At 60.1% G+C, this 115,343-nt stretch carries 86 protein-coding genes, 3 tRNA genes, 1 other RNA gene and 1 pseudogene (2 of these 91 only partly in view); 34 read left to right on the top strand and 57 right to left on the bottom strand.

Annotation, left to right across the window (positions count from 1 at the left end):
* From AC3A5O_RS18530 to AC3A5O_RS18565, 8 genes are all read left to right on the top strand, one after another.
* Nucleotides 1-1,592: the 3' portion of an ABC transporter substrate-binding protein gene (locus AC3A5O_RS18530; protein ID WP_122569173.1), read on the top strand. It extends 34 nt beyond the left edge of the window; only the last 1,592 of its 1,626 coding nucleotides appear in the window; the start codon falls outside the window, past its left edge; it ends in the stop codon at nt 1,590-1,592.
* A gap of 383 nt (nt 1,593-1,975) precedes the next feature.
* The gene (locus AC3A5O_RS18535; protein WP_487753533.1) at nt 1,976-3,577 is read left to right on the top strand and encodes an ABC transporter substrate-binding protein; all 1,602 of its coding nucleotides are present in this window, start codon (nt 1,976-1,978) and stop codon (nt 3,575-3,577) included.
* A 172-nt stretch (nt 3,578-3,749) separates the two neighbouring features.
* Complete coding sequence (locus tag AC3A5O_RS18540; protein ID WP_305469716.1) at nt 3,750-5,123, top strand: OprD family porin; 1,374 nt, start codon at nt 3,750-3,752, stop codon at nt 5,121-5,123.
* Between the two features lie 75 nt (nt 5,124-5,198).
* Nucleotides 5,199-6,794: an ABC transporter substrate-binding protein gene (locus tag AC3A5O_RS18545; protein ID WP_305469713.1), complete on the top strand. Its 1,596-nt coding sequence runs from the start codon at nt 5,199-5,201 to the stop codon at nt 6,792-6,794.
* Nucleotides 6,795-6,868: 74 nt separating this feature from the next.
* On the top strand, nt 6,869-7,879 hold the full coding sequence (locus AC3A5O_RS18550; RefSeq protein ID WP_014336601.1) for an ABC transporter permease subunit: 1,011 nt from the start codon (nt 6,869-6,871) through the stop codon (nt 7,877-7,879).
* A gap of 10 nt (nt 7,880-7,889) precedes the next feature.
* The gene (locus tag AC3A5O_RS18555) at nt 7,890-8,801 is read left to right on the top strand and encodes an ABC transporter permease subunit (protein WP_053118415.1); all 912 of its coding nucleotides are present in this window, start codon (nt 7,890-7,892) and stop codon (nt 8,799-8,801) included.
* Nucleotides 8,802-8,811: 10 nt separating this feature from the next.
* A complete protein-coding gene (locus tag AC3A5O_RS18560) occupies nt 8,812-9,780 on the top strand; it encodes an ABC transporter ATP-binding protein (protein WP_487753534.1) in 969 nt (322 codons plus the stop codon).
* The gene (locus AC3A5O_RS18565; RefSeq protein ID WP_122569168.1) at nt 9,780-10,760 is read left to right on the top strand and encodes a peptide ABC transporter ATP-binding protein; all 981 of its coding nucleotides are present in this window, start codon (nt 9,780-9,782) and stop codon (nt 10,758-10,760) included. The genes AC3A5O_RS18560 and AC3A5O_RS18565 overlap by 1 nt, the downstream gene beginning before the upstream one ends.
* Nucleotides 10,761-10,958: 198 nt before the next feature.
* Here AC3A5O_RS18565 and AC3A5O_RS18570 read toward each other — a convergent pair whose 3' ends face one another.
* Together AC3A5O_RS18570 and AC3A5O_RS18575 are read right to left on the bottom strand one after the other, a co-directional pair.
* Nucleotides 10,959-11,198 (bottom strand): hypothetical protein, encoded by a 240-nt coding sequence (locus AC3A5O_RS18570; protein WP_122569166.1) that lies wholly within the window; start codon nt 11,196-11,198, stop codon nt 10,959-10,961.
* 881 nt (nt 11,199-12,079) lie between these two features.
* Nucleotides 12,080-13,663, bottom strand: a complete 1,584-nt coding sequence (locus tag AC3A5O_RS18575) for a peptide chain release factor 3 (RefSeq protein ID WP_122569164.1) — start codon at nt 13,661-13,663, stop codon at nt 12,080-12,082.
* 334 nt (nt 13,664-13,997) lie between these two features.
* Between AC3A5O_RS18575 and AC3A5O_RS18580 the strand changes: the two genes are divergently transcribed.
* The 6 genes from AC3A5O_RS18580 to AC3A5O_RS18605 all read left to right on the top strand — a co-directional run bounded on the left by AC3A5O_RS18580 (nt 13,998) and on the right by AC3A5O_RS18605 (nt 22,508).
* Entirely contained in the window at nt 13,998-14,714 is a 717-nt protein-coding gene (locus AC3A5O_RS18580) for an ABC transporter permease (protein ID WP_305469707.1), read from the top strand.
* 26 nt (nt 14,715-14,740) lie between these two features.
* On the top strand, nt 14,741-15,643 hold the full coding sequence (locus AC3A5O_RS18585; RefSeq protein ID WP_122569162.1) for a glycine betaine ABC transporter substrate-binding protein: 903 nt from the start codon (nt 14,741-14,743) through the stop codon (nt 15,641-15,643).
* A gap of 15 nt (nt 15,644-15,658) precedes the next feature.
* On the top strand, nt 15,659-16,312 hold the full coding sequence (locus AC3A5O_RS18590) for an ABC transporter permease (RefSeq protein ID WP_305469705.1): 654 nt from the start codon (nt 15,659-15,661) through the stop codon (nt 16,310-16,312).
* Nucleotides 16,309-17,466 carry an osmoprotectant ABC transporter ATP-binding protein OsmV gene (locus tag AC3A5O_RS18595; RefSeq protein ID WP_122569160.1) on the top strand — a complete coding sequence of 386 codons (1,158 nt, stop codon included), beginning with the start codon at nt 16,309-16,311 and terminating at the stop codon, nt 17,464-17,466. Before AC3A5O_RS18590 ends, AC3A5O_RS18595 begins: the two co-directional genes overlap by 4 nt.
* A gap of 478 nt (nt 17,467-17,944) precedes the next feature.
* Complete coding sequence (locus AC3A5O_RS18600) at nt 17,945-19,108, top strand: type III PLP-dependent enzyme (protein WP_122569159.1); 1,164 nt, start codon at nt 17,945-17,947, stop codon at nt 19,106-19,108.
* An 874-nt stretch (nt 19,109-19,982) separates the two neighbouring features.
* Nucleotides 19,983-22,508 carry a PepSY domain-containing protein gene (locus tag AC3A5O_RS18605; protein WP_487753565.1) on the top strand — a complete coding sequence of 842 codons (2,526 nt, stop codon included), beginning with the start codon at nt 19,983-19,985 and terminating at the stop codon, nt 22,506-22,508.
* Nucleotides 22,509-22,661: 153 nt separating this feature from the next.
* Here the strand turns inward: AC3A5O_RS18605 and AC3A5O_RS18610 are convergent, their stop codons facing one another.
* The 4 genes from AC3A5O_RS18610 to ptsP all read right to left on the bottom strand — a co-directional run bounded on the left by AC3A5O_RS18610 (nt 22,662) and on the right by ptsP (nt 29,961).
* Nucleotides 22,662-24,203, bottom strand: coding sequence for an alkaline phosphatase D family protein (locus AC3A5O_RS18610; RefSeq protein ID WP_305469703.1), 1,542 nt, complete (start codon nt 24,201-24,203; stop codon nt 22,662-22,664).
* A gap of 192 nt (nt 24,204-24,395) precedes the next feature.
* Nucleotides 24,396-26,141 carry a PTS fructose-like transporter subunit IIB gene (locus tag AC3A5O_RS18615; RefSeq protein WP_487753535.1) on the bottom strand — a complete coding sequence of 582 codons (1,746 nt, stop codon included), beginning with the start codon at nt 26,139-26,141 and terminating at the stop codon, nt 24,396-24,398.
* A 14-nt stretch (nt 26,142-26,155) separates the two neighbouring features.
* Complete coding sequence (gene pfkB, locus AC3A5O_RS18620; RefSeq protein ID WP_122569154.1) at nt 26,156-27,097, bottom strand: 1-phosphofructokinase; 942 nt, start codon at nt 27,095-27,097, stop codon at nt 26,156-26,158.
* Nucleotides 27,097-29,961, bottom strand: coding sequence for a phosphoenolpyruvate--protein phosphotransferase (gene ptsP / locus AC3A5O_RS18625; RefSeq protein WP_305491687.1), 2,865 nt, complete (start codon nt 29,959-29,961; stop codon nt 27,097-27,099). Before ptsP ends, pfkB begins: the two co-directional genes overlap by 1 nt.
* 289 nt (nt 29,962-30,250) lie before the next feature.
* Here ptsP and cra point away from each other — a divergent pair, with 289 nt between their 5' ends.
* Nucleotides 30,251-31,246, top strand: a complete 996-nt coding sequence (gene cra, locus AC3A5O_RS18630; protein WP_122569152.1) for a catabolite repressor/activator — start codon at nt 30,251-30,253, stop codon at nt 31,244-31,246.
* Between the two features lie 20 nt (nt 31,247-31,266).
* Nucleotides 31,267-32,043, top strand: a complete 777-nt coding sequence (locus AC3A5O_RS18635; RefSeq protein WP_305469696.1) for a TatD family hydrolase — start codon at nt 31,267-31,269, stop codon at nt 32,041-32,043.
* A 123-nt stretch (nt 32,044-32,166) separates the two neighbouring features.
* On the opposite strand, the gene AC3A5O_RS18640 is transcribed toward AC3A5O_RS18635, so the two are convergent.
* The 5 genes and pseudogenes from AC3A5O_RS18640 to AC3A5O_RS18660 form a co-directional block, all read right to left on the bottom strand.
* Nucleotides 32,167-33,096, bottom strand: coding sequence for a methyl-accepting chemotaxis protein (locus tag AC3A5O_RS18640; RefSeq protein ID WP_431496248.1), 930 nt, complete (start codon nt 33,094-33,096; stop codon nt 32,167-32,169).
* A pseudogene (locus AC3A5O_RS18645) lies at nt 33,073-34,164 on the bottom strand (methyl-accepting chemotaxis protein); the annotation flags it as partial. The pseudogene AC3A5O_RS18645 and the gene AC3A5O_RS18640, both read right to left, overlap by 24 nt.
* 317 nt (nt 34,165-34,481) lie before the next feature.
* Entirely contained in the window at nt 34,482-35,318 is an 837-nt protein-coding gene (gene ampE / locus AC3A5O_RS18650) for a regulatory signaling modulator protein AmpE (protein ID WP_122569149.1), read from the bottom strand.
* A complete protein-coding gene (gene ampD, locus AC3A5O_RS18655; protein WP_122569148.1) occupies nt 35,315-35,875 on the bottom strand; it encodes a 1,6-anhydro-N-acetylmuramyl-L-alanine amidase AmpD in 561 nt (186 codons plus the stop codon). Before ampD ends, ampE begins: the two co-directional genes overlap by 4 nt.
* Nucleotides 35,876-35,939: 64 nt before the next feature.
* Nucleotides 35,940-38,153 (bottom strand): DUF1631 domain-containing protein, encoded by a 2,214-nt coding sequence (locus tag AC3A5O_RS18660; RefSeq protein ID WP_122569147.1) that lies wholly within the window; start codon nt 38,151-38,153, stop codon nt 35,940-35,942.
* 223 nt (nt 38,154-38,376) lie between these two features.
* Between AC3A5O_RS18660 and nadC the strand changes: the two genes are divergently transcribed.
* Entirely contained in the window at nt 38,377-39,225 is an 849-nt protein-coding gene (nadC, locus tag AC3A5O_RS18665; protein WP_487753536.1) for a carboxylating nicotinate-nucleotide diphosphorylase, read from the top strand.
* Nucleotides 39,226-39,312: 87 nt separating this feature from the next.
* Here the strand turns inward: nadC and AC3A5O_RS18670 are convergent, their stop codons facing one another.
* Complete coding sequence (locus tag AC3A5O_RS18670) at nt 39,313-39,618, bottom strand: DUF6388 family protein (RefSeq protein WP_053213286.1); 306 nt, start codon at nt 39,616-39,618, stop codon at nt 39,313-39,315.
* 304 nt (nt 39,619-39,922) lie between these two features.
* Here AC3A5O_RS18670 and AC3A5O_RS18675 point away from each other — a divergent pair, with 304 nt between their 5' ends.
* Entirely contained in the window at nt 39,923-40,468 is a 546-nt protein-coding gene (locus AC3A5O_RS18675) for a hypothetical protein (RefSeq protein ID WP_122569145.1), read from the top strand.
* A 9-nt stretch (nt 40,469-40,477) separates the two neighbouring features.
* Here AC3A5O_RS18675 and AC3A5O_RS18680 read toward each other — a convergent pair.
* The 16 genes from AC3A5O_RS18680 to rlmE all read right to left on the bottom strand — a co-directional run bounded on the left by AC3A5O_RS18680 (nt 40,478) and on the right by rlmE (nt 56,012).
* Nucleotides 40,478-40,553 (bottom strand) — tRNA-Thr (locus AC3A5O_RS18680).
* 125 nt (nt 40,554-40,678) lie between these two features.
* The gene (pnp, locus tag AC3A5O_RS18685) at nt 40,679-42,784 is read right to left on the bottom strand and encodes a polyribonucleotide nucleotidyltransferase (protein ID WP_003197725.1); all 2,106 of its coding nucleotides are present in this window, start codon (nt 42,782-42,784) and stop codon (nt 40,679-40,681) included.
* A 194-nt stretch (nt 42,785-42,978) separates the two neighbouring features.
* Nucleotides 42,979-43,248: a 30S ribosomal protein S15 gene (gene rpsO, locus AC3A5O_RS18690; RefSeq protein WP_003197723.1), complete on the bottom strand. Its 270-nt coding sequence runs from the start codon at nt 43,246-43,248 to the stop codon at nt 42,979-42,981.
* A gap of 143 nt (nt 43,249-43,391) precedes the next feature.
* A complete protein-coding gene (gene truB / locus AC3A5O_RS18695; RefSeq protein ID WP_060739216.1) occupies nt 43,392-44,309 on the bottom strand; it encodes a tRNA pseudouridine(55) synthase TruB in 918 nt (305 codons plus the stop codon).
* Nucleotides 44,310-44,312: 3 nt separating this feature from the next.
* Nucleotides 44,313-44,714 (bottom strand): 30S ribosome-binding factor RbfA, encoded by a 402-nt coding sequence (rbfA, locus tag AC3A5O_RS18700; RefSeq protein WP_003177871.1) that lies wholly within the window; start codon nt 44,712-44,714, stop codon nt 44,313-44,315.
* Between the two features lie 159 nt (nt 44,715-44,873).
* Nucleotides 44,874-47,393 (bottom strand): translation initiation factor IF-2, encoded by a 2,520-nt coding sequence (gene infB, locus AC3A5O_RS18705; RefSeq protein WP_122569143.1) that lies wholly within the window; start codon nt 47,391-47,393, stop codon nt 44,874-44,876.
* Nucleotides 47,394-47,420: 27 nt separating this feature from the next.
* On the bottom strand, nt 47,421-48,902 hold the full coding sequence (gene nusA, locus AC3A5O_RS18710; protein WP_003177868.1) for a transcription termination factor NusA: 1,482 nt from the start codon (nt 48,900-48,902) through the stop codon (nt 47,421-47,423).
* Nucleotides 48,903-48,961: 59 nt separating this feature from the next.
* A complete protein-coding gene (gene rimP, locus AC3A5O_RS18715; protein WP_013692254.1) occupies nt 48,962-49,420 on the bottom strand; it encodes a ribosome maturation factor RimP in 459 nt (152 codons plus the stop codon).
* A 140-nt stretch (nt 49,421-49,560) separates the two neighbouring features.
* Nucleotides 49,561-49,637, bottom strand: a tRNA-Met gene (locus AC3A5O_RS18720).
* A gap of 97 nt (nt 49,638-49,734) precedes the next feature.
* Nucleotides 49,735-49,820: transfer RNA gene (locus AC3A5O_RS18725), tRNA-Leu, on the bottom strand.
* Nucleotides 49,821-49,841: 21 nt separating this feature from the next.
* Entirely contained in the window at nt 49,842-50,225 is a 384-nt protein-coding gene (gene secG, locus AC3A5O_RS18730) for a preprotein translocase subunit SecG (RefSeq protein WP_025211789.1), read from the bottom strand.
* 4 nt (nt 50,226-50,229) lie between these two features.
* A complete protein-coding gene (gene tpiA / locus AC3A5O_RS18735) occupies nt 50,230-50,985 on the bottom strand; it encodes a triose-phosphate isomerase (protein WP_122569142.1) in 756 nt (251 codons plus the stop codon).
* Between the two features lie 66 nt (nt 50,986-51,051).
* Nucleotides 51,052-52,389: a phosphoglucosamine mutase gene (glmM, locus tag AC3A5O_RS18740; RefSeq protein ID WP_122569141.1), complete on the bottom strand. Its 1,338-nt coding sequence runs from the start codon at nt 52,387-52,389 to the stop codon at nt 51,052-51,054.
* A gap of 16 nt (nt 52,390-52,405) precedes the next feature.
* Nucleotides 52,406-53,257, bottom strand: a complete 852-nt coding sequence (gene folP / locus AC3A5O_RS18745; protein WP_487753537.1) for a dihydropteroate synthase — start codon at nt 53,255-53,257, stop codon at nt 52,406-52,408.
* Between the two features lie 8 nt (nt 53,258-53,265).
* Entirely contained in the window at nt 53,266-55,179 is a 1,914-nt protein-coding gene (gene ftsH / locus AC3A5O_RS18750; protein WP_053118351.1) for an ATP-dependent zinc metalloprotease FtsH, read from the bottom strand.
* A gap of 200 nt (nt 55,180-55,379) precedes the next feature.
* Complete coding sequence (rlmE, locus tag AC3A5O_RS18755; protein WP_003177853.1) at nt 55,380-56,012, bottom strand: 23S rRNA (uridine(2552)-2'-O)-methyltransferase RlmE; 633 nt, start codon at nt 56,010-56,012, stop codon at nt 55,380-55,382.
* A gap of 105 nt (nt 56,013-56,117) precedes the next feature.
* On the opposite strand from rlmE, the gene AC3A5O_RS18760 reads away from it, so the two are divergent.
* A complete protein-coding gene (locus tag AC3A5O_RS18760; protein WP_003177852.1) occupies nt 56,118-56,426 on the top strand; it encodes a YhbY family RNA-binding protein in 309 nt (102 codons plus the stop codon).
* Nucleotides 56,427-56,436: 10 nt separating this feature from the next.
* Here the strand turns inward: AC3A5O_RS18760 and AC3A5O_RS18765 are convergent, their stop codons facing one another.
* The 8 genes from AC3A5O_RS18765 to grpE form a co-directional block, all read right to left on the bottom strand.
* Nucleotides 56,437-56,841, bottom strand: coding sequence for an MFS transporter (locus AC3A5O_RS18765; RefSeq protein ID WP_092328556.1), 405 nt, complete (start codon nt 56,839-56,841; stop codon nt 56,437-56,439).
* A 28-nt stretch (nt 56,842-56,869) separates the two neighbouring features.
* Nucleotides 56,870-57,346 (bottom strand): transcription elongation factor GreA, encoded by a 477-nt coding sequence (greA, locus tag AC3A5O_RS18770; protein WP_030139783.1) that lies wholly within the window; start codon nt 57,344-57,346, stop codon nt 56,870-56,872.
* 2 nt (nt 57,347-57,348) lie between these two features.
* Nucleotides 57,349-60,570 carry a carbamoyl-phosphate synthase large subunit gene (gene carB, locus AC3A5O_RS18775; protein WP_122569139.1) on the bottom strand — a complete coding sequence of 1,074 codons (3,222 nt, stop codon included), beginning with the start codon at nt 60,568-60,570 and terminating at the stop codon, nt 57,349-57,351.
* A 105-nt stretch (nt 60,571-60,675) separates the two neighbouring features.
* On the bottom strand, nt 60,676-61,812 hold the full coding sequence (carA, locus tag AC3A5O_RS18780; RefSeq protein WP_122569138.1) for a glutamine-hydrolyzing carbamoyl-phosphate synthase small subunit: 1,137 nt from the start codon (nt 61,810-61,812) through the stop codon (nt 60,676-60,678).
* Between the two features lie 255 nt (nt 61,813-62,067).
* Nucleotides 62,068-62,874 (bottom strand): 4-hydroxy-tetrahydrodipicolinate reductase, encoded by an 807-nt coding sequence (gene dapB / locus AC3A5O_RS18785; protein ID WP_122569137.1) that lies wholly within the window; start codon nt 62,872-62,874, stop codon nt 62,068-62,070.
* A gap of 9 nt (nt 62,875-62,883) precedes the next feature.
* Nucleotides 62,884-64,008, bottom strand: a complete 1,125-nt coding sequence (gene dnaJ, locus AC3A5O_RS18790) for a molecular chaperone DnaJ (RefSeq protein WP_030139779.1) — start codon at nt 64,006-64,008, stop codon at nt 62,884-62,886.
* 320 nt (nt 64,009-64,328) lie between these two features.
* On the bottom strand, nt 64,329-66,245 hold the full coding sequence (dnaK, locus tag AC3A5O_RS18795; RefSeq protein ID WP_122569136.1) for a molecular chaperone DnaK: 1,917 nt from the start codon (nt 66,243-66,245) through the stop codon (nt 64,329-64,331).
* Between the two features lie 101 nt (nt 66,246-66,346).
* Complete coding sequence (grpE, locus tag AC3A5O_RS18800; RefSeq protein ID WP_060739227.1) at nt 66,347-66,913, bottom strand: nucleotide exchange factor GrpE; 567 nt, start codon at nt 66,911-66,913, stop codon at nt 66,347-66,349.
* 243 nt (nt 66,914-67,156) lie between these two features.
* Between grpE and recN the strand changes: the two genes are divergently transcribed.
* Nucleotides 67,157-68,830, top strand: a complete 1,674-nt coding sequence (recN, locus tag AC3A5O_RS18805) for a DNA repair protein RecN (RefSeq protein WP_072411328.1) — start codon at nt 67,157-67,159, stop codon at nt 68,828-68,830.
* 75 nt (nt 68,831-68,905) lie between these two features.
* Here recN and fur read toward each other — a convergent pair whose 3' ends face one another.
* Nucleotides 68,906-69,310 carry a ferric iron uptake transcriptional regulator gene (fur, locus tag AC3A5O_RS18810; protein WP_003197684.1) on the bottom strand — a complete coding sequence of 135 codons (405 nt, stop codon included), beginning with the start codon at nt 69,308-69,310 and terminating at the stop codon, nt 68,906-68,908.
* Between the two features lie 97 nt (nt 69,311-69,407).
* On the opposite strand from fur, the gene AC3A5O_RS18815 reads away from it, so the two are divergent.
* On the top strand, nt 69,408-69,935 hold the full coding sequence (locus AC3A5O_RS18815) for an outer membrane protein assembly factor BamE (protein ID WP_122569134.1): 528 nt from the start codon (nt 69,408-69,410) through the stop codon (nt 69,933-69,935).
* A 59-nt stretch (nt 69,936-69,994) separates the two neighbouring features.
* Here the strand turns inward: AC3A5O_RS18815 and AC3A5O_RS18820 are convergent, their stop codons facing one another.
* From AC3A5O_RS18820 to AC3A5O_RS18830, 3 genes are read right to left on the bottom strand one after another with little or no spacing between them, the layout of a single operon-like run.
* Nucleotides 69,995-70,297 carry an RnfH family protein gene (locus AC3A5O_RS18820; protein ID WP_122569133.1) on the bottom strand — a complete coding sequence of 101 codons (303 nt, stop codon included), beginning with the start codon at nt 70,295-70,297 and terminating at the stop codon, nt 69,995-69,997.
* Nucleotides 70,294-70,737 carry a type II toxin-antitoxin system RatA family toxin gene (locus tag AC3A5O_RS18825; protein WP_122569132.1) on the bottom strand — a complete coding sequence of 148 codons (444 nt, stop codon included), beginning with the start codon at nt 70,735-70,737 and terminating at the stop codon, nt 70,294-70,296. Before AC3A5O_RS18825 ends, AC3A5O_RS18820 begins: the two co-directional genes overlap by 4 nt.
* Nucleotides 70,738-70,744: 7 nt before the next feature.
* On the bottom strand, nt 70,745-72,148 hold the full coding sequence (locus AC3A5O_RS18830) for a sodium-dependent transporter (RefSeq protein ID WP_122569176.1): 1,404 nt from the start codon (nt 72,146-72,148) through the stop codon (nt 70,745-70,747).
* Nucleotides 72,149-72,265: 117 nt separating this feature from the next.
* Here AC3A5O_RS18830 and smpB point away from each other — a divergent pair, with 117 nt between their 5' ends.
* Nucleotides 72,266-72,748, top strand: a complete 483-nt coding sequence (gene smpB / locus AC3A5O_RS18835) for an SsrA-binding protein SmpB (RefSeq protein ID WP_003197663.1) — start codon at nt 72,266-72,268, stop codon at nt 72,746-72,748.
* Nucleotides 72,749-72,856: 108 nt separating this feature from the next.
* On the opposite strand, the gene AC3A5O_RS18840 is transcribed toward smpB, so the two are convergent.
* The gene (locus AC3A5O_RS18840; protein WP_122569130.1) at nt 72,857-73,624 is read right to left on the bottom strand and encodes an FCD domain-containing protein; all 768 of its coding nucleotides are present in this window, start codon (nt 73,622-73,624) and stop codon (nt 72,857-72,859) included.
* A gap of 262 nt (nt 73,625-73,886) precedes the next feature.
* Here AC3A5O_RS18840 and AC3A5O_RS18845 point away from each other — a divergent pair, with 262 nt between their 5' ends.
* From AC3A5O_RS18845 to ssrA, 7 genes are all read left to right on the top strand, one after another.
* Complete coding sequence (locus AC3A5O_RS18845; protein ID WP_122569129.1) at nt 73,887-75,581, top strand: lactate permease LctP family transporter; 1,695 nt, start codon at nt 73,887-73,889, stop codon at nt 75,579-75,581.
* Between the two features lie 150 nt (nt 75,582-75,731).
* A complete protein-coding gene (locus AC3A5O_RS18850) occupies nt 75,732-76,556 on the top strand; it encodes a (Fe-S)-binding protein (RefSeq protein WP_122569128.1) in 825 nt (274 codons plus the stop codon).
* Nucleotides 76,553-78,010: a LutB/LldF family L-lactate oxidation iron-sulfur protein gene (locus tag AC3A5O_RS18855; RefSeq protein ID WP_122569127.1), complete on the top strand. Its 1,458-nt coding sequence runs from the start codon at nt 76,553-76,555 to the stop codon at nt 78,008-78,010. Before AC3A5O_RS18850 ends, AC3A5O_RS18855 begins: the two co-directional genes overlap by 4 nt.
* Nucleotides 78,007-78,678, top strand: coding sequence for a LutC/YkgG family protein (locus AC3A5O_RS18860; protein ID WP_487753538.1), 672 nt, complete (start codon nt 78,007-78,009; stop codon nt 78,676-78,678). The genes AC3A5O_RS18855 and AC3A5O_RS18860 overlap by 4 nt, the downstream gene beginning before the upstream one ends.
* The gene (locus tag AC3A5O_RS18865; RefSeq protein ID WP_487753539.1) at nt 78,675-81,542 is read left to right on the top strand and encodes an FAD-binding and (Fe-S)-binding domain-containing protein; all 2,868 of its coding nucleotides are present in this window, start codon (nt 78,675-78,677) and stop codon (nt 81,540-81,542) included. The genes AC3A5O_RS18860 and AC3A5O_RS18865 overlap by 4 nt, the downstream gene beginning before the upstream one ends.
* A 99-nt stretch (nt 81,543-81,641) precedes the next feature.
* A complete protein-coding gene (locus AC3A5O_RS18870) occupies nt 81,642-81,932 on the top strand; it encodes a hypothetical protein (RefSeq protein WP_487753540.1) in 291 nt (96 codons plus the stop codon).
* Between the two features lie 96 nt (nt 81,933-82,028).
* Nucleotides 82,029-82,425: a transfer-messenger RNA gene (ssrA, locus tag AC3A5O_RS18875) on the top strand.
* Nucleotides 82,426-82,493: 68 nt separating this feature from the next.
* On the opposite strand, the gene AC3A5O_RS18880 is transcribed toward ssrA, so the two are convergent.
* The 7 genes from AC3A5O_RS18880 to AC3A5O_RS18910 all read right to left on the bottom strand — a co-directional run bounded on the left by AC3A5O_RS18880 (nt 82,494) and on the right by AC3A5O_RS18910 (nt 88,625).
* Nucleotides 82,494-82,862: a RidA family protein gene (locus AC3A5O_RS18880; protein WP_122569111.1), complete on the bottom strand. Its 369-nt coding sequence runs from the start codon at nt 82,860-82,862 to the stop codon at nt 82,494-82,496.
* Between the two features lie 26 nt (nt 82,863-82,888).
* Entirely contained in the window at nt 82,889-84,121 is a 1,233-nt protein-coding gene (locus tag AC3A5O_RS18885; protein ID WP_487753541.1) for a D-amino acid dehydrogenase, read from the bottom strand.
* Nucleotides 84,121-85,548: an amidase gene (locus AC3A5O_RS18890; protein WP_487753542.1), complete on the bottom strand. Its 1,428-nt coding sequence runs from the start codon at nt 85,546-85,548 to the stop codon at nt 84,121-84,123. Before AC3A5O_RS18890 ends, AC3A5O_RS18885 begins: the two co-directional genes overlap by 1 nt.
* 4 nt (nt 85,549-85,552) lie before the next feature.
* Nucleotides 85,553-86,236: an amino acid ABC transporter permease gene (locus tag AC3A5O_RS18895; protein WP_122569108.1), complete on the bottom strand. Its 684-nt coding sequence runs from the start codon at nt 86,234-86,236 to the stop codon at nt 85,553-85,555.
* Entirely contained in the window at nt 86,233-86,889 is a 657-nt protein-coding gene (locus AC3A5O_RS18900; protein ID WP_487753543.1) for an amino acid ABC transporter permease, read from the bottom strand. The genes AC3A5O_RS18895 and AC3A5O_RS18900 overlap by 4 nt, the downstream gene beginning before the upstream one ends.
* On the bottom strand, nt 86,889-87,677 hold the full coding sequence (locus AC3A5O_RS18905) for an amino acid ABC transporter ATP-binding protein (protein WP_487753544.1): 789 nt from the start codon (nt 87,675-87,677) through the stop codon (nt 86,889-86,891). Before AC3A5O_RS18905 ends, AC3A5O_RS18900 begins: the two co-directional genes overlap by 1 nt.
* Before the next feature lie 78 nt (nt 87,678-87,755).
* Nucleotides 87,756-88,625 carry a substrate-binding periplasmic protein gene (locus tag AC3A5O_RS18910; RefSeq protein WP_487753545.1) on the bottom strand — a complete coding sequence of 290 codons (870 nt, stop codon included), beginning with the start codon at nt 88,623-88,625 and terminating at the stop codon, nt 87,756-87,758.
* Between the two features lie 158 nt (nt 88,626-88,783).
* Here AC3A5O_RS18910 and AC3A5O_RS18915 point away from each other — a divergent pair, with 158 nt between their 5' ends.
* From AC3A5O_RS18915 to AC3A5O_RS18925, 3 genes are all read left to right on the top strand, one after another.
* On the top strand, nt 88,784-89,812 hold the full coding sequence (locus AC3A5O_RS18915; protein WP_487753546.1) for a GlxA family transcriptional regulator: 1,029 nt from the start codon (nt 88,784-88,786) through the stop codon (nt 89,810-89,812).
* Nucleotides 89,813-90,219: 407 nt separating this feature from the next.
* Nucleotides 90,220-93,465 carry a DUF726 domain-containing protein gene (locus AC3A5O_RS18920; RefSeq protein ID WP_487753547.1) on the top strand — a complete coding sequence of 1,082 codons (3,246 nt, stop codon included), beginning with the start codon at nt 90,220-90,222 and terminating at the stop codon, nt 93,463-93,465.
* On the top strand, nt 93,465-95,168 hold the full coding sequence (locus AC3A5O_RS18925; protein ID WP_305469636.1) for a LeoA/HP0731 family dynamin-like GTPase: 1,704 nt from the start codon (nt 93,465-93,467) through the stop codon (nt 95,166-95,168). The genes AC3A5O_RS18920 and AC3A5O_RS18925 overlap by 1 nt, the downstream gene beginning before the upstream one ends.
* A gap of 121 nt (nt 95,169-95,289) precedes the next feature.
* On the opposite strand, the gene leuA is transcribed toward AC3A5O_RS18925, so the two are convergent.
* Both leuA and AC3A5O_RS18935 read right to left on the bottom strand, forming a co-directional pair.
* Nucleotides 95,290-96,990, bottom strand: a complete 1,701-nt coding sequence (gene leuA / locus AC3A5O_RS18930) for a 2-isopropylmalate synthase (RefSeq protein ID WP_487753548.1) — start codon at nt 96,988-96,990, stop codon at nt 95,290-95,292.
* 335 nt (nt 96,991-97,325) lie between these two features.
* Entirely contained in the window at nt 97,326-98,807 is a 1,482-nt protein-coding gene (locus tag AC3A5O_RS18935) for a leucine-rich repeat domain-containing protein (protein ID WP_487753549.1), read from the bottom strand.
* Nucleotides 98,808-99,231: 424 nt separating this feature from the next.
* Between AC3A5O_RS18935 and AC3A5O_RS18940 the strand changes: the two genes are divergently transcribed.
* The gene (locus AC3A5O_RS18940) at nt 99,232-99,504 is read left to right on the top strand and encodes a hypothetical protein (RefSeq protein ID WP_305469631.1); all 273 of its coding nucleotides are present in this window, start codon (nt 99,232-99,234) and stop codon (nt 99,502-99,504) included.
* Nucleotides 99,505-99,571: 67 nt separating this feature from the next.
* Here AC3A5O_RS18940 and AC3A5O_RS18945 read toward each other — a convergent pair whose 3' ends face one another.
* From AC3A5O_RS18945 to AC3A5O_RS18970, 6 genes are all read right to left on the bottom strand, one after another.
* Nucleotides 99,572-100,579, bottom strand: a complete 1,008-nt coding sequence (locus tag AC3A5O_RS18945) for a tetratricopeptide repeat protein (protein WP_305482590.1) — start codon at nt 100,577-100,579, stop codon at nt 99,572-99,574.
* A gap of 195 nt (nt 100,580-100,774) precedes the next feature.
* Nucleotides 100,775-101,218, bottom strand: coding sequence for a hypothetical protein (locus tag AC3A5O_RS18950; RefSeq protein WP_305469626.1), 444 nt, complete (start codon nt 101,216-101,218; stop codon nt 100,775-100,777).
* A gap of 146 nt (nt 101,219-101,364) precedes the next feature.
* Nucleotides 101,365-101,688 (bottom strand): DUF6572 domain-containing protein, encoded by a 324-nt coding sequence (locus tag AC3A5O_RS18955; RefSeq protein WP_487753550.1) that lies wholly within the window; start codon nt 101,686-101,688, stop codon nt 101,365-101,367.
* 9 nt (nt 101,689-101,697) lie between these two features.
* Nucleotides 101,698-109,152, bottom strand: coding sequence for a two-partner secretion domain-containing protein (locus AC3A5O_RS18960; RefSeq protein ID WP_487753551.1), 7,455 nt, complete (start codon nt 109,150-109,152; stop codon nt 101,698-101,700).
* A 24-nt stretch (nt 109,153-109,176) separates the two neighbouring features.
* Nucleotides 109,177-110,826: a ShlB/FhaC/HecB family hemolysin secretion/activation protein gene (locus AC3A5O_RS18965; protein WP_487753552.1), complete on the bottom strand. Its 1,650-nt coding sequence runs from the start codon at nt 110,824-110,826 to the stop codon at nt 109,177-109,179.
* Nucleotides 110,827-111,201: 375 nt separating this feature from the next.
* On the bottom strand, nt 111,202-111,840 hold the full coding sequence (locus AC3A5O_RS18970) for a hypothetical protein (RefSeq protein ID WP_487753553.1): 639 nt from the start codon (nt 111,838-111,840) through the stop codon (nt 111,202-111,204).
* 371 nt (nt 111,841-112,211) lie between these two features.
* Here AC3A5O_RS18970 and katG point away from each other — a divergent pair, with 371 nt between their 5' ends.
* Entirely contained in the window at nt 112,212-114,476 is a 2,265-nt protein-coding gene (katG, locus tag AC3A5O_RS18975) for a catalase/peroxidase HPI (protein WP_305469620.1), read from the top strand.
* Between the two features lie 97 nt (nt 114,477-114,573).
* On the opposite strand, the gene AC3A5O_RS18980 is transcribed toward katG, so the two are convergent.
* Nucleotides 114,574-115,343, bottom strand: partial view of a phosphatase PAP2 family protein gene (locus tag AC3A5O_RS18980; RefSeq protein ID WP_305469618.1) — the 3' portion only. It continues 91 nt past the right edge of the window; only the last 770 of its 861 coding nucleotides appear in the window; its start codon lies beyond the right edge, outside the window; its stop codon occupies nt 114,574-114,576.

Below are 115,343 nucleotides of genomic sequence, written 5' to 3' on the forward strand. Positions count from 1 at the left end.
GCGCAAGCTTATTAGCCAGCGCACCTTTCGCCCAAGCCGCGACTAACCTGGTGTTCTGCTCCGAAGGAAGCCCGGCCGGTTTTGACCCTGGTCAGTACACCACCGGAACCGACTTCGACGCCTCTGCAGAGACCATGTTCAACCGCCTGACCCAGTTCGAGCGTGGCGGCACCGCCGTGATTCCTGGCCTGGCGACCAAATGGGATATTTCCGAAGACGGCCTGACTTATACCTTTCACCTGCGTGAAGGCGTCAAGTTCCACACCACCCCGTACTTCAAGCCGACCCGCGAATTCAACGCCGACGATGTGTTGTTCACCTTCAATCGGATGATCAACAAGGACGACCCGTTCCGTAAGGCCTACCCGACCGAATTCCCGTACTTCACCGACATGGGGATGGACACCAACATCACCAAGATCGATAAAGTCGACGACCACACCGTCAAGTTCACCCTCAAGGATGTCGACGCTGCGTTCATCCAGAACATGGCCATGAGCTTCGCCTCGATCCAGTCCGCCGAATACGCCGCCCAGTTGCTCAAGGAAGGCAAGGCCTCCGACATCAACCAGAAGCCGGTCGGCACCGGCCCGTTCGTGTTCAAGAGCTACCAGAAAGACTCCAACATCCGCTACACCGGGAACAAGGACTACTGGAAGCCTGACGACGTGAAGATCGACAACCTGATCTTCGCCATCACCACCGACCCGTCGGTGCGCATGCAAAAGCTCAAGAAAAACGAATGCCAGATTACCCTCTTCCCACGCCCGGCCGACCTCAAGGCCCTGAAGGAAGACAAGGCACTGAAGATGCCTGACCAGGCGGGTTTCAACCTGGGCTACATCGCTTATAACGTGATGGACAAGATCAAGGGCAGCAACGAGCCGAACGTGCTGGCCGACCTGAAGGTCCGCCAGGCACTGGACATGGCGGTCAACAAGCCGCAGATCATCGACTCGGTCTACCAGGGCGCCGGCCAACTGGCCGTCAACGCCATGCCGCCGACCCAATGGTCCTACGACACCACCATCAAGGACGCCAAGTACGACCCTGAGAAAGCCAAGGAGCTGCTCAAGGAAGCCGGCGTCAAGGAAGGCACCAACATCACCCTGTGGGCGATGCCGGTCCAGCGTCCGTACAACCCGAACGCCAAGCTGATGGCTGAAATGCTGCAGTCCGACTGGAAGAAGATCGGCCTGAACGTCAACATCGTCAGCTACGAATGGGGCGAGTACATCAAGCGTTCCAAAGGCGGCGAGAACCAGGCGATGATCATCGGCTGGAGCGGTGACAACGGTGACCCGGACAACTGGCTCAACGTGCTGTTCGGCTGCGACTCGCTGGCCGGCAACAACTTCTCCAAATGGTGCGACAAGAAATTCGATGGCCTGGTCAAGGAAGCCAAGCGCACCACCGACCAGTCCAAACGCACCGAACTGTACAAACAGGCACAACACGTCCTCAAGGATGCCGTGCCAATGACACCTATCGCTCACTCGACGGTGTATCAACCCATGCGCGCCAACGTGCAGGACTTCAAGATCAGCCCATTTGGCTTGAACTCCTTCTACGGCGTCAGCGTCAGCAAATAAGGTGACCTGTGGCGAGGGAGCTTGCTCCCGCTGGGCTGCGTAGCAGCCCCTCTTTTGAGCGCGATGGCGGTGTACCAACAACGCCATCGCGAGCAGGGCTCGCTCCCACGGCATGCCGTTGCTTTAAGCCAAGACCAAGGAAAACGCCTACATCCAAAAGCACTGCGTACCACAGCAGTTGGTTTGGGACGTATCGCCTTTTCCCACAAGTCTTTCAGGCATTACGCATTTACCGCCCGGCCTACGGCTCATACCGTCGGCACTTGGACGACTTGCCAGCCCTGCGGCATCGCTACGCAATGGAATGAGCTCAGTGCTCCGGACCTGTCCCCGGAAGAACACCGGTTCACTGTTAAAACACCCCGAACGAGAGAGGGAGCGTCATGCGCCATACCTTGGTTTTATCCGCATTGCTGGGCACCGGCCTGCTGGCCGCCACATCCGCAGCCCAAGCCGCCGGCGGCAGCCTGGTGTTCTGTTCCGAAGGCAGCCCCGCCGGTTTCGACACCGCGCAATACACCACGGCCACCGACAACGATGCCGCCGAACCGCTGTACAACCGCCTGGCCGAGTTCGAAAAAGGCGCGACCAACGTCGTCCCGGGCCTGGCCACCAGTTGGGACATTTCCGAAGACGGCTTGAAGTACACCTTCCACCTGCGCGAAGGGGTGAAATTTCACACCACCGACTACTTCAAGCCGACCCGGGATTTCAACGCCGACGATGTGTTGTTCACCTTCAACCGCATGCTTGATCCGCAGCATCCGTTCCGCAAGGCCTACCCCACTGAGTTCCCCTATTTCAACGGCATGAGCCTGAACAAGAACATCGCCAAGGTGGAAGCGACGGGGCCGTTGACCGTGGTCATGACCCTCAACAGCGTGGACGCCGCGTTCATCCAGAACATCGCCATGAGTTTCGCCGCGATCCTCTCGGCCGAATACGCCGACCAGTTGCTCAAGGGCGGCAAGCCGAGCGACATCAACCAGAAGCCGATCGGCACCGGGCCGTTCGAGTTCAAGAGCTACCAGAAAGACTCCAACATCCGCTACGTTGCCAACCAGCAATACTGGGCGCCGGAACGGGTCAAGTTGAACAACCTGATCTTCTCCATCAACACCGATGCCTCGGTGCGGGTACAGAAGCTCAAGGCCAACGAGTGCCAGATCACCCTGCATCCGCGTCCCGCCGACGTGCCGGCCTTGAAGAACGACCCCAAGCTGCAACTGATCGAGAAGCCCGGCTTCAACCTGGGCTACATCGCCTATAACACCCGCCACAAGCCGTTCGACCAGGTCGAAGTACGCCGGGCGCTGGACATGGCGGTGAACAAGCAAGGCATTCTCAATGCCGTGTACCAGGGCGCGGGGCAACTGGCGGTCAACGCCATGCCACCGACGCAGTGGTCCTACGACGACACCATCAAGGACGTGCCCTACAACCCGGAAAAAGCCAAGGAGTTGCTCAAGGCCGCCGGGGTCAAGGAAGGCACCGAAATCACCCTCTGGGCCATGCCCGTGCAACGTCCGTACAACCCTAACGCCAAGCTGATGGCCGAGATGCTCCAGGCCGACTGGGCGAAGATCGGCCTGAAAGTGAAGATCGTAAGCTACGAATGGGGCGAATACATCAAGCGCACCAAGAACGGCGAGCACGACATCAGCCTGATCGGTTGGACCGGTGACAACGGGGACCCGGACAACTGGCTGGGCACGCTGTACAGCTGTGATGCCATTGGTGGCAACAACTACTCCATGTGGTGTGACCAGGACTACGACAAGCTGATCAAGCAGGCCAAGGTCGTCACCGACCGCGACCAGCGCACCGTGCTCTACAAACAGGCCCAGCAGTTGCTCAAGCAGCAAGTGCCGATCACCCCTGTTGCCCACTCGACGGTCAACCAGCCGCTGAGTGCCAAAGTCGAAGGGTTCAAAGTCAGCCCCTTCGGTCGCAACGTGTTCTCGGGCGTCAGCCTGAACCCATAACCGTATAGCCACGCAGCGAGGGTTTCCTTTGGAAGCCCTCAGGCAGCCGTCTTGCCTTAATTCGCCGATCAGGCGTCATGCAAACGTTTGCCAGCTGTGAATGAGTTGCAAAAACCAATAGCCGTATCACCTAAAGACCGGCATTAATAAAGAAAGAAAAGGAGCGTTACCCATGAAACTGAGCAGCACCGCGATATTGGCCCTGGCCATCAGCAGTATCACCGCAACAGCGTTTGCAGAATCCCAGAGCCAGGACTTCGTTCCGACCGAACTGGCGAGCACCAGCGCTCAATCCGAAGCCAAGGGTTTCCTCGATGGCCAAAGCCTGTCAGGCACCACGCGTAACTGGTACGCCAATGAGCTGCTGAAGCGGGGCAATTTCAGTTATCAGAAACACGGCGAGACGCGTCCCACCGATCGTCGTATCAACTGGGTTCAGGGCACCATCCTCAACTACACCTCGGGCTTTACCCAAGGCACCGTAGGCTTCAGTACCGAAGTCGCTGCCTACAACGCCGTGGTCCTGGACCGCAGCCGCAAGGATATCGCCAACGGCGGTAACCGTACGCTGGCCGAGAACAACGGCGACGCCGTGGACCAATGGAGCAAGCTGGGCCTGGCCAACGTCAAGGCGCGGGTTTCCAATACCACGCTGACCGCCGGTCGCCAGAACTTCAGCACCCCGATCGTCGACGTCATCGGTAACCGTGCGCTGCCTTCGAGCTTCGAAGGTGTAAGCCTGCACAGCGAAGAGTTCAGCAACCTGTCGTTCGACGCCGGCGTGTTTGACCGCGTATCGCCACGGACCGAACAGAGCCTGTCGAAATTCCGCTCCGAATACACCAACAACAATGCTGAAACCGATAAGGTCAGCGTCGTCGGCCTGAACTATCAGCCGCTCAAGAGCCTGAAGACCAGCCTGTACGCATCCAAGGTCGAAGATTTCTGGAATCAGTACTACTTCGGCGCCACCCACGAATTGGGCGACGCATCGGTGCTGGCGCTGACGACCGGTCTGAACTACTACAAGACCGTGGATGAAGGCAAAAAAGAGATGGGTGAAATCGACAACGATACCTACTCTCTGTCGCTGGGCCTGACCCACCAGGCTCACAGCTTGACGTTCTCTTACCAGGCCGTGAACGGTAACGAATACTTCGACTACCTGCACGAAACCAACGGCATCTACCTGGCCAACTCCCTGCTGTCGGACTTCAACGGCCCGAACGAGAAATCCTTCCAGATCGCCTACGGCATCAACATGGCCGAATACGGCGTGCCAGGCCTGAAGTTCAACGTCTACCGCGCTCGCGGCTGGGGCATCGACGGCACCCACTACACTGGCACCGCCTATGACGTACGCGGCCTGAACGACGAAAACCACTATGAAACCGGCGTCGGCGCGTCCTATGCCGTACAAAGCGGCCCTCTGAAGGCCACCGCAATTCGTGCCACCTACACAGAACACCGCTCCAGCCGCAATCAACTCGATGGCAGCATCAACGAGTTCCGCCTGGTCACCACCATCCCGTTCAACATTCTCTAAACTGCCACCGGGCGGTCGACTCACAAGGTCGCCCGCCCGGTCTTTTGCCATTGACCCGATTGCAGAGGATTGACGATGAACATGATTCCCCTACGCGCCGCCATCGCCGCCGCGCTGCTGAGCGTCGCCGTTGGCGCCACGGCCAAACCCCTGGTGGTTTGCACAGAAGCCAGCCCGGAAGGCTTCGACATGGTCCAGTACACGACTGCAGTCACCGCCGATGCCGTGGCGGAAACCATTTTCAATCGCCTGGCCGACTTCAAGCCCGGCACCACCGAGGTGATTCCGGCCCTGGCCGAATCCTGGGACATCAGTGACGATGGCCTGACCTATACCTTCCACCTGCGCAAGGGCGTCAAGTTCCACACCACCGAATACTTCAAGCCGACCCGCGACATGAACGCCGACGACGTGGTCTGGAGCTTCCAGCGCCAGCTGGACCCGAACCACCCGTGGCACAAACTGTCGAGCGTGGGCTTCCCCTACTTTGAAAGCATGGGCTTCAAGGAACTGCTCAAAAGCGTCGAGAAAGTCGACGAGCACACGGTCAAGTTCAGCCTGACCCGCCGCGAAGCGCCGTTCCTGGCCGACATCGCCATGGCCTTCTCCTCGATCTACCCGGCCGAATACGCCGACCAGTTGCTCAAGGCAGGCAAGGCTGGCGACCTCAACAGCAAGCCGGTCGGCACCGGGCCGTTCGTCTTCCAGCGCTACAACAAAGATGCCCAGGTGCGCTTCAAGGCCAACCCGGACTACTTCCGTGGCAAGCCGCCGGCCGATGCCCTGGTATTGGCCATCGCCACCGACAACAACGTGCGCATGCAGAAACTCAAGACCAACGAGTGCCAGATCGCGCTGTACCCCAAACCCGATGACATCCCCAGCATCAAGAAAGACCCGAACCTGAAGGTCACTGAACTGGACGCGATGACTGTCTCCTATACCGCCCTGAACACCAGTCACAAATACATGAGCGATGTGCGGGTGCGCAAAGCCATCGACCTGGCCTTCGACAAGGAAGCCTACGTCAACGCGCTATTCGGCAAAGGCAACGCCACCGTGGCGGTCAACCCGTACCCGCCAACCCTGCTGGGTTTTAACCACGACCTGAAGAACCCGACCCGCGACCTGGACAAAGCCCGCCAGTTGCTCAAGGAAGCCGGCGTGCCGGAAGGCACCGTGTTCACCCTGTTCACCCGCAACGGCGGCGGCCCGACCAACCCCAACCCGATGCTCGGCGCGCAGATGATGCAGGCGGACCTGGCGAAGGTCGGGATCAAAGTCGACATCCGCGTGATGGAATGGGGCGAAATGCTCAAGCGCGCGAAAAACGGCGAACACGATATGGTGTCCGCCGGATGGGCGGGTGATAACGGCGACCCGGATAACTTCCTGACGCCTATGCTCAGTTGCGAGGCGGCCAAGAACGGCGAAAACTACGCGCGCTGGTGCAACGAGAAATTCCAGGCGCTGCTCGACCAGGCACGCGCCACAGTGAACCCCGAGGAGCGCGCCAAGCTCTATGAACAGGCCCAGGTGATTTTCAACCAGGACCAACCGTGGATCAGCATGGCCCACACCCGGATGTTCACTGCAATGCGCAACAACGTAGAGGGCTATGTGATCAGCCCGCTCACCACCAACAACTTCGCCACCACCCAGGTGAAGTAGATAAGAAAACGCCCGGTATCCCTTATCCGAGGGCTACCGGGCACGCCTAACCGGCTGATGAGGTACACCTGAAGATGTTTAGTTTTATTGCCCGCCGACTGGGATTACTGATCCCCACGTTCTTCGGCATCACCTTGCTGACCTTCGCGTTGATTCGCATGATCCCCGGCGACCCCGTGGAAGTGATGATGGGCGAACGTCGGGTCGATCCCGAAATGCATGCACAGGCAATGGAACGCCTTGGCCTCAATAAACCGCTGTATGCCCAGTACCTGGACTACATCGGCAAACTGGCCCACGGCGATCTCGGCGAATCGCTGCGTACCCGTGAAAGCGTATGGACCGAGTTCAGCTCACTGTTTCCCGCGACCCTGGAACTGTCCATGGCCGCCCTGTTGTTCGCCGGTATCCTGGGCCTTTTGGCCGGGGTGATCGCGGCACTCAAGCGAGGATCCCTGTTCGACCATGGGGTGATGGGCATCTCCCTGGCGGGGTATTCGATGCCGATCTTCTGGTGGGGCCTGATCCTGATCATGTTCTTCTCGGTGTCCCTGGGCTGGACGCCGGTGTCGGGACGGATCGACCTGCTCTACGACATCGAACCAAAAACCGGCTTCATGCTGATCGACACGCTGCTGGCCGACGAGCCGGGCGCGTTCCTCGATGCGCTGCATCACCTGATCCTGCCGGCCATCGTGCTGGGCACCATTCCGCTGGCGGTCATCGCCCGCATGACCCGCTCCTCGATGCTCGAAGTGCTGCGTGAAGACTACATCCGTACCGCCCGCGCCAAGGGCCTGTCGCCGTCGCGCGTGGTGTTCGTGCATGGCCTGCGCAACGCACTGATCCCGGTACTGACCGTGGTCGGCCTGCAAGTCGGCACGCTGCTGGCCGGTGCGGTCCTGACCGAAACGATCTTCTCCTGGCCGGGCATCGGCAAGTGGCTGATCGAAGCCATCGGCGCCCGGGACTACCCTGTGGTGCAGAACGGCATCCTGTTAATCGCCTGCCTGGTGATTCTGGTCAACTTCGTCGTGGACATCCTCTACGGCTTTGCCAACCCACGCATCCGTCACCAGCGCTGAGATCAAAACCATGAGTACTCCAACTACCGCGGTAGCAGTCGATCAAAGCCTGCTGTACCCGTCCCCGTACAAAGAATTCTGGCAGGCGTTTTCCCGCAACAAGGGCGCCGTGGCCGGGCTGCTGTTCATGATCCTGATCGTGTTCTGCGCGATCTTCGCGCCGTGGGTCGCGCCCCATGACCCGAGCGAGCAATACCGCGACTTCCTGCTGACGCCGCCGGCCTGGCTTGAAGGCGGGCAGATCCAGTTCCTGCTGGGCACCGACGAACTGGGCCGCGACTTGCTGTCGCGCCTGATCCAGGGTTCGCGGCTGTCGCTGCTGATCGGTCTGTCGTCGGTGGTGATGTCGCTGATCCCTGGCATCCTGCTGGGGCTGTTCGCCGGCTTCTTCCCGCGCTTGCTCGGCCCAACCATCATGCGTTTGATGGACATCATGCTCGCCCTGCCTTCGCTGCTGCTGGCCGTGGCGATCGTCGCCATCCTCGGCCCAGGTCTGATCAACACCGTGATCGCCATCGCCATCGTGTCGCTGCCGTCCTACGTGCGCCTGACCCGCGCCGCCGTGATGGGCGAACTGAACCGCGACTACGTGACTGCCGCGCGCCTGGCCGGTGCCGGCCTGCCGCGCCTGATGTTCATCACCGTGCTGCCCAACTGCATGGCACCGCTGATCGTCCAGGCGACCCTGAGCTTTTCCTCGGCCATCCTCGACGCCGCCGCCCTGGGCTTCCTCGGCCTTGGCGTGCAGCCGCCCACCCCAGAGTGGGGCACCATGCTGGCCTCGGCCCGCGACTACATCGAACGCGCCTGGTGGGTCGTGAGCCTGCCTGGCTTGACCATTTTGCTCAGCGTGCTGGCAATCAACCTGATGGGCGACGGGCTGCGCGATGCGCTGGACCCGAAACTCAAGAATGCCGCCTGAGGAGATTCCCATGTCACTGCTAGAAATCAAGAATCTCAATGTCCGCTTCGGCGACGCCACCGCCGTGCCGGTGGTCGACGGCCTGGACCTGAGCGTGGAAAAAGGCGAAGTCCTGGCGATCGTCGGCGAATCGGGGTCGGGTAAATCCGTGACCATGATGGCGCTGATGGGCCTGATCGAGCATCCCGGCATCGTCACCGCCGATGCGCTGAACTTCGACGGCAAGAACATGCTCAAGCTGAGCAACCGCCAGCGCCGGCAGATCGTCGGCAAGGACCTGGCGATGGTGTTCCAGGATCCGATGACCGCGCTCAACCCCAGCTACACCGTGGGCTTCCAGATCGAAGAAGTGCTGCGCCTGCACCTGAAGATGTCCGGCAAGGCCGCCCGAAAGCGCGCCATCGAGCTGCTGGAAAAGGTCGAGATCCCCGGCGCCTCCAGCCGCATGGACGCCTACCCGCATCAACTGTCCGGCGGCATGAGCCAGCGCGTGGCGATTGCCATGGCGATTGCCGGCGAGCCAAAGCTGCTGATCGCCGACGAACCGACCACCGCCCTCGACGTGACCATCCAGGCGCAGATCATGGACCTGCTGCTGGCCCTGCAAAAAGAGCAAAACATGGGCCTGGTGCTGATCACCCACGATTTGGCCGTGGTGGCTGAAACCGCCCAGCGCGTGTGCGTGATGTACGCCGGCCAAGCCGTGGAAGTGGGCCAGGTGCCGCAGCTGTTCGACATTCCGGCCCACCCCTACAGCGAAGCGCTGCTGGCGGCGATTCCAGAACACAGCATGGGCGCCGAACGCCTGGCGACCTTGCCCGGCATCGTCCCCGGTCGCTATGACCGTCCGCAAGGCTGCCTGCTGTCGCCGCGCTGCCCGTACGTGCAGGACAACTGCCGTCAACAACGCCCGGCCCTCGATCCGAAATCCAACAGCCTCGCCCGCTGCTTCTACCCGTTGAACCAGGAGGTGGCGTGATGGCCGTCGTACTTACCGCCCGTGACCTGACCCGTCATTACGAAGTGTCCCGTGGCATGTTCAAGGGCCATGCGACCGTGCGCGCCCTCAACGGTGTGTCGTTCGAACTCGAAGCCGGCAAGACCCTGGCCGTGGTCGGTGAATCCGGTTGCGGCAAATCCACCCTCGCCCGGGCCCTGACGCTGATCGAAGAACCGTCCGCCGGCTCCTTGAAAATCGCCGGCCAGGAAGTGGCCGGCGCCAACAAGGCCGAACGCAAGCAATTGCGCAAAGACGTGCAGATGGTGTTCCAGAGCCCCTATGCGTCCCTTAATCCGCGGCAGAAAATCGGTGATCAACTGGCCGAGCCGTTGCTGATCAACACCAATCTGTCGGCCACCGAGCGGCGGGAAAAAGTCCAGGCGATGATGAAGCAGGTGGGCTTGCGCCCCGAGCATTACCAGCGCTACCCGCACATGTTCTCCGGCGGCCAGCGCCAACGCATCGCCCTGGCCCGCGCCATGATGCTGCAACCCAAGGTGCTGGTGGCGGACGAACCGACCTCCGCGCTGGACGTGTCGATCCAGGCTCAGGTGCTGAACCTGTTCATGGACTTGCAGCAGGAATTCAACACCGCCTACGTGTTCATCTCCCACAACCTGGCGGTGGTGCAGCATGTGGCCGACGACGTGATGGTGATGTACCTCGGCCGCCCGGTGGAAATGGGCCCCAACGAGTCCATCTACAGCCGCCCGCTGCACCCGTACACCCAGGCGCTGCTGTCGGCCACCCCGACCATCCACCCGGACCCGAACAAGCCGAAGATCAAAATCGTCGGCGAACTGCCCAACCCGCTCAACCCACCGTCCGGCTGCGCCTTCCACAAGCGCTGCCCGTACGCCACCGAGCGCTGCAAAACCGAAGAACCGGCATTGCGCTTGCTCGATAACCGGCAGGTGGCGTGTCACTACGCGGAGCAATTCCTCGAAGGCGCGGCGTAACAGCCGGCACTTGCGATAAACCGTGGCGAGGGAGCTTGCTCCCGCTGGGCAGCGCAGCGGACCCTCTTTTTTGGGCCTGCTGCGCAGTCCAGCGGGAGCAAGCTCCCTCGCCACGAGTCATGCAACGAAGATGAAAAAAAACCCCTTCAGCCCGATCAAGCATCGATCAGGCGGAAGGGGTTTTCTTTTACCTGAAATCTAAGTCTGGCTATCACCTTCATCGTCGGCATCGGGATCATCATCAATCGTCGAGTCGTCATTGTCTTGATCGCCAGGCTGCTGTTCTTCAGTCGCGGCCAGCATCAACTCACCCTGGGCCACCTGTCCGCTCGCCGCGTGCTTCTCATGCTCATCGCATTCCGCCCACACAGCCGTAGACCCCAGGGACAGCATCACCAACACCTTCAGCAAAAACATCATGCGTAGCAGCTTATTCATAGCCAATTCCTTCTTTTCCGGATAAAGCCGGGGCCTGACGGCGCTCAAGAAAATCTAGTTCTGAACAGGCCGGTTCACCAGATAAGACGCTGTCGAACCACCAGAAATGCCCCTGCCCGACAGATTGGTTTCGAATAAGTATTATCTCCAAATCTACTAACGCCTGGAGTCCGTGTGGGAGCAAGGCTTGCCCGCGATGGCACCAGTACATTCAACGCTCCCCGCTATCGCGAGCAAGCTTTGCTCCCACAGAGATATCTGTGCCAAACACAAGTTTCTTGCCCACTGAAGATCCAGTGTGGGAGCGAGCTTGCTCGCGATGGCGGTGGCACATCCAACATCCAGGCAAGCTGACCCGCCGCTATCGCGAGCAAGCTCGCTCCCACAGGGAATCTGTGCCAAACACAAATTTCTTGCCCACTGAAGATCCAGTGTGGGAGCGGGCTTGCCCGCGATGGCGGTGGCACATCCAACATCCAGGCAAGCTGACCCACCGCTATCGCGAGCAAGCTCGCTCCCCCAGGGGATCTGTGCCGGACACAAATTTTTTGCCCGCTGAAGATCCAATGTGGGAGCGGGCTTGCCCGCGATGGCGGTGGCACATCCAACATCCAGGCAAGCTGACCCGCCGCTATCGCGAGCAAGCTTTGCTCCCACAGAGGGATCTGTGCCAAACACAAATTTTTTGCCCGCCGAAGATCCAGTGTGGGAGCGAGCTTGCTCGCGATGGCGGTGGCACATCCAACATCCAGGCAATCTGACCCACCGCTATCGCGAGCAAGCTCGCTCCCACAGTGAGTTATTTATGTTCAGGGCACGGGACAAGCCATAAAAAACCCCCGCTGTTTTCGCAACGGGGGTTTTGATTTGCAGCTCAGCGTTTAGTGATGCTCACGCGTCGCGCGGAATTTCACATCCGGCCAGCGCTCTTCCATCAGCGCCAGGTTGACCCGGGTGGGCGCCAGGTAGGTCAGGTGACCGCCGCCATCCAGCGCGAGGTTTTCCACGGCCTTGTTGGAAAATTCCTCGAGCTTTTTCTTGTCGCCGCATTCGACCCAACGGGCGGAATACACGGTGATCGGCTCATAAGAGCACTCAACCTTGTATTCCTCTTTCAAACGGCTGGCGACGACGTCGAACTGCAGCACACCGACGGCACCGAGGATGATGTCGTTGCTGCGCTCCGGGAAGAACACCTGGGTGGCGCCCTCTTCGGCCAGTTGCTGGAGGCCCTGGCGCAGTTGCTTGGACTTGAGCGGGTCCTTCAGGCGGACGCGGCGGAACAGTTCCGGGGCGAAGTGCGGGATACCAGTGAAGCCCAAGGCTTCGCCTTCGGTGAAGGTGTCGCCGATCTGGATGGTGCCGTGGTTGTGCAGGCCGATGATGTCACCGGCGAAGGCTTCTTCCAGTTGTTCGCGTTCCGAGGAGAAGAAGGTCAAGGCGTCGCCGATGCGCACGTCCTTGCCGGTGCGCACGTGGCGCATCTTCATGCCTTTTTCGTATTTGCCGGAGCAGATGCGCATGAAGGCGATGCGGTCGCGGTGCTTGGGGTCCATGTTCGCCTGGATCTTGAACACGAAGCCTGCGAACTTCTCTTCCACCGGTTCCACGGTGCGCTCGTTGGCGACACGTGGCAGTGGGCGCGGGGCCCAATCGACCACGGCGTCGAGCACATGGTCGACACCGAAGTTGCCCAAGGCGGTCCCGAAGAACACCGGGGTCAGTTGGCCGTCGAGGAATTCCTGTTGGTTGAACTCGTGGCAGGCGCCCTGTACCAGTTCCAGTTGCTCGACAAAACGATCGTACTCGTCGCCCAGATGCGCGCGGGCCTCGTCGGAGTCGAGCTTCTCGATGATCTTGACTTCGGTGCGCTCGTGCCCGTGACCGGCGGTGTAGACGATGATGTAGTCGTCGGCCAGGTGGTACACGCCCTTGAAGTCGCGGTAGCAACCGATCGGCCAGGTGATCGGCGCCGCCTTGATCTTCAGGACCGCTTCGATCTCGTCGAGCAGTTCGATCGGGTCACGGATGTCGCGGTCGAGTTTGTTGATGAAGCTGACGATCGGCGTGTCCCGCAGACGGCAGACATCCATCAGCGCGATGGTCCGTGGCTCGACGCCTTTACCGCCGTCGAGGACCATCAAGGCCGAGTCCACCGCGGTCAGGGTGCGGTAGGTGTCTTCGGAGAAGTCTTCGTGGCCCGGGGTGTCGAGCAGGTTGATCATGTGATCGCGATACGGGAATTGCATGACCGACGTGGTAATGGAAATACCCCGTTGTTTTTCCATTTCCATCCAGTCGGAGGTGGCATGGCGGTCGGACTTGCGAGATTTCACCGTGCCAGCGACCGCAATCGCCTTGCCCATCAGCAAGAGCTTTTCGGTGATGGTGGTCTTACCGGCATCGGGGTGGGAAATAATGGCGAAAGTGCGGCGTTTCGCGACTTCGGCGGCCTGTTTGGTCATGGGAAATCGCCTGGCAGGTGATTCAAAAAAGGGCGGCGATTATAGCTCAACTTGAACCAGGAACCGAACCGTTGAGCACATCAAGGGTGGCCAGATATTGCCCAGCATGGGAACCTTTCGCCGCGTGGAGGCGTCCACCACCCTGTTACGGCTATTCGTCAGGGTCTGAAAAATCAGCAAGTTAGCCTGACGAGGCTGCGCTCATGGCTCGATTTATCTGCCGTTTTACCGGCATCGAAAAGAGCTGCTTCTCGCGAACGTCTTGTCCCGACAGCCAGCAATGGCCTGCCACACGGGACTGCGTGCGCCGACTGAAACAAAAAGGAGTCCGCCTGTGGCTATCCGCTATGGCAAAGGGCTTATCGGGGGTGCGGTCGTCGTCGCGCTCCTGGCCCTGTTGGTCCACTGGATCGGCATCGATACGATCCAACATTACCGCGACGATCTGTTGTTTTACCTGCAAGCGCACCTGATGCTTGTACTGGCCTCCATGCTGGCGGCCCTGATTGTCGGCATCCCCGCCGGCATCGCCCTCAGCCGCCCTGGCCTGGTCGGGCGCGCCGAACGCTTCATGCAAGTGTTCAACATCGGCAATACCGTGCCGCCCCTGGCCGTGCTGGCCATCGCCCTGGGTATCCTGGGCATCGGCAGCGGGCCGGCCATCTTCGCCCTGTTCCTCGCCTCGCTGCTGCCCATCGTGCGCAACACCTATGAAGGCCTGAAGAATGTACAGGGCTCCCTCAAGGAAGCCGCCGTCGGCATCGGCATGACCCCGCGCCAGGTGCTGTGGAAAGTCGAATTGCCCAACGCCGTGCCGATCATCGTCGGCGGCGTGCGCGTAGCCCTGGCGATCAACGTCGGCACCGCGCCCCTGGCGTTCCTGATTGGCGCCAACAGCCTCGGCAGCCTGATCTTCCCCGGCATCGCCTTGAACAACCAGCCGCAGCTGCTGCTCGGCGCGGCCTGCACCGCCCTCTTGGCACTGCTGCTCGACGGCCTGGTGACACTGGCCAGCCGTCTCTGGCTGGAACGCGGTCTGCGACCGTCATAAGCCCGGCTGGATAAAGGAAATCGTTTATGAAGAAGTTGAGCTTGATATTGGGCTGTGTCCTGCTGTTCGCAGGGTTCGCCCAAGCGGCTGAAAAACCGCTGATCCGCCTCGGCGCCCGAGTGTTCACCGAACAGACGCTGCTGGCGGAAATCACCGCGCAATACCTGCGCGATAAAGGTTATGACGCGCAAATCACCGGCGGCCTGGGCAGCACCCTGGCCCGCAGTGCCCATGAGACCGGGCAATTGGACATGCTGTGGGAATACACCGGCGTGTCGCTGGTGTCCTACAACCATGTCACGGAAAAACTCGACAGCGCCCAGTCCTACGCCCGGGTGAAAGAACTCGACGCCAAAAAAGGCCTGGTCTGGCTCGCACCGTCGAAATTCAGCAACACCTTCGCCCTGGCCCTGCCGGAAAAGGTTGCGCAGAAATATCCGCAAATCAACACCATCAGCCAATTGAACACGGTGTTGCAAGCCGAAGCCGATGACAATCATCTGGTGGCCCTGGACACCGAGTTCGCCAACCGTTCCGACGGCCTGGCGGGCATGGTCGAGCAGTACGGCATGAACCTCACCCGCAAGAATATCCGGCAGATGGACGCAGGCCTGGTCTACACCGCCCTGCGCAACAGTCAGGTGTTCGCCGGCCTGGTCTACACCACCGACGGCCGGCTCAACGCCTTCAAACTGAAGTTGCTGGAAGACGACAAGCATTACTTCCCCGATTACACCGCCGCGCCGGTAGTACGCCAGGTGTTCCTCGACGCGCACCCACAACTGGCTGCGCAGCTCAAGCCCCTGACCGAACTGTTCGACGACGCAACCATGCGCCAGCTCAACGCCCGCGTGGACGTCGATCATGAAAGCCCCTCCGCCGTTGCCGCCGATTTCCTGCGCCAACATTCGCTGCTCTCAACCCAATGACCTGGAGGAAAAGCCATGGATTTTCTTGACGCCTTTTCCCATCTGGACTGGCCGCTGGTGCTGCACCTGACCTGGCAGCACATCACCCTGGTGGGCATCGCCGTGACCCTGGCGATTATCGTCGGTGTGCCGCTGGGCATTTTCATGACCCGCTTCCCGGCGCTCGCCGGCCCCTTGCAGGCCAGCGCCACGGTGCTGCTGACAATTCCGTCGATTGCCCTGTTCGGCCTGCTGCTGCCGTTCTATTCCAAGTTCGGCCAGGGCCTGGGGCCAATGCCAGCGATCACCGCAGTGTTTCTCTATTCGCTGTTGCCGATCATGCGTAACACCTACCTGGCCCTGACCGGCGTAGAACCGGGCATCCGTGAAGCCGCCCGCGGCATCGGCATGACCTTCGTCCAGCGCCTGCGCATGGTCGAACTGCCCATCGCCGTGCCGGTGATCCTGGCCGGCGTACGCACCGCCGTGGTCATGAACATCGGCGTCATGACCATCGCCGCCACCATCGGCGCCGGTGGCCTGGGCGTGCTCATCCTCGCTTCCATCAGCCGCAGCGACATGTCGATGCTGATCGTCGGCGCCGTGCTGGTCAGTCTCCTGGCCATCTTCGCCGACCTGCTTCTGCAATGGCTGCAACGCTCGCTGACTCCTAAAGGACTTCTCAAATGATCGAACTTCAAAACCTCAGCAAAACCTTCAAGAGCAACGGCAAAGACGTCAAGGCCGTGGACTCGGTGAACCTGACCGTCAACGAAGGCGAGATCTGCGTGTTCCTCGGGCCGTCGGGCTGTGGCAAAAGCACCACGCTGAAGATGATCAACCGGCTGATCCCACCCACCTCGGGCAAGGTGTTGATCAACGGCGAAGACACCACCGGCCTGGACGAAGTGACCCTGCGCCGTAACATCGGCTACGTGATCCAGCAGATCGGCCTGTTCCCGAACATGACCATCGAGGAAAACATCACCGTCGTCCCGCGCCTGCTCGGCTGGGACAAGCAGAAATGCCACGACCGCGCCCGCGAATTGATGAGCATGATCAAGCTCGAACCCAAGCAGTACCTGCATCGCTACCCCCGTGAACTGTCGGGCGGCCAGCAGCAGCGGATCGGCGTGATCCGGGCCTTGGCGGCCGATGCGCCGCTGTTGCTGATGGACGAACCTTTCGGCGCGGTCGATCCGATCAACCGCGAGATGATCCAGAACGAGTTCTTCGAGATGCAACGGGCGCTGAACAAGACCGTGATCATGGTCAGCCACGACATCGACGAGGCCATCAAGCTGGGGGACAAGATCGCGATCTTCCGCGCCGGCAAGCTGGTCCAGTGCGATCACCCGGACACGTTGCTGGCGCATCCGGCCGACGAGTTCGTCAGCAACTTCGTCGGCCAGGACAGCACGCTCAAGCGCCTGTTGCTGGTCAAGGCCGAAGACGCCGCCGACAACGCCCCGTCGGTCAGCCCCGAAACGCCGGTGAGTGAGGCGCTGGAGTTGATGGACGAGCATGACCGGCGCTACGTGGTGGTCACCTGTGCCGAGAACAAGGCCCTGGGCTATGTACGCCGTCGCGACCTGCATCGCCAGACCGGCACGTGCGACCAATACCTGCGCGAATTCAACGCCACTGCCGCCTACGACGAACACCTGCGGATCCTGCTGTCGCGCATGTACGAGTTCAACCGTTCGTGGCTGCCGGTGCTGGATGCCGAACGGGTGTTCCTCGGTGAGGTGACCCAGGAGTCGATTGCCGAGTACCTGAGTTCCGGTAAGTCCCGTGGGGGCAAGACCAGCATTGTCTCGCCGGCCGAGACAGCGTTGGCCTGACTGACGCCTTCGCGAGCAAGCCCGCTCCCACATTAGATCTGCATCGACCGGCAATTTGTGCTTGAACACAGCCCAGTGTGGGAGCGGGCTTGCTCGCGAATGGGGCTGCACAAATACCCCTGAAACACCTCAAAAACAACTTCAACGGGAACATCAATCTGTCACGCAGGTCGGTTACATCATGAGCTGTCGCGGGCCGCACGACGGATGTGTGCAAAAACGCGACATTTTTAGTTGATCTCAGGCCCCTCACGCCCTAAAGTTCGCGCCGAACGTCCATGCTGGAAACGATCCATCCGGCTCAAGTACTGACGACGAGACAGCAAGGCCAAGGGAATCACGCATCCCATGGCCTTTTTGCTTTCGGCGACATGCCTTGGGAAGTAGGCGAACCAAAGTGGGGATACGGAGGACGTTCACGAAGGCTGCTAGCCTTCACACCCATTGATCCTGATGTTTGCCAGTAGGAGTCCCAAGTATGTCGATCCAGGTCGAAGATTATTTCGCGCGCGAAACCTTCCAGAAAATGAAAGCGTTCGCCGACAAGCAGGAAACCCCGTTCGTGGTGATCGACACCGCGATGATCTCCCAGGCCTATGACGACCTGCGCGCCGGTTTCGAATTCGCCAAGGTCTACTACGCCGTCAAGGCCAACCCGGCGGTGGAAATCATCGACCTGCTCAAGGAAAAAGGCTCGAACTTCGACATCGCCTCGATCTATGAGCTGGACAAGGTCATGAGCCGTGGCGTGGGCCCGGAGCAGATCAGCTACGGCAACACCATCAAGAAATCCCGTGACATCCGCTACTTCTACGAGAAGGGCGTGCGCCTGTATGCCACCGACTCCGAAGCCGACCTGCGCAACATCGCCAAGGCCGCGCCGGGCTCGAAAGTCTATGTGCGGATCCTCACCGAAGGCTCGACCACCGCTGACTGGCCGTTGTCGCGCAAGTTCGGCTGCCAGACCGACATGGCCATGGACCTGCTGATCCTGGCTCGCGACCTGGGCCTGGTGCCGTACGGCATTTCGTTCCACGTCGGCTCGCAACAGCGCGACATCAGCGTCTGGGACGCCGCCATCGCCAAGGTCAAGGTGATCTTCGAACGCCTGAAAGAAGAGGATGGCATCGTTCTGCAGTTGATCAACATGGGCGGTGGCTTCCCGGCCAACTACATCACCCGCACCAACAGCCTGGAGACCTACGCCGAGGAAATCATCCGTTTCCTCAAGGAAGACTTCGGTGACGACCTGCCGGAAATCATCCTGGAGCCGGGCCGTTCGTTGATCGCCAACGCCGGTATCCTGGTCAGCGAAGTGGTGTTGGTGGCGCGTAAGTCCCGTACCGCTGTCGAGCGTTGGGTGTACACGGATGTGGGCAAGTTTTCCGGCCTGATCGAAACCATGGACGAAGCCATCAAGTTTCCGATCTGGACCGAGAAGAAAGGTGAGATGGAAGAAGTGGTCATCGCCGGGCCGACCTGCGACAGCGCTGACATCATGTATGAGAACTACAAGTACGGGTTGCCGTTGAACCTGGCTATTGGGGATCGGCTGTACTGGTTGTCGACTGGGGCTTATACCACTAGCTATAGCGCGGTGGAGTTCAATGGCTTTCCGCCGCTGAAATCGTTTTACGTGTGATGCGCTTGGGGCTTGAACCTTTGTAGTTCTGTTGCGTAATAAAAACGGCGCTTTTTTCAGAAATGGAAAGCGCCGTTTTTTTTGGGGTTTTTGAGAGGGTTATTTTGCCGTGCGGTTGGTGTGTATATCCGTTATTTCGGTAACGGCGGCTTATGGTTCCGCCCTTACGGCGGGTCACTTTCGAAAAACGCGAAAGTAACCAAAGCGCTTCTGCCCCACCACTCGGCACCTCGCCTAGGCTCGGTGTGCCCTCACTCCGGCATTGCTCCGTGGGCCCGCCGCGAAGGGCCATCCATGGCCCAGCGCGGCTATCCCGGCATCCATGCCGGGATGCCCACTCCACAATGCCTGCGTTCGGCCAGCGTGGTTAACGGGGCGCCCGAGATCAACGTCCACCGCGAGGCGGCCTGATAGCCGACCTGGCTCTCCCGGTCGTACACCCATCAGATCTGTAGGAGCAAAGCTTGCTCGCGAGGCGGCCTGACAGCCGATCTGGCTCTCCCGGTCGTACACCCATCGGATCTGTGGGAGCAAAGCTTGCTCGCGATAGCGGTGGTTCAGTCAATGAAGATGTTGGATGTGCCGGCCTCATCGCGAGCAAGCTCGCTCCCACAAAGGGACTCTGGGTGCACATGGATATAGTGCCTGCTGAAGATCCAGTGTGGGAGCGAGCTTGCTCGCGATAGCGGAGTGTCAGTTGATAGACGTGTAACTGACATGACGCCTTCGCGAGCAAGCTCGCTCCCACAGGATTCGTCGCCTGCCCGTTCATGCAAATGATCGGGGCTTTTCGGTGTGTTTATGAATGCTTCTCGATAACACACGGCATAATGCGCACCGTGATGAACAGTATTAGATGAACAAGGCGGGCGACGTGTTGAAGAAAACCCTGATCCAGTTGCACTGGTTTTTCGGCATCAGTGCCGGGCTGGTCCTGGCGTTGATGGGCGTTACCGGGGCGGTGGTGTCGTTTCAGGATGAAATTCTGCGGGCCTTGAACCCGCAGGTGCTGACGGTCGAGAAGCAACCGGCCGGCGTTTTGCCGCCCGCCGAGCTGGTGGAGCAGATCGAAGCCGCTTCCGGCAAGACCGTCGCCATGCTCTGGGTCGAGACCGACAGCGGCAACGCCGCGCGGGTGATTTTCGCGGCGCCTCCTGGGGAAAAACGTGGCGCCATGCGCTATTTCAACCCCTATACCGCACAGTTCATGGGTGAGGTGACCGGCCAGGACTTCTTTGCCCTGATGCTCAGGCTGCACCGCGTCCTGACCCTGGATGACGTGGGCCGGCAAATCACTGGGGCCTGTACGTTGATCCTGGTGTTCTTCTGCCTGTCCGGGCTGTACCTGCGTTGGCCGCGCCAATGGAAAAGCTGGCGCGCGTGGCTGACCCTCGACTGGCGGAAGAAAGGCCGCAGCTTCAATTGGGACCTGCACTCGGTGGCGGGCACCTGGTGCCTGGTGTTTTATCTGCTGGCGGCACTGACCGGGCTGACCTGGTCCTACGAGTGGTACAACAAAGGCGTGACCCGCCTGCTCTCCGATTCGCCGAAAGAGGAACGGGTGCGCAATCGCGGCCCGGCGCCGAGCGGCCCACTGCCCGTGGCCGATTACCGGGCCATGTGGAGCAGCATCTACAGCGCCGCCGGCCCGGGCCTGTCCGCCTATAACGTGCGCATGCCGCCCGTGGCCGGGCAGCCGGCGACTGTGTTCTACCTGCTGAACAACGCACCCCACGACCGGGCGCTGAACCAGCTCACTCTCGACCCGGCCACCGGCGTCATCAGTCGGCACAGCCGCTACAGCGACAAGAGCCTCAAGGCGCAGTTGCTGACCAGTGTCTATGCCCTGCATATTGGCAGCTACTTCGGCCTGGTCGGGCGGATCCTGGTGACCGTCGCCGCGCTGACCATGCCGCTGTTCTTCATCACCGGCTGGTTGCTGTACCTGGACCGGCGCCGCAAGAAGCGCCACGTCAGAAACGCCCGCCAGGCCCTCATCGCCAACCCGGGCAATGCACCGGCCTGGCTGATTGGCTTCGCCAGCCAAAGCGGTTTCGCCGAGCGACTGGCCTGGCAGACCGCCGGCCAACTCCAGGCCGCCGGCTTGCCCGTGAACGTCCAGCCATTGGCCAGTGTTCGCGAGCAAGACCTGAACAACGCCACCCACGCGCTGTTTGTCGTCAGCACCTTTGGCGACGGCGAAGGGCCGGACAGTGCCCGTGGCTTCGAACGCAAGGTGCTGGGCCAGGCCTTGAGCCTGGAGCGCTTGCAGTATTCGGTGTTGGGCCTGGGTGACCGGCAATATGAGCACTTCTGCGGCTTTGCCCGGCGTCTGCACGCCTGGCTGGCGGAACACGGCGGCAAGACCCTGTTCGCGCCGGTGGAAGTCGACAGCGGCGATCCTTACGCGTTGCGTCACTGGCAACAACAACTGGCCGAACTGACCGGCCAGGCGCCCGCAGAGACCTGGCAGGCCCCCCGTTTCGAAAACTGGACACTGAGCCAACGCACCCTGCTCAACCCCGACAGCAGCGGCTCGGGCGTGTACCTGCTCGGCCTCAGCGCCCCCGGGCCGAGCAGTTGGCTGGCCGGTGACCTGGTGGAAATCCTGCCGCGCAATGACCTGTGGATCATCGAACATTTCCTCGATGGCCTCGGCCTCTCCGGCCAGGCGCGCGTGCAAGTCGACGGCCTGCCCCAGAGCCTCGACCAGGCCCTGGCGACCCGCCAGTTGCCGGAAAACCGCGCCCATCTGGTCGGCCTGCATGCCCAGGCACTGGTGGATGCGCTGGCACCGCTGGCGATCCGCGAATACTCCATCGCCTCGATCCCGGCCGACGGCGTGCTGGAGCTGATCGTACGCCAGGAACGTCACGCCGACGGCAGCCTGGGCGTGGGTTCCGGCTGGCTGACCGAACACGCACCGCTGGGCAGCGCCATCAGCCTGCGGCTGCGCCGCAACAGCAGCTTCCACCTGCCGCCCCAGGGCGTGCCGATGATCCTGCTGGGCAATGGCACCGGCCTGGCGGGCCTGCGCAGCCTGCTCAAGGCGCGCGTCACCGAGGGTATGCAGCGCAACTGGCTGCTGTTTGGCGAACGCAACCGCGAACACGACTTCCACTGCCGCGATGAGCTGCAGGAATGGGTGACCTGCGGCGACCTGGAACGCCTGGACCTGGCTTTCTCTCGGGATCAGAAGCAGAAAGTCTACGTCCAGGACCGCCTGCTGGAATCGGCCGCGCTGCTCAAGCAATGGCTGGCCGACGGCGCGGTGATCTACGTCTGTGGCAGCCTGCAGGGCATGGCATCCGGGGTGGACCACGTGCTCAACAACGTGCTGGGGCGCGAGGAAGTGGAGCGACTGATCGAGCAGGGGCGGTATCGGCGGGATGTCTACTGACAGACACCCATTTTAAGTACCCCTTGTGGGAGCAAAGCTTGCTCGCGATAGCGGACTTTCAGTCAGCCATTTATTGACAGATATACCGTTATCGCGAACAAGCTTTGCTCCCACAGAGGCTTTTCCCACAGAGGCTCCTGGCGCGACTGACAGTCAAACCGGCTGTAACTTCTTCTCGAACACCGCCACACCTTCCAGGTCCCGCAACACCACACTCATCTCCCCGCTCGGCCCATCGATGTTCACCTCGCCAAAAAACTGATACCCGGCGAACGGCGAGGTGTTCTGGGCCGGAGGAGCTTTCTGGAACACCACTTCCGGGCCGAAGGTCTTGTCCAGGGCATTGGGCCCGAAGCTGCCGGCGTTCAACGGCCCGGCGACGAACTCCCAGAACGGTTCGAAATCCTGGAAGGCGGCCTGTTCGGGGTGGTAGTGATGGGCGGCGCAATAGTGCACGTCCGCGGTGAGCCAGACGTAGTTGCGCACCTGATGTTTGCGCAGGTAACCCAGCAGTTCGGCGATCTCCAGTTCACGCCCCTGGGCCGCGCCCGGGTCACCGTTGGCGACCGCTTCCCAACGCGGCACGCCGGGGCTGACCTCACCATCCGGCACACCGAGGCCAATGGGCATGTCGGCGGCAATGACTTTCCACTGGGCACGGGATTGCTTCAATTCGCGCTTGAGCCAATTCAATTGCTCACGCCCCAGGAACGGTTTGGCCACGCCGAGGTTGGCGTCGTTGGCTTCGCGGTAACTGCGCATGTCCAGTACGAACACATCCAGCAGCGGCCCGTAACCGAGCTTGCGGTAGATCCGTCCACCGCCGTCGGCCTTCTGCCGGCGCATCGGCGCGTATTCCAGCCAGGCCTGGCGCGCACGCCCCACCAGGCTGTGGATATCCTTGGTCTGGTAACGCTCGTCCAGTTGCTTGCCCGGCGACCAGTTGTTGACCACCTCATGGTCGTCCCACTGCCAGATCTGCGGCACCTCGGCATTGAAACGGCGTACGTTTTCGTCCATCAGGTTGTAGCGATAGTTGCCGCGATACTCATCCAGCGTCTCGGCGACCTTGCTCTTGGCGTCGGTGGTGAGGTTGCGCCAGATGCGCCCACCCTCGGCGGTGATTTGCGCCGGCACCGGGCCGTCGGCGTAGATAGTGTCGCCGCTGTGGATAAAGAAATCCGGCAGGCGCAGGCGCATGGCTTCGTAGATGCGCATGCCGCCGATGTCCGGGTTGATCCCGAAGCCCTGGCCGACGGTGTCGCCGCTCCAGACGAAACGGATGTTGCGCTTGAACTGCGGCACGCTGCGCAGGTGGCCGAGCCAGGGTTCGCTGGCAACGCCGCTCTGGGCGTCTTCGAAATGCACACGGTAGAAAATCGCCTGGTCGCGGGGCAGCCCGGTGAGTTCGACCCGGGCGGTGAAATCACTGCGGGCGTCGGCCATGGGCGAAACGACACGCCGCGGATTGCTGAACTTGCTGCGGGTGTCCCACTCCACCACCATCCGCGCCGGACGGTCGCTGCGGCTCCAGATCATCGCCCGGTCGCCCTGCAAGTCGCCGGACTGCACACCGTCGGTGAGCAGCGGACGATCCTTGACCGAAGCGATCACCGCCGGCGCCAGCCCCGGCAACAACAACCCCGCCCCCACGGCTTGCATCACACGACGACGGCCCAGGTCGAATTCGCTCATGGTGTTCTCCCCAAATAGGGAAACTTAAGCATGGCTCTGTGAAGTGGCTGTGACAGAAATTTTATGACACCCCAAAACCACTGTGGGAGCGGGCTTGCTCGCGAAAGCGGTGTATCAGCCGACAAAAATGTGGTCTGACACTCCGCTATCGCGAGCAAGCTCGCTCCCACAGGTAGGGTGGTGTGACTTAAATCAGGCCTTCGCCGGCTCCAACGCCATCTCCACCACATCAGGCCGCTTGAGCAGCGCATACGCCACCCCCGTCAGCAGGCTCCCCGCCACGATCGCCAGCAGGTACAACAACGCATGGTTGATGGCGTTGGGGATCAGCATCACGAACAGGCCGCCGTGGGGGGCCATGAGCTTGCAGCCGAAGTACATCGACAGCGCACCGGTCAGCGCACCGCCGGCGATGCTGGCCGGGATCACCCGCAGCGGATCCTTGGCCGCGAACGGGATCGCGCCTTCGGAAATGAAGCACAGACCCAGCACCAGCGCCGCTTTACCGGCCTCGCGCTCGGTCTGGGCAAATTTGCGTCGGGCGATGAACGTGGCGATGCCCAGGCCAATGGGCGGCACCATGCCGGCGGCCATGGCCGCGGCCATCGGCGCATAACTCTGGGAAGCCAGCAGCCCCACCGAAAACGCGTAGGCAGCCTTGTTGATCGGTCCGCCGAGGTCGACGCACATCATCGCCCCCAGCAACACACCCAACAGAATCGCATTGGTGGTGCCCATGCTGTCGAGGAAGTGGGTCAGAGCGTCGAGCATGCCCGCCACCGGTTTGCCGACGATGTAGATCATCACTAGGCCGGTGAACAGGCTCGCCAGCAGCGGAATGATCAGGATCGGCTTGAGCGCTTCCAGGCTTTGGGGCAAACGCGCGTAGCGGTTGATCGCCTTGGCCGCGTAGCCGGCGAGAAAACCGGCGATGATCCCGCCAATGAAGCCAGCACCCAGAGTGCTCGCCAGCAACCCGCCGATCATGCCTGGCGCCAGGCCTGGCCGGTCGGCGATGGAATAGGCGATGTAGCCGGCCAGCAGCGGCACCATCAATTTGAACGCGGTTTCGCCGCCAATCTGCATCAGCGCGGCCGCCAGGGTTCCAGGCTCCTTGAAGGCCTCGATGCCGAACACAAACGACAAAGCGATCATCAAACCACCGGCCACCACCATCGGCAGCATGAACGACACGCCCGTCAGCAGGTGCTTGTAGGCACCGCTTTTTTCCGCTTTCGCCGGCCCCGAGGCGGCACCACTCGCCGCGCTTTCCTGCCGCCCTTCGGCCAAGGCTTTTTTCAGCGTGGCCTCGGCCTGTTTCAAGGCAATGCCGGTGCCACAACGATAAATTTTCTTGCCGGCAAAACGTTCGGTGGCGACTTCGATATCAGTCGCCAGCAGTACCACATCGGCCTCGGCGATTGCCTCGGGGCTCAACGGATTACGCGCGCCCACCGAGCCTTGGGTTTCGATCTTCAGGTCGTAACCCAAGCGCGCCGCCGCCTGCTGCAAGGCTTCGGCAGCCATGAAAGTGTGGGCGACGCCGGTCGGACAAGCCGTGATCGCAACCAGGCGTGGAGCGCGCTCGGTCGAAGTCGCCGGTTCTTGCGCGAATACGTCGGCCTCGCCCAGAACCTCAGCCTCTTCGGCGCCGCGACGCAGCACCGCATCAACGTCCTGAAGAGCCAGGGCCGGTGTGCTGCGGAACACCCGCTTACCAACAAACCGCGACACGTCCACCGGGCCGCTGGCGACCAGCAACACCCACTCGGCCGCTTCGAGTGTCGCGGCCGACAACTGGCGTTCCGGATGGGCCGCGTCATGGACCTCGACACTGGTGCTCCAACCTTGGCGCTGCGCCGCGGCGTCCAGCAGGCGGGCGCACAACACACTGGTAACCATGCCGTTCGGGCAGGCCGTCACAATGGCTAGTTTCATTCTTGCGAACCCTCTTATTGTTCTGTCAGGGGGCGCACGCGCACGCCCTGTTCAAGCGACGCCAGCAACGCGGTGTCGTGGATGCCAAAACCGATCTGCGTGACCGCCATGGCGGCGATGGCCGTGGCGGTGCGCAGCGTCTGTTCCGGGGTGTCGGCACTGAGCAGGCCGTGGAGCATGCCCGCCAGCAGCGAATCCCCGGCCCCCACGGTGCTGGCGACGCTGACCTTGGGCGGCGAGGCATGCAGCGCCGCACCGACACTGAACCAGTTCACGCCATCGGCACCGTGGGAAATCACCACATGCTCGACACCCTGGGCATGCAGGCGCTGAGCCGCTTGTGCCTGGGCCACTTCGCTCACCACCTCGCAACCCAGCGCATCGGCCAGTTCCTCGGTGTTCGGCTTGATCAGCCATGGCCCCGCCGCCAGGGCAACGCGCAAGGCTTCGCCACTGGTGTCGAGGGCCACGTTCAGGCCGAGTGTCTTCAAGCGGGTGATCAATGCCTGCAACCACTGCGGGCTGACGCCCCGGGGCAAGCTGCCCGCCACCACGACCACGTCATGGCCGGGGGCGATTTGCTCCAGTCGCGCCAACAAGGCCTGCTGTGCGGCGGCGTCGACCACCGGGCCCGGCCCGTTGAGGTCAGTGATGCGCCCGTCCTGCTCGGCCAGCTTGATGTTGCTGCGGGTTTCGCCGGGGACGCGGATAAAGGCGTCGACAAAACCCCGCTGGGCGAACAGCGTCTCGAACACCTGGGCATTGTCTTCGCCCAGAAAGCCACTGACCGTCAGCGTATGGCCGAGATCGGCCAACACCTGGGCCACGTTCACGCCCTTGCCGGCGGCGTGGGCGTGCATGCCGTCGCTGCGGTTGACCTGGCCCGGCTCCAGGCGCGCCAACTCCACCGTGAGGTCGAGCGCCGGGTTGAGGGTCAGGGTAAGAATCTTCGCCATTACAGCGCCTCCACTAATGCGCGCACGTCATCGGCGCTGCCCACGGCCAAGGCCGCTTGGGCCAGGGTTTGTACTTGCGCCAGGCTCAACTCGCGGACCCGCGCCTTGACCTCGGCAATGCTGCGGGCCGAAACGCTCAGTTCGTCCACGCCCAGGCCTACCAGCACCGGCACCGCCAGCGGATCGGCCGCCAGTTCGCCACACACACCGACCCACTTGCCATGAGCATGGGCGGCACGCACGGTGATGTCGATCAGTTGCAGCACGGCCGGATGCAAGCCATCGGCCTGGGCCGAGAGGGTCGGGTGACCACGGTCGATGGCCAGGGTGTATTGCGTCAGGTCGTTGGTGCCGACGCTGAAGAAGTCGACTTCCTTGGCCAGCACCGGCGCCAGCAACGCGGCGGACGGGATTTCGATCATGATCCCCAGTTGCAGGTCCGCCACCGGGATTTCCAGGCGCAGGCGCTCGGTCATGGCCCGGGCCTGGCGCCACTCATCGACGCTGCCGACCATCGGGAACATGATCCGCAGCGGACGGCTGTCCGCCGAGCGCAACAAGGCCCGCAGTTGCGCTTCCATCACCTGCGGACGTTGCAAGGTCAGGCGGATGCCACGTACGCCGAGGAACGGGTTTTCTTCTTTCGCAATCGGCCAGTACGGTAACGGCTTGTCGCCGCCCACATCCAGCGTACGCACCACCAGCGGCCGACCGGCCAGGCCATCGAGCACCTTGCGGTATTCGGCTTCCTGGGTCGCTTCGTCCGGCGCTTGGTTGTGGGCCATGAAAATCAGTTCGGTGCGCAACAGGCCAATGCCTTCGGCGCCCTGCTCCACCGCACTGGCGACACCGGCGCTTTCGCCAATGTTGGCAAACACTTCCACGGCATGCCCGTCACGGGTCACTGCCGGTTCGTGACGTTGCTGCGCGGCGACCTTGAGGCGCTGTTCGCGGGTGTCGCGCTCTTCCTTGGCGCGCTGCAACGTGGTGGCGTCAGGGTCTACGTGCAGGCGGCCGCGCTGGCCGTCCAGCAGCAACGAGGTGCCCGGTGCCAGCAGCAACACCGCCGCACCGGCGCCCACCAGCGCCGGAATGCCCAGGGCGCGGGCGACGATGGCGCTGTGGGCGGTGGCACCGCCACGGGCAGTGAGAATCCCTGCCACACGGGCCGGGTCCAGGCGAGCCACGTCGGACGGGCCGACTTCGTCCATCACCAGGATGTAGGGTTGCTCGGGTTCGTTCGGGGTTTCGACGCCACACAGTTGCGCCAGCACTCGACGGCCGACGTCTCGCAGATCGGCGGCGCGTTCGGCCAGCAAGGCATCCTGCAAGGCTTCCTGCTCTTTCGCGGCGGCTTCGATCACGCCCATCCACGCTGCCTGCGCACTCTCGCCCAGCTTCAAGCGGGTGTCGACTTCGTCGCTCAGCTCCGGGTCGTCGAGCATTTCCTGATGGGTGATGAAGATCTCGCGGATGGCCTTGGCCTTGGCGCGCTCGATCAGGCCTTGGATGTCCTGGCGCACCTGGTTCAAGGCGTTCTGCAGGCGCTCGCGCTCGATGGCTGCCGACTCACCGCGCAGTGGATAGTCAATGGCCTGCAAGACCTGGATATGCGCCGGGCCGATGGCGATGCCCGGGGCGGCGGCGACGGCCTGGATCAGGCTGCCGGATTCGGGCGCCAGCATGACGGTCGCAACTTCCGCCATCACGGTTTCCCGTGGCGCACTCGGTGGCGGCAGTGGTTCAACTTCTTCGCCAAGGCCTTCTTCAATGGCCGCCAACAGTGCCGGCAACGCATCGGCGGCAATGCTCGGCTCGGCGATGAATTCCAGGACCTGGCCGCGACGGGCGCCCAGGCTCAACAGCTTGCTCAAGCTCTTGACCGACACGGCGCTGTCCTGGCCGTCGACGATACGTACGCGGATTTCGCCTTCGAAACTTTTCGCCAACTGGGCGAGGATCTTCGCCGGACGCGCATGCAGACCATGGGCATTGGCCAGGCCGATGCGCGCGCTGGGCCAGTCGGCGGGCAATTCGCCGCCGAGCACTTCCAGCACCTTGCGGCTGCTGGTGGCGCGGCCCAGTTCGTGGCCACGGCCTTCGATCAGCAAGGCGCAGAGCCGTTCCAGCAAGGCCTGGTGGGCCTCGCCAAGGCTGGCGAGGCAGAACAGACCGCTCAAGGGTTGGCCCAGGTAACGGATGGGTTTGTCCGGGGTGACGAACGCCAGGCCCGGGCGCTTGACGGTCTGCTCGCTGTGCAGCCACCACAAGCCATCGCCCAGGGGCAGCGCATCGACTTGCTGCAACACGCCGGCAAAGCCGTTGCTCACGCAATCGGCCTGGCGCAACAGGCGGGCGCCGCGCCATACCAGCTCTTCAAAATCGTCAGCCGACACACCGAGGCCGATCATCTGGGCATCCAGGGCCAGTTCCTGCGGCGCGCCTTGCAGCAGCTTCAGCAAGGCTTCGGCGGAACCGGCACGGCGCAGGGCCTGGCCCAGGTCCGTCTCGCCGAGGGCGCGGGTCAGCAGTTGCAACAGGCGCAGGTGTTCGTCGGACTTGGCAGCAATGCCGATGGCCAGGTAGACAATCTGACCATCGCCCCAGTCCACGCCTTCGGGGAATTGCAGCAGGCGCACGCCGGTGGAATAGACCAGGTCGCGGGTCTGCGGGGTGCCGTGGGGGATGGCAATACCTTGGCCAAGAAAGGTCGAACCCTGGGCTTCGCGAGCCTGCAAGCCGGCGAGGTAACCCTCAGCCACCAGGCCATCGGCCACCAGTTTGTCGGCGAGCAGTTGCAGTGCAGCGTCTTTATCCACAGCCGTCTGCGCCATGGATATCTGCTCTAGAGTGAGCTCGAGCATGCTTTCTCCTTTTTGGCGACCGGGTTGGCGCCAGGTATTGTTTTGAATGAATCAGCTTAGCGTTACAGGACGGCTTTTGGCGGTATCGCGGCAGCACGGCCAAAAATCCTGCTAGCCTTGAAAATACGCTTGCTGAAACGTTTAATCTAGAAAGATTGGCACGTTACTCGATAATCTCTCATCGTTGAAGTGCAACTTGTCGTAAGCGCTTGGACGGTAACCGTCGGCTTGAATCGGGTAGGATGGCCCTTATCGTCGGGGCTAACTCGAAAAAACAAGGAAAACCGGGTTGAAACTCAGTGATATTGCCCAACTGGCCGGTGTGTCCGTGACCACCGCCAGCTATGTCATCAATGGCAAGGCCGAACAGCAACGCATCAGCAGCGCCACCGTCGAACGGGTGCGGGCGGTGGTCGAGGAGCACGGCTTCACGCCCAACCCCCAGGCCGCCGGGCTGCGCAGCCGGCATACGCGGACCCTGGGCTTCATCCTGCCAGACCTGGAAAACCCCAGTTACGCCCGCATCGCCAAGTTGCTGGAACAAGGCGCACGGGCCAGGGGCTATCAGTTGCTGATCGCCAGTTCCGATGATGCGCCCGACAGTGAGCGGCAGCTATTGCAATTGTTCCGCGCCCGGCGCTGCGATGCGCTGATCGTCGCCAGTTGCCTGCCGGCCGGCGACGACAGCTACCTGCAATTGCAGGCCAAGGGCATTCCGATCATCGCCATCGACCGGGTGATGGAACCGGCGCGGTTCTGCTCGGTGATCAGCGACGACCGCCAGGCCAGCCTACACCTGACGCGCAGCCTGCTGGAAACCCACCCGCGGCAAATCGCCTTGATCAGCGCCCGTCCCGAATTGAGCATCAGTCAGGAACGGGCCGCCGGTTTTCGCGAAGCCCTGGCTGGGTTCGAGGGCCAGGTGTTGATCGAGCATGGCGAGTCGTTCAGCCGTGAATGCGGTCGTCAGTTGATGGATGAAATGCTCGCGCGCCTGGGGCACCTGCCCGATGCGCTGATCACGACATCTTACGTGCTGCTGCAAGGGGTGTTCGACGCCCTGCACGATTTCCCGCTCAAGACGCGTCCGCTGCGCCTGGGCACGTTTGGTGACACGCAATTGCTGGATTTCCTGCCGCTGCCGGTCAATGCCATGTCCCAACAACATCAGCTGATCGCCGCCAAGGCCCTGGAACTGGCCCTGGCGGCCATCGAAAACGATGACTACCAGCCTGGCGTGCAGGCCATCGCGCGGACGTTCAAGCAGCGGATCCACCAGGGCTGACGTTTCTTCAGGATTGATGCATGGAGTTGATCGACACCCACACCCACCTGGACTTTCCGGACTTTGACGCGGACCGCCCGGCGCTGCTGGCCGAAAGCCGCGCCTTGGGCGTGCGGCAAATGGTGGTCCTGGGGGTGTATCGGGACAATTGGCAGCGGGTCTGGGACCTGGTGCAAAGCGACCCGGACCTGCATGCCGCCCTGGGCCTGCACCCGGTGCACCTCGACCAGCATCAACCCGACGACGTGGCGCTGCTGCGCGACTGGCTGAGCCGTCTGGCCGGGCATCGGCAATTATGTGCGGTGGGGGAAATCGGCCTGGACTACTACATCGAGACCCTCGACCGCGAGCGCCAGCAAGCGCTGTTCGAAGCGCAACTGGAATTGGCCGTGGAGTTTGAACTGCCAGCGCTGATCCACGTGCGCCGCAGCCATGCCGCCGTGATCGCCACACTCAAGCGCATTCGCCCGGCGCGCGCGGGGATCATCCACGCCTTCGCCGGCAGTTTCGAAGAGGCCCGCGAATACATCAAGCTCGGCTTCAAGCTCGGCCTCGGCGGTGCCGCGACCTGGCCCCAGGCCCTGCGCATGCACCGGGTGCTGGCGAAGTTACCGCTGGAGGCGGTGGTGCTGGAAACCGACTCACCGGACATGGCCCCGGCGATGTTTCCCGGCCAACGCAACAGCCCGGCGCATTTGCCGGCGATTTGCGAGGCGCTGGCCGGGATCATGGCGGTGACGCCTGAGCGTCTGGCCGAGGCCAGCACGGCCAACGCCCGCCAACTGTTCAATTGGTGACAGCCTCCTGTGGGAGCGAGCTTGCTCGCGATAGCGGAGTGTCAGGCAACCTGTTTTTGACCGATACACCGCTATCGCGAGCAAGCTCGCTCCCACACTGGACCTGCGGTGAATCAGTGGCGATCACACCCTGAATGCATTGATCAACTGCTTGAGCTGCACCACCTGGGCGGACAGTTCGCGGCTGGCGTTTTCGGTCTGGTGCGCGCCTTCGGCCGTACGTTCGCCAGCTCGGTTGATCTCGACGATGTTCTGGTCGATGTCATGGGCCACGGCCGTCTGTTGCTCCACGGCGGCGGCGATCTGCTGGTTCTGGTCGACGATCATGCCGACCGCACCGAGGATATTTTCCAAGGCCTGTTGGACTTTTTCCGATTGGCCGACCGTGCCACTGGCCATCTCATGGCTGGTGCCCATCGCCTTGACGGCGGCGCCGACTCCGCCGTGCAGGCGGGTGATCATCGCTTCGATTTCTTCGGTCGATTGCTGAGTCCGCTTGGCCAGGGTCCGCACTTCATCGGCCACCACCGCAAAACCCCGACCCTGCTCACCGGCCCGGGCGGCTTCGATGGCGGCATTGAGGGCCAACAGGTTGGTCTGCTCGGCGATGCTCTTGATCACATCCAGCACGCGGCTGATGGCCTGGCTGTCGGTCGCCAGTTGATTGATCACCTGCACCGACTGATCGATCTCGCTGGCCAAGCGGGCGATGCTGCCCTGCTGGGACTCCACCAGCCCGCGCCCGCTGAGGGTCTCGTCGTTCACGCTGTGGGCACTGCTCACGGCAGCGGCGGCACTGCGGGCCACTTCCTGGGCCGTGGCCGACATCTGGTTCATCGCCGTGGCCACCAGTTCGATCTGGCTGCGCTGGCCGGCGACCGCCTGGTTGCTCTGGGCCGATACCGTTTCCACCTGCCCGGCCTGGCGTTCGACTTCCGCGACGGTGCGGCCGACCTGTTCGATCAGGTCATGGATCTTCGCCACCGTACCGTTGAACACTTCACCCAATTCGCCCAGTTCGTCCTTGCTGCGCGCTACAAAATTGACCGTCATGTCCCCCGCCGCCACTTTGTCCATCATCTGGCCGAGGTGCTGGAGGGTGGTGCGGGTCGACGCGTAGAAGCCGGCATACAGGTAAAAAATCAACAGGAACACCGCCACCAGCGCCACGGCTTGCAGCACCATATGGCTGCGATTTTGCTCCAGACGTTGTTGCAACTGCACACCGAGAAAACCCTGGGTCGCTTCGTTCAACCGATAAGTCTGCTCCATCAGGCCGCTGACCTGGTCAAAGAATGCCGACCAGGGCGCATCGAGGGTGTCGGCCATCACCACCTGTTCCTCGATCAGTTCCGAAGCGTTCTTGAGGGTGCTCTTGCTGCTATCGGCCTGGGTGCCAAGGGCTTGTCCGGCCGCCTTGCTGGAGCCGAGGGCGTCCTGCAGTTTCAAGTCGTACTCGCCCTGGAGCTTTTCGATCTGCGCCAGCAACTCGTCGAAACGGGTGCTCGAGGCCGAATTGAGAAAGCCCAGCCCCAATGAAGAGGCGCCCAATGCCCGGCCTTCGCCGAGGATCTGGGTGACCTTGGGGGTGGTGCCGATGATCAATTCGCTGAGTTGACGGATGTCGCTCTGGTTGTCGCGGCTCAGTCCCGCCTGGCTGGCGATGATCTGGCTGAACATCTGGGCGCTGTTGAGCAACTTGCCGATCAGCGCACTTTTGCTCTGCAAGGAACTTTCGGCCTGCTGGGCCTTGAACGCGCCGATCATCTCGTCGCGCTTGGCCTCGAAGGCACTGACCTGCTCAGGCTCGATGGCCATGGCGGTCATGCCTTGCAGGCGCGTGAGGACCTGTTGCTCCAGGCTGCCGATCTTCGCTTCCACATCACCGGCCTTACCGGACTGGCCCAGGCTGGCGTTGATCTGCACCAGGTTGTTGAGGGTTTCCAGGTCTCGGCGCAGGGTCAGGCTGCTGCCCAACAAGTCGAGGCTTTGCAGCTCCACTTGGGTGCCCTGGAATTCCCGATAGGAATCACGCACCAGAAAGAAATTGGTCACCAGCATGGGCAGCAGGAACAGCACGCTGATCAGGCTGAACTTCATGCCGAAGCTCAGGCGGTTCATCAGCGCGACGGCGGGCCAGAGCAAACTCTTCACAAGGAAGTCTCCCGGTAGTGTTCTTATTGTTATGAGCTCGCGCACGGAGACAGCAGAAAGCCACTATTCGGGCGCTGTCCCTGTATAGCCTAAATCGGCGGGGAGATTTGTAACTTAAGGTTAACGAGGTACATCGCCCGTTCCCTGTGGCGAGGGGATTTATCTGTGGGAGCAAGGCTTGCCCGCGATGCAGACGCCGCGATTTCTGAAAGACCGCATCGCTTATCGCGGGCAAGCCTTGCTCCCACAGAATCCCCTCGCCACAAGGAAATGTGTTGGTGTTCTCAGGCCAACACCGTCCACAACGCAAACCCGGCATACCAGAGCACCGCCGCACGCAGCAGCAACTCCCAGAGGCGGTCCAAGCTATTGATGCCATCCGGCCCGGCGACAGGCCTGGGGATTTCGCCAGCCACCAGGCCGACCTTGTCGATGAGGTCGGCGGCGCTGATGTTCCAGTTCAACAACTCATGCAACATGACCCGGCTGACCGCGACGAAATTGCCCACCAGGGCGAAGCTCGCCGCCAGCAACCGCACCGGCACCCAGTCGAAGGCATGACGCATTTGCGCGGCCCGCTCGGCCACGTCGGGGTTCTGGCTGTGCTCGGCGGCCAGCGCCAGCAGTCGATAGCTCAAGGCCGCGACCGGGCCCAACACGAAGTACCAGAAAATCACCGCGAAAAAGCTCTGGTAGGCCTGCCACAACAAATGCCCCTGGACCCGCTCCAGCAACTGCTCACCGTCATCGGCCTCAATGTCCAGGTCGCGCTTGGCCACATGGGCCGCCGCTTGCAGGTCCTCCCGACGCCACGCATCGCGAAACGGTCCAAGGGCGGCCAGCAGATCACCGCGCCCCAGGCTGTAAATCACCACCAGCAAGTGCACCGGCAGCGCCAGCAGACCATAGGCCACCGGCTCCAGCACCCACAAAAGCAATGCCAGCAGTGCCACGGGCAGCAGGACCATCACCGTCAGCACCAGCCAAGGTCGGTTGACCCACCGTGGGCTCGCCTCGAGCTTGTTCAGCTCGCGCAGCCAACCGCCGTCGCGCTGAACCCGCTGGCGCAAGGCCGAGAACTTCTCGATCCAGACGGCCAGCAGCAACACCAGAAAACTCATTGTCCTTCCCCTTCTGTCAGGGCTGCGCGGTAGCGCACCCAGTCGAATGCCGGTCCCGGATCGGTCTTGCGCCCCGGCGCGATATCGCTGTGCCCGCAGATACGCTGCACAGTGATCGCCCTGAACGCCGCTTGCAACTGCCGGGTCAGGTCCACCAATGCCACATATTGCGCGTCGGTGAACGGCAGATCATCCGTGCCCTCAAGCTCGATGCCCAGGGAAAAATCGTTACAGGTCTCACGCCCCTCGAAGCACGAGACGCCCGCATGCCACGCGCGGTCCAGACAAGAGACAAACTGGGTCACGGCGCCGTCACGTTCGATCAGAAAATGCGCAGAAACCCGCAGATCGGCGATACCGACAAAGTAGGGATGTTCCGTGACATCCAGTCGATTCTGGAAGAATTCCTGCACCTTGCCCGTGGCGAATTGTGCCGGTGGCAGACTGATGTTGTGGATCACCAGCAGGGAGATTTCGCCTTCCGGGCGCGCATTGAAGTTGGGCGATGGGCAATGACGCACCCCTTCGCACCAACCGCTCGCGGAGTCCAACTGCATAGAGGTTCCTTCGATGACGACGGTGAATGCCGCCAGTATGCCGTGATCGGACCGGGCTGCGCGATCACTTGCCGCGATTGAGCTGGCGCAGATTGCCCAGCACCGACTCCAGCGCCCGGTCGAACAACAGGGTGTCGTCCAACAGTCGCGCCGCGCCCCGGCGAAACTCCAGGGCCAGGCTGGTGCGGCTGTGCTCCAGCACCTTGAGGCCGGTGCGATTGACGAAGACGTATTTGCCGGTGGCCTCGATGATCGCCGCCAGCTTGCAACGCAGGGTATTGTCATCGTCCTCCTGGAACTCGACCCAACTCCCCAGGTGCAACTGGTCGACCTGCAGCAGGCCGACATCATCCGCCGGCAAATGCACCGCCACGCTCTCTCCCGCCGTTTTTTGCGAGGGGCGCAGGACGATTCTTTCCAACACCTCGACCATCGCCGGCGAATCGAACGACTGGGCCTGTTCCGTTGCCTGGCCCGTGCGTTCGAGGGCCTGCACATGCAGGACTTCCAGCTCACTGAAAAACTCGCTGGTGGCGAATGGGTCGAACGCCGAACGACTCAGGCCTTCACGCAAGGCCTTGAGCAGCTCCGGCACCATCGCCAGTAAACGCAGGCCAGCGTCTGGCTCGTCGTGAGGCTGGACGCTCCAGATCAATTGCTCCAGGGTCAGGACGTCGGCCTGCCACTCGGCGGAATACTTACCGTGCTTGAAACAGGTCAGCAACAGCACCTGGCTCCAGGCCTGCTGCACGAACTCCACCACGGCTTGCGGCAAGACTTTGCCCAGCATCACCTGGTTCAACGCCCCTTCGACCCGATGACGCGCCAGCTCAGCCTTGGCCCGCCCCTCCTCGGCGTCGCGGATACGCTGTTCAAGCAACTCACTGCGGCGCCGCTCATCACTGGTGAAGGCCAGGAAATCGGCCAGCAGCTCGGAGAAAATCGCCGGGTCATCGACGAAATCATTCAGCAAGCGCTGCACGACTTGTTCGATGCGCAGGTACAGGCTGTCGCGCTGATGATCGTCGCAATCGCCCCAGCCCATGGCGGCGGCGGCGATTTCGTTCAGCAGCCGCCGGGCCGGATGATTGCCGCGGCTGAAGAAGCTCTTGTCCTGCACCGCGACCTTGAGCATCGGGATCTGCAGGCGGCCGATCAGGGCCTTGAAAGAGTCTGGGAGGTTATGATCATCGAGGATGAACTCGAACATCATCGAGATCAGGTTGATCACGTCTTCATCGGCGCCTTCAACCACCCGGGACTTGCCGCTCCTGACGCTGACCCGGGTCAACAATTGTTCAAGCTGACTACGCAAGTCGAACTCGTCCTGCACGGCAGGCGCTGGCACGTACTGCTGCAAATGCGAGAGCAGCCGCAGCAGGTCACGGGTAGAAATCGGCTGGGGTGGCACGCTGGCTTCCAGGGTCGGCGCCACGCTGCCACGCACGTGCATCAAGAGTTTCTGCAGGGCGGCGAACACTTCCTGCACGCTGTCGTCGACCTCGGCATCGCTGGGCTTGGCAGCGATCTCGGCGTTGGGCCTGGGATTATCCTGGGGACGATCCGATACCCGGCGCGCCGGCGTCACCTTGAGCTCCGGCAAGACCCCCGTGGCGGCCAGCAATTGGTTGGCCTCGGTATAGAGTTGGTCGCACTCGCTGAGCACATAACGCTCGAAGAGCTTGAGCAGGATCAGCTTGACCTTGATGCCCACCCCCAGATTGCGCCCGGCCTGCAGGAACTTCTCGCACAGCAGTGCCGGGCTCAGGGGGTTGTGCTGGTTGGCCAGCGGTCGGTCCAGCAGCACACCGAGCCGGGCCGTCAGTTGCTCGAGCGCCACGCCATCGCGCCTGAGCACCCGAGTGACCATGGCCTCGACCGCCAGATGACGCTCCAGCTCATCGTGAGAGCGCTGGGTTTGGCCGTCCGGCGCCAGGGTGGGCGCCAAGCTGGCGTGGGTCAGGTCGTACTGGGCCAGGCTGACAAAGGTCTCGAAAAACTGCTCGATGAACTCCCGTTCGATACTTTTACGCTTCAGACGCAGGTCTCGCATGGCCTCGAAATACAGGTTCTGCTCGACGTCGTCGCGCGCCCGGTCGGCCATTTCAAACAAGGTGTCGTCGGCGTTATCAAACAGCCCCTGCAAACCCAGGCGCAACTGTTGGGCGGCCTTGTCGCGAACCTGAAGCAGAATCACAGGCAGGCGGGCGAGCGGCGAGCGACTCGCCTGATCGGTAGGCACCTTGTGCAAAGGCACTACATTCCCGTCGTTGTGCATCCTGGCCTCCTGAAACGGTTTTCGGTTCGCAACGTCAAAGTCATGACGTCAATCGAAAGGCGGATTATCGGGTAAAACAACCCTGTCGTACCAGCAGACTCTGTGATCGAGCTCGAAATACGGCGCAATAAGTGACCGGGAAAATGAGGAAATGTTGCGAGGACGCGACCAAATGCAGGTTTCGACACCCTATAATCAAGCCACTTTGTTTGTGGAGCCCGTTATGCCGAATCTACGCCTCGCCGATCTGACCGCCGAAATCGAAGCCAACGTGCGCCGTGCGTTGCTCGAAGACATCGGCAGCGGCGACATCACCGCGCAACTGATCCCCGCCGAACGCCTGGCCAAGGCCACGATCATCACCCGCGATGCGGCGACCATCAGTGGCACGGCCTGGGTCGATGCCGTGTTCCGGCAACTGGACCCGCGTGTCGCGGTGCACTGGCAAGTGCGCGACGGCGACCGGGCCACCCCCGATCAGGCGCTGTTCCATCTGGAGGGCCCGGCCCGCTCGCTGCTGACCGGCGAACGCAGCGCGCTGAACTTCCTGCAAATGCTCTCGGGCGTCGCCACGCGGGCCCGTTACCTGGCCGATTTCGTCGCCGACACTCAGGTCAAGCTCCTGGACACCCGCAAGACCCTGCCCGGGCTGCGCCTGGCCCAGAAGTACGCGGTCACCTGCGGCGGCTGCCATAACCACCGCATCGGCCTCTACGATGCCTTCCTGATCAAGGAAAACCACATCGCCGCCTGCGGCGGAATCGCCCAGGCCATCGCGGCCGCCCACAAGATCGCACCGGGCAAACCGGTGGAAATCGAAGTGGAAAGCCTGGCGGAGTTGAAAGAAGCGCTGGCGGCCAACGCCGACATCATCATGCTCGACGAACTGAACCTGGACGACATGCGTGAAGCCGTACGCCTCAATGGCGGCAAGGCGAAGCTGGAGGCCAGCGGCGGGATCAACGAAAGCACGTTGCGCCCAATTGCCGAGACCGGCGTGGACTACATCTCGATCGGCGCGATGACCAAGGATGTGAAGGCGGTGGATCTGTCGATGCGCTTGAACCTCTGACAGGCTGACGCCAGGCGATCAGAAACGAAGAGGGTCCGTGACGAGGGAGCTTGCTCCCTCGCCACAGTTTTGTTCTGGTCGCGTTTTTCAGACCACCAGATTATTCATCTCGCAGTACTCATCCCATTCCACACCCAGCACCTCGGCCGCCTCCTTGTGCAACGCAAGGCGCTGCGCCTCGAACTCTTCAGGCGTGCTGGTGTACTTGAGCGTCAACTCCCAAGGCTGCAGCCCCTGGGCTTCGGCCTCATCCTCGAACGCCCACTGGATCTGGTCTTTTTGATCGTCGGCAGGCAAGTCCTTGATCTCTTCCAGCAGTTGGGGCGCATCCAACACGTACTTCTTCAGCGCTTCTTCGTGCCTGGCTTCCTGGGTCAATGCTTTAACGGTCATGGCGTTCTCGTTGATCTGGGGAATGGAAGATGGATCTGGATCATCAAGGATCTCTCTGACGCAAAAAACCGTGTGAAGCCCGGTTTATCTGGCCTTCAGAACCATTCGGGGATCATCTGAAAACTGCTGGGCGATGCACATGCAGGCAACGAATATAGGACGTTTTGCCGACGATTTACACGGTTCTTTACATCTATCCCACAAAAAACCATGTGCATGGGAAACCAGGGGAGCTTTGGAACATCTGTCAAAAAAACCAGTCATAGCGATGTGCCACACAGGCACTTCACAAGGAACCCCAGTGATGCGCAGCTTTTCGAAACGTTCGTCGACCCGGCTTGCTACCGCGACCTTGCTGCTCGGCAGCCTGAGCTTTGCCGGCCTTGCTCAAGCGGCTGTCGAAGTTACCTCCGGTACACCTTTGCCTACCGACACAATCCCCGTGCTCCGCAACTCATTTGATAAAGATGTTCTCATCAAGACCAATATCAGCGTGGGTGACTTGGAAAACTTGCCAGAAGCAGTCAAGGATAACGCCGCCGAACTGGAAAACCAGAAGCGCATCCTCAGCGAGCAGGCCCGCCAGATCGAAGAGTTCAAGCGCAACAGCGGCTCCGGCTCCACCTCCAGCAGCAAGGAGATTGACGAGCTCAAGCGCACGATCAAGGAACAGCAAGACGATCTGAAGGACCTTGGCAAACAAGTGGAAGAACTCAAGCGCAATAGCGGCTCCAGTTCGAGTTCGAGCAACAGCGAGATTTCGTCCCTGAAACGAGAGCTTAGCGATCAGGACAATGAAATGGACAAGCTCAAACGTACCGTCGAGGAACTGAGCAGGAAGGTGAAATAACGAGGGGGGTGGTGCCCGAGACAGGAATCGAACCTGCGACCTTCGCGTTACGAGTGCGCTGCTCTACCGACTGAGCTACACGGGCGGTGGCTAAAACTAGCACCGTCCCCGGTGGCCAGGCAACCTGCCTGGCGGGGATTTTCTTCACATAGCAAAACGCCCCGAACCAGTCGGGGCGTTTGCTTGTTCAGCGGTCAGGCGCGGGGGTGATTAAACGCCCGATGCCTTGGCTGCTGCGACGTCCTTGATGGACAGCTTGATACGGCCGCGGTTGTCCACGTCCAGTACCAGCACTTCCACTTCCTGGCCTTCTTTGAGGATGTCGGTCACTTTCTCGACGCGAGCATCGCTCAGCATGGAGATGTGAACCAGACCGTCCTTGCCCGGCAGGATGTTGACGAAGGCGCCGAAGTCGACGATGCGTTCAACCTTGCCGACGTAGATCTTGCCGATCTCGGCTTCTGCGGTGATACCCAGGACACGCTGGCGTGCTGCTTCTGCCGCTTCCTTGGTTTCGCCGAAGATCTTGATCGAACCGTCGTCTTCGATGTCGATCGAAGCCTTGGTTTCTTCGCAGATTGCACGGATGGTCGCGCCGCCTTTACCGATGACATCACGGATTTTGTCGGTGTCGATCTTCATCGCGATCATGGTCGGAGCATTTTCCGACAGCTCGGTACGGGACTGACCGATGATCTGGTTCATCTGGCCGAGGATGTTCAGGCGCGCTTCCAGGGCTTGGCCCAGGGCGATTTCCATGATCTCTTCGGTGATGCCCTTGATCTTGATGTCCATCTGCAGTGCGGTGACGCCTTTGGCGGTACCGGCCACTTTGAAGTCCATGTCGCCCAGGTGGTCTTCGTCACCCAGGATGTCGGTCAGGACGGCGAATTTCTCGCCCTCTTTAACCAGGCCCATGGCGATACCGGCAACCGGCGCCTTCATCGGCACACCAGCGTCCATCAGGGCCAGGGAAGCGCCGCAGACCGAAGCCATCGAGCTCGAACCGTTGGACTCGGTGATTTCCGATACCACGCGAATGGTGTACGGGAACACGTCAGCGGCAGGCAGCATGGCCTGGACCGAACGACGGGCCAGACGGCCGTGACCGATTTCGCGGCGACCGGCGCCACCCATGCGACCACACTCGCCCACCGAGAACGGAGGGAAGTTGTAGTGCAGCATGAACGGGTCTTTCTTTTCGCCTTCCAGGGTGTCCAGCAGTTGTGCGTCACGGGCGGTGCCCAGTGTGGCAACGACCAGGGCCTGGGTCTCGCCACGGGTGAACAGTGCCGAACCGTGGGTCTTTGGCAGAACACCAACTTCGATGTTCAACGGACGTACGGTGCGGGTGTCGCGACCGTCGATACGCGGCTTGCCGTTGACGATGTTTTCGCGAACGGTGCGGTATTCGATTTCACCAAAAGCGGCTTTGACGTCGCTGGCCGATGGCTGGCCTTCTTCGCCGGACAGCTTGGCAACGACTTGGTCTTTCAGCTCGCCCAGGCGCGCATAACGGTCAGCCTTGACGGTGATGGTGTAGGCCTGGGAGATCGCTTCACCGAACTCGGCACGAATCGCGCCCAGCAGTTCAGTGGCTTCGGCTTGCGGAGCCCAGGTCCAGGTTGGCTTGGCGGCTTCGGCGGCCAGTTCCTTGACGGCGTTGATTACCACCTGGAACTCGTCGTGGGCGAACAGCACGGCGCCCAGCATCTGGTCTTCGGTCAGCTCTTTGGCTTCGGATTCAACCATCAGCACGGCTTCGGAAGTACCGGCCACGACCATGTCCAGGCTCGAAGCTTTCAGTTGCTCGTAGGTTGGGTTCAGCAGGTAGCCGGTGCTTTCGTGGAACGCGACGCGGGCAGCGCCGATCGGGCCATCGAAAGGAATGCCGGAGATGGCCAGGGCAGCCGAGGTACCGATCATCGCAGCGATGTCCGGATCGGTTTTTTTGCTGGTGGACACGACGGTGCAGACAACCTGCACTTCGTTCATGAAGCCTTCTGGGAACAGCGGACGGATCGGACGGTCGATCAGTCGGGAAGTCAGGGTTTCTTTCTCGGAAGGACGGCCTTCGCGCTTGAAGAAACCGCCAGGGATCTTACCGGCAGCGTAAGTCTTTTCCTGGTAGTGGACAGACAGAGGGAAGAAGCCCTTGCCTGGATCGGCTTGCTTGGCACCGACAACGGTCACCAATACGCTGACGTCGTCGTCAACGGTGACCAGCACTGCGCCGGAGGCCTGACGGGCGATACGGCCAGTCTCGAGGGTAACGGTCGACTGACCGAATTGGAATTTTTTGATTACCGGGTTCACGGTGTCCTACCTTCTTTGTGGCTCTTGGGGAACTTGTCTTCTTGCGAAATTCTTGGGCAATGACGGGAATCGGCCCGACGCCTGTCCAGGGTAAAACGTGTATCCAGATAAAACTTGAGGCTGGGAGCCTGCCATGCGCCAGCGGGAAACCCACTGACGTACGACAGACCACCAACCTCTAGCGCAATCGCTGATTAGCGACGCAGACCCAGGCGAGCGATCAGAGCGCTGTAACGGCTCACGTCCTTGCCTTTCAGGTAGTCCAGCAGCTTACGACGCTGGTTTACCATGCGGATCAGACCACGACGGGAGTGGTGATCTTTACCGTTGGCCTTGAAGTGACCTTGCAGTTTGTTGATGTTGTGGGTCAGCAGTGCAACTTGCACTTCTGGCGAACCAGTGTCACCAACAGCTTGCTGGTAGTCAGCTACGATTTGAGCTTTTTCTTGAACGTCGAGAGCCATGAGGCAATCCTTTTAGTCAGGAAACTGTTCCGAGGAAACAGCTTCAACAGGCCAGGGACAAATCCCTGTATCTATAAATGAGTAGTGACCGTGCCTGTTAACAGCCACACTCGCCAACCTGCTGTTACGCAGGCTGGTTCCGGTCATTCCGACCGAATCAGTCGACGCGGCGCAATGCGCCCGTCTTCGCTCACTTCACCGATACCGATGAAGCGACCGTTGTGATCTTGTACCCGGACCATGCCGAATTTCGGCGCATCCGGGGCGCGTACCGGCTGGCCGTTGAGCCAGTAGAACGCGCTGTGTTCCGAGAACTGCAAGAGCGGCCAATCCAGCAAACCGCTGTCCGATGGCATCAGGAAGCGGTCGACCGCTTCGTTGCCGCCTTCGGCATGCACCGCTTCAAGCTCTTCCAGCGTGACCGTCTGGGCCAACGTGAAAGGCCCGGCCTGGGTCCGTCGCAATTCTGCCACGTACGCGCCACAGCCGAGCTGTTCACCAATATCCTCCACCAGGGTGCGGATATAGGTGCCCTTGCTGCAATCCACGGCCAGCCGCGCAGTATTACCGTCGAAGGCCAGCAATTCCAAGCGCGCAATAGTAACAGAACGCGGTTCGCGCTCCACTACTTCGCCTGCACGGGCCAGTTTATACAACGGCTGCCCATCGCGCTTCAAAGCGGAGTACATCGGCGGTATCTGACTGATTTGCCCGCGAAAACCCGGCAAAACCGCTTCGATATCCGCCTGACCAACGGTCACCGGGCGTTCCAGCAAAACCTCGCCTTCGGCATCCGCCGTGGTGGTGGTCTTGCCCAGTTGCGCCAGGGTTTCATAACCCTTGTCGGAATCGAGCAGGTACTGGGAAAACTTGGTTGCCTCGCCAAAGCACAGCGGCAATACGCCGGTGGCCAGCGGATCGAGGCTACCGGTGTGCCCGGCCTTTTCAGCATTGAGCAGCCAGCGAACCTTCTGCAACGCCGCGTTGGACGTGAACCCCAGCGGCTTGTCGAGCAGGATGATACCGCTGACGTTACGACGGATACGTTTGACCTGAGCCACCGATTACTCCTTGGTGTCTTCGGGTTCAGCCGCAACCGGGTGCTGACTGTCTTCAGCCACGGCGCGTTCGATCAACGCCGACAGGTGAGCACCCCGCACGACGCTTTCGTCGTAATGGAAGTGCAGCTGTGGGACGCTGCGCAGCTTCATCTCCCGGGCCAGCTGCATACGCAGGAAGCCGGCGGCCGAGTTGAGCACCTTGATGCTCTGGGCGATTTCTTCGGCGCTGTCCTGGCCCATCACGGTGATGAAAATCTTGGCGTGACCGACGTCACGGCTGACTTCCACTGCGGTAATGGTGACCAGGCCGACGCGCGGGTCTTTGACTTCGCGACGGATCAGCTGGGCCAGCTCGCGCTGCATCTGATCGCCGATTCGTTGGGTACGGCTGTATTCTTTTGCCATGTCTTGTTACCTGTTACTGCCCCACGGTGAAACCCGCGAGGTCTGAAAGCGGCAAACGCCCGGCCTGGCAAAAGCCAGACCGGGCGTTGCGTTTAGAGTCCGCCAGCCAGGCAGCGCATATTCATGCGGCTGCCCGGTGCGGCTCTTGAAGTGCGCGAGTTAGAGGCTGCGAGCAACCTGGACCTTCTCGAAGACTTCGATCTTGTCGCCGACCTTGACGTCGTTGTAGCTCTTGACGCCAATACCGCATTCCATGCCGGCACGTACTTCGGAAGCGTCATCCTTGAAGCGACGCAGGGATTCCAGCTCGCCTTCGAAGATCACGATGTCTTCACGCAGTACACGGATCGGACGGTTACGGTGAACGACACCTTCGATCACCATGCAACCGGCGATGGCACCAAACTTCGGCGAACGGAACACGTCGCGAACTTCGGCCACGCCCAGGATGTTCTCCCGCACGTCGCTGCCCAGCATACCGGTCAACGCTTTCTTGACGTCTTCGATGATGTCGTAGATCACGTTGTAGTAACGCATATCCAGGCCTTCCTGCTCGACGATCTTGCGAGCGCCAGCATCGGCACGCACGTTGAAGCCGAACAGTACAGCATTGGAGGCCAGTGCCAGGTTGGCGTCGGACTCGGTGATACCACCGACACCGCCACCGACCACACGCACTTGCACTTCGTCGTTACCCAGGCCATTCAAGGCGCCGTTCAACGCTTCGAGCGAACCACGGACGTCGGATTTGAGGACGATGTTGAGCGTCTTCTTCTCTTCCTGGCCCATGTTCTCGAAGATATTTTCCAGCTTGCCGGCGTGAGCACGAGCCAGTTTGACTTCGCGGAACTTGCCTTGACGGAACAGAGCCACTTCACGGGCTTTCTTCTCGTCAGCCACAACGCTCATCTCGTCGCCAGCGTCCGGGGTACCGTCCAGGCCGAGGATCTCGACCGGGATAGCCGGACCGGCTTCCTTGATGGGCTTGCCGTTCTCGTCGAGCATGGCGCGCACGCGGCCATAGTTCGAGCCGACCAGCACCATGTCGCCTTGACGCAACGTACCGTCCTGGACCAGGACAGTCGCTACCGGGCCACGGCCCTTGTCGAGACGGGACTCAACAACCACACCACGACCAGGCGCCGAAGGCGTAGCGGTCAGTTCGAGAACCTCGGCTTGCAGCAGAACGGCTTCGAGCAGTTCGTCAACACCGGTACCCATCTTCGCCGAGACCGGAACGAATGGAGTGTCGCCACCCCACTCTTCGGAGGTCACGCCGTGGACCGATAGTTCGCTGCGGATGCGATCGAGATCGGCGCCCGGCTTGTCGATCTTGTTCACCGCAACCACCAGCGGCACGCCAGCTGCCTTGGCATGCTGAACGGCTTCGATGGTTTGCGGCATCACGCCGTCGTCCGCTGCAACCACCAGGATCACGATGTCGGTCGCCTTGGCACCACGGGCACGCATTGCGGTAAACGCAGCGTGACCCGGGGTGTCGAGGAACGTCACCATGCCGCGGTCGGTTTCAACGTGGTAGGCACCGATGTGCTGGGTAATACCACCCGCTTCACCGGCCGCCACCTTCGCACGACGAATGTAGTCGAGCAGGGACGTTTTACCGTGGTCGACGTGGCCCATGACGGTCACGACTGGAGCACGGGAAACCGCCTCACCTTCAAACTTCAGGGACTCGGCCAGGGAATCTTCCAGGGCGGTGTCGCTGACCAGGGTCACTTTGTGGCCCAGCTCTTCAGCAACCAGTTGGGCAGTTTCCTGATCCAGTACCTGGTTGATGGTGGCTGGTGTACCCAGCTTGAACATGAACTTGATGATTTCAGCAGCCTTGACCGACATCTGCTGGGCCAGATCGCCCACCGTGATGGTCTCGCCGATCTTCACTTCACGCACGACAGGGCCCGTAGGGCTCTGGAAACCGTGGGCGTTGCGTTTCTTCAGCTTGGCCTTGCCGCGACCGCCACGACGGAAACCGTCGCTTTCTTCGTCGGTAGTCCGTGGCGCAACACGAGGTGCCGGTGCCTTTTCCTTGACCGAAGCACGATGAGGCGCGTTTTTGCGCTCGCCATCACCACTGCCACGACGGTTGTCGTCGGCACGTGGTTTGTCCGGACGACGCTGTTCGTCGCGCTTGCGAGTGTCGGCTGGAGCCGGCGCTGCTGCCACGACTGGCGCCGCTTCACGCACAGGTTCGGCAACCGGGGCAACAGCCTCGACGGCGTCTACCGGCGCGGTTTGCGCAGCAGCAGGCTGGCGACGCGCTTCTTCTTCGGCGCGACGCTTGGCTTCTTCTTCAGCCTTCTGACGAGCAGCATTTTCTACTGCGCGACGTTCTTCCTGTTCGCGTTTGCGCTCGGCTTCGATTTCTTCCGGGCTGCGTTGTACGAAGACTTTCTTCTTGCGTACTTCAACGCTGATGCTTTTGCTACCGGCAACACGCAGGGTGCTGGTGGTTTTACGCTGCAGAGTGATCTTGCGCGGTTCTTCCACTTTCGCCTTGTGACTGCTCTTCAAGTGAGTCAGCAGAGACTGCTTCTCACTGTCGGTCACATGTTCCTCGGCGGCGGTGTGCGGCAGACCTGCCTCACGCATCTGCTGCAACAGGCGCTCTACCGGTGTTTTGACCTCATCGGCCAGTTGTTTCACCGTGACTTGCGTCATGCACTTCTCTCCTCAGGCCGCGCCTAATTACTCGAACCAGTGGGCTCGGGCGGCCATGATCAACTTGCCGGCACGATCATCGTCAATGCCGTCGATGTCGAGCAGATCGTCAATAGACTGCTCGGCCAGGTCTTCGCGGGTAATTACGCCGCGCACCGCCAGTTCCATCGCCAAATCCTTGTCCATGCCCTCAAGCGAGAGCAGGTCTTCGGCCGGATGGGCGTCTGCCAGCTTTTCCTCAGTAGCGATGGCTTTGGTCAACAAACGATCCTTGGCCCGAGCGCGAAGCTCGTTGACGATTTCCTCGTCAAAGCCGTCGATGTTGAGCATTTCCTCCACCGGTACGTAGGCAATCTCTTCCAGGCTGGTAAAGCCTTCATCCACCAGCACCTGCGCCAGCTCTTCATCGACTTCAAGCTCTTCGATGAAGTTGCGCAGGATGTCGCCAGTTTCAGCTTGCTGTTTAGCCTGGATGTCCGATTCGGTCATCACGTTCAGGGTCCAGCCAGTCAATTGGCTGGCCAGACGCACGTTCTGACCACCGCGACCGATGGCCTGAGCCAGATTGTCTGCGCCAACGGCGATGTCCATGGCGTGGGCATCTTCGTCGACGATAATTGCCGCCACTTCAGCAGGCGACATGGCATTGATCACGAACTGAGCCGGGTTGTCGTCCCACAGGACGATGTCCACGCGCTCGCCGCCCAACTCGCCGGATACGGCCTGGACACGCGAACCACGCATGCCGATGCAGGCACCTTGCGGGTCAATGCGCTTGTCCTTGGAGCGGACTGCGATCTTGGCACGCGAACCCGGATCACGGGAGGCGGCCATGACTTCGATCAGGCCTTCAGCAATTTCCGGCACTTCGATGCGGAACAACTCGATCAGCATTTCCGGCGCTGTACGCGACAGGATCAACTGCGGGCCGCGGTTCTCGGTGCGGATTTCCTTGAGCAGCGCACGCAAACGCACGCCGACCCGGAAAGTTTCGCGAGAGATGATGTCTTCGCGAGCCAGCAACGCTTCGGCGTTGTTGCCCAGGTCGACGATCACGTTGTCGCGGGTCACTTTTTTCACGGTGCCGGAGATGATTTCCCCCAGGCGCTCGCGATAAGCGTCGACGACTTGCGCGCGCTCGGCTTCGCGAACTTTCTGCACAATGACCTGCTTGGCAGTCTGTGCAGCGATGCGACCGAACTCAATGGACTCGATTTTTTCTTCTACTACGTCACCGACCTTGGCGCCCGGGTGCGTTTCTGCAACCTTGCTCGGCCAGGTTTCGATAGCCGGATCGTCCAGGTCGGCTTCCTCGACCACCGTCCAGCGACGGAAAGTCTCGTAGGCACCGGTGTGGCGATTGATTTCCACACGCAAATCAACTTCGTCTTCAAACCGCTTCTTGGTAGCAGTGGCCAGAGCCAGCTCCAGCGCTTCAAAAATAACGTTAGCCGGTACGCCCTTTTCATTGGATACCGACTCAACAACCAGCAGTACTTCTTTGCTCATCGTACGCCTCGCCTTTCGCAAGCCATTGGATCCGCGGGATCCGCAGTATCTGGCACGTATCAGTCAAAACTGGGAATAATGTTGGCCTTGTCGATCATATCGATCGGCAACAGGAACTCATGGTCATCTACCTGCACCACGACGTCCTGCTCTTCTACACCGCGCAGAAGGCCTTGGAAGTTGCGTCGTCCTTCGAAAGGCGAGCGCAGCTTGATCTTCACTTGTTCACCGGCAAACGAAGCGAACTGTTCAAGTGTGAACAGGGGGCGCTCCATGCCAGGCGAGGAAACTTCAAGGGTGTATTCGGAGGTGATTGGATCTTCAACATCCAGTACACCGCTGATCTGACGGCTGACGATGGCGCAATCATCCACCAACACGCCGCCTTCCTTATCGATATAAACGCGCAACAGTGAGTGGCGACCTTGAGCCGAGAACTCAATACCCCAGCATTCATAGCCAAGGGCCACGACCACCGGGGCCAACAAGGCCTGCAACTGTTCTAGCTTGCTCGACACCTGAACCCCCTCGTGCATGTTTGTGCATGCTGTGCAAATAAAAAAAAATGGGCGAATCGCCCATCCCTGAAACGCCGTCGAACAGCGGCGTTATAAAGTGTCCAGCTAACAAAAAGCCCCTTGGAAGGGGCCCCTGAAACTGGTTGCGGGAGCCGGATTTGAACCGACGACCTTCGGGTTATGAGCCCGACGAGCTACCAGACTGCTCCATCCCGCGACAAAGCTGGGGCGGAAGTATACGACCGATCCCTTACAGGGTCAATGTAACCCTTCCACCTACAAGAAAGCCCGCAATCGCGGGCTCTCCTGATAATTGGTACCGAGAAGGGGACTCGAACCCCTACACCCTATGGGCACAACCACCTCAAGGTTGCGTGTCTACCAATTCCACCACCTCGGCAATACAGCGTTTGAAACCTTCTTACTTCTGCTCTTGAGCTGGAGGCACGTCAGTCGCCGGGTTGGCCGACTTTTGCTCTTGAAGCACCGGGACATCATCAGAAGCCGGTTGTTGCTTTGGCGCTTCCAGTACCGCTGGGTTTGGCAAACCTACTTGAGTCAGCTCGTGAGCTTTCTCTTTAGCAAAGTAACCTAACCCTAAGCTGGTTATGAAGAAACCGGCGGCAAGTATAGCAGTAAACTTACTAAGAAAGGTAGAGGAACCTTGGCTTCCGAACACAGTATTTGAAGCACCTGCACCGAAAGACGCACCAGCATCCGCACCTTTACCCTGCTGCAGCAATACGAGAGCAACTACGCCCAGTGCACCCAGCAGATGAAAAACGACTACGACTGTTTCCAGCATTTTTTCAGTTTCCCGCGGCGCGACAGATCGCACCGAACTCATCTGCATTCAGGGACGCTCCACCAATGAGCCCCCCATCGATATCCGGCATGCCGAACAGTTCGGCCGCATTGGCCGCCTTCACGCTGCCGCCGTATAGAAGCCGCACACCTCGTGCCACTTCAGAATTCTCTTCCGCCAACTGCGCGCGGATGGCTGCGTGCACATCCTGCGCCTGTTGCGGCGAAGCCGTCAGCCCGGTACCAATGGCCCAGACCGGCTCGTAAGCAATGACGGCCTTTGCAAAAGCACCGACACCCAGGCCTTCGATGATGCAGCCCAGCTGACGCCCGACAACTTCAAGGGTCTTGCCGGCTTCACGCTGCTCGAGGGTTTCCCCTATGCACAACACCGGAATCAGACCACAGGCCTGGGCCGCAGCAAACTTGCGGATCAAGGTCTTGTCCTGCTCGCCCATGATCTGGCGGCGCTCGGAATGTCCGACCAGGACCAGGGAACAACCTGCATCCACCAACTGACTCGGCGCAATCTCACCGGTCATCGCACCTTGCATGGATTCCACCGCAGAGTTCTGCGCGCCGACCGAAATCGACTTACCTTTCAAGCCATCAATCACTTGATTGATATACAAGCAAGGCGGGAATACCGCGACATCAACACCGCTTGGCAAGGCCAGATGACGAAGGCCATTGATCAGCTCAGCGACGCTGGCGCGGGTACCGTGCATCTTCCAGTTACCAGCTACCATAGGGCGACGCATGCTGTACCTCGTCGGTCAAAGTGGGCGCAGATGTTACCCAACCGATTCATGACTGGCAAGCCGAATTCAGGCAGAAACTTCAGTAACCAGTTTTGCCAGCTCTTCGGCATAACCGCGAACTTGCACTTCATCCTCGCCTTCAACCATGACACGCACCAAAGGCTCTGTGCCGGACTTGCGCAACAACACACGCCCACGCCCCGCCATCGCCTCTGTCACGCGCTCACTGGCCTGCTTGACCTGCGCATGTTCGAGAGGGTTCACACCGCCACCGAAACGCACGTTGATCAACACTTGCGGGCATTTACGCAATGCCTGGCGCGACTGTGCGAGCCCTTCGTTGCGCGCCTTGAGGGCCATCAGCACCTGCAGTGCCGCAATGATCGCGTCACCGGTGGTGGTATGGTCGAAGCACACGATGTGGCCGGAGTTCTCGCCCCCGATCACCCAGTCGCGCTCCAGCAACTCCGAGATCACGTAGCGGTCGCCCACATTGGCCCGTACGAAGGGGATATCCAAGTCAGCCAGGGCCAGCTCAAGCCCGAGATTACTCATCAACGTGCCGACCACGCCGCCCTTCAACTTGCCACGTCCATGCAGGTCGCGAGCGATGATGAACAACAGTTCGTCACCATCGACGACCGTACCGGTGTGATCGACCATCAAGACCCGATCACCGTCGCCATCGAAGGCGATGCCGAGATCGGCCTGCTCGGCCAACACCGCAGCCTGTAACGCCTCGGTATGGGTGGAACCACAGTTGTGGTTGATGTTCAGGCCATTAGGCTGAGCAGAAAGCACCACTACGTCGGCACCCAACTCGCGAAAGACGCTCGGCGCGACTTTATAGGTGGCGCCGTGAGCACAATCGACGACAATTTTCAGGCCGGAGAAGCTGGTACCGGTCGGCACGCTGCCCTTGCAGAATTCGATGTAGCGACCCGACGCATCGTTGATCCGCGACACCTTGCCGATCTTGCTCGACTCGACCACCGTCATCGGCGTGTCCAGCAGTTCTTCGATCATCAGCTCGATATCATCCGGCAGCTTGGTACCCTGGCCGGAGAAGAACTTGATGCCGTTGTCATCATGCGGATTGTGCGAGGCACTGATCACGATGCCTGCCTGGGCCTGGAACGTACGCGTCAGGTAGGCAATGGCCGGCGTCGGCATCGGGCCGAGCAGCATCACATCGGCGCCCGCCGACGTCAGGCCGGCCTCGAGCGCCGATTCGAACATGTAGCCGGAAATTCGCGTGTCCTTGCCGACCAGCACTTTGCAGGCGCCCATCTTGCGGAACGCCATGCCGGCCGCCCAACCGAGCTTGAGCATGAAATCAGGGGTAATAGGGTATTCGCCGACCCGACCACGAATACCGTCGGTGCCAAAGTATTTCTTGCTCATAAGTGCTCCGTCATTCTTATTCGGCTGAATCCACAGCTGCGATCATCCGCACGACATCCATCGTTTCGGCTACATCGTGCACGCGCAATATGCGTGCACCTTTGGTAAGGGCCAGGGCCGCAAGGGCGAGACCGCCGTACAGGCGATCTCCCACCGGGCGACCCAGGGCGTTGCCTATCATGCTCTTTCGCGAGACCCCAACCAACAGGGGCCGGCCCAGGGCGTGCAAGGCTTCCATATGTTTGAACAGGCTCAGGTTGTGAGCCAATGTCTTGGCAAAGCCGAACCCGGGATCAAGGATGATCCGCTCGGGGGGAATGCCCACGGCAGCGCACTGGTCCAGACGCGCCGCCAGGAACTCACTTACCTCCCGGGTCACATCATCATAGTGCGGATCGTTCTGCATGGTTCCCGGCTCGCCAAGCATATGCATCAGGCATACCGGCAACCCGGTGGCTGCCGCGGCATCCAAGGCACCATCACGCTGCAGGGATCGAACATCATTGATCAGGCCCGCGCCCAGTCGCGCCGTCTCGCGCATGACCGCAGGCGTGGACGTATCGACCGAGATAATGACATCGAGTTCGCGGTGAATACGCTCGACAATCGGCGCCACCCGCTCCAGCTCTTCGGTGGGTGAGACCGCCCGCGCACCCGGCCGAGTCGATTCACCGCCCACATCAATCAACGTTGCGCCGGCGACCACCATGGCCTCGGCATGCCGCAACGCAGCATCGAGCTGGCTGAATCGACCACCATCGGAAAAGGAATCTGGGGTGACATTGAGAATGCCCATGACATGCACATGGGCCAAATCAAGAACCCGGTTGCCGCAAGGCAACCGGGTCGAGGACTGAACAGAAGTCATTTCAAGCCTTAGACATCAGCGGCCGGGCCGCCAATCGGTGTTTCCGGACGCTCACCCTGTACCGCCGGAGGCGTACCGGAAGTACCGGTACCGCCACCCGACCAGTCGCGAGGCTCGCGAGGCTCACGACCCGCCATGATGTCGTCGATCTGCTCGGCATCGATGGTTTCGTACTTCATCAAGGCATCAGCCATGGCATCGAGCTTGTCACGGTTGTCCGTGAGGATCTGCCGGGCAGTGCCATAGCACTGGTCGATGATGCTGCGCACTTCGGAATCGATCAGCTTGGCCGTCTCGCCGGAGAAGCTTGCATGCTGGCCACCGCCACCACGACCGAGGAACACTTCCCCTTCTTCTTCGGCATACATCAGCGGCCCCAACTTCTCGGACAGGCCCCACTTGGTGACCATGTTCCGGGCGATCTGACTGGCGCGCATGATGTCGTTGGACGCCCCAGTGGTCACACCGTCGAAGCCTAATGTCATCTCTTCAGCGATACGGCCGCCGTACAACGAACAGATCTGGCTGATCAATGCACGCTTGGACAGGCTGTAGCGATCTTCTTCCGGCAGGAACATGGTCACGCCCAGGGCACGACCGCGGGGGATGATCGAAACCTTGTAGACCGGATCATGCTCGGGCACGACACGACCGACGATCGCGTGACCCGCCTCGTGATATGCGGTGTTCTGCTTTTCCTTCTCCGACATGACCATGGATTTGCGCTCTGCGCCCATCATGATCTTGTCCTTGGCCAGCTCGAATTCCTTCATTTCCACAACACGCTTGCCGGTGCGAGCGGCGAACAGCGACGCTTCGTTGACCAGGTTCGCCAGGTCGGCACCGGAAAAGCCCGGCGTACCACGCGCGATGACGGCCGGAGCGACGTCGTCGCCCATTGGCACCTTGCGCATATGGACCTTGAGGATCTGCTCGCGACCACGAATGTCCGGCAGCCCCACCACGACCTGACGGTCGAAACGACCTGGACGCAACAGCGCAGGGTCGAGCACGTCAGGACGGTTGGTGGCGGCAATCACGATGATGCCGTCGTTCATTTCGAAACCGTCCATCTCGACCAGCAACTGGTTGAGAGTCTGTTCGCGCTCGTCGTGACCGCCACCCATGCCGGCACCACGATGGCGACCAACGGCGTCGATTTCGTCGATGAAGATGATGCACGGTGCGTGTTTCTTGGCCTGCTCGAACATGTCGCGGACACGACTGGCACCCACGCCGACGAACATTTCGACGAAGTCGGAACCGGAAATCGTGAAAAACGGCACCTTGGCTTCACCGGCAATCGCCTTGGCCAGCAAGGTTTTACCGGTACCTGGCGGGCCTACCATCAACACGCCACGTGGAATACGACCGCCCAGGCGCTGGAACTTGCCCGGATCGCGCAGGAACTCGACCAGCTCGCCCACTTCTTCCTTGGCTTCGTCGCAGCCTGCGACGTCGGCCAGGGTGGTTTTCACCTGATCTTCGGAAAGCAGTCGGGCCTTGCTCTTGCCAAAGCTCATCGGCCCGCCCTTGCCACCCCCACCGCCCTGCATCTGGCGCATGAAGAACATGAACACCGCGATGATCACCAGGATCGGGAAGCTGGCCACCAGGAGTTGGGTCCAGATGCTTTGCTGTTCAGGCTGCTTGCCTTCGACCACGACATGGTTATCCACCAGGTCGCCAATCAGGCCATTGTCCTGGATTGCCGGACGAATGGTCTTGAAGCTGTCACCATCGGTGCGCTTGCCGGTAATCACATAGCCATCAACGGCTACGCGCTCGACCTTGCCATCCTTGACCTGCTGGATGAAGTCGGAATAGTTGAGGGTCTGCGGCTCGTTAGGGCTGGAGAAGTTGTTCATCACGGTCACCAGGACAGCGGCGATGATCAACCACAGGATCAGATTCTTTGCCATATCGTTCAATTAACTACCCTCTGAAGCAAGCTCCGCTACTGGCGCGCGCTTCGCATGATATTCACCGGCCTAACTTACTACATTACCTACGACTCTGGCAGGCGCCGTCTGTAACCCTTTGTGAAACACTTTCTACACAATATTCGCTAAGGCTCACGGGACGAAATACGAAAAACCTATCGCCCCGGTCGAAAAAGCTCTTATTCCTCACTGCGACCACGGAAACCACGGCCCAGCAGGTACTGCTCACGGGAGCGATCACGCGATGATTTCGGCTTGCGCGTCGTGACCTTCTCGAACTGCTTGCGCACGCTCTTGTGGTATTCGTCGAAGCCTTCACCCTGGAAGACCTTGATCAAAAAATCACCACCTGGCTTCAACACCCGAGTCGCAAGATCCAGTGCCAACTCGCACAGGAACATCGATCGCGGCATATCAACAGATGCCAATCCACTCATATTGGGGGCCATATCGGAAATCACAAGGTCCACCTCGTTTTTTCCAACCGCTTCAAGGATCTGCGCCAGCACGGCGTCCTCGGTAAAGTCGCCCTGAATGAAGGTCACATCCGGGATGCTGTCCATTTCCAGGATATCGGAAGCGATCAGTGTGCCTTGTCCACCAATCAGACGACTGGTCACTTGGGACCAGCCACCCGGGGCGGCGCCCAAGTCGATCACGCTCATGCCTGGACGGATCAAACGGTCTCTTTCCTGAATCTCCAGCAGCTTGTAGCTGGCACGGGAACGATACCCGTCTTTTTGCGCCATTTTCACGAATGGGTCGTTGAAATGCTCTTGCAGCCATTTAAGACTTGTCTTGGAACGGGCCACGGGCCACCTCAAAAATAAAACGGGTCGTGATTAAGTGGGCGGTCCCGGACTTGCTCGGGTAAACTGGCCGCCGCTTTTTACAAGATCAGACGCAGGGGTCAGATTATGCCGCTCACTCAAGAGCAGAAGAAACAATACAAATCCATTGGCCACCATCTGAAACCGGTTTTGACTGTGGCTGACAACGGTTTGACTGAAGGTGTACTCGCCGAACTGGAACGCGCCTTGGGCGATCATGAGCTGATCAAGATCAAGCTCAACATCCTCGATCGCGAAGCCCGCCTGGCTGCCGTTGCCGAATTGTGCAAGACCGGCAAGGCAGACCTGGTGCAGGTCATCGGCAAGATGGCGCTGATTTATCGCAAGAATTTCAGCGTCAACAAGCAACTGTCGAACGTTCACCGCTTCAAGTGATGCCAAAGGGTCAAGGGTGTGCTTCGCACACCCTGCCGCTCCAGCCGGGAACCGGCTGCAACACCAGCACCAATCCGGAAAAACCCAGCACCAAGTAACTGAATACCTGCCACTGGCTCGCATCCGGCCAGCCGAGATGCACCGCAAAGAACATCCCACACGCGTACAACGACATGAGCAACAATTGCCCACGAATGTCGCGCCATAGACTGGCAAGGCCCTCGGCCTGAACCAGCACCAAAGCCTGAAACATTACGCACGCCGCGGAAAAACCCACCAGCAGCGCCGTCAACATGCCCGCGATTTCATCGATCAGCAGCGGTGCCAGGCCGACTCGACCCAGCACCGGCAGCAAACCGATATGCAGCAACCAGACGCCACCCACCCACAACATCTGGGTGAGTTGCCAGATCATGGCGCCCGCTCGTAGCGGGCGCCTTCGTTCAGATGTGACGGACTTCGACAATCTCATACTCGATGACACCACCCGGCGTCTTCACCGCCACCACATCGCCCTCTTCCTTGGCAATCAAGGCACGAGCAATGGGTGAACCGACGGAAATCTTGCCGAGCTTGATGTCTGCCTCGTCCTCGCCAACGATCTGATACGTCACGCTTTCATCGGTCTCGACGTTGGCGATTTCCACCGTAGTGCCAAAAATGACCTTGCCGGTGTGCGGAATCGTCGTGACATCGATGATCACCGCATTCTGCATGCGGCCTTCGATGTCACGAACACGCGCCTCGACCATCCCCTGCTCCTCTCGGGCAGCATGGTATTCGGCGTTTTCCTTCAGGTCGCCCAGTTCACGGGCCTCACCGATCGCCTGGCTCAAGCGCGGGCGCTCGACCTTGGTCAGGAAAGCGTGTTCTTCTTCCAGGGCCTTCGCGCCCTGAACTGTCATCGGGTACTTGGTTATGCTCATGCCTTCAATCCTGCATGTAGATCCTGCAAGCGACGTACGGTCTTCTCGGGACCGAACTTGAGCGCTTCGCAGATCGCTTCGCCTGCCGCAATGGTCGTGGTGCAGTAGATCTTGTGCTGCAGCGCATTGCGACGAATGGAGTAGGAATCAGCGATCGATTGACGACCTTCGGTGGTGTTGATGATCAGCGTGACTTCGTCATTCTTGATCATGTCGACCACGTGCGGACGTCCCTCGGTCACCTTGTTCACGCGGCGCACTTTCAGGCCTGCGGCTTCGATCAACCTGGCAGTACCGGCAGTGGCGACCACTTCGAAGCCCAAGTTGATCAGATCACGGGCTACGCCTGCAACCAGTGGCTTGTCGTCATCACGCACGCTGATGAACGCCGTGCCACCAGTCGGCAACACTTCGCTGGCGCCCATCTGGGCCTTGGCGAACGCCTCACCGAAGGTATCGCCCACGCCCATCACTTCACCGGTGGATTTCATTTCCGGGCCGAGGATCGGGTCCACGCCAGGGAACTTGGCGAACGGGAACACCGCCTCTTTCACACTGTAGAAGTTCGGAATGATTTCCTTGGTGAAGTTCAGCTCTTTCAGGGTTTTGCCAGCCATGACTCGCGCCGCGATCATCGCCAGGGAAACACCGATGCACTTGGAGACGAACGGCACGGTCCGGGAAGCGCGCGGGTTGACTTCGATGACGTAGATGTCTTCGCCCTGCAGGGCCAGCTGCACGTTCATCAGGCCGACGACGCCCAGTTCCAGGGCCATTTTCTTGACCTGTTCGCGCATCTCGTCCTGGATGTGCGCCGGCAGCGAGTAAGGCGGCAGCGAACAGGCGGAGTCACCGGAGTGAACACCGGCCTGCTCGATGTGCTGCATGATTGCGCCGATCACCACGTCCTTGCCGTCGCTGACCGCGTCCACGTCCATTTCGATGGCGCAGTTGAGGAAGTGGTCCAGCAGCACCGGGCTGTCGTTGGACACCTGGACCGCTTCGCGCAGGTAGCGCTTGAGTTCGTCTTCCTGATAGACGATTTCCATCGCACGACCGCCCAGCACATAGGACGGACGTACCACCAGCGGGTAACCGATCTTGGCGGCGGCACGAATCGCTTCGTCTTCACTGCGCACGGTGGCGTTTGGCGGCTGGCGCAGGTTCAGGCGCTCGACCATCTGCTGGAAGCGCTCACGGTCTTCGGCGCGGTCGATCGCATCCGGGCTGGTACCAATGATCGGCACGCCGGCGGCTTCAAGGGCACGGGCCAATTTCAGCGGGGTCTGGCCGCCGTACTGGACGATCACGCCTTTTGGCTTCTCGACGCGGACGATTTCCAGCACGTCTTCCAGGGTCACAGGCTCGAAGTACAGGCGATCGGAGGTGTCGTAGTCGGTGGACACGGTTTCCGGGTTGCAGTTGACCATGATGGTCTCGTAACCGTCGTCGCGCAGGGCCAGTGCCGCGTGTACGCAGCAGTAGTCGAACTCGATGCCCTGGCCGATCCGGTTAGGACCGCCACCCAGGATCATGATCTTGTCGCGAGTCGATGGCGCGGCTTCGCACTCTTCTTCGTACGTGGAATACAGGTAGGCGGTGTCGGTGGCGAACTCGGCCGCGCAGGTGTCGACGCGCTTGTAGACCGGGAACACTTCCAGCTTGTGACGATGAGCGCGCAGGCTCTTCTCGGTCACACCCAGCAGCTTGGCCAGGCGCATGTCGGAGAAACCCTTGCGCTTGAGGCGGAACATTGTGTCGCGATTGATGCTGGACATGCCCAGGGTCTTGACCTTCTCTTCTTCCTTGATCAGATCTTCGATCTGCACCAGGAACCAAGGGTCAATCATGTTCATGCCGAAAATCTGCTCGACGGTCATGCCGGCGCGGAAGGCATCGGCTACGTACCAGATGCGCTCGGCACCCGGCACGGTCAGTTCGCGCTTGAGCACGCTCATGCTTTCCGGGTCGTTCAGGTCCAGCTTCGGATCGAGGCCGCAGACGCCCACTTCCAGGCCGCGTAGGGCTTTCTGCAGGGATTCCTGGAAGGTCCGGCCGATGGCCATGACTTCACCGACCGACTTCATCTGAGTGGTCAGGCGGGCATCGGCCTTGGCGAATTTTTCGAAGGCGAAACGTGGCAGCTTGGTCACGACGTAGTCGATGGACGGTTCGAAGGACGCCGGAGTCTTGCCGCCGGTGATGTCGTTCGACAGCTCGTCCAAGGTGTAGCCCACGGCCAGCTTGGCGGCGACCTTGGCAATCGGGAAACCGGTGGCCTTGGACGCCAGGGCCGACGAACGGGATACCCGCGGGTTCATCTCGATGACCACCATGCGACCGGTGTTCGGGCAGATGCCGAACTGGACGTTGGAGCCGCCGGTTTCCACACCGATCTCGCGCAGCACCGCCAGGGAGGCGTTACGCAGGATCTGGTATTCCTTGTCGGTCAGGGTCTGGGCCGGTGCAACGGTGATCGAGTCGCCGGTGTGCACGCCCATCGGGTCGAAGTTCTCGATGGAGCAGACGATGATGCAGTTGTCCTTTTTGTCGCGGACAACTTCCATCTCGTATTCTTTCCAGCCGATCAGGGATTCATCGATCAGCAGTTCCTTGGTCGGCGACAAGTCGAGACCACGGGCGCAGATTTCTTCGAATTCTTCACGGTTGTAGGCGATGCCGCCACCGGTGCCGCCCATGGTGAAGGACGGACGGATGATGCATGGGAAGCCGAGGCGTTCCAGGACGGCGTTGGCCTCTTCCATGCTGTGGGCGATGCCCGAGCGTGGGCAGTCCAGGCCGATGGATTTCATCGCCTTGTCGAAGCGCGAACGGTCTTCGGCCTTGTCGATGGTGTCGGCGTTGGCGCCGATCATTTCCACACCGAACTTCTCCAGGACGCCTTCGCGCTCCAGGTCCAGGGCGCAGTTCAGTGCGGTCTGGCCACCCATGGTTGGCAGCAGTGCGTCCGGGCGCTCCTTCTCGATGATCTTGGCAACGGTCTGCCACTTGATCGGCTCGATGTAGGTGGCGTCGGCCATGGCCGGGTCGGTCATGATGGTGGCCGGGTTGGAGTTCACCAGGATGACGCGGTAACCCTCTTCGCGCAGGGCTTTACAGGCCTGGGCGCCGGAGTAGTCGAATTCGCAGGCCTGGCCGATCACGATCGGGCCAGCGCCGAGAATCAGGATGCTTTTTATGTCTGTACGTTTTGGCATGGGTTTGTCACTCAAATCCGCAGGTCAGTCGGCTAGGCCGTCGAACAATCTTTGAAGCGCCCGAAGGGGCCGCCGAACTCGGGGCCGCCCTCGGGCTTCACGCGGTCAGCGTCGCTTGGCCATCTCGTTGATGAAGCGATCGAACAGCGGCGCCACATCGTTCGGGCCCGGGCTTGCTTCAGGGTGGCCCTGGAAGCTGAACGCGCTCTTGTCGGTACGCTCGATACCTTGCAGCGTGCCGTCGAACAGCGACTTGTGAATCGCACGTACGTTGGCCGGCAGGGTCGCTTCATCCACCGCAAAACCGTGGTTCTGGCTGGTGATCATCACCACGCCGGTATCCAGGTCCTGCACCGGGTGGTTGGCACCGTGGTGGCCGTGACCCATTTTCAAGGTCTTGGCGCCCGAAGCGAGGGCCAGCAGTTGGTGACCGAGGCAGATACCGAATACCGGGATCTCGGTTTCCAGCACGTCCTTGATCGCCTGAATGGCGTAGTCGCAAGGTTCCGGGTCACCCGGGCCGTTGGACAGGAACACGCCGTCGGGCTTGAGGGCCAGGACGTCGGCGGCCGGGGTTTGGGCCGGCACCACGGTGACGCGGCAACCACGCTCGACCAGCATGCGCAAGATGTTCAGCTTGACGCCGTAGTCGTACGCCACCACGTGGTACGGCAGCTCGGAAGCCTCGATCGTCGCGTGACTGTCGGTCTTCAGGTCCCAGACCGTGGAGCGCCATTCGTACTGTTGCTTGGTGCTGACGACTTTCGCCAGGTCCATGCCCTTGAGGCCAGGGAAGCCCTGGGCAGCGGCAATGGCGGCTTCTTCGGAAATGTTGTCGCCGGCCATGATGCAGCCATTCTGCGCGCCTTTTTCCCGGAGGATGCGGGTCAGGCGGCGGGTGTCGATACCGGCGATCGCCACGACATTGTTGGCTTTCAGGTAATCGGACAGGGACATCGTGTTACGCCAGTTGCTCGCGACCAGCGGCAAGTCACGGATGACCAGGCCGGCGGACCAGACACGATCGGACTCGGCGTCTTCCGGCGTGGTGCCGGTGTTGCCGATGTGCGGATAAGTCAGGGTAACGATTTGCTGGGCGTAGGAAGGATCGGTAAGAATTTCCTGATAGCCGGTCATTGCGGTGTTAAACACCACCTCACCAACGGTCTGACCGTCGGCTCCAATGGCTTCGCCGCGAAAAATGCTGCCATCAGCAAGGGCGAGTATGGCTGGCTTAGTCAAGAAGACCTCCCGTAAATAAAGCCTGAAAGGGCGATCGCAGGTTGTAAAAAAGCGGAGTGACGTATGGACACGTCACCCCGCTTGTTCACTGAATTATTCTGCGCGCTTTTAGTGGACACACTAAAGCTGTAGCTTACAGAAAAAGGCTTTTTTGGTCCACCGCTAATGAGCCTTAAAGGCAGGGGAATGCGACAGGTCGTCGCGAAGCGGCGTAAAACGGGGCGCAGTATAACCTGAACCCCGCCTTCAATGGCATCAACGCAGGTCGAGAACGTCCTGCATGTCGTACAAACCAGGCTCGCGGCCATCCAGCCACAGCGCGGCACGTACAGCGCCCTTGGCGAAGGTCATCCGACTGGATGCCTTGTGGGTGATCTCCAGGCGTTCGCCTTCAGTGGCGAACAACACGGTGTGATCGCCTACCACATCACCGCCACGCACCGTGGCGAAACCGATGGTATCGCGCTCACGGGCACCGGTATGCCCTTCACGCCCGTACACGGCGACTTTCTGCAGATCACGCCCCAGTGCATCGGCAATCACTTCACCCATGCGCAAGGCCGTTCCCGAAGGTGCGTCGATCTTGTGCCGGTGATGAGCCTCGATGATTTCGATATCGGCATCGTCACCCAAGACCCGGGCCGCCATGTCCAGCAACTTCAGCGACAGGTTCACGCCCACACTGAAGTTCGCCGCGAACACGATCGGAATGTCTTTGCCTGCATCGGCCAGCAATTGCTTTTGCGCAGCATCCAGCCCCGTCGTGCCGATCACCATGGCCTTGCCGTGCTTGCGGCAGATCGTGAGGTTTTTCAGCATCACTTCCGGCAGGGTGAAATCGATCAGTACATCGAACTCATCAAGCACCTTCTCCAGGCCACCGGACATCGGCACGCCGATACGCCCCAGCGATGCCAGCTCGCCAGCATCGGCGCCCACCAGCGTACTGTCGGGCCGCACGATGGCCGCCGTCAGGCCGGAGAGCGGCGAGCGCTGCTGCACCGCCTCGACCAGCGCCTTGCCCATGCGCCCCGCAGCGCCCATCACAGCTATACGTCGCATGCGAACTCCTTACAGGTCGCCGAAGAAGCGCTTCACGCCTTCGAACCAACCGGTGGTTTTCGGAGAGTGACTGTTGTCATCCGCCAGCGAACTGCGGAACTCTTCCAACAGCTCACGCTGGCGCCGACTCAGGTTGACCGGCGTCTCCACCGCCACACGGCACATCAGGTCACCCGCACCACCGCCACGCACTGGCGCGACGCCCTTGCCACGGATCCGGAACTGCTTGCCGGTTTGCGTGCCCTCGGGGATCTTCAGCTTGACGCGACCGTCGAGGGTCGGGATCTCGAGCTCGCCGCCCAAGGCTGCATCGACGAAGCTGATCGGCACTTCGCAGAACAGGTGCTTGCCGTCGCGCTGGAAAATCGCATGCTCGCGCACGTTGATGACCACATACAGGTCGCCAGTCGGGCCGCCCTGGGCACCCGCCTCGCCTTCGCCGGACAGGCGAATACGGTCGCCAGTATCGACACCGGCCGGCACTTTGACCGACAGCGTCTTGTACTCTTCGACACGTCCTTCGCCATGGCAGGAGTCGCACGGGTCGGAAATGATCTTGCCTTGGCCATGGCAACGCGGGCAGGTCTGCTGGACCGAGAAAAAGCCCTGCTGCATGCGAACCTGGCCGATGCCGCCGCAAGTCGGGCAGGTCACGGGCGAGGAACCCTTCTTGGCACCCGAGCCATCGCACGGCTTGCAGTTGACCAGTGTTGGCACACGGATATTGACGGTGGTACCGCGCACCGCTTCTTCCAGGTTCAACTCCAGCGTATAGCGCAGGTCACTGCCACGCTGGGCGCCACCACGAGCACCGCCACGACCGCCGCCGAAGAAATCGCTGAACACATCACCGAAAATATCGGAGAAGTTCTGACCGCCAAAACCGGCACCACCGCCACCCATGCTTGGGTCGACACCGGCATGCCCGTACTGGTCGTAGGCCGCGCGCTTGCTGGAATCGGACAGAACCTCGTAAGCCTCGTTGGCTTCCTTGAACATCTCTTCCGACGCTTTATCGCCGGGATTACGGTCCGGGTGGTGCTTCATCGCCAGGCGACGATAAGCCTTTTTCAGCTCCGCCTCGCTGGCCCCCCGCTCGACACCCAATACTTCGTAAAAATCACGCTTCGCCATTAGTCTTTGCACTCTTATAGGACGTCCGGCAAACCTCTCCTGAACCTTGCCAAACTCGTTGAGCCCCAATACAGGCCCGGACCCAACTCACGTCAATTCAACGATCCTGGTCGTAAACTTTCAGCCAGGGACCCGGCCAAAACGCAGTGCCCATCGCCGGAAAGCAGGAGCATTCCCGAACACACCGCCAACATCCGAACACTGTCGCATGCTGTAAAAATTCATTAGCTCCAGACACGCCAACGCGGGAGCAAGCCCCCGCGCGGCGACATCCTACCAGCCACCGCACAAATGCAGTCAACCGGCCGACCAACAAGCGATTACTTGTGGTCTTTCACTTCTTCGAACTCAGCGTCGACAACGTCGTCAGCTTTTTCAGCCGATTCACCCTGCGCAGCCGCGCCTTCGGCAGGCTGAGCCTGTTCGGCGTACATCTTCTGAGCCACTGGCGCGGAGACCTTGGACAGCTCTTCGATCTTCGCTTCGATGGCGGCCTTGTCGTCGCCTTTCACGGCGGCTTCCAGGGCAACCACGGCCGCCTCGATGGCGGTTTTCTCTTCCGCAGTCACTTTGTCGCCAGCATCAGCGATCATTTTGCGGGTCGAGTGCACCAAGGCATCGCCCTGGTTGCGAGCGCTGGCCAGCTCTTCGAACTTGCGGTCTTCCTCGGCGTTGACTTCAGCGTCGCGAACCATCTGCTGAATTTCTTCCTCGGACAGGCCGGAGTTGGCCTTGATCACGATCGACTGGGTCTTGCCGGTGGCCTTGTCTTTCGCGCCGACGTGCAGGATGCCGTTGGCGTCGATGTCGAAGGTCACTTCGATTTGCGGCACGCCACGTGGAGCTGGTGGAATCTCGGCCAGGTCGAACTTGCCCAGGGACTTGTTCTGTGCGGCTTGCTTACGCTCACCTTGCAGTACGTGAATGGTCACTGCGCCCTGGTTGTCGTCGGCCGTCGAGAACACTTGGGATTTCTTGGTAGGAATCGTGGTGTTTTTCTCGATCAACGCGGTCATCACGCCGCCCATGGTTTCGATACCCAGGGTCAGCGGGCTGACGTCGAGCAGCAGAACGTCTTTCACATCACCAGCCAATACCGCGCCCTGGATAGCAGCACCCATGGCAACGGCTTCGTCAGGGTTGACGTCTTTACGGGCTTCTTTACCGAAGAAATCGGTCACCAGCTTCTGAACCAGCGGCATACGGGTCTGACCGCCCACCAAGATCACGTCGTTGATCGAACCAACGTCGATACCGGCGTCTTTCATGGCAATGCGGCAAGGTTCGATGGTGCGCTGAACCAGGTCTTCCACCAGCGCTTCGAGCTTGGCGCGGGAGATTTTGACGTTCAGGTGCTTAGGACCGGTGGCGTCTGCGGTGATGTACGGCAGGTTCACGTCGGTCGACTGGCTCGAGGACAGTTCGATCTTGGCTTTTTCAGCGGCTTCTTTCAGGCGCTGCATGGCCAGCGGGTCACCCTTGAGGTTCATGCCGCTTTCTTTCTTGAACTCGTCGACGAGGTAATCGATCAGGCGGATGTCGAAGTCTTCACCACCGAGGAACGTGTCGCCGTTGGTTGCCAACACTTCGAACTGGTGCTCGCCGTCGACTTCAGCGATCTCGATCACGGAAACGTCGAAGGTACCGCCACCCAGGTCGTAAACGATCACGGTGTGATCGCCCTTGGCCTTGTCCATACCGTAGGCCAGAGCAGCCGCAGTCGGTTCGTTGATGATACGTTTTACGTCCAGGCCCGCGATGCGGCCGGCGTCTTTGGTCGCCTGGCGCTGACTGTCGTTGAAATACGCAGGAACGGTGATGACCGCCTCGGTCACCGCTTCGCCGAGGTAGTCTTCGGCGGTTTTCTTCATTTTCTTGAGGATTTCAGCCGAGATCTGAGGTGGCGCCATTTTCTGGCCGTTCACTTCAACCCAAGCGTCGCCATTGTCAGCCTTGGCGATTTTGTAAGGCACCATCTTGATGTCTTTCTGGACGACTTCTTCGTCGAACTTGCGACCGATCAGACGCTTCACCGCGTACAGGGTGTTATGCGGATTGGTCACTGCCTGACGCTTGGCCGACTGGCCAACCAGAATCTCGCCATCATTGGCGTACGCGATGATCGACGGCGTGGTGCGCGCGCCTTCAGCGTTTTCAATAACCTTGGCCTTGCCGTTTTCCAGCACGGAGACGCACGAGTTGGTGGTCCCCAGGTCGATGCCGATAATCTTGCCCATGTTAACTCTCCCGGAACTTGGATTTTGTTGCCGCAGCAGTGGTGGCTAACTGCGGTAGCACTTAAACGCTTGACTTATAGATGGGGCCGCTGCGCCCGATTTCAAGCCTGCTCATCAATAGAAGGCGAAACCGGTGCCGGCGCCTTGCTGACCACGACCATGGCCGGACGCAGCAGGCGGCCGTTGAGCAGGTAGCCTTTCTGGAAAACCTTCAGGACGCTGTTCGGCTCGACGTCGGCACTTTCCTGCATCGCCATGGCCTGGTGATGTTCGGCGTTGAAGGGTTCGCCATGTGGATCAAGGGCTTCGAGCTGATAACGCTTGAGGGTGTCCTGGAACATTTTCAGGGTCAGCTCGATGCCTTCGCGCATCGGACGGATGTTCTCGTCGTCCGGGTTGGACAGCTCCAGGCCGCGCTCCAGGCTGTCGATGATCGGCAGCAGGTCGCCGGCAAAACGCTCCAGGGCGAATTTATGAGCCTTTTCCACATCTTGCTCGGCGCGACGGCGGACATTCTGCAGGTCGGCTGCTACACGCAACGCCTGATCCTGCGCACCGGCCAGTTGCTCCTCGAGCACTTGTACACGTGCCGCCAAGTCTTCACCGGAATCCTGGGAAGCCTGATTGGCGTCTAGATTTTGCGTGTCCTGCGTCTGTTCGTCAGCCATAGAGATTTCTCCTTTCAACTTCGTCCGCGAGCTCGACTCGCGCTTCTGCCCCGGTATATGGGGCCGGGTTTTCCAGCTTCAAGGGCCACCTGACGAATTAACCTTACAAAAAGCAGCTGCATAATCATTCCTCGCCGCGCTAAGAAAAACACTTTCCCAAGCAAATCGAGCTAAGCGCGGGCATTGTCAGGCCGAAACAAAACACTGTATAAATAACCAGACCTAAAGCCTGGGAGCGGCCTTATGCTGGTGCACCTGTCCGTACACAATTACGCCATCGTCGAACACCTCGACCTCGAACTCGATCGAGGCATGAGCGTGATCACCGGTGAAACCGGCGCGGGCAAGTCGATCATGCTCGACGCCCTGGGCCTGACGCTGGGCGACCGCGCCGACAGCGGCGTGGTGCGCCCCGGAGCGGACAAGGCCGACATCCTGGCGACGTTCGACCTGGTCGACATCCCCGAGGCCAGCGCCTGGCTGGCCGAACGCGACCTGGACACCGACGGCCTGTGCATCCTGCGCCGGGTCATCACCGCCGAAGGTCGCTCCCGAGGCTACATCAACGGCACGCCCTGCCCCCTGGGCGACCTCAAGGCCCTCGGCGAACTGTTGATCGACATCCACAGCCAGCATGAACACCAATCCCTGCTCAAGACCGATACCCATCGTCGCCTGCTGGATGAATACGCCGGCGCCACCGATCTGGCCCGGCAAGTCCAACTGGCCGCCCAACGCTGGCGCCAGACCCGGCAGGAACTGGATCGCCTCTCCAATTCCGGCGACGAACAGCGTGCCCGTCACCAGTTGTTGAGCTACCAGCTCGAAGAGCTGGAGAACCTGTCCCTGGGTGAAAATGAACTGGAAGAACTGGAGCAGGAACACAAGAACCTGACCAACGCCGAAACCCTGCTGGGTATCTGCCGCCAAGTGGTCGAACAATGCAGCGAGAGCGATTCGGGCAATGTGCTCAACGCACTGACAGCGAGCCTGAACCGACTCTCCAGCGTGAACAACTCGGTGGGCGCCCTGAACGAAGCGACCAACCTGCTGACGAGCGCGCAGATCCAGGTCGAGGAAGCCGTTGGGGAACTGAACCGTTTCCTCGATCACTTCGACGCCGACCCGGCACGCCTGCAGTACCTGGAAGAGCGCCTGGACACCATCTATACACTGGCGCGCAAGCACCGCATCCAGCCAACCGACGTTGCCGAACTCCAGCAGCGCCTGCTGGAAGAACTGGAAACCCTGAACGCCAACGATGAATCCATCGAGCGCCTGGGAGACGAACTGGCTTCCTATGCCCGTCATTACCAGGAAAAGGCCAAGGAGCTCAGTGAACTTCGGCGCCAGGCCGCGACAGGGCTGGCCAGTGCCGTGGAGCAGGAGATCCAGCGCCTGGGCATGCCGGGCGGACGCTTCACCATCGAATTGCGCCCCAACGCCGGTGACGAGCTCCAACCCAATGGGCTGGAACAGGTTGAGTTGCTGGTCAGCGCCAACCCCGGGCAACCGCTCAAGGGCCTGGCCAAAGTCGCCTCCGGCGGTGAGTTGTCTCGGATCAGCCTGGCCATCCAGGTCATTACCGCGCAGACCTCTCGTGTGCCGACGCTGGTATTCGACGAAGTGGACGTGGGCATCGGTGGTCCAACCGCGGAAATTGTCGGCCAACTGCTGCGCCGACTGGGGGAACGCGGCCAGGTGCTGACCGTCACTCACCTGCCCCAGGTCGCTGCCCAGGGACACCAGCATTTATTTGTGCACAAGGTACGTGGCGAAGACGCCACTCGCACTGCCGTGTCCAAACTCAACAAAAACGAGCGGGTGGAAGAGGTGGCGCGCATGCTCGGGGGCATCGACCTCACCAAGGAATCCCTGGCCCACGCGAAAAAAATGGTCGTTACCGCGAAAATCTGAGAACGGCAGAAAGCACGAAGGCGACCCTGGGGTCGCCTTCGTTCGTTTCGCGAACCTTAAGTCCGCGCGACATGCTTACTTTTTCTTGCGTACGTACAGCACAAGATTGTGATCAACCATCTCGAAGCCATACTTGTCGACGATTGCTTTCTGCAGCCGCTCGATTTCTTCGTCGAAGAATTCGATGACTTCACTGGTCTCGACGTTGACCATATGGTCGTGATGCTTGCCGTCGTCCAGTTCGAAGACCGCATGGCCTCCGTCGAAGTTGTGTCGCACCACAAGGCCAGCTGCCTCGAACTGGGTCAGAACACGGTAAACCGTGGCCAGACCGACGTCCTCACCAGCCTCCATAAGCGCCTTGTAGACATCCTCGGCACTCATGTGGCGTTGCTCGGCGGAATCGAGCATTTGTAGAATCTTGACCCGTGGCAGGGTCACTTTGAGGCCGGCTTTGCGTAGTTCGCTATTTTCAACCATGGTCAGCTTTCTCGCGATGCTGCTTCGCAGCTTCTCTTAATGCGGGTATGATCGGCGTTTACGTTGTCCCAGCCAAGATAGTGGAAGTCGCCCACCGATGCAAAACACCAAGCTCTTGCTAACCAGTTTCACCTTTGTGGGACTGCTCGCACTCGCCGGTTGTTCATTCCCCGGGGTTTACAAAATCGACATCCAGCAGGGCAATGTCGTCACGCAGGACATGATAGACCAGTTACGCCCGGGAATGACCCGTCGGCAAGTACGGTTTATCATGGGTAACCCCCTGCTGACCGACACGTTCCATGCCGATCGCTGGGATTATCTGTACAGCTTGCAGCCAGGCGGCGGTGAGCGCCAACAGGAACGCATCAGCGTTATCTTCAGTCCTGACGACCAACTCGTCAGCTTGTCGGGCGATTTCATGCCTGGCGTGAGTCGCGACGAGGCCATCATGGGCAAGGACAGCGGCACCACCGTGACCGACCCAGCCCAGAATGCCGAACAGCCGAAACCGGAAAAACCGGTCAAGCCAGGTTCGTTGCTGGACCAGATCCAGAAGGATGTCGACAAAGTCGAGACCGTACCGGTCCCGACACCCGAGCCCCTGGACACCTCGCCGCAATAAATTGCGACATGAAAAAACCCGGCATGCCGGGTTTTTTATTGCCTGCGATTCAGACCAGGTTATTGCTCCGATTGTCGCGCCAGGGCAGCCTTGGCCGCACGCAGGCGACGAATTTCCTTCGGATCAGCCAACAAAGGTCGATAAATCTCCAATCGATCAGCCGCCTGCACCACCTGGTTATCCGGATCGGCAACCACCTTGCCAAAAATCCCCACCGGGCAAGTTGCCAGGTCCAGCTCCGGGAACGCATCAGCAATCCCCGAGCCCAGCAGCGCCGCACGAACACGGGTGCCTTCCTGGACCACGCAGGTGCGCAAGACCTGGCGATCCACCGCGGCATACACCACTTCTATCTCAATCAACGCTTGAGCTCTGCATTCTGCTTGGCCCGCTGGCAGAACGCGTCGACCAGGGTATTGGCGGCCTGATTGAACAGCGGCCCCAGCGTCGCGCGTACCAGCGGGCCGGCGTAGTCGAACGACAGGTCCAGGCTGATCTTGCAGGCTTTTTCGCCCAGAGGCTTGAACACCCAGACGCCGTGGAGCTGATTGAAGGGCCCCTCTTCCAGGTTCATTTCGATGGATTGCCCCGGCACCAGCGTATTACGCGTGACGAAGCGCTGGCTCAAGCCGCCCTTGGCAATGTTGAGGCTGGCGCGCATATGGGTATCAGAACTCTCCAACACCTCGGCGGATGAGCACCACGGCAAAAACTCCGGATAGCTCGCCACATCGTTGACCAGGTCATACAGCGCCTGCGCCGGATAGGGCAGCAAGGCCGAACGTTGAATGTGTGTCGTCATGTAAGCGTCACTTCCACAGCTGAGCGGCAAACACTACGAGAATGCCGATGGGCGCCACGTAGCGCATCAAGAACAGGCTCAAGGCGAACAATACAGGGTTGCGCAGCGACAGTTCATCGCGCACCGCTTCACGCCCCATGATCCATCCTGCAAACACCACGAAACACAAACCACCCAGTGGCAACATGATCCGTGACGTGAAGAAATCAATCACGCCGAAGAAGTCCAGCCCCCCGGTTGCTCCCCACTGGTAGAGATGGAACAGCCCGTCTTCGTTCACGAAAAACTTTGCCTGCTTCCATATATTGAAGGAAAACACCGTACCCAGGCCGACAAACCAGCAGGTGAAAGCCAACCAGAAAGTCACCCAGGCACGGCTGAGGCGGGTCCTTTCGACCAGATAGGCCACCATGGGCTCCAGCAGGGAAATGGCCGAACTCCAGGCCGCGATGGCCACCAGGAGGAAAAACACCACGCCCATCACTTGGCCGAACGCCATGCTGCCAAAGGCAAACGGCAGGCTGACAAACATCAGTCCTGGCCCTTCACTGGGGTTCAGGCCAGCGGCGAACACAATCGGAAACAATGCCACACCCGCCAGCAGCGACACGAAGGTGTCCAACAGCGCGACGCCGACAACGGTTCGGGTCAGGGAGGCGTTCTTGGGCATGTAGGCGCCGTAGATCATGATCGAACCGACGCCGACGCTCAGGGAGAAGAACGCATGCCCCATGGCCGGCAGCAGCCCGTCCAGGACTTTCTCCGGCTGGAAGTCGAACATGAAATGCACGCCTTCCATGAAATGCCCGGTAGTCATGCTGTAGCCCAGCAATACCAGGATCATCACGAACAGCAACGGCATCATGATCCGCAGGCTGCGCTCAAGCCCGGCCACCACGCCCCGGGCAATCACCACCGCCGAGAGGACCATGAAAATCGTGTGCCAGAGGGTCAACCTCCAGGGATCGGCGATCACGTTGCCGAAGTAGGCACCGACCTGATCGGGCGTCACACCTTGAAAATCCCCACGCCCCATGTCGATGATGTAGTCCAGCGACCAGCCGCCGACCACGCTGTAGAACGACAGGATCAGCAACGCCGTGATCATCCCGGCGAACGCGCCCCACGACCACTTGGGCGAATGCCCTGCCGCCACTGCCAGCACCTTCAAGGCGTTGGCCGGGCTCTGCCGGGCACGACGACCAATCAGGGTTTCGGCCAGCATCACCGGCGCACCGATGAGCGCAATGCACGCCAGGAACATCAATACGAAGGCGCCGCCACCGTAGACGCCGACCATGTAGGGAAACTTCCAGATACTGCCCAACCCCACCGCCGAACCGGTTGCAGCGAATATAAAGACCCAGCGGCTAGCCCAACTGCCGTGGACAGAAACCTTGTCTGTCGACATCGTGATCACGCCCAGCGTTCGAAAAAGAGGCCGCATTGTCCGGGATTCACTCAACGTGCTCAAGCACGCAGCTTCACCGTAGCCGACACGCACGCAACTGCCTATAATGCCGCCCCTATGGCTAAACAGAAGAAACACCCCACAGGGACCATCGCGCAAAACAAAAAGGCGCGACACGATTACTTCATCGAACAACGTTTCGAGGCTGGCATGGTCCTGGCCGGCTGGGAAGTAAAGAGCTTGCGTGCCGGCAAGGCGCAACTGGTCGACAGCTATGTGCTGCTCAAGGACGGCGAAGCCTGGCTGCTGGGCAGTCATTTTACGCCGCTGACCACCGCCAGCACCCATGTGATCGCCGACCCGACGCGCTCGCGCAAACTGCTGCTGAACAAACGCGAGCTGGAAAAACTCTTCGCGTCTGTGCAGCAGAAGGGCTACACCTGCGTCTGCACGTCACTGTACTGGAGCAAGCACTTGATCAAGTGCGAAATTGCCCTGGGCAAAGGCAAGAAGGAATACGACAAGCGCGATACTGAACGCGAACGCGATGCCGGCCGCGAGCTGCAGCGCGCGGTGCGCAACAAGGGCAAGGAAGACTGATTCTTTCGCCTTGAGACCGCTTTCGCGAGCAAGCCCGCTCCCACCCAGATCCCGGCAATACACATATCCTGTGTTCACTGAAGATCCAATGTGGGAGCGCGGGCACGATTACATCCCCTTGCGCCGCTCCGCCCGCGCCACCCGCTGCACTTCCTGGCGTACCTCTTCCAAGACCTCCTGCACGTACAAGATATGTCGGCTGGACACTTCCCGCGCCTGCTCGGCCTGCCCTTCCATAATGGCTTGATACAACTCTCGGTGCTGGCTGATCAGCATGTCGCGGGTTTCGCTGCGCTGTTTGTACATGCCACCGATGTTGGTCACCACGTTGCGCTTGAGCAGATCGAACAGCCCGCGAATGGTGTGCAGCAACACCGCGTTATGACTGGCCTCGGCAATCGCCAGATGGAACCGCGCATCTGCTGCGCCCTCCTCGGCCCGGCTGACTTCGTCGTGCCGCGAGTAGCAATCCTGCAGCTCATCGAAAGCCGCCGTCAGTCGCTCGCGATCCACATCCGTAGCTCGTAGCGCCGCGTAGTAGGCACAGGACGCTTCCAGCGTATGGCGGAACTCCAACAAATCCCGTTGCGCCTCAGGATTGCTTTCCAGCAGTTGCAGCAGCGGATCACTGAACGTCGAGCCCAGTGACTCCACCACATAGTTGCCGCCGCCCTGACGACTGATCAACAAACCTTTGGCCGTCAGCTTCTGGATCGCCTCACGCAACGAAGGGCGTGACACGCCGAACTGCTCGGCCAGGGTCCGCTCGGCGGGCAGCCGCTCGCCGGACTTCAGCGTGCCCTCAAGGATCATGCCTTCAAGCCGCTCGACAATATCGTCAGACAAACGGCGCTGACGAATCTGATCAAACCCCATAACTCGATTCTCCGCGATCCCGACGACTCGCCGGGCTCTCTATTCTGGCCCATCCGGGCCGCGTCCACACCCACCAAAAGCCGTTTATGCCAACGGATCAGATGCCCTCTGCACCGCTTATTCGACGAAAGTTTCAGGGAGGCAAATTGACACACGACAACCAAGGCTTTTACCCTAGCCAACAGCGATTGTAAATTGGTATTACCAATTAACCAAAGCGCTGACCAGTGCCTGACCAACAACAATTAGGGGCCCACCCACTATGCAAACCTGGCAACAGCTCTACAGCCCGCTCGGCAGCCTCGGCTTGTCCGCACTCGCGGCCGTTATTCCCATCGTGTTTTTCTTCCTGGCCCTGGCGGTGTTTCGCCTCAAGGGGCACGTGGCCGGCAGCATCACCCTGGCCCTGGCGATTGCCGTGGCGATCTTTGCGTTCCAAATGCCCGCCGACATGGCCTTCGCCGCTGCCGGTTATGGTTTTGCCTATGGCTTGTGGCCCATCGCCTGGATCATCGTCGCCGCGGTGTTTCTCTACAAACTGACGGTCAAGAGCGGCCAGTTCGAAGTGATCCGCAGCTCGGTGCTGTCGATTACCGACGACCAACGCCTGCAAGTGCTGTTGATCGGCTTTTGCTTCGGCGCATTCCTGGAAGGTGCCGCCGGTTTCGGTGCGCCGGTGGCGATCACCGCCGCGCTGCTGGTCGGCCTGGGTTTCAACCCTCTGTACGCCGCCGGCTTGTGCCTGATCGCCAACACCGCCCCGGTGGCGTTCGGCGCGTTGGGTATCCCGATCATCGTGGCCGGCCAGGTCACCGGGATCGATGCGTTCAAGATCGGCGCCATGACCGGTCGCCAGTTGCCACTGCTGTCGCTGTTCGTGCCGTTCTGGTTGGTGTTCATGATGGACGGCCTGCGCGGCGTGCGGGAAACCTGGCCCGCAGCACTGGTGGCCGGTTTGAGCTTCGCCATCACCCAGTACTTCACCTCCAACTTCATCGGCCCGGAACTGCCGGACATCACCTCGGCCCTGGCCAGCCTGATTTCCCTGACCCTGTTTTTGAAAGTCTGGCAGCCCAAGCGCAGCGCAGGTGCCCAGATTGCTGGCGCCACTTCCAGCGCAACGGTCACCGCCAGCGTCGGCGGTTTCGGTCAGCCGCGCAGCACCGTGGTTTCGCCCTACAGCCTGGGGGAAATTATCAAGGCCTGGTCGCCGTTCCTGATCCTCACTGTGCTGGTAACAATCTGGACCCTGAAACCGTTCAAGGCGATGTTCGCCGCCGGCGGCTCCATGTACGGCTGGGTGTTCAACTTCGCCATCCCGCACCTGGACCAGATGGTGATCAAGGTCGCGCCGATCGTGGTCAATCCAACAGCCATCCCGGCGGTCTTCAAGCTTGATCCGATTTCCGCTACCGGCACGGCGATTTTCTTCTCGGCCTTGATCTCGATGCTGGTGTTGAAGATCAACCTTAAAACTGGTCTTACCACTTTAAAAGAGACCTTCTACGAACTGCGCTGGCCGATTCTGTCCATCGGCATGGTGCTGGCCTTCGCCTTCGTCACCAACTACTCGGGCATGTCCTCGACCATGGCACTGGTGCTGGCCGGCACGGGCGCGGCGTTCCCATTCTTCTCGCCGTTCCTGGGTTGGCTGGGCGTGTTCCTGACCGGTTCCGATACCTCGTCCAACGCGCTGTTCAGCTCGCTGCAAGCCACCACCGCGCACCAGATCGGCGTCAACGACACCTTGCTCGTCGCGGCGAACACCAGCGGCGGCGTGACCGGCAAGATGATTTCGCCACAATCGATCGCGGTGGCCTGCGCGGCGACCGGGCTGGTGGGCAAGGAATCGGATCTGTTCCGTTTCACCCTCAAACACAGCCTATTCTTTGCAACGATTGTCGGCCTGATCACGTTGGCCCAGGCCTACTGGTTTACCGGCATGCTGGTTCATTAAGTCCTACACGCGATACTGGAAAAACCGACGCCGAACCCTGATTCGGCGTCTGCTATTCACAACCGGGTCTGCAAGGCTGCTGAAAGATTTCCTGGCTATATTCAGCAGCCTCAGCGGACGGATAACCGGGACCACCCGGAGACACGCCTGATGAGCGAGCTTTTTTACAACGCCGTACCGAACGCGACCCGAGTCGCCCCGCCCTTGCCCGAGCCTCGGCAGTACCCCAGCGAAAAACCGCCACGGGTCTACCTGTTCGGAACGTGTGTGGTGGACCTGTTCTATCCCGAAGCCGGGATGGATGCCATTCACCTGCTGGAGCGCGAAGGGATCCGGGTGGAGTACCCACAAGGGCAAAGTTGCTGCGGCCAACCGGCCTACACCTCGGGGTACACCGAGCAGGCGCGGACGGTAGCTCGGGCGCAACTGGCCCTGTTTGCCGGCGATTATCCAGTGGTGGTGCCCTCGGGCTCCTGCGCAGGCATGCTGCGCGAGCATTACGCCGACCTGTTCAAGGATGAGCCCGACACGCTCAAACAGGTCCAGGCCCTGGCGGCCCGGACCTATGAATTGGCCGAATTCCTGCTGTTTGTCTGCAAAGTGCAGCTGCAGGACAGCGGCGAGCCGGTGAAAATTGCGTTGCACACGTCCTGCTCGGCACGGCGTGAAATGAATACCCACCTGCATGGCCGCGCGTTATTGGCACAGCTACGCAATGTGGAGCGCGTCGAACACAGCCACGAAAGCGAGTGCTGTGGCTTTGGTGGGACGTTCAGCGTTCGCATGCCGGATATTTCCGGCGCGATGGTGGCCGACAAGACCCGGGCGCTGAAGGAATCCGGTGCGCACAAGATCATCAGTGCCGACTGCGGTTGCTTGATGAACATCAACGGCGCGCTGGAAAAACAGCAGGAAGCGTTACGCGGCCAGCATCTGGCGAGCTTCCTCTGGCAGCGTAGCGGAGGTGTCGCATGAGCACGCCGACGCTGATCCCGACTGTAGAGGTGCAGGAAGATTTTCGCGCCCGGGCCCACAAGGCTTTGGACGACACGCAACTGCGAAACAACTTTCGCAGCGCGATGGATTCACTGATGACCAAACGGGCAACGTCTTTCAGCGATGCCCACGAAAGAGAACACCTGCGAGTGCTCGGCAATGCCGTCCGCGCCCGCGCGTTATCCAAGCTGCCCGACCTGCTCGAGCAACTTGAAACCAACCTGACCCGCAACGGTGTGAACGTACACTGGGCGGAGACGGTGGACGAAGCCAATGGCATCGTCCTCTCGATCATCCGCGCTCACGAGGCGCGGCAAGTGATCAAGGGCAAATCGATGGTCAGCGAAGAGATGGAGATGAACCATTTCCTCGAGGCTCGGGACATTGAATGTCTCGAATCCGACATGGGGGAGTACATCGTCCAGCTCGATCACGAGAAGCCTTCACACATCATTATGCCGGCGATCCACAAGAACGCCGGTCAGGTCGCGTCCTTGTTCCACGACAAACTCGGCGTGGAGTACACCAAGGACGTTGACCAACTCATTCAGATCGGTCGCAAGGTATTGCGGCAGAAATTCTTCGAAGCCGACGTCGGCGTCTCGGGCGTCAACTTCGCCGTCGCCGAAACCGGCACGCTGTTGCTGGTGGAAAACGAAGGCAACGGGCGGATGTCCACCACCGTGCCGCCAGTGCACATCGCCGTGACCGGCATCGAAAAAGTCGTGGAGAACCTGCGCGATGTCGTGCCGCTGCTCTCGCTGCTGACCCGTTCGGCCCTCGGCCAGCCCATCACCACCTACGTCAACATGATCTCCGGCCCGCGCAAGGCCAACGAACTGGACGGTCCCCAGGAAGTCCACCTGGTGCTGCTGGACAACGGTCGCAGCCAGGCGTTTGCCGACAGCGAATTGCGCCAGACCCTGAACTGCATTCGCTGCGGCGCTTGTATGAATCATTGCCCGGTCTATACCCGAATCGGCGGTCATGCCTACGGCGAGGTTTACCCGGGGCCTATCGGAAAAATCATCACGCCGCACATGGTCGGCCTGGCCAAAGTCCCGGACCACCCCAGCGCCTCTTCGCTGTGCGGCGCCTGCGGTGAAGTGTGCCCGGTGAAAATCCCGATCCCCGCCCTGCTGCGGCGGCTGCGCGAAGAAAACGTCAAGGCACCGGACAGCCCGAACCAAGTAATGCGCGGCCAAGGCAGCAAATATTCAGCCAAGGAACGCTTCATCTGGAATGCCTGGGCCCGGCTCAACAGTTCGCCACGGTTATACCGGCTGTTCGGTTTCCTCGCCACGCGCCTGCGTGCCCTGACACCGAAAAACGTCGGCCCATGGACCCAGAACCACAGCGCCCCCAAACCCGCCGCCCGCTCATTGCATGACCTGGCCAGCGAACACCTGAACCAGCAGGGAGACCGCCGATGAGCGCCAAAAACAATATCCTCGCCAAGCTGCGTAAAAGCCTGACGGGCACCACGCCGGTTGCCGACAACTTCGATGTCGAACTGGTGACGCAAACCTACCGCTACGCGCCCGAGGAACGCATCCCGCAATTGCGCAAGCTGATGGAAGCGGTGCACACCGAAATCCACCTGACATCCGGCGAAGGCTGGCCGGCCCTGCTGGCGCAATTGCTGCGCGACCGTCAACTGCCGAGTTTGCTCATCGCCCCGACCACAGCGCACGGGCAAAAAATCACACAGTTTTGGGCGAACAATCCGGACCTACCAACTCTCAAGGCCTACGACCGCCCGGTAGAAGAATGGAAAGCTGAGTTGTTCAATGATACCCCCGCCAGCCTGACCGGAACCCTCGGCGCCATCGCCGCCACCGGTAGCCTGATTCTCTGGCCGACCCGGGAAGAACCACGCCTGATGAGCCTGGTACCGCCCGCGCATTTCGCCCTGCTCAAGGCCAGTGAAATCCGCGACAACTTCTATGAAGTGCAACAGGAATTCGAATGGGCCCAAGGCATGCCCACCAACGCCCTGCTGGTGTCGGGCCCGTCGAAAACCGCCGACATCGAACAAGTCCTGGCCTATGGCGCCCATGGCCCTAAGGATCTGGTGGTTTTGATTCTGGAGGACCAATGACCCTTCCGGCCCCGTTCCTGCGCGATGTACAGCAACTGATCCCGCAAAAGCGACGTTTCGACGATCCTCTGTCGACCTTGGCCTTCGGCACCGACGCCAGTTTCTATCGGCTGATTCCGAAACTGGTGGTACGGGTCGAAAGCGAAGACGAAGTGGTCGCCCTGCTACAACTGGCCCAGCGCGATCAGGTGCCCGTCACCTTCCGTGCGGCTGGCACCAGCTTGTCTGGCCAAGCCATCAGCGACTCGGTGCTGATTGTGCTGGGGGATAACTGGAACGGTCGCGAGATTCGTCAGCAAGGCACGCAGATCCGTTTACAACCCGGCGTGATCGGCGCCCAGGCCAACGCCTGGCTGGCGCCGTTCGGGCGCAAGATCGGCCCTGATCCGGCCTCGATCAACGCCTGCAAAATCGGCGGCATCGTCGCCAACAACGCCAGCGGCATGTGCTGCGGCACGGCCCAGAATACCTATCACACCCTCGCCGGTATCCGCTTGGTCCTGGCCGATGGCACGCGCCTGGATACCGAAGACGACAGCAGCGTGGCGGCTTTTCGTACAAGCCATGGCGAACTGCTGGAACGCCTGGCGACCCTGGGTCGCGAGACCCGCGCCAATAGCGAATTGGCTGCGCGAATTCGCCACAAATACCGTCTGAAAAATACCACCGGCCTGTCACTCAATGCCCTGGTGGATTTCGACGAGCCTGTGGATATCTTGAGCCATCTGTTAGTGGGCTCCGAAGGCACCCTCGGCTTCATCAGCGCGGTGACCTACAACACCGTCATCGACCATCCGAACAAGGCTTCGGCGCTGATCGTCTTCCCCGATGTGGAAACCTGCTGCAATGCGGTCACCGTGCTGAAAAGCCAGCCTGTCTCAGCGGTAGAACTGCTGGACCGCCGCAGCCTGCGCTCGGTGCAGGACAAACCGGGCATGCCGGATTTCGTACAGCATTTGTCGATCAATGCCTGCGCCTTGCTGATCGAATCCCGCGCCGCTTCTTCGTCGCTGCTACAAGAACAACTGACCCGGATCATGGCTTCGCTGGCCGGTTTCCCGGTGGAAAAACAGGTCGATTTTACCGAAGACCCACGGGAAAACGCCCGGCTCTGGGCGATCCGCAAGGACACCTTTCCAGCGGTGGGTGCGGTACGTAAAACCGGCACCACGGTGATCATCGAAGACGTGACCTTTCCGGTGGAGCAACTGGCCATTGGCGTGAATCGTCTGATCGAGCTGTTCGACAAACATCACTACGACGAAGCGATCCTTTTCGGACACGCGCTGGAAGGCAATCTGCACTTCGTCTTCACCCAAGGCTTCAACAACCCTGAAGAAGTCGCACGCTACCAGGCCTTCATGGACGACGTGGCGCAATTGGTGGCGGTGGAATTCGGCGGCTCGCTGAAAGCCGAACACGGCACCGGACGCAACATGGCACCGTTCGTCGAGCTGGAATGGGGCAGCGATGCCTATCAATTGATGTGGCAGCTCAAGCGCCTGCTCGATCCCAACGGGATCCTCAACCCGGATGTGGTGCTCAGTGAGGATCCGCAGATCCACCTTAAACATCTCAAGCCGCTGCCGGCCGCCGATGAGATTGTGGACAAGTGCATCGAGTGCGGTTTCTGCGAGCCGGTGTGTCCGTCCAAGGACCTGACCTTGAGCCCGCGCCAGCGCATCGTGATCTGGCGGGATATCCAAGCGAAGAAACGCGCAGGCACGGACACCACCGAGCTGGAACGTGCCTACCAATACCAGGGCATCGATACCTGCGCCGCCACGGGCCTGTGTGCACAACGTTGCCCGGTAGGCATCAATACCGGCGAGCTGGTGAAAAAACTGCGCAGCCGTGACGCGACGCAGACGAAAACCGCCAACTGGATTGAAGGAAATTTCGCCACCACGCTGCAAGGCGCACGCTTTGCCCTGCACGTCGCCAACGGTGCGCGCATGCTGCTGGGCGCCCCCCGCCTGGCAAAACTGTCGGCCTCGTTGACGCGCCTGTCCAAGGGCCAGGTGCCGCAGTGGACCAACGCCATGCCCCAGCCAGAAAAGGCCATTCGTTTCAGCCCTACCGTTTCGGACACGCGTCCGAGGGTGGTGTACCTGGCGGCGTGCGTGTCGCGGGTCATGGGCCCGGCGGCAGCGGACAAGGAGCAGATGTCGCTGTACGACAAGACCCGCGGCCTGCTGGAAAAGGCCGGCTATCAGGTGGTCTTTCCAGACAATGTGGACAATCTCTGCTGCGGCCAGCCTTTTGCTTCCAAAGGCTACACCGAACAAGCCGAGCATAAGCGCCAGGAACTGATCGGTGCCTTGCTGCACGCCAGTCGCGGCGGGCTCGACCCCATCTACTGTGACACCAGCCCGTGCACGCTGCGGTTGGTCCAGGATCTGGGTGACGTGCGACTGGATCTGTACGACCCGGTGCGCTTCATCCGTACCCATTTGATGGACCGTCTCGACTTCATCCCCCAGGAGGCGCCCGTCGCGGTGCACGTCACGTGCAGTACACAGCACCTCGGCGAAAGCCAGGCGTTGATCGACCTGGCGCGCAAGTGCAGTAAACAAGTGGTGATTCCGGAAGGTATCCATTGCTGTGGTTTCGCCGGCGACAAGGGCTTTACCACCCCCGAACTCAACGCCCATTCGTTGCGAACCCTCAAGGACGCGGTCCAAGATTGCACCGAGGGCATTTCCACCAGCCGCACCTGTGAGATCGGTCTTACACAACACGGCGCAATCGACTACCACGCACTGGTGTATCTGGTAGACCGTGTCACTCGCCCCAAACCCGCCAACGGTGAGGGCCTTGCGATGGGACTCGAAGAAAAATCGAATTCCTGCGCTTCGCTGTAGTCACTTGAATAGGCCCGGCTGCACTGGGCCATCCACCACCAACTCGGCCTGGCCGCGACTGTTCAGCGGCACCGAGACCCTACGTTCAAGGAGATACACATGAAGCGCACCGCACTTGCTGGCTTGTTCATTTCCGCTGCGATGTTGGCCTCTCCGGTGTTTGCAGATAGCCAGGCAGACCTTTGCCAGATCAATCTGCAAAAAATCAAGGATGCGAAAGTCAGCACCGAGCAGATGAGTGAAACCATGCAATCTGACATCGATGGCACTATCCACCAGGCCACCGCTGCCAAGGCCAAAGGTACCGAGGAAGGCACGAAGGAATGCATCTCGCTGACCACTCAAGCTCTTCAGAAACTGCAGAACAACACCAAAGGCGATCAGCAGTAATGTCGCGTCCGGCCAACCTTCGGGTTGGCCTCAGACGCGGATTGGCGTACACTGCGAATGCCTGCCGCTCCTCCAGCTTCATGGAGCGACAGGTTCGGGGCCGTTTAGGATTCGACGCCGGTTGCGAAACTTTAGGTGCATGCCGAGTTGGTAACAGAACTCGTAAATCCACTGTTGCAACTTCTATAGTTGCCAATGACGAAAACTACGGCCAGGAATACGCTATCGCTGCGTAAGCAGCCTTAGATCCTGAGCTTCTGGTACCTTCGGGTCCAGCAATCATGAGGGGATGTCTGTAAACCCAAAGTGATTGTCATATAGAACAGAATCGCCGTGCAGTACGTTGTGGACGAAGCGGCTAAAACTTACACAACTCGCCCAAAGCACCCTGCCCGTCGGGTCGCTGAGGGTTAACTTAATAGACACGGCTACGCATGTAGTACCGACAGCGGAGTACTGGCGGACGGGGGTTCAAATCCCCCCGGCTCCACCAAATGATCAAAAAAAGACGTCCAAGGACGTCTTTTTTTGTGCCTGAAATATCTACCACAGCGGACTAGATCAAACACCAGAAGCAGATCTCACCGCTACAACCATAATCTCCACCAGCACCTCAGGCCGCGCCAGACGTGCCTGAACAGTGGCCCGTGCCGGAGCACTATCCGCTGGCAGCCAGGCGTCCCACACCGAATTCATCAGCGCGAAATCACGATCAATGTCTTTGAGCCAGATCTGCGCGCTCAAAAGCTTCCCCTTGTCGCTGCCCGCCAGCGACAACAGCGCATCGATCTTGGCCAGCACCTGCTGCGTCTGCTCTTCGATGCCAACCTGCAGATCAGTGGGCACCTGGCCGGACAGGTAGAGCAAGTCGCCGTGACTGACCATCCCGGACATCCGCGCGTTGCTCTGAAAACGTTGAATCGTTGCCATCGGTTTTACTCCATGAATTGAGAAAGCTAAGGCGCCGTGCCGTCGATCAACCGGACCAGACGCTGGGCACTACCGAACGCCAAGGTCATGCCCAGCGCACCCTGGCCGCAATTGACGTACAGGTTGTCACAACCACTGACGGCCAGAATCGGCCGCCCGGTGGGGGTCGCCGGACGCCAACCGGTCCAGGGCTGACAATCATCGGCGTTCCAGCCAAAACCGAACAATGCCTGAGTCGAGGCTTTCAGTTGTTCGATACGCTTAACGGGAATCGACGCATCCAGCCCACACAACTCGACCATCCCCGCGACGCGTAAGCGATCACCGATCCGGGCGAACACCGTTTTACGCCGCATGTCAGTCACGCTGACCGTCGGTGCATTCATCGAATCAGTGATCGGCAACGTAATGCTGTATCCCTTGAGCGGGTAGACCGGCATGCGCACATCGAACGCTGATAACAACCCGGCACTGTAAGCACCCGCCGCCAGCACGACCGCTTGCGTCCCTAAAAGACCTGGGCCTTCGATGGCGTGGTGAATCTCCAACGCGGTGATACGCCTGCGTTCACGTCGGAAAGCGGCAACCTCACTGTTAAACAGAAAACGCACACCCTGCTTGCTCAATAACCGCGCAAGCTCCTGACAAAGCTTGCGCCCATCGACCGCGCATTCGCTGTCGGTATGGATCGCGCCATGAAACGCCTTCTTATAGCCCTCAAGTGCAGGTTCGATCGACAGGGCTTCGGCGGGACTCACTATTTTTTGTGGCCTGGCGCCTTGGGCGGCCTGGAACTTCACCTGCTCGCTGGCCTTGCGCAGGCTTTCAGCATCGGGGTAGAGAACCAGTTTTCCGGTACGGGCAAAATCGCACTGCACCTTTTCCTGACTGATGAAGGCGTCCAGCGCCAGCCGACTTTCATGCGCCAGTTCCAGTAACTCGACAGTGGTCTGACGCGAAATGGACGTACGGCAGGCCGCGAGAAACTCCATACACCAGCGCCATTGTTCCACGCTCCATTGCGGCGAAAACTTCAGCGGCCCGTTGCGCGCCAACAGCATTTTCGGAATGCCCGGCAACAGAGAGGGATCAGCCAGCGGTTGCACATAGCTGTAACTCAATTGCGCTCCATTGGCCGCACTGGCCCCCATGCCGGCCTCCCCCGCACGATCGATAACGGTGACGTTATGACCGGCCTTGTGTAAAAACCAGGCACTGCTCAAGCCCACGATTCCAGCGCCGACGACACAGATTTCCATTACGCCACCACCCTGTCAGACAGGTCCCAACCCACAGGCCGCCGTAGGTGCCAATCACTGACTTGCTGGTAGGCATGGGCGATCCGCAGGATCAATGGTTCGGCGAAAGCACGCCCGACGATCTGCATCGAGACCGGCATACGTTGCTCGTCGAAGCCCGCCGGCAGCGCCACTGAGCAGAGATTGAGCAGGTTGGCGAAACGGCCGAGCAAGGCCAGGGGCGTACCGTACTCATCGACCTGATTCAACGGCACACTGCCAATGGCGTTGGTCGGAAACGCACAGGCATCGACATTGGACATGGCCTCTTCCATGGCTCGACAGGCAACGCGTCGCTGGTTGTGCAAATTGATATAAGCCGCCGCGTCGACGGCGCGTCCGCTCAGCACCCGACGCTGCACATGAGGATCGAAGCGCAGATCATCGCGTTCGAACAGGCTGCCAAGGCTGGCGTAGCCTTCGGCGCTCATGAGGCCACCGGCAACGCGCATGCACTGCTCCAGCGAAGTCGGTAGCGGTTGTTCGACCAGATGCATGCCCAGCGCGGCCAATTGCTCAAGCCCCTGGTCATAGGCTGCCAATACGCCAGGCGTGATGTGTACACGTTCGGTCTGTGGCAACACCCAGATGCGCAGACCGGTCACCGGAAGATTCAAGCCTGCCGCGGCGCTGAACACTGGCGACTTGGCCGAGACCGGATCCAGCGGGTCCGGCCCCAGCAGTGCGTCAAGCATCCACGCGGCGTCTTCGACGGTGTGCGTAATCGGCCCCACCGAATCCAGCGATGGACACAATTCAATCAAACCGTGACGGCTAATCAACCCACGCGTGGTTTTCAAACCAACCAGACCACACATGCCCGCAGGAATCCGCACCGAGCCACCGGTGTCGGTGCCCAACGCTGCGCTTGCCAACCCGCCGGCCACGGCCACCGCTGAACCACTGCTGGAACCCCCTGGCGCACGATGCACGTCGGCGTCCCATGGGTTCCACGGCGTGCCCATCACGGCATTGGTGCCCCATCCTCCGAAAGCGAATTCAACAGTGTGAGTCTTGCCCATGATGATCGCCCCAGCGCGCTCCAGTCGCTGCACTGCCGTGGCGGTGAGCCGCGAGATACGCGGCTTCTGTGCCAGCGAACCTCCGGTTATGGCCTTGCCGTCGATCTCGAATAAATCCTTGATCGCAACTGGAATGCCATGCAATGGCCCCAGGTTGACACCGGCAGCCCGCTGCCGATCGGCCGCGATGGCGGCACCGAGCGCGCGCTGGGGGTAGGCCTCGACATAAGCATTGAGTTGACCGTTGAAGCGCTCGATCCGCTCCAGTTGCGCGCAAACCAGGGACTCGCTCGTGAGCGCTCCGGACTCCAGCGCTTGCCGCAACTGGCCAATACTGTGGGAAGCGGTTCGATCCATGATGTTCATGTGTTCAACCTCGAATGGTTTTGCGTCCGCGAGAAAATCGTACTTCCAGCACTCGCGATAACAGAGAAAGAGGGAAAGCGATGACGAAATAGAACAGCCCCACCAGCAGGAAAATATGCATCGGCAAAAAGGATTCGGACGCGATGGCCCGGGCCGCCAGCATCAACTCATCGGTGGCGATCAAGGCGCACAGGGAGCTGTCCTTCAGAATCGACACGTAGGCATTGAGCAACGGCGGCAACATGCCGCGAATGGCTTGCGGAAAGATCACGGCGGTGAAGGCTTGCAACGGCGTCAGGCCCGTGGCGATGGCCGCCTCACGTTGGCCTCGATGCAAGGAATCCAGTCCACCGCGCAGGATTTCCGCGACGTAGGCCGAGCCCTGCAAGCCCAAACCGATGGCTCCGGCCCAGTAACCGGACAGCGTCAGCCCGAGGCTGGGCAAGGTGAAATACAGCGCCAGCAGCAACGCCAGGAGCGGCACCGCACGCATCCCCTGGATGAAGCACACCGCCAGACGCTTGAGCAATACGCTGGGGCTCTTCATCGCCCAGGCCAGTAACGCGCCCAACATCGCCGCCAGGGCGAAGCCTGTCAGGGACAACTCGGCGCTGACCCGTGCGCCGAGTAGCAGGCGAGCGATCCAGTCGCTCCAGTATTCCGGGTATTGCTGGAAAAAACTGATCATCGCGTCGCCCCCAGATGACGTTCAAGTCGGATGAAGCCCACGCCAATTGGCAAGATCATCGCCGCATAGATGCACATCACCGCCAGATAAATCAGCGAAGTCTGGAACGTGGATGTCACCAGATTGCGTGCCAGGAACATGATTTCCGGCACGGCAATGGCCGAGGCGATGGACGTGTCCTTGATCAGTTGCGTGACGTAGTTGGCATAAGCCGGCAACGCAACGCGCAGGGCCTGGGGCAAGAGGATGTCGCGCAGAATCTGCATACGGTGCAGGCCGATGGCCTGCCCGGCTTCATGCTGGCCGACGTGCAACGATTGCAAGCCAGCTCGGAAAGTATCGGCCAGCACTGCGCTGCCTACCAGGCTCAAACCGACGATGGCCGCCAGCCATGCGGGCAAATTGATGCCCAGGTAGGACAGCCCAAAGTAGATCAGAAACAGGTGCGCCAGCGCGGGCACGTTGCGCATCCATTCGATGAAACAGGCGATGGCGCCGTGTACCAGTCGCGATCGGCTGAACGTCAGTAGAACCGCCAGCACCAGACCGCCCGCGCTGGCCAGCACCAAGGTGCAGAAGGCGATTTCCAGCGCATTCATTGCGCCTTTCAACAGCAAGGGCAACAGCCCGAGGAAAGCTTCCAGATTCACCATCAAGCGCTCTCCACAGCCATACGCCCAAGAAAACTGCGGGTACGTTCGTGACAAGGATTGTCGATCACTTGCGCCGACGGCCCCTGTTCGACAATGCGTCCGCCGTCCATGAAGATCACCCGATCCGCCACATCGCGGGCAAACCGCACTTCGTGGGTGACCATGATCATGCTGCGGCCCTCTTCCGCCAGCTCGCGAATCACCGCCAACACTTCGCCGACCAACTCGGGGTCCAACGCCGAGGTCGGTTCGTCGAACAGAATCACTTTCGGTTGCTGAGCCAAGGCCCGGGCGATGGCGACCCGCTGTTGCTGACCACCGGACAATTGCTCGGGATAAGACTCGGCCTTGTGCCGCAGATGGACTTTTTCCAACATCGCGTCGGCCAACTCATACGCCTGCTTGCGCGGCATGCCTTGGGCCTTGATGGAACCGAGGGCGACGTTATCGCGCACGTTCAAGTGCGGCCAGAGATAGAACAACTGGAACACCATGGCGATCTCGCGGCGCTGCGCAGCCAGCTCGCGGTCACTCATCAGGCGTAAACGCTTGCCGTCCTTGACCTGCCCGATCAGCTCGGTCCCCAGCCAGATCTCGCCACTGGTAGGTTTTTCCAGGTAATTGATGCAACGCAGGCAGGTGGACTTTCCAGATCCGCTCGGGCCAATCAGCGACAGGGTCTCACCAGGCTTCAACTCCAGACTGATGCCCTTGAGCACCTCCAGATCGCCATAGTTCTTGTGTAGTTCGTGCACGCGCAGCAACGCGGCGTCAGACGGGCTCGACATCTTGGCTAACCTCTTCTTGTTATAGGCATGGCGATGAATCGGTGCATCCGCAGGAGTCCGCCCCATCGCCTCACACACTTATTTGCAGCCAGGTAACGTCCAGCCTGCAGGGCGATCGACGCCGAGCCGCAGGTCCTTGCCTTCGGGCATGAACCAGACATCCTGGGTCAGGCCGTAGCGAGCGCCGATCTTGCGCATCTCACAGTTTTTCCAGAGCGTCTGAATCTGCGCGTTGACCGCCGTCACCAGTTCCGGACTGGCCTTGTTGAAGCCGAACACCACCTGACCCAAGCCCGTCAGCAGTGGGAAATTCGGATCGTTGTCGACGAAGGCGTTGAAATGCAGGTGCCATTGCTCATTGCGGGAAATGGCGTATTGCATGACCGGTGGGTCGCCGATCACCGCATCGATGCGTCCGGCGAGTAGATCGCGAACGGCCGCATCGGACGTGTCGTACAGGGCGACTTGCAGGCCATCGATCTTGCGCATCTCCGGGATGAACGAAAAGCCGGTGATGGTCCCGACTTTCTTGCCCTGCAAATCCTTGAGGCTGTTCCAGTTGGTCTTGTCTGTCTGGGTGATGCCGTTCTTGAAGTAGTGAATAGGATCGCTCAAGGCCATGATTTTCGAGCGTTGTTCGGTCCAGCCCATGGTGCCTGCCATGACATCCACTCGTTTGGACTGCACCGATGCAATCGTCCCTGACCACTCCATCAATGCCGGCTTGACCTTGAGCCCCAGCTTTTCAGAAATTTGTTGAAGGATTTCACCGTCATAGCCGACCATCCGACTATCTTGATACCCTGTTCCTGGCATATCACCACTGAAGGCGATGGTCAGGCTTCCCGGCTCTACTGTCTCCAATGCGAACACCGGTGCCGCAGCCAGCACGGACACCAGAAAACCGGCACAAATAGCGGAAAAACGCTGAACCTTGGACGTCTTCATCGGATGCTCCTCGATAGTTTTTATTGTGGCAGCAGAACGTTTCGCATGGCCCCATCGTAGTGGGACCGGCGCTATAACTGGTTGGATGCTTTGCACGAATGATTGAATATTTGCGACATTCTGGCGGTACAGAGAACGGGACGCCCCAGGAAAGCCTCGTGGACGGGCTCGATCATGGGCAGGCGCGTCATCCACCCATGCGCCGCGGCACCGCCGAGCTGTCTATTGGCATCATGTTGTGGCCACGCTTTCCCTTGCTGTCACTGTCAGGGCTGACCGATGCGTTGCGGCACGCCGCCGATACGGGCGATCAAAGCCGCCCCATCCGCTGCCAATGGAAAGTACTCGGCACGCCCGGGCAAAGAGTCATTTCCAGTAGCGGACTGGACGTGCCCATCGACAGCGAACTCGCTGACCCGGCGCGTTTCGACTACATCGTGGTGATTGGTGGATTGCTCGACTCCATCGAGGCGGTGCCGAAAACCTATCCCGCGTTCCTCCACCAGGCCGCGGCGGCACAGGTGCCGTTGATCGGCCTGTGCACCGGCAGCTTCGTGCTCGCGCGACATGGCCTGATGGAGGGGCGAACGGCGTGTGTCCACGCCTACCATGGCGACGACTGGAAGCGGCTGTTTCCCTCGTTGCGCTTTGTCATCAACAGGGACTTTCTGATCGACCAGGACCGGATCACCTGCGCGGGCGGTGTGTCAGTGATCGAACTGGCCCTTCATCTGATCGGCATGCATTGCGGACCGGATCGTGCGGGCAAAGTCGTGCATCAGATGACGGTGGCGAAGAACACATCCAACAGTTTCGTCGATCGACGCAAGGCGCTCGGCTACGCCAGCTCCTCCAACCGTCGGCTGCACGAAGCCGTGATGTTGATGGAAAAACACATGGCCCAACCCCTGGATATCGAGGCCATTGCGCATCTGGTCGGCACCAGCAAACGGCAATTGGAACGCCTGTTTGTCGCTGAAACCAACAACAGCCCAGCCCAGTTCTACCGCCAGGTCCGACTCCGGTTCGGCAGATGGCTACTCGTGAGTTCCGATCGCCAGATCGGCGAGATCGCCTTTGAATGTGGCTTCGCGGATGCGCCGCATTTTATTCGGCACTTTCAGAGCATGTTTGGTATGTCGCCAGGGAAGTTACGCAAGGCCCTGATGCAACAAGATGGGAAATGATGCTGCAAGTGACACTGACTATCACCCGAACCACACTCGCCCAGAGACTCGGAGTAAGAGTTATTGGAGCGTAACGCTTCTGTTACGACCCTCAACGCCGCCGCCCCAGCCCCAAAATGCGCCACGCAATTCGCCTGGTGGGCTTCGCATCCAATGCCGCTCACTTGCGTAATGACGGTTGCCAGCCGAAAGCATGGCAATTTGCCACCGAAACACGGTAAATTCGCCCTATAGGTGATGTCAGCGAACGTCACTACGACTCAATACAAGGAAGTAGCTATGCCCGCAACCAAGGACTCTCTCCTCAGGCAACCGCCCCTATTGCACCTGTTTCTAGAGTGCCTGCACTGTACCTCTTCACAGACGCTGCTTGAAAAGCAGCATGACCGGGGATAGGGAAAACCTACATGCCCCAACCATTCCGTTTCCAGACTTCACCGTCTACCAGCCCCAACCCGACAGAAGCCAACATATTCATCCATGGCTACAGCGCCGGGCATAGCGACCAGGACCAGAAGCTCCTACTCGAGAAAATTCCCGATCAACTTAGCAACTACACCAATATCTTTGCGTTCTGGCCCTCGAATCACTACCTCCACTTCGACAAGTCGTCGCTCTGGGCGCTTGGCACGGCAGGCCTGTCCTCCGGGACAGAAAGCATTGCTGGGCCCTTCGGTTACTGGGGGCTCGCGGGCTCTTTAGCCAAGGATCGGATGAAGAACTTCACTGAAGCCCGCTCACGCGCAGAAAAAATGGGAATGGTGTTACTCGATCAGTTGCAAGAGTACCTGCGCGGCAACCACCCACAGATCGAAACCATCAACCTGATCGGCCACTCGCTTGGCGGCCGGCTGGTCATCAGCAGCCTGAGAAACTTCACGAATAAGCGGCAGCTGGCCATCAACGATGTGCTGCTGATGGCTGCCGCCGCCGAGGTAACAGCCGTCGAAGCGCGTCAGCTGCGTGGTCTGCTTCAGGGGCGACTGATCAATGCCTATTCGAAGACAGACAGGACCCTGCTGTTGAATTGGGGTGAAACCTGCCTGGGACGTAACGAGGTCGAACACTTCGAGAGCATCGAGATGAACGACTTCGGCCACACCGATTACTGGAAGCGGCTACCCGAGGTGCTGGCCGAAACACGCTTCAAAGCGTGCGCGCCCAGCTCGCCAGAGCCTGCCCAAGCACCTGCTGACGCATTCATGCCAACCCTGGCGCCCGAACAACCTGCCGAAGAACACGACATGACACTCGAACTGAACAACCCAAGTGAGGTTTACCAGCGAATCAATGACGAACTGGCACTCATCATAGGCGAACTGAGCAATCCGTCGGACGACGAAGCCTTGAACCAGGCAAGAGAAGAAGCGATTCGACGGCTCACCGAGCATCGGGCGGCACTGATCGAGCGGCTCGCCGAACTTGAGCAGAATGCAGAGTGGAATACGTTCACCATTGCCTTCTACGGCGAAACCGGCGCTGGCAAATCGACCCTTATCGAGACCTTACGCATCTTGCTCCAAGAGCCTGGCAAAAAGGCCAGCCAGCAGGCGTTCCGCAAGCTACACGACCAGTATGGGCTGAGTGAAGAAAACCTGCAGCAGCTGCAACAGAGCATCGAGCAAGCCGAAGCTCGACTTGGCGAACTGACGCAGCAGTTGAGTGCCACAATGCAACAATACGAACAACCTTACAGGGCCGCCCAGAGCGCCCTCGACCAGGCCAACGCCCGATCCTGCGAATTGACGCAACGACTTGGCGGTACGCTCCAGCAACACGAGAAGTCGCACAAAGACGCCCTTGCTGCCGTCACGCGTCTGCACACCCTTCTCGCCGAGCGCAAAAGCACCGCCTCACTCTGGCAGATGCTGTTGAACCTCTTCAGAAAAATGCCAGAGGAGGTCGAGTTGAATGATGCCACCGCCACGCTGACAGCGACCACGACGGCACGCGACAGCGCTGCGGCGACCCTGGACGCCGAGCAGCAGAAAGCCTATCAGGAACGCCTTGCTCTGGAGCAGCAACTGGGCGAAATCGCAACAGCGCGTGACGACGCCTGTGCGGCGATTGCCGCCCAACAGACGGAGGCGACCCACCATCAGCGGACGCTCGCCCAGCAGCGCCTGGAAAATGAAAGCCAGCTGGCACAATTGCTGTCGCAGCTGCAGATTCATGCCGACGGTGAAATCATCGGTGACGGCAGAACCGACTTCACCCGTAAAACACAGCGCTATGACCTCGAACTGGACGGCCAACCCTTCGCCCTGTTGGATGTACCCGGTATCGAGGGTAAGGAAGGCTTGGTACTCGACGAGATAGAACGTGCCGTCCAGACCGCTCATGCGGTGTTCTACGTCACCAACCAGCCCGCACCACCACAAACGGGCGATGGGCAGCACCAAGGCACGCTGGAAAAGATCAAGCAGCACCTGGGAGCGCAAACCGAGGTATGGACGATCTTCAACAAGAAGATCACCAGCCCCAAGCACTCGCTGGCTGATCGATCGCTGATCTCTGACGACGAAAACATCAGCCTTGCCGGGTTAGACGAGAAGATGAGCGAGCAGCTTGGCAAGCACTATCAGGAGGTGTTCCCGCTGACCGCGCTGCCTGCGTTCCTCGCTTCGACCGACCACTTCGCGCCGGGGTCGCAGAACGCCAGGCGCCGCAGCAAAGTGCTTGCGGACTTCGGTGCCGACGAATTGCTGGAAAAATCCCGCCTGCGCAACTTTCTGCAGTTGCTCGGCGGCCGGTTGCTCCATAACGGCAGGGCCAAGATCATTCGGGCCAACTTCAACAAAGCCAATGAGGCGCTCAACCAGACCACTGAAACGCTCTCAGGCGTTCAGCAGACCCTGGCCGCGCTATCGACCCAGCTCTCCCAGGAAGAGCAAAGCGCCAAGAGTCAGTTGAACAGCAGCTTCCAGGCGCTGAAAAAACGTCTGGAATCCTGCGGCGAAACCTTGATCGACGATTTCGCCAGCAACGTGCGCAACAGCGTCTACGCACGCATTGAGGACGATATCAGCAACGACGCTTTCAAAAATGCCCTAAGCGAACAGCTTGAAACCCAACAGCGGCAGCTGGGCAGGCAATTGCCTAAGGCGGTGAACGCAGAGGTCGGAAAATTCCAGAAGGCGGCCGAGGACATTCTCACGCGCTTCGAAAAACATGCCCAAGAGCTGACCGCAAGCTATGGAAAGCTTGGCAGCATGCGATTCAACGAGCATTTCAACCTCAATATAAAGATCGACAACGGCATCAACGTTGCGGGACTGCTAGGCGGCCTTGTCGGTATCGCCTTGGCGCCATTCACTGGCGGAGCCAGCCTGTGGGTTGCTGGAGCCGCAGCCCTTTCCGTGCTGGTTTCGATCGGCAAAGCGCTGTGGAGCGCGCTCAGCTCGGACTACAAAAAGTCCCAACAACGCCAAGCCACGGAGAAAAACCTGCGCAGCGCCACTGAGCAATTGCGCGACACGCTGCGCGACAGCCTGAAAAGCGCCTTGTGCGAAATGCAGGAGACTATCGACCAACTCGACCTGGCACTTGAAGCGCCTGCCAAACAGGCCACTGACCAGGTGCACACATTGACTCGTTCGACCAGTCGCCTGAAAAACCTCTCCCGCCAAATCGAAACCGCAGGAAGTCTGTAATGGAAAACACTCTCAAAACATTCAAGGCCCAACAGGCAAGCGCACTGACGCTGCTCGACAGGCTGCAAGACTTTCTCGAGCAGGGCGCGCAGGCCGGAGTGCCGCTTGACTCGAATTTGAGCAGCAAGCTGCAGAATGCCATCAACAGCGTATCCGGTGAAAAACTCAAGGTCGCGCTGATTGGCGGCTTCTCGGAAGGTAAGACTTCGATTGCGGCGGCCTGGATGGAGAAGCTGGATAGATCCAGCATGAAAATCAGCCATCAGGAATCCTCCAATGAGGTGAAAGTCTACGAAGTCGACGAAGGCTTCGTGCTGATCGACACCCCTGGGCTGTTCGGCTTCAAGGAGCAGGAAAATGCCGAAACTCAGGCCATCGAGAAGTACAAGGACATCACCAGGAAGTACGTGAGCGAATCTCACCTGGTGCTCTACGTGATGAACTCGACCAACCCCATCAAGGAAAGCCACAAGGACGACCTGACCTGGTTGTTCCGCACTCTGGATCTGCTGCCACGCACTGTTTTCGTTCTCAGTCGCTTCGATGAAGTAGCCGACGTGGAGGACGAGCAGGACTATCAGACTAACCTGCAGGTCAAGCGCGACAACGTGGCAGGACGGCTTCGCGAACAGATCGGGCTGAGCGACCAGGAAGTAGCCGAATTGTCCATCGTCGCCGTGGCCGCCAACCCCTTCGACATGGGGGTGGAGCACTGGCTGGCCAACCTCGAACAGTTCAAGGCTCTGTCGCATATCGCCACGCTGCAGACCGCCACCACAGGAAAGATCCAGCAGAACGGTGGCAGCGCCGCGCTGGCCAACGAAATGCGCGCCAGCGTAATCCGCGACGTGCTCAGCAACCAACTGCCCATTGCCATCGAGAACGATCAGAAGGTTTCCCTGGAGGTCGGCAAACTCGATGAGCTCAACGCTCGCCTGGGCAAACAGCTCGCAGTGACCGGGCAGCAAATCGAAGATGCACGCATCAGCCTGCGCGAATTCGCCACACGCTACTTCTCCGACCTGATCCTGCAAGCCAAGGGTTCCAGCCTGGAAACCTTTGCGGACTTCTTCGAACGAGAGGTCGGCGCTGAAGGCATTATCGTGTCCACCCGCCTGCAGAATGAGTTTAGCCGCCAGACTCAGTCGATCACGCTTGAGGTCGAAAAAATGCAGGTTGGCTTCGATAGCGAGGTCAACCACTTCAACATCACCGTCAAAGCCCTGGGCAAGCAAGGCATCAACCACCTGCTCAAAGGCAACCTGATCAACAACACCACGGTACTGGCCGCACGCGATGGCCTCACTACGATTGCCAAGACGGTGGGCATGGATATCGGCAAATACCTGAAGTTCCAACCGTGGGGTGCCGTGAAGTTCGCCAAAGGCGCCAACGGGGCACTGGCCATCCTCGGCGTGGCGCTCGAAGCCTGGGACAGCTGGGAGCAATACAAGCGCGAAGAGGCATTCAAAAAGGCCATCGCAGCAATGGTCGACAACTTCGAACAGCAGCGTCAGGACTTTCTCGCCCTGGTGAACTCCGCGCGCTTCAAGGAGGAGTTCTTCCCCGACTACCTGCTGCTCAACACACGTCGACAAGAACTGCAAAGCAACCTGGATGACAGCCGTGTACGTCAGCAGCGCTTCCAGGCATGGCGCGTTGAAGCGGAAACCATCGACGCTGAATTCAGAAGATTGAACTGACCCCGTTCAGGCGCCCGCAGCGTGATGCAACGGGCGCCTGGACCCGAGCAAATCCACTATCGAATATCCGGTGTCCGCGTCCTCAAACCATGGTTATTTCTTCACTGTCAATCCACACATATCAGAGCAATGCAGGACTGGAAAAACGCATCACGCTAAGCAGCCCCAGGCGTGATGCGTGATTGACGGCGCTTGTCACCGCCTTGAGGGACGCCAGTAAGCTACTGCCATCGCGGGCGGCGCCAAATAGCAGCCGGTTATTCACGCGAATCTCGACATAGGCCAGTGCTTCGGCCTGAGCCCCATCGCGAGCAGCGTGCTCATGATAATCGGCGATATCGAAGTGAACGCCACGCTGGGCAAATGCATCGACCAGCGCCGCCAGCGGACCGTTGCCCTCACCGCTGAGGTCGAACCTGGTGCCCCCCATGTCGAGCACGCCCTCCAGGTAAGTTACAGCGCCTTCGCTGACCAGTTTTGGCGGCAACAACGTGTAGGGCTTGCCCTCATCCAGATAGTGCCGGCTAAAGCACGCAAGGATCATCTCGCTACTGATCTCCTGGCCCGATCCATCCGCCTCTTGCTGGACCAGGTTGCTGAACTCCATCTGCAATCGGCGCGGCATCACGATCCCATGCTGTTCAAGCAGATAAGCCACACCGCCTTTGCCGGATTGGCTATTGACGCGAATGACAGCCTCATAGCTGCGTCCCATATCCGCCGGGTCAATAGGCAGATAAGGCACTTCCCAGAAGCCATCGGGGTTAGCCTGGCGCACTGCAAACCCTTTCTTGATCGCGTCCTGATGCGACCCTGAAAAGGCCGTGAATACCAATTCGCCCGCATAAGGATGGCGAGGATGCGTGGGCAGCTGATTACAGTATTCCACCTCGCGCTGGACGTGGATGATGTCCGAGAAATCCAGCTGCGGATCGATACCGCTGGTGTAGAGGTTCATAGCCAGGGTGAGGATATCGACATTGCCGGTTCGCTCGCCGTTACCAAACAGCGTGCCCTCGACCCGTTCGGCACCGGCCAGGCAGGCCTGTTCGGCGGTGGAAACCCCGGTGCCCCGGTCATTGTGCGGATGGACGCTGATGATCACGCTGTCGCGACGGCTGAAATGCCGGCAAAACCATTCGATCTGATCGGCGAAGACATTGGCCGTGGAGACTTCGACGGTCGTCGGCAGGTTCAGGATCATCTTGTTGGAAGGCGTTGGCGCAAAGACGTCCGTCACCGCCTCGCAGACTTGCAATGCAAAATCCAACTCGGTGAAACAAAAGGTCTCGGGGGAATACTGGAAGGTCCACTGCGTCTCGGGATTGTTGTCCATGTGCTGTTTGATTTCGCGAGCGGCCTGGGTGGCAATCTCGATGCACCCGGCGCGGTCAACACCGAATACCACGTCTCGAAACACCGGGGCGGTCGCGTTGTAGACATGCACGATAGCGCGGGGAACACCCTTCAATGCCTCAAACGTGCGCTCGATGAGATGACTGCGAGCCTGTGTCATGACTTGAATTGTCACGTCATCGGGAATCGCACCCGTTTCGATAAGTTCGCGCACGTAGTCAAAATCGGTCTGCGAGGCGGCTGGGAAACCTACTTCGATTTCCTTGAAACCGACCTTGACCAACAGGTCGAAGAAACGGCGCTTGCGCTCGGCATTCATCGGCTCGATCAAGGCCTGATTGCCATCGCGCATATCGACGCTGCACCAGCTAGGCGCAACGGACTGGACCTGGCCGGGCCATGTGCGGTCCGGCAGATCCACTGTGGTGAAATGTCGATATTTGCTGGAAGGATCCTTCAGCATCATGGCGTTTATCCTTTTTGATCCATAGGTGGGCAGGTTCGGCGTCTGACGCCACCGAACATTGGATCCAATAATAAACGAGCATAACTTGATGCAAATTGCGTTTTCACATCAACAGCACGGTGAAATCCACAAAAAAGTCTAATAATGTTTAATTTTTTGGTTATTTGTGCTCGACATATAAATACTAGAGCAATTTTTAGTCTTACAGGTCGTAGTCACCGCACTGCTCTGGCGTCGTAGTCGGTCATGCTCCGTGGAGAGCGCTTCGAAGGCCCGCTGCAAGCGCTTCTTGCGCCAGGGTGTTGTCCAAGCCGCTGCCTATTCCTATCAGCGCGTCAGATTCCCGGACCTGTCACGTGGGCTGGCAACCTGGCCAAGCGATCCCAACCGTCTACATCGATCCCGGCGCAGTTGGGCAACCACAGTGTTTGCAGCGGCAGTTGCTCCAACACCGGCACCACGGCCGATGTGATACGCGACTCTCCTGGATCAGCCCCAAGCGTCAGGTCCCGCAGCGGCATACGCGCAAGATGGGCCACCCCGGCGTCAGTCAGCCAAGGGCTGTCATACAAACCCAGGCGCTGCAGGGGCAAGTCCCGCAAACAAGCCAGATCGGCATCGCGCAGGTTCAGGCCGCTTATTTCAAGTTGCTCCAACGGCAATCCCAACTCGGTGAGCTTGCGCAAAACCTTACCGTCGACGCCCTGGCAAAAACTCAGATTGAGCCGCTTCAACGGCAGGCCAGCCAGTTGTTTCAGCTCCTTCCACGTGATGTCGTTCAAGGACAGGTCCAGGGACTCCAACTGCAACCCGCGCAGATCGCTCAACGTACTGGCGCAGACACCTTGCACATCGGAGAGCCCCAATCGCTTGAGCGGAAACTCGTGCAACACATCGAGCCGCTCGATCACTTGCCGTAGACACTTGAGGTCCAGCTCCGCGAGCGGCATTCCCTCCAGTACTTCAAGATCGTCTTCGCAGATGAACGCAGAGTGCAGCGATAGCTTTTCCAGGGGCAGATCCCGAATCGCCTGCAACACGCTCTCGCTTGCATAACAATCATCCAGACTCAACGAGCGCAACCCCGTCAGGTCGCGAAACCAGGAAGGATCGTCGAGGATCGCGCCGCTGCCACTGAGGGACAACTGTTCGAGGGGATGACTTGCCAAGTGCACCATGCCACCAGACGTCAGCTCGCCCACGCGTTGCAAGGTCAGGGAGCGCAGCTTGAGGCGTGACAGTGCACGAAGGCCGTCGTCGGTCATCTCATCGCAACGGTTCAACGACAATTCCTGCAATGGGCTGTCGCTCAGTTGACGGAGAAAACTGTCATCGAAGTCCTCGCCGTAGGTTTGCAATTTCAGCCGGCGCAAGCGTTCCAGCGAGGGGAGGCAGTTGGCGTTATCGTCGCGGGAGAAATTACTGACTTCCAAGGTTTCGAGGGCATTGGCGGGTAAACGCTGCCACGTTTCCGGCCCACAAATAAACCTCGGGCTGTTGAGCACCAACCTGCGCAAGGGAAGCCCGGCCAGGGCGTCACACCACTGCGGCTCGGCGTTGTTCAGCTCCAGATGGTCTACCGGCAAGCCACGCAGTTGCGACAGCAAAGGCCCGGGGCGATTTGTATGGGCCGTGGTGTTCAGTTGCGCCACCACCACCTTAGCCGCCGGATCGCACAGGCCCGCCGCGACGCGCAAACCTTCCAGTGATGCCTCCCCGGTATCGAGCAGATCGCGATAGAGCGAAGCACGCGTGGTGGTGTCATCGGGGTTGGCGGCGAGCTGGGCGATCAGAGCGTTGCGGTTGGGGGTTGGCACGGTCTAGGAGTCTGCGAAAGGGATTGAAGGGGATATGATCGTTAGGGAAGCATAAAAAGGAGTCTTACTGAAGAGGCTGTCAGGGCTAGCCCTGTGGCGAGGGAGCTTGCTCCCGCTGGGCTGCGAAGCGGCCCCACGATTTTGCGGTCGCTGCGCAACCGAGCGGGAGCAATCTCCCTCGCCACAGTTCTCTCTAGCATGACGATGTACCGAATGGACGGCTAATTCGAACCCGTTGATAGCTGTAAACCAAATGTAGGGAAATACCGCCGCTGGAAGGCCAAAGCTCCTACATGAAGCTCGGAAAGTGGTGTCTTGTAGCGCTTGAGCGGGGCGGCCTATAGTTCCTCGTCGCCCTAACGGCGACTCGGGTTTGGCGACCCGGCAACGAGGTAGCTCCTTTCAACTGAATGAGGTCCTACCGATGAACCGATACATGCCCATCACTGGCATCGACTGCGTCCCCGCTACCCTGCTGATCGACACCGAAGCCCCGCTTGATGCCCTCTTCGAAACTGCCGATTACCGCATCCGCACCGTGACCCAACTGCTGGAAAATATCGCGTTCCGCTCGGAGATCAGTTCCGACACGCTGGTGCTTTCCGATTTTTGCAAAATGCTGACGATAGCGCTGCGCGATGGGTGTGATGTGATGGATGTGATTGGCAGACGATTGCGGGCGCAGTCGGTTGAATAAATGAAAGCGGGCGACCTTTGGGTCGCACGTTTCGCTTATATGCTCGGCCAAGAATGATGTCTTGCGTTTACTGCACCGAAGCCGTCTTGAAGTGACTGACCGAGCCGTTAGCCCCGTTCGCCCTCGGGGACAGGACGACCGGTGCCACGAAGTCGAACGTTTCCTGACCCGCTGGAACCATGTAGGGATCTTTCATGGTCAGGAGGTGCAACGCAGACACCACGGCGGTATCAAGCCCTGGATCGCCACAACTCTTGGCCAAGTAAACCTTAGGTTTTTGGCTCCCTGCCGAGAACCGAAAAAGCACATTGACCGTCCATGTCTGACCGGCGTAATTGAGCTGCCTGAGTTCATATGAGCGCCACAACTCGAAACGCACAATGCGTAGAAGCCCCTCAGTCCATACTCGATTATATTTGTGCACCCGTTCAGCATCGAGTTCCAACCCTCTGGCCAACAGCGGTCGCATTGCCTTCCAAGCGGGGTCGCCATATTTTTGGGTAGCATCGAGGTACAGATTCAAAGCACCCGACACATCCTGTGCACCGCCCTTGCCCTGTTCCATCAGCCCACCCAACCCCACCGCACCACCTATGCCCGCGCGGCGGTAATAATCGCGGGCTTTCACCGAGTCGACCGGCTCATCAATCCCGTCCCGCGCCATGCGTCCGAGTTCCACATAGGCGTATGGATCGACTGGCGCCGCTTGCAGGTAGAGCGCCCGAGCCCTGGCACTGTTCCGACTCACGCCGTTGCCGCTCTCGTAGAACGTACCGAGTGCATGCTGGCAAGTTGGATTACCACCTTCGCTGGCGGCCATGACGAGTTGCAAGTCGGCCGGTGATACAGTTCGACTACGGGTCGCGTCGCGACACGCCTTGCCTTGGCTGCCATCCAGCGCGTCGTCGAAGGTGCCAAGCGGCACAAAGGGATTGCCCAACTCTGCGAGGTAACGCTCCCTCGGCGTGGTGCGGGACTCCTTGATGTACTCGACGGTGCTCTTCCCCACGTCTTTCATGCTCTGGCAACCGCCAAGGGCGATCATCAGACCGATCAATATGATATTTCTGGGCATGCTCTACCTGTGTCCGTATGCGTAACAAAAATGGGGACAACAAAAATGGGGACAGATTTATTTATAAACCGAGCAAAACCAACAAGTCCGCTCTCTCTGCGTTTAGAAAATAAATCTGTTCCTTTTTTGCTTGAGTTGCCTGATTTGGGGCTGCTGCGCAGCCGAGCGGGGATAAATCCACTCGCCACAATGAAATTATTGGACCGCCTGCCCGGCTGATTCAGAAGGTGTCGTTGTGACAGCCGGCTCTATAACTTTCGCGGAACGCCCTGTATCGACATCACGAACTTCGTAATACCACCATTTCATAGAAGAAATGCCATACAGCCCATAGGTACGGCCACCGACCAAATCCACGGTCATTTCAATTGGACGTGAGTATTCGGTTCCAATAGCGTACTTAACGGAAAGTTTATGCCTTCCTGCGCCGAGTCGATACTCGGTTTGGCGGGCTAGCCAATATAGCGACGTATCGTCATCGATCTTGTCTATCGACAAATGCTTGTCGAACTGCCGAATTGTCGCGACTTCGTCCCAGGGTTTTCCTTCTGCGCTTTTATGTTCGTAATGAATGCAGCCCGTCAGTGTGAAGCAGAACAGAATCATCGCTACAAAGCGTAAAACAACATCGTGTCGCATCAATGGCCCTCCAAGGCACGTTTTTATCTCTGACTCAGAGAGAAAAGGGACAGATTTATTTGCAAACCAAGCAAAGCAAATCAAAGCAAATAAGTCTGCTCCCTCTGTACGTCGCAAAAAAACTCCCCTTTTCGGTGCTTGTATCGTCAATTCATTTTAGAAATCTGAAAAGAAAATCTTATTCCCGCCTGCTCCACAATAGGACCGACCCTATCTAAAAAATTCTTCCCCCTTACATCCGGAGGGTACTTAAAGACGACATTTATAGAAACCTGACGACCTTTCGCGTCAGGATAAACCGCTACCAGATCTCCCGCCTCAACAAAGCCAATATACAAATTGATTTTTTCTTGGAGTAGCAATAAATGCTCATTGCTCCACTCCAAATGATCACTGATAGTTAAAACAACTCCTCCCGTTTCTTTATCAACACCAATGGCATCGACAACATCAGCTTGTTCAATTGACATACACCCTCCTTAGGGCCTTACCACATTCACTGTCGTAGGTGGAATCTGGGTGCCTCCTGGGAACCCAGGTTTCCCTTTACCTACTACAACTGCTCCCGACTCTTTAATTTCAGGAAAAGCTATTTTTTGGTTTTTGGTTAGAGGGGCGGATGGCGAAGCTTTACACTCTGTGCAAACAATATTTCCATCCGCATCCTTACCCATTAAATCAACTCTGGTTCTTGTGCCGCTTTGAGTTTTAACGGTCACCTGCTGTACAACTCCAGTTTGAGTTTCTTGAAGCTTGTCCATCGTTTTTGCTTCAAACGCCTCTCCAGCAGCCTTATTTTTAGCTAACTGGCTGACTGTACCATTTGAGGAACTTACACCCGCCGAGGCACCTGCTCCTTTTGCACCATCACTCCCCACAACCCCAACCTTAACCCCGGTTGTACCACCCTTACCCCCAGCCGTCGACGAGAACAGCCCCCGGTCCTGGCTCAATCCATCCGCAGCAAGCTCCGTCAGAAAGGCAGCACCATCGCCTTTATCGGTACGCGTCTTCTCGATGATGCCGGTATTGATGGCCCGCTCGTTACTTCGAGTAATTTCCCAAAGCGCTGCCGAACGATCGAGCCCGGCGCTTCTGCCGTCATGCAGCAATTTCTCATTGGCTGGAATCTCATCCACCAACTGCTTCGTCACTTGCAAACAGCTCGCCGGGTTATTCCGGCAGTACTGTCCGAACTCTTTGTTCCGAGTCGTATCAAGGTTGTTGTAATAGTCCCTGACGGATTGGCAATCCGCCGGGGAGGCGCACGTATTGAGCTTCTGTTCTCTTTCGACCAGTTCGGCATGGAACAGGTAGTTAAAGGCAGTCGCTTTCTCGGCGATCTTCGAGCCTGTATTCAGATCTCCATCGACCGCAGCTGCCGCCAATAAACCTGTTAGCTGCGACAGCATCAGCTGCAGATCTTTGTTTTCACCCGCCACCTTGGCCATGCCAGGGATCAGCGCTTCGTTCAAACCGGCAGCGACCGCGCCGGTCTTGAAATCACTTCCTGTCAGCTCAGCCAGCAAACCACCCATGATCGCGTGGGCAACAATTTTCTGTGGGCCGCCATCGGGGAACTTGATGGTATCGCCCACCCAGTTGAAGCCAGTCGCCATCGCGACATTGCCGGCCTCTCCCAGCAGGGCTGCATTGAAGTTGCTGCCGAAGCTGCCACCACCGATCGCGGTGGAGATACTGCTGGAGATCACCGCTCGCCCAGTTGTGCGGATTGCCGTGTCAGTCGCGTTACTCCAACGGAAGATATCCTTGGAGGAATTACTGGCGCTCGATGCCGAACCCGCTGAACCCGCTGAACCCGCCGACGACTCGACGCCTTGCGTGGTAGTGCTGGCGCTGTCGGCACTGGTAAACCATTCTTTGTCCGCGTATTGGAATGCATAGGCGGTAAAACCGGCAATGGCCGCACTTTTCAAGCTATCAGCGCTGACTGTTTCCTTCAACGCACGTCCCAGGTTGCCTTTGTTCTCAATGGTGCTGGTGACCGCCGTGGTGCTCAGGCTGGTGGCGACCGCAAGATTGGTGCCCGATAGTCCAAAACCTGCCGGCCCCATGATGAACGACATCAAAATCGCGATGGCGATCTTGGCCCCGGCTCCCAGACCGGAGTTGTCATACTCGAAGCTGTCGTGGATTTCCTTCACCTGGCGCCAGTCAATGTCGCCACGCGCCTGGGCCTCTTTCATCCAGGCCAGGTCCGGCTCAGCCTTTACCATCGCATCGATGGTTTGGCTGACGCTCTGCTGATCCACTTGTTTGACATCGATGCGCAGCCCATCGACGGCCTTGATCACCAACTTTCCTTGGGCAACCAGAGCGCTCTGGCGCAAGGTTTCGTCAGTCCGTCCCTCGCCTTTCATCTTGTACCAGGCCAGGTCGCTTTTGCTCTTGGTATGGCTCTCGTCGTGGAAGTCCTTGACCCCTTCGAAGGTGATGCGTCCACCGCTGTCGATGATCAGGTCGTTGCCGCTTTGCAGCTTCGCCACTTGGTAGGTCTGATCGCCACCGCTGACCAACATCAGGTCGCCCCCGGTGCTGATCTCGCTTCCGATATGGGTGAGTTGCGTCACCTCATCGCGCCGTGCGGCTTTACTGCCCCAGCTGCCCTTCTTCTTCATGTCATACAGCGAGTAATCACGATTCTGCTCAGCCAGCAGACTCAGCTGCTTACCCGCCACCAGATACGCCTCGTTACCCGCCGCGATCTTGCTCGCGACCATCAACAGATCATTGCGCGCAGCAACCCTTACATCCCCCCCGGCATCGAGGGTGGTCGCCTGCTGCGAGACATGGTCTTCTTCCTTGTTGATCTTCTTGCCGCTGCGCTTGTAGCGGTACTCGCTGGAGTTCTCGTTCGCCGCCGAGATCAGGGCGACATCGTTACCGCTCAGATTGATATCGCCTTTGGCTTGGAGATGGCTGGCGACTACGGTCAGGTTGTTGCCGGCGGTGACGTTCAGGTTGCCGCCCGCCTTGACTTCACTGGCGTGCTGAACAGTCTGGCTCTGCTCCCAGAAGTGGCGTTTGTCCTGACGCATCGAGCCGCTTTCTTCGCGAGCCGCGGAGATGACGACGTCTTTGCCCGCACTCAAGTCCGCGTTGTTGCCCGCAGTGATCGCGCCGCCCACGTTGAGCAAATCGCCCGCTGCACGCATGGTGAGGTTGTTACCGGCCTCGATGCGCGCGGCGTTGTCGACAACGGAGGTTTTCGAACTGAAACCTTTGCCGCTGTTCTCGAGGGTGGTAATGGTCCGGTCGTTGCGGATGTCGCCGGTCAAGGTCGACAGATCGACGTCCTTGCCCTTGAGGATGCCGCCCTGCATGTTGACCAGGTCTTTGCCCGCGACCAACTTGAGCCGCTCGCCAGCCTCGGCCAGGCGCGTGTTGATCAGGTTGTTCCCGGCCGCCGCCGAGAGGTTCTCGCTGGCACGCAGCGTCCCAGTGTTCTTCAGGTCGGTGCCCGCAATCAGGGTGAGGTTCTTGCCCTGGATCAACGCGCCATCGGCCATCAGCCGGTTGTTGGCCTGTGCCAGGTAAAGCACCGGCACCAGGACATGTTGGCCATTGACGACCTGGTCTTCCATCCAGACGATGTCGTGGGTCAGCGCGGCGACTTGTTGCGAAGTCAGGGTCACGCCAAGGGCTAGGTTCAGTTGTTCCTTGCTGGCGATGGCATTGTTCATCAGGTACTTGAACATGCCTTCGTCGCTGGTCTGTCCGGCAATGAAACGCTGCCCAGTGCGGGCCAGCACCGCCTGTTGGATCAGGCGTTGTTCGTACAAACCATCGCCCAGGCGCTTCCAGCTGGTATCGGGGTCATAACCCAGGTTATCCAGCAAGTAGTCCGAGCTCATGAACTGCCTGAGGTCGGTCAGCGCGGGGTTGGTTTCAATCAGGTATTTGGGGCCGGTGATGACCCGGCTGGCGTCCGAACCCTGGACAGTGGCCCGGCTCTGGTCGCGGCTGTCTTGCGCTGCGGCCGCGCTGTCGACGACACGGAACAAGCCATTCTCGCCAGTCGGCAAGGTGAACCCGGGCATGGTGGTCGGGTTGACTTGTTGTTGGGCCAGATCAGGTGGCAACTGCGGGTTGAGCACCACGACCGCTGGCTGTGCAGCGTTGGCCACATCGGTGGCCGCTGACTTCGCTGCACCCGCCAGCGGCGCCTGGAACTGCACGATGCTGCTGTTCTCCAGGCGTTGCGTAGCCTGGATGCTGATGTTGCCGCCTGATTGAACGACCGCCGGTGCCAGCGACTCCCCCGGCGTCACGATCGTGATATCACCCACCTGACGGAAGTTGTTGAGCGCATCGACGGGCACTTGTTTCGGGTTGGCCTGGGCGTTGTAGGGGACGATGACCCTGTCGCGAAAACGCTCGTCGGTTCCATCAGTGACACGCCCCGTATTCCAGGTCCGCGTTCTGACACTGGTGCCGGAAGCAGCGCCAACGTTGGCGAAGTTGTCCGCTGTAATCAACAGGTCGGCGGCCGAGGCCATCACGCTGTATTGGTTGGTCACCGCAGAGCCATCAACGGTCAGCTTCGCCCCACTCATCAGCGTGGCGCTGGCCGAGTCTTCAAGCACTGCGCTTTGGTAGGTTTCCCTGGCCACATAGTCGACGTTGTGGTGGTCACCACTGCAGTCATAACACTTGACACTGATGGAACCCGACACCAGCTCATCAGTGGTGGAAAAGACGTCCTTGCGATTGATCAGCGTGTCGCTGCGCAGCGACATGTCCTTTGCCGACTCTAAGGTGCCGGAGATGTTCTCCAGCAGCACGCTGCGAGCGACGCCATCTCGTGCCGCGGCATTCAGTGCCCCCAGGCTGTAGACGTCCGCGCGATAGTTGGTGAAGCGATTGAAACGCAGGGCCATGTCCGCGCCGCTGAAGATCAGGCCGCGATCGTTACGGGCCTCGTTGGCAACCAGTTCGACGCTGTCGGCGCCACCCAGCGTGCCCGTATTGACCAGGCTCGTGGCGGCCAGGGAGAACTTGCCGCCGCCGGTGATCCGTCCGGCATTGTTCAACGCACCCAGACTGCTGACGGTGGTAGCGCCACCGCCAGCCAGGCGCGAGCCGCTGGAGAGATCGAGGCTGGCGGCGCTCAAATCGAATTTATTGAGGCTGCTGACGCGGCTGTTTTCAGTGCCGACATAAGCGCCAGTCAGCTTCAGATCCAAATCAACGTCGCTGCTGATGGTGCCCGCGTTGTTCCAGTTGCCGCCCGTGGCCAGCAGGCTTTGCACCGCGACCAACTTGCCGCTGCTGGTCTGATTGAGCTGGCCCACCTTCAGGTTCAGGACATTGGCTTGGATATTCGAGCTGTTATCCCAACGTGCGGCGTCGACGGCCAGGGTGCCTGAGGTCATCAGGCTGCCGCCGATGTTGCTGAACCTGGCGAGGTCCACACCCAAAGCACCGGCGCCCACATGACGAACAGTGCCGCCAGCATTCTTGAAGCCTGCCATCTGCAAGGACAGGTCCTGGGTAGCCGCTTCAATGACGCCGCCCTGGTTGTCCAGCAGTTGATCAACCGTTAGCGTCGCGGTCCCCAGCTTGCCCACCGAGCGCAACTTGCCGCCCTGGTTATCAACCGACGCAGCACGGATCAGCAGGCCGTTGGAACCTTCCACCAGACCGCGCTGGTTGTTCAGCGTCCCGGTCAAACCGAAATCAATGGCGTTTGCCGCTGCGCGCCCGTCGCGGTTGTCCAAGTCCTGCGCGAGTACTGTCAGTGTCTGTTTGGCGAGCACTGCGCCATCGCGGTTTTCGAGCGTGGTCGTGGTGAGCTCAACGGCCCCGGACAAGGCCGAGACCTGCCCACCATTGTTGCGCAGCGCCTGTTTCGCATCGAGATCGACGGACTGCGCCTGGATCAACCCGGCCTCGTCGGCGGACGTGAGCGACTCGCCGTTATCCAACACCGTGTCCAGCGTGGCTTTCAGCCAACCACCGACACTGGCCAGGACACCCCCACGGTTATCGAGACTGCTCGCCTCGACATCCACGTTCCCAGCCTGGGTGATGGTGCTGCCATCCTGGTTGACGAAATCACCAGTGATATCGACCTTCAGGTCACCTTGGCTGAGCAAGCTGCCTCTGGTGTTATCGAGACCTGCGCCGCTGATCGTCAGCCCCTGCTCGGTGCTGATGATCGCCTCGCCGTTATTGAGCAGTTGCTGGTGAGCGGTCAGGCTCATCGCCTTGACCGAGGCGATGTAGCCGTTGTCGCTGTTGTTGATGCGGTCTGCGGTCAGGGTCAGTTTCCCCTGACTGACCAACTTTCCGTCCTGTTGGTTGAAGCTTTTCAGCGTGGCGACGAGATCGCCCTGGCTGGTGATTTGTCCGCCGCTGTTTTCAGCGCTACCGCCCCCAAGGGTCAGCGCGGCGTCGGACGCAATCTTGCCGCCGCGGTTATCCAGGGTCTTCGCTTCGAGCTTCAAAAGGTTGTTGCTGCTGATAACGCCTGCGCTGTTCTTTAGCGTCTCGGCGACCAGGGTCTGCACGCCGTCGCTGGCGATGATCCCTTTATCACGGTTATCCAACGCCCCAGTGGCCAGCGCTTGAATGCTGCCTTGACTGACCAGCGTGCCGGCGCGGTTGTCGATGTCCTTGCTGTCGAGCGTCAGGGTTTTGCCGGCGGAAAAAGTGCCGCCGCGATTGTCGAGGGTCTGCGTGGTCGTGGCTTTCAGGTCGCGACTGGCGATCACGTTCTTCCCACGATTGTCGATATTCGCCGCAGTCAGCACGACATCGCCAATCTGGTTGCGGGTGTTATCAACGTTGACGCCTGCTTCGATGATGCCGAGGTTGTTGAGCTGGCCGTCGGTGGTCAGCGTGACCTTCTCGCGCGCAGCGATGGCGCGCTGGTTGTTGAGAGCGCCCTTGGTCGTCGCCTGAACATGGCTGCCGGCATAGATCGTCCCTTGGGCGTCCAGGCTTTGAGCCTTGATCTCGACGGCGCCTGCTGCCGTGGTTTGTGCCAGGCTCAAATGACCATTGGCATCCAGCTGAATATCCCCACCACTGGCGACCATCTTGCCGTCCAGCTTCACCCCAACCCCAGCTTCAGTCCCCACCAGCTTGATGGCGCCGGCGTACATGCCGCCCAGCGCCGAGGAGTCGATGGCCAGTTCAGGCTTGGCGCTGCCGTCATCGGCGCGGGCGGTGGCGTCGAGGGTATTGGCGTTAACGTCGTTGCGCCCGGCGACGATGGTCAGGTTCTTGGCCTGAATCTCGGCGTTGATCTTGGCGCTGCGGGTGATGATTTCGAAGCGGTCGACGTTGTTGGCGTTAAGGCCCGCGCCTTCAATGGCAACGCTGCCCTGATCCACTTGATAGCGGTTCACCTGGCCGTTTTCGATGATCGGCTTACCCGTGGTCAGGGTCGCCTTCGGGGTGTTGATAAACCCGCAGCCATTGCAGGTGATGCCGTAGGGGTTGGCGACGATGACGTGGGCCGATTGCCCCGCCACTTCGGTGTAGCCACGCAACTGGCTCGGGTTGCCGCCGTTGACTTCGTTGAGGATGACCTTGGCGGCCGTACCCTTGAGATTCGGGTTACCGAGGATGATCCCGCCCAGTTGCGTGGACTGGGCGGCATTGGTGGCGTTGTTGAGGATCACGCCGTTGCTGCCGACGTTGTAGTCCTTGAACTGGTTATGGGACAGACCGCTGCCGTTGGGCTTGGCGATGTTGACCACGGGTACGCCGTTGCCCGCCTGACCAAGGCTGGTGCCCGGCGCGCTGACCACGATGCCGCCCGCCTGGGCCCACAGCGGCTGCCAGAACATGACGTTGATCAACAGGAATGCCAGGCCGCGCTTGGGCATGCCCCAGAAGGCGTCGCGGGTTTTCAGGGTGGCAGAAGGCTGGCGGGCCAGGAAGGCGTATTGGCGGTCGTCCATGATCAGGTCTCGTTGCAGCAGAAATTAGATGGATACATCCAAGCGGAAGTAGATCGGCGCTTCGCGCTCGGTCAGGGCATCCGGGCGTTCCAGGGAGTGGGCGAAGGTGACGCTGGCGCTCAGGTGCTCGCCGCGGGCGAACAACTCCAGCGAGTTGCTCGACATGCGCCCGTGCTGGTCGCCGTTGTAGCGATTGCCGCGAATCACGCCCTGGTCATAACCGAGGCTGGTGCCGTACTCGGCGAACACTGGGCGCAGCCACTCCAGTGTCACCGGGCGGCTCCAGCGCAGGTCGTTGCGCCAGTAGCCGCCGCTGTCGCCAGACAGCGTCTGGTCTTTGTAGCCGCGAATCGACGATAGGCCGCCCAGGCTCATGCGCTGCGGGGCGAACAACGCATCCTCGCTGCGCTGGCCAGTCATCAGGCTGCTGAAGCTGAAGGACTCGCCCCACATCTGGAACGGTTGCAGGTAGCTGAGGGTCGCGGTGTATTTGCGGTAGCGGGCATCCGGCAACCCGGGGCCAGGGTCGTCATCGCCTTGGGCGTCGAAGGCGCCAATGCCTTGCTGCATGCCCAGGTCGAGGTTGACGAAGGCATTGCCGATCCGCCGGCCATGGTTGATGCCGAACTGCGCCTCGCTGATGCGATTGCTGCTTTCAGCGAGCTTGCTGTCTGCGATGAAGTTGTTGGTGCGCAGGTACGCCAGGCCCGTATTGAGGGAGGTCTTGCTCATGGCATCGCGATGGACCACCCGTTCCAGGCGCACCTGATGGTTCTGGCTGTCGCCGCTCTGCTTGAAATTGAAACCGTTGGCCTGGCCCAGCGCCCGGTACTCGCTTTCGCTGTAGGTGTAGCTCAGGTTCCACCAGCCAAACGGCAGGTTGTAATAGAGCATGCCGTTGCGCGAGGTTTTCTGGTGATCGCTGACGGCATCGTGGCCGCCGCGCAAGGCCAGTTGGTCGGCCAAGCCCAAGGGGCTGTCCCAATCCAGGGAGGCGCCCCATTGCTGCTCGCCAGTGCTTTTCTGCCCATCGTTATGCCGTGACAGGCCGGCGCGCCAGGGTTTCTGCGGGGTGTTATTGACCCGCACTTCGCTGCCACCGATGTTCTGCCCGGGTGTCAGCTCCATTTGCGCCCGGTTGGACGGCAATCGGTTCAGTTGATCGACCATCTGCTCCATCTCCCGCAGGTTGAGCAGATCGCCGGTTTTGCCGGGAAACGTCATCGCCAACTCACGATCCGACAACTTGCTGTTCTCGGCACCTTTCAGGCCTTCCAGCCGCCCCTCGACGACCAGCACTTGCAGGTGACCGCTGGACAGGTCCTGTTGCGGCAAATAGGCGCGACTGGTGACCAGGCCTTTTTCCAGGTAGTGGTCGGTGATGACCTTGAGCAACTGATTAAGCTGCGGCACGCCCAGGCATTGGTTGAGGAAGGGCTTGAGCAGGCGCTGGCGCTCGCTTTCGGACAGGGCGTCGGCGCCCTTGAGCTCGATGGTCTTGATCGGGAAACAACGGGTATCGACAGGTGCAGTGGGCTGGGCCGGTTTCGCTTCTTTGCCGGGCAGGTCCTTGAGTTCTTCAAGGCGCCGACGCTGCTCTTCGAGCAGACGGTCCTGGCGCTCACGGATCAGGTCCGTATCGCCTGGGGTTGGCGCGGCGACGGCAATGTTCATCGCTAGAAAACACAGCGACGCGACGACTAGCCTCGTCCCTAAGGCAAATACGGACATGTTCGATCCCTCGATACAGAAATGACAACAGGCATACACAGCAATGCGCGGATACCAGACCCGGCAGATCGCCTTCGGTTCAAGGGAGCGGAGATTTTCTACGTAAAAAAGAGACATGTCTCACAGACAGCGTCGACAAACACAATGAAAAGGCATCGCAGGAAGGTCCGAGCAGGTCAGCAACGCAGCTCACTTAGGCAGTCGGAAATCCGTGGCGAGGGAGCTTGCTCCCGCTCGGTTGCGCAGCGACCGCAAAATCGTAGGGCCGCTGCGCAGCCCAGCGGGAGCAAGCTCCCTCGCCACGGGTTCATCGTTTTCTTAGATAAGTGGCCCTGCGAGCAGGCCGGCGCCTTCGCGGCTTCCCGATCGCGAATCAAGGCTTCTAACTCTATTGCCAAGCCAAGTGGGCGACTCCCCGGTGATCTCGCACAACAGCGCCGTCACGAGGTTGCCTTCGACCCTGCCGTGCGCTTGCAGAAGGTCCGCCACCGCGCACACAGCAGGCCAGTAACGATGCATCAACCGGCTGCAACGCGCGATGGCCTGGGATTGGGCGTCGAGCAGCTTGCGCGGTGGCAGCAAGCTGATCAATTCGTACCCCCGATCCAGGTCTCCCCGGCCGCTGCCCCTGATCAGCCGGTCGGACCTGCGGTGCCGGTAGACCGCTTCGGCCACTGGCCCCGCGAAGCAATGGAGCAAGTCACGCTCAATGGCATCGATCATCGAAGGCAGGTATTCAGCGATTCCCGGGGCGTCGAAGGCCGGGCGCGAGACAAGGTAGTCCGCTTCGACCAACCCTTCTGCGTATTGCGGGTTACCGCGCAGGTCGAACAGAGGCCCCGCGCAGGCTTCGACCTTGGTACGCACGGTGATGCGTTTTATCGGTTGGCCGTTCCACCAGAACGCCAGGGCATGCCCCGCTTCGTGGAAGGCCGTGCTGCGCGGGCATTTGTTCATGATGGGGTCCGTCACGGCAGGTGCCGTTCATATCATCTGCCTCGCCGCTTGGCCTCGATAAAAGATTATCCCTATCGAGCGTTAATACTGCGCCTATTAGCTATCTGGCAAAGGGGGACTAGCCTGAATTCAGGCTGGTGCAATCCGGCCCGTGAAACCTGACAAGAGATAGGAAGCGTTCAGAACCGTACTGGGCTTGCCGTGGGCCACCGTACTGGCAATCAGACCGCCGTCGCGCGTTGCCGTGTGGCCATACACGATCAGTTGAGCGAACTGTGAGCCCTGCGCCCTGTGTCATTTATTTCGCCTGTCGCTATTCGAAGCCCCGCCGGGCTGGATAGCTGGATGAATACGACCGAAGGTAGCTTCTCATGGCAAACGAATCGAAATGCCCGTTCAATCACGCCGCGGGTGGTGGCACGACGAACCGCGACTGGTGGCCGAACCAGCTGAATCTGAAGATCCTGCACCAGCACTCCTCGCTGTCCGACCCCATGGGCGAGGATTTCAACTATGCGCAAGCGTTCAAGCGCCTGGACTTCCAGGCCTTGAAACAAGACCTGAACGCGCTGATGACCGACTCGCAAGACTGGTGGCCGGCGGATTTCGGCCACTACGGGCCGCTCTTTGTCCGCATGGCCTGGCACAGTGCAGGCACCTACCGCACCGGTGACGGACGCGGTGGCGCGGGTTCCGGCCAGCAGCGGTTTGCACCGCTCAACAGCTGGCCCGACAACGTCAGCCTCGACAAGGCGCGTCGGCTGCTGTGGCCGATCAAGCAGAAGTATGGCCGCAACATTTCCTGGGCCGACCTGATCGTCCTCACCGGTAACGTTGCGCTGGAGTCCATGGGCTTCAAGACCTTCGGTTTTTCCGGTGGTCGCGCCGACGTCTGGGAGCCGGATGAAGACGTCTACTGGGGTTCCGAAAACAAATGGCTGGGGGGCGATGTTCGCTACGGCAAGCCCGACAAAGCCGCCATGCAGGAGCCCGGCGAAGGCCAATTGGTGGCCGAACCTGGCAACGAAGAAAGCCGCACTGACGAGGGACGCAACCTGGAGAACCCGCTGGCCGCCGTGCAGATGGGGCTGATCTACGTCAACCCGGAAGGCCCCGAGGGCCAGCCGGACCCGGTCGCCGCCGGGCTGGATATACGCGAAACCTTCGCCCGCATGGCGATGAACGACGAAGAAACCGTGGCACTGATTGCCGGTGGCCACGCCTTCGGCAAAACCCACGGCGCCGGGCCTGCGGACAATGTCGGTGCCGAGCCCGAAGCCGCTGGCCTGGAGCTGCAAGGCCTGGGCTGGAAGAGCACCTTCGGCACCGGCAAGGGCGCCGACACCATCACCAGTGGCCTGGAGGTCACCTGGACCACCACGCCCACCCGCTGGAGCAACAACTACCTGGAGAACCTGTTCGGCTTCGAGTGGGAACTGACCAAGAGCCCGGCCGGCGCGCACCAATGGACGCCGAAAAACGGCGCAGGCGCGGGCATCATCCCCGATGCCCATGACCCGGCCAAACGGCGCAATCCAACGATGCTGACCACCGACCTGGCGCTGCGCTTCGACCCGATCTACGAGAAAATCTCGCGGCGTTTCCTGGAGAACCCGGAGCAATTGTCCGACGCCTTTGCCCGCGCCTGGTTCAAGCTGATCCATCGCGACATGGGCCCGCTCTCACGCTACCTCGGCCCGGAGCTGCCCAACGAAGAACTGCTGTGGCAAGACCCTATCCCGGCGGTCGACCATCCGCTGGTCAACGACAGCGACGTCGCCGCCCTCAAAGGCAAGTTGCAGGCCTCGGGCCTTACGGTTTCACAGCTGGTGTCGACGGCGTGGGCCGCGGCTTCCACCTTCCGTGGTTCCGACAAACGCGGCGGAGCCAACGGCGGCCGCCTGCGCCTGGCCCCGCAGAAGGATTGGCCGGCCAACCAGCCCGAGCAACTGGCCCAGGTGCTGGCGACCCTCGACAAGGTTCGGAACGAGTTCAACGCCGCCCAAGCCGATGGCAAGAAAATCTCCCTGGCGGACCTGATCGTGCTGGCCGGCAGCGCCGGCATTGAACAGGCCGCGAAAAATGCCGGGCTCAGCGTGACGGTACCCTTCGCACCAGGACGCATGGACGCCAGCCAGGAGCAGACGGACGTCGAGTCGTTCGGTTTCCTCGAGCCCATCGCCGATGGTTTTCGCAACTACCTCAAGGGCCGATACCGCGTGTCCGCCGAGGCGCTGCTGATCGACAAGGCCCAACTGCTGACCCTCAGCGCCCCGCAAATGACGGCACTACTCGGTGGTCTGCGGGTACTGGACATCAACGTCGGCCACACTGCGCACGGTGTCTTTACCCAACGGCCCGGGACATTGAGCAACGACTTTTTCGTCAACCTGCTCGACATGGGCGTGGAATGGAAAGCCCTTTCCGACACCCAGGAAACCTTCGAAGCCCGCGACCGCAAGACCGGCCAGGTCAAATGGACCGGCACTCGCGTTGACCTGGTCTTCGGCTCCAACGCGCAACTACGGGCCCTGGCCGAAGTCTATGCCAGCCCGGATGCGCAGGAGCAGTTCGTCAAGGACTTCATCGCGGCCTGGGTCAAGGTGATGAACCTGGATCGGTTTGATCTCAGGTGAGAAGAACCCGCGAGCATGAGGTCGTGCAAGGAGCCGGCCTCATGAACTTTTCTTCACCCCACGCCCCCGCGTGATTGGGTAAAGTCCCCTCGCTCATTCAAGAAACTAAGGTTTTAGCCCGCGCTCCCAGCGGGCTTTTTTTTGCCTGGCGTTCAGACTGACGAAGTGCGCTGCCCAACACAGGCTGTTCCAAATCCGCTCGCCCATAAAACAGCAACGCCATCAGCCAACAGCTCAACCAGACGAAAATCCCCGCCCAGAACGTGTGGGACATGTAGTGCCAGCCCTGCAGGACCCGCGTCGTCCCGTAGACAAACCCCAAGGCCAGCGCCCCATACATCAACGCTTTCGAATGACGCCAGCGGTAGCGGCGGGCGACGAAATACAGCGCCAGCATGGTGAAGCCGCCGGACGCATGACCGCCGGGCCAGCAGCGACCGTCACCGGCAACCTTCAGTAGATCGAAATTCTGGAACCATTCCTTGTGCTCGATCTTGCCGGCGTATTGGGTGGTTTCCACCGGGCAATACACGCTGGTGTGGCCCTTGAGGTAATGGATCACCCCGGTGCTGAGGGAAAAGGCGAAAACCACGTAGAGGAAATCACGACGGTGCTTGTGGGCAAACCGTAGCGGCTTGCTCAGTCGGGCTTTATCCAGCAGGCGAAGCAGTCCAGGGCGTTTTTCCGGTTTGAAGATCGGCCAGAAAAACGACAACAGCGCCCCGATAATGGCCGCCTCGCCGGTCCAGTTCGGGATGATCCTCGCCCATTTGTGGGTGATTTGCTCGAACAGCCGAACGTGCTCCAACGGAAAGACCTGGTGCAACGGGTCGTAAAAAAGATTGCTGATGGCGATGTCGATGCGGG

It is taken from the genome of Pseudomonas sp. Soil_N_39 (genome assembly GCF_057655955.1).

Coding starts and splice junctions, on each gene's coding strand:
- ftsH (WP_053118351.1), bottom strand. CDS start 55,179: ATGGCAAAGAATCTGATCCTGTGGTTGATCATCGCCGCTGTCCTGGTG.
- AC3A5O_RS18545 (WP_305469713.1), top strand. CDS start 5,199: ATGAACATGATTCCCCTACGCGCCGCCATCGCCGCCGCGCTGCTGAGC.
- AC3A5O_RS18905 (WP_487753544.1), bottom strand. CDS start 87,677: ATGTCGAGCCCGTCTGACGCCGCGTTGCTGCGCGTGCACGAACTACAC.
- AC3A5O_RS18570 (WP_122569166.1), bottom strand. CDS start 11,198: ATGAATAAGCTGCTACGCATGATGTTTTTGCTGAAGGTGTTGGTGATG.
- AC3A5O_RS18585 (WP_122569162.1), top strand. CDS start 14,741: ATGAAGAAGTTGAGCTTGATATTGGGCTGTGTCCTGCTGTTCGCAGGG.
- infB (WP_122569143.1), bottom strand. CDS start 47,393: ATGACGCAAGTCACGGTGAAACAACTGGCCGATGAGGTCAAAACACCG.
- nusA (WP_003177868.1), bottom strand. CDS start 48,902: ATGAGCAAAGAAGTACTGCTGGTTGTTGAGTCGGTATCCAATGAAAAG.
- AC3A5O_RS18830 (WP_122569176.1), bottom strand. CDS start 72,148: ATGTCGACAGACAAGGTTTCTGTCCACGGCAGTTGGGCTAGCCGCTGG.
- dnaJ (WP_030139779.1), bottom strand. CDS start 64,008: ATGGCGAAGCGTGATTTTTACGAAGTATTGGGTGTCGAGCGGGGGGCC.
- rbfA (WP_003177871.1), bottom strand. CDS start 44,714: ATGGCAAAAGAATACAGCCGTACCCAACGAATCGGCGATCAGATGCAG.
- AC3A5O_RS18540 (WP_305469716.1), top strand. CDS start 3,750: ATGAAACTGAGCAGCACCGCGATATTGGCCCTGGCCATCAGCAGTATC.
- katG (WP_305469620.1), top strand. CDS start 112,212: ATGGCAAACGAATCGAAATGCCCGTTCAATCACGCCGCGGGTGGTGGC.
- carB (WP_122569139.1), bottom strand. CDS start 60,570: ATGCCAAAACGTACAGACATAAAAAGCATCCTGATTCTCGGCGCTGGC.
- AC3A5O_RS18955 (WP_487753550.1), bottom strand. CDS start 101,688: ATGTCAATTGAACAAGCTGATGTTGTCGATGCCATTGGTGTTGATAAA.
- AC3A5O_RS18565 (WP_122569168.1), top strand. CDS start 9,780: ATGGCCGTCGTACTTACCGCCCGTGACCTGACCCGTCATTACGAAGTG.
- AC3A5O_RS18965 (WP_487753552.1), bottom strand. CDS start 110,826: ATGAACATTGCCGTCGCCGCGCCAACCCCAGGCGATACGGACCTGATC.
- recN (WP_072411328.1), top strand. CDS start 67,157: ATGCTGGTGCACCTGTCCGTACACAATTACGCCATCGTCGAACACCTC.
- AC3A5O_RS18760 (WP_003177852.1), top strand. CDS start 56,118: ATGCCGCTCACTCAAGAGCAGAAGAAACAATACAAATCCATTGGCCAC.
- AC3A5O_RS18550 (WP_014336601.1), top strand. CDS start 6,869: ATGTTTAGTTTTATTGCCCGCCGACTGGGATTACTGATCCCCACGTTC.
- AC3A5O_RS18615 (WP_487753535.1), bottom strand. CDS start 26,141: ATGAAACTAGCCATTGTGACGGCCTGCCCGAACGGCATGGTTACCAGT.
- AC3A5O_RS18535 (WP_487753533.1), top strand. CDS start 1,976: ATGCGCCATACCTTGGTTTTATCCGCATTGCTGGGCACCGGCCTGCTG.
- AC3A5O_RS18555 (WP_053118415.1), top strand. CDS start 7,890: ATGAGTACTCCAACTACCGCGGTAGCAGTCGATCAAAGCCTGCTGTAC.
- AC3A5O_RS18920 (WP_487753547.1), top strand. CDS start 90,220: ATGCCCCAACCATTCCGTTTCCAGACTTCACCGTCTACCAGCCCCAAC.
- AC3A5O_RS18670 (WP_053213286.1), bottom strand. CDS start 39,618: ATGACCGTTAAAGCATTGACCCAGGAAGCCAGGCACGAAGAAGCGCTG.
- AC3A5O_RS18635 (WP_305469696.1), top strand. CDS start 31,267: ATGGAGTTGATCGACACCCACACCCACCTGGACTTTCCGGACTTTGAC.
- AC3A5O_RS18865 (WP_487753539.1), top strand. CDS start 78,675: ATGACCCTTCCGGCCCCGTTCCTGCGCGATGTACAGCAACTGATCCCG.
- AC3A5O_RS18595 (WP_122569160.1), top strand. CDS start 16,309: ATGATCGAACTTCAAAACCTCAGCAAAACCTTCAAGAGCAACGGCAAA.
- AC3A5O_RS18900 (WP_487753543.1), bottom strand. CDS start 86,889: ATGGTGAATCTGGAAGCTTTCCTCGGGCTGTTGCCCTTGCTGTTGAAA.
- folP (WP_487753537.1), bottom strand. CDS start 53,257: ATGACTTCTGTTCAGTCCTCGACCCGGTTGCCTTGCGGCAACCGGGTT.
- AC3A5O_RS18845 (WP_122569129.1), top strand. CDS start 73,887: ATGCAAACCTGGCAACAGCTCTACAGCCCGCTCGGCAGCCTCGGCTTG.
- fur (WP_003197684.1), bottom strand. CDS start 69,310: ATGGTTGAAAATAGCGAACTACGCAAAGCCGGCCTCAAAGTGACCCTG.
- AC3A5O_RS18950 (WP_305469626.1), bottom strand. CDS start 101,218: ATGCGACACGATGTTGTTTTACGCTTTGTAGCGATGATTCTGTTCTGC.
- secG (WP_025211789.1), bottom strand. CDS start 50,225: ATGCTGGAAACAGTCGTAGTCGTTTTTCATCTGCTGGGTGCACTGGGC.
- AC3A5O_RS18880 (WP_122569111.1), bottom strand. CDS start 82,862: ATGGCAACGATTCAACGTTTTCAGAGCAACGCGCGGATGTCCGGGATG.
- AC3A5O_RS18970 (WP_487753553.1), bottom strand. CDS start 111,840: ATGAACAAATGCCCGCGCAGCACGGCCTTCCACGAAGCGGGGCATGCC.
- leuA (WP_487753548.1), bottom strand. CDS start 96,990: ATGATGCTGAAGGATCCTTCCAGCAAATATCGACATTTCACCACAGTG.
- AC3A5O_RS18925 (WP_305469636.1), top strand. CDS start 93,465: ATGGAAAACACTCTCAAAACATTCAAGGCCCAACAGGCAAGCGCACTG.
- glmM (WP_122569141.1), bottom strand. CDS start 52,389: ATGAGCAAGAAATACTTTGGCACCGACGGTATTCGTGGTCGGGTCGGC.
- AC3A5O_RS18960 (WP_487753551.1), bottom strand. CDS start 109,152: ATGGACGACCGCCAATACGCCTTCCTGGCCCGCCAGCCTTCTGCCACC.
- AC3A5O_RS18860 (WP_487753538.1), top strand. CDS start 78,007: ATGAGCGCCAAAAACAATATCCTCGCCAAGCTGCGTAAAAGCCTGACG.
- AC3A5O_RS18590 (WP_305469705.1), top strand. CDS start 15,659: ATGGATTTTCTTGACGCCTTTTCCCATCTGGACTGGCCGCTGGTGCTG.
- rpsO (WP_003197723.1), bottom strand. CDS start 43,248: ATGGCTCTCGACGTTCAAGAAAAAGCTCAAATCGTAGCTGACTACCAG.
- AC3A5O_RS18855 (WP_122569127.1), top strand. CDS start 76,553: ATGAGCACGCCGACGCTGATCCCGACTGTAGAGGTGCAGGAAGATTTT.
- AC3A5O_RS18940 (WP_305469631.1), top strand. CDS start 99,232: ATGAACCGATACATGCCCATCACTGGCATCGACTGCGTCCCCGCTACC.
- AC3A5O_RS18910 (WP_487753545.1), bottom strand. CDS start 88,625: ATGAAGACGTCCAAGGTTCAGCGTTTTTCCGCTATTTGTGCCGGTTTT.
- AC3A5O_RS18640 (WP_431496248.1), bottom strand. CDS start 33,096: ATGACGGTCAATTTTGTAGCGCGCAGCAAGGACGAACTGGGCGAATTG.
- AC3A5O_RS18885 (WP_487753541.1), bottom strand. CDS start 84,121: ATGGAAATCTGTGTCGTCGGCGCTGGAATCGTGGGCTTGAGCAGTGCC.
- AC3A5O_RS18575 (WP_122569164.1), bottom strand. CDS start 13,663: ATGACCAAACAGGCCGCCGAAGTCGCGAAACGCCGCACTTTCGCCATT.
- AC3A5O_RS18850 (WP_122569128.1), top strand. CDS start 75,732: ATGAGCGAGCTTTTTTACAACGCCGTACCGAACGCGACCCGAGTCGCC.
- AC3A5O_RS18610 (WP_305469703.1), bottom strand. CDS start 24,203: ATGAGCGAATTCGACCTGGGCCGTCGTCGTGTGATGCAAGCCGTGGGG.
- dnaK (WP_122569136.1), bottom strand. CDS start 66,245: ATGGGCAAGATTATCGGCATCGACCTGGGGACCACCAACTCGTGCGTC.
- AC3A5O_RS18825 (WP_122569132.1), bottom strand. CDS start 70,737: ATGACGACACACATTCAACGTTCGGCCTTGCTGCCCTATCCGGCGCAG.
- ampE (WP_122569149.1), bottom strand. CDS start 35,318: ATGAGTTTTCTGGTGTTGCTGCTGGCCGTCTGGATCGAGAAGTTCTCG.
- ptsP (WP_305491687.1), bottom strand. CDS start 29,961: ATGCTCGAGCTCACTCTAGAGCAGATATCCATGGCGCAGACGGCTGTG.
- nadC (WP_487753536.1), top strand. CDS start 38,377: ATGCCGAATCTACGCCTCGCCGATCTGACCGCCGAAATCGAAGCCAAC.
- AC3A5O_RS18560 (WP_487753534.1), top strand. CDS start 8,812: ATGTCACTGCTAGAAATCAAGAATCTCAATGTCCGCTTCGGCGACGCC.
- AC3A5O_RS18895 (WP_122569108.1), bottom strand. CDS start 86,236: ATGATCAGTTTTTTCCAGCAATACCCGGAATACTGGAGCGACTGGATC.
- smpB (WP_003197663.1), top strand. CDS start 72,266: ATGGCTAAACAGAAGAAACACCCCACAGGGACCATCGCGCAAAACAAA.
- AC3A5O_RS18870 (WP_487753540.1), top strand. CDS start 81,642: ATGAAGCGCACCGCACTTGCTGGCTTGTTCATTTCCGCTGCGATGTTG.
- tpiA (WP_122569142.1), bottom strand. CDS start 50,985: ATGCGTCGCCCTATGGTAGCTGGTAACTGGAAGATGCACGGTACCCGC.
- dapB (WP_122569137.1), bottom strand. CDS start 62,874: ATGCGACGTATAGCTGTGATGGGCGCTGCGGGGCGCATGGGCAAGGCG.
- AC3A5O_RS18765 (WP_092328556.1), bottom strand. CDS start 56,841: ATGATCTGGCAACTCACCCAGATGTTGTGGGTGGGTGGCGTCTGGTTG.
- AC3A5O_RS18945 (WP_305482590.1), bottom strand. CDS start 100,579: ATGCCCAGAAATATCATATTGATCGGTCTGATGATCGCCCTTGGCGGT.
- AC3A5O_RS18890 (WP_487753542.1), bottom strand. CDS start 85,548: ATGAACATCATGGATCGAACCGCTTCCCACAGTATTGGCCAGTTGCGG.
- grpE (WP_060739227.1), bottom strand. CDS start 66,913: ATGGCTGACGAACAGACGCAGGACACGCAAAATCTAGACGCCAATCAG.
- ampD (WP_122569148.1), bottom strand. CDS start 35,875: ATGCAGTTGGACTCCGCGAGCGGTTGGTGCGAAGGGGTGCGTCATTGC.
- AC3A5O_RS18660 (WP_122569147.1), bottom strand. CDS start 38,153: ATGCACAACGACGGGAATGTAGTGCCTTTGCACAAGGTGCCTACCGAT.
- AC3A5O_RS18840 (WP_122569130.1), bottom strand. CDS start 73,624: ATGGGGTTTGATCAGATTCGTCAGCGCCGTTTGTCTGACGATATTGTC.
- AC3A5O_RS18675 (WP_122569145.1), top strand. CDS start 39,923: ATGCGCAGCTTTTCGAAACGTTCGTCGACCCGGCTTGCTACCGCGACC.
- pfkB (WP_122569154.1), bottom strand. CDS start 27,097: ATGGCGAAGATTCTTACCCTGACCCTCAACCCGGCGCTCGACCTCACG.
- AC3A5O_RS18815 (WP_122569134.1), top strand. CDS start 69,408: ATGCAAAACACCAAGCTCTTGCTAACCAGTTTCACCTTTGTGGGACTG.
- AC3A5O_RS18600 (WP_122569159.1), top strand. CDS start 17,945: ATGTCGATCCAGGTCGAAGATTATTTCGCGCGCGAAACCTTCCAGAAA.